The sequence below is a fragment of the Streptomyces sp. NBC_01525 genome (assembly GCF_045040405.1).
GTDB lineage: Bacteria > Actinomycetota > Actinomycetes > Streptomycetales > Streptomycetaceae > Streptomyces > Streptomyces benahoarensis.
In genome coordinates this window covers 2086685-2202027 of the sequence record NZ_CP109397.1, presented here as the reverse complement: position 1 = coordinate 2202027, position 115343 = coordinate 2086685, and the positions used below count along the sequence as shown (strand labels likewise).

Here is a 115343-nt window from a genome sequence, read left to right as displayed (position 1 = left end):
ATCCGAACGCGACGCTGGTCACCGGGTACGACCTGATGTTCTTCTGGGTTGCCCGGATGATGATGTTCGGCCTGTACGCGATGGACGAGGTGCCCTTCCGCACCGTCGCGTTCCACGGCATGGTCCGTGACGAGCACGGCAAGAAGATGTCGAAGTCGTTCGGCAACACCGTCAATCCGCTGGACTGGATGGACAAGTACGGCTCCGACGCCCTGCGGTTCACGCTCGCCCGCGGCGCCAACCCCGGCACCGACGTGCCGATCGGCGAGGACTGGGTCCAGGCGTCGCGGAACTTCGCCAACAAGATCTGGAACGCCGCCCGCTTCGCGATGATGAACGGCGCGACGATCGAGGGCCCGCTACCCGCCGCCGAGCAGCTGTCGGCGACCGACCGCTGGATCCTCTCCCGCCTCAACGCCACCGTCGCCGACGTCAACGCCCTCTACGACGACTACCAGTTCGCGAAGCTCGCCGACGCCCTCTACCACTTCGCGTGGGACGAGGTCTTCGACTGGTACGTCGAGCTGTCGAAGACGACGTTCATGGCCGGTGGCGAGGGGGCGAAGGTCTCGGCGCGGGTCCTGGGCGAGGTCCTGGACGTCACGCTGCGGCTGCTGCACCCGATCGTGCCGTTCGTCACCGAGACGCTGTGGACGACGCTGACCGGCGGCGAGTCGCTGGTCGTCGCCGAGTGGCCGGCCGACTCCGGCTTCCGGGACGCGGCGGCCGAGCAGGAGATCGCGGTGGTCCAGCAGGTCGTCACCGAGGTCCGCCGGTTCCGCTCCGACCAGGGTCTCCAGCCCGGTCAGAAGGTGCCCGCGCGGCTGGAGCTGGCCGGTACGGCGCTGGCGGCGCACGAGGCGGCCATGCGGTCGCTGCTGCGCCTCCAGCCCGCGGGGGAGGAGTTCAGCGCCACCGCGTCGCTGCCCGTCGCCGGTGCCACCGTCGCGCTGGACCTCTCCGGTGCGATCGACGTCGAGGCGGAGCGCAAGCGGCTGACGAAGGACCTGGCCGCCGCCGAGAAGGAGAAGGCGCAGGCCCTGGGCAAGCTCGGCAACGAGGCGTTCCTCGCCAAGGCGCCCGAGAAGGTCGTGGACAAGATCCGCGGCCGGCTGGAGACCGCCGAGGCGGACCTCGTCCGGATCACCGCTCAGCTGGCGGCGCTCCCGCAGGCATGACCGCACCCGGGGACTGCCCCGGGATGTACACCGCAGGCCCCTCGTCCGTACGGGCGGGGGGCCTGCGCCGTCCTCTCCGCTCGCGCACCGGCCACAGCAGGACGTACGCCGTGGACACCGCCACGAAGCCCAGCCGGATCAGACCGCGCGCCGCGTCGTCGGGGACGGCGAAGACGCTGCCGTAGAGGGTCAGCAGCGCCAGCCAGCTCCACCAGGGCACCAGCCGCCGCTGCCCGATGACGTCCCAGAGCAGCGTGCCCAGCAGCACCGACGCCGTGTAGTACGTGTAGACGCTCGGGTCGAGGACGATGCGGGCGTTGGCGCCGAGCAGCACCACGGCGGCCCAGCGGCCCCGCCATACCGCCAGCGAGCCCAGGGTCAGGCCCAGTACGGCCTGTGCGGGGCGGTCCCAGCCGGGCGTCTCGGGGTCGCCGACGCCCAGCCAGCGCAGCGCGGACGCCGGATGGTTGGGGATGGCGAAGCGCGCCGCGGCCACCGTGTCGGGGGAGTCCAGGAAGAACGGCAGCCAGGCGACCGCGACCAGCGCCGCGCACCACAGCCCGGCCCGCAGCCACTGCCGGCGGGGGAGGGCCAGCAGCAGCGGCAGGAAGGCGAGGGCGGTGGGCTTGGCGTCCATCGCCAGTGCCAGGCAGACGCCGGTCGCGGCCGGGTTGCCGCGGGTCAGGAAGCGGACGGCGAGTGCGGTGAAGAAGAGCGCGAGGACGTCGTCGAGGTGGCCGAAGCGGACCGCGACCTCGATCCACATCGGGATGAACGCCAGCCCGGCGATGAGCACGCGCTGCCGCAGCCGCCGGTGGTTGGTGCCGGTGCCCAGGAAGTGCTCGGCGGCGCTGCGCCCGGCCAGCACGGTGATCACCAGGCCCAGCAGCGACATCAGCGCCGCGGCCAGGAACTGCCCGGTGGCCTCGGGGAACGGGTTGAAGACCCCGGCGATCAGGAAGCTGACCGGCCCCATTTGGAGCTCGGGGTGGTGCGCGTAGAGGTTGAGGCCGCCGGTGCCGTCGCCGGCTGACCCCTGGTAGAGGAGTTCACCCCCGGCCCGCAGATAGTGCCAGGAAAAGCCGCCGTGCGGCTCCACCACCGCGAACCACAGCACCGTCCAGCCGGTGAGCAGCACCAAATGCATCCGCTGACGCGTCGGCGGCACGTTCTTCGCTCCCGTATTCCGTCCGCTCGTTCCGGAAAGGGCTCCCGGAGCCCCCTCCGACGAAGAGGGAGTAATCCGTGGAAACGTTCCCTGTCCGGGCCGAAAGGTCATTTTCATCGCCCTCTCATGAAGCCGGGTGACCCTGGGCGGGGCCGCCGGAGTTTCCGGACGAACCGCCCGAACCGTGAGGAGCAGCGCCCGATCATGAACAAACCTCTGCGCCGGGTCTCGGTCTTCTGCCTGACGCTGATCGTCGCGCTGATGGGCTGGGTCACCTGGATCCAGGGCGTCAAGGCCGACGCGTACCGCAGCGATCCGCACAACCCCCGGGTCACCATAGGGAAATACGCCGCCCCGATGGGCAACATCCTCATCGACGGGCAACCCGTCACCGGCTCCGCCAAGACCTCCGGATCGCTGCGGTACAAGCGCACCTACACCGACGGCAGCCTCTACGCGCCGGTCACCGGCTTCTCCTCGCAGGTCTATGGATCCACCCAGCTGGAGGCGCTCTACGGCGACCTCCTGGACGGCACCGACAGCCGTCTGCAGTCCCCGGCGGACGCACTGTCACGCAAGCGCCCCAAGGGTGGCGACGTCGCCACCACCATCGACGCGTCGGTGCAGAAGGCCGGGTACAAGGCGCTCGGCGACAAGAAGGGCGCGGCCGTCGCCCTCGACCCGGCGACCGGCAAGATCCTCGCGATGGTCAGCACGCCCTCGTACGACCCGGGGAAGTTCGCCGGATCGGATGACGCGGACGGCAAGGCGTGGCAGGCGATGAGTGACGATCCGGACAGCCCCGAGGTGAACCGCGCGCTGCGGCAGGCGCTGCCGCCCGGCTCCACCTTCAAGCTGGTCGTCGCGGCCGCCGCGCTGGAGAACGGGCTGTACTCCTCGGTCGACGAGCCGACCCGCAGCCCCGACCCGTACACGCTGCCGCACACCCGCACCCGGCTGACCAACGAGAGCGCCTCGGCGCCGTGCGAGAACGCGGACATCCGCACCGCGCTCCAGTACTCCTGCAACACGGTCTTCGCGAAGATGGCCGCCGACCTGGGCAAGGACAAGGTCCGGGCGCAGGCGGAGAAGTTCGGGTTCAACGACGGGAAGATCGACACCCCGGTTCGGACCGGCAAGAGCGTCTATCCGAAGGACATGGACGAGGCGCAGACCGCGCTCTCCGGCATCGGGCAGTTCGACGACCAGGCGACGCCGATGCAGATGGCGATGGTCGCCGCGGCCATCGCGAACGGCGGCGAGCTGAAGACCCCGCAGCTGGTCGACCGGCTCACCGACGGCTCCGGCAACACCCTGGAGAAGCCGGGCGCGAAGACGTACGGCCGGGCGATGTCGGCGGACACCGCCGCGCAGCTGCGCTCCGCGATGCGCACCGTCGTCGACAAGGGCACCGGCACCAACGCCAAGATCGACGGCCTGACCGTCGGCGGCAAGACCGGCACCGCGCAGCACGGCGTCGACAACAGCGGTACCCCGTACGCGTGGTTCGTGTCGTACGCGCAGGACGACCGGGGGCGGCAGGTGGCGGTCGCGGTGATGGTCGAGGACAGCGGCGCCGCGCGCGATGAGGTCTCCGGCAACGGCCTCGCGGCGCCGGTCGCCCGGGCGATGATGAAGGCGGCGCTGCGGTGAGCCGGACGGGCCGGGCACCGAGGGCGGACCGGTCCGGCGCGACGGGCCGCGGGGGTGTGCCGGGCGGCCGGTCCCGGCAGCGGGCCCGGGACCTGCGGGGCGGCCGCGGGCCGTGGTGCGGGCGAGACCGTTGTCAGGGGTGACTCGTAGACTGGTCGGCGTGAGCGAGAGCCCCCAGAACGACGACCCCGAGCAGACCGACGCCTTCGAGGAGATGGTCGACGCCGAGTCCCGGCGCGACCCCGATCTTGCGGTGATCGAGGCCGGCAGCCGGACCCTGCGCGCACAGGCCGGCCCCCCGCAGGGGGACGGCGTGCCGACCCGTCCCGAGGACCCCGAGACCGACCGTGCGCTGCGCGCGGTCGAGGAGGAGCTGGCGGGCCGCTGGGGGGAGACCAAGCTCGACCCGTCGGTGCAGCGCATCAAGGCGCTGCTGGACATCCTCGGCTCCCCGCACCGCGCCTACCCCGCCATCCACATCACCGGCACCAACGGCAAGACCAGCACCGCCCGGATGATCGAGGCGCTGCTCGGCGCGTTCGATCTGCGTACCGGCCGGTACACCAGCCCGCACGTCCAGTCCGTCACCGAGCGGATCAGCCTGGACGGCGCGCCGATCTCCGCCGAGCGGTTCATCGAGACGTACCGGGACATCGCGCCGTACATCGAGATGGTCGACGCCCAGCAGCAGTACCGGCTCTCGTTCTTCGAGGTGCTGACGGCGATGGCGTACGCCGCGTTCGCCGATGCCCCGGTGGACATCGCCGTCGTCGAGGTCGGCATGGGCGGCACCTGGGATGCGACCAACGTCATCGACGGCGATGTCGCGGTGATCACCCCCATCGCGCTGGACCACACCGACCGGCTGGGGGACACCCCCGAGAAGATCGCCGTCGAGAAGTCCGGGATCATCAAGAAGGACGCGACGGTCGTGCTGGCGCAGCAGCCGGTGGAGGCCGCGTCGGTGATGCTCAAGCGCGCGGTCGAGGTGGACGCCACCGTCGCCCGTGAGGGCATGGAGTTCGGCGTGCTCTCCCGCGAGGTCGCGGTCGGCGGGCAGATGCTGACGCTGCGCGGTCTGGGCGGCGAGTACCCGGACATCTTCCTGCCGCTGCACGGCGCCCATCAGGCGCATAACGCCGCGGTGGCGCTCGCCGCGGTCGAGGCGTTCTTCGGCATCGGCTCGGCGCACGCCCGCAGCCTGGACATCGACACCATCCGCAAGGCGTTCGCCTCCGTCGCGTCGCCGGGCCGGATGGAGGTCGTCCGCCGCAGCCCGACGGTGGTGCTGGACGCCGCGCACAACCCGGCGGGCGCCCGGGCGGCGGCCGAGTCGGTCACCGAGGCGTTCGATTTCAGCCGCCTGGTGGGCGTGGTCGGCGCCAGCGACGACAAGGACGTCCGGGGCTTCCTGGAGGCGTTCGAGCCGGTCTTCGCCGAGGTCGTGATCACGCGTAATTCCAGCCATCGCGCGATGGACCCGGACGCGCTGGCCGCGGTCGCCGTCGAGGTCTTCGGCAGCGAGCGGGTCCAGGTCGAGCCGCGGCTCGACGACGCCCTGGAGGCGGCGATCACCCTCGCCGAGGAAGAGGGCGAGTACTCCGGAGCCGGTGTGCTGGTCACCGGCTCGGTGATCACGGTCGGCGAGGCCCGGCTGCTGCTGGGGAGGCGTTGACGATGCGCACGCTCTGTGCGAGCACCCTGATCGGCGAGTTCTTCGTCATCGGCTTCGCCGGCCTGGTGGCGGTACAGCTCAACGACCTCCCGGCGGCCACGGTCTGGACGGTCAGCGGTATCGCCATGCTGCTGTGCGTCCTGCTGTGCGGCGCGCTGACCCGGCCCGGCGGCGTCCAGCTGGGCTGGGGCCTGCAGATAGCCCTGATCGCCAGCGGCTTCGTCGTCCCGGCGATGTTCTTCCTCGGCGTGGTGTTCGCCGCGCTGTGGTGGGCGTCGGTGCACTACGGCCGGAAGATCGATGAGGCGAAGGCCCGCTGGGCGGCGATGGCGGAGGCGGAGGCGGAGGCGGCGTAGTGCCGCGGGGACGGGCGGCCCGGCCGGTGCGCGCGGGCGGGCGCCCCGGCGTCGCCCCGCCCGCTCCCGCCCGCCGGGCTCAGGCCGCTTCCCTGTAGCCTCGCCTCACCGCATCCCGTTCTTTGCAAGGAGCCTTCTTCATGAGCCAGCGCACTCTCGTCCTTCTCAAGCCTGACGCGGTCCGTCGTGGCCTGGTCGGCGAGATCATCGGCCGGATCGAGCGGAAGGCCGGCTGGACGATCGGTGCCCTGGAGCTGCGCAACCTCGACCGCGCGATCCTGGAGCAGCATTACGCCGAGCATGCCGGCCGGGACTTCTACGAGCCGCTGGTCGCTTTCATGTCGTCCGGTCCGGTGGTTTCTCTCGTCGTCGAGGGTGAGCGGGTCATCGAGGGCGTCCGCGCGCTCGCCGGTCCCACCGACCCGATTACCGCACCGAGTGGGTCCATTCGTGGGGACTTCGGCACGATCACCCGGGAGAATCTGATCCACGCCTCGGATTCCGAAGAGTCCGCCGAACGGGAGATCAAGATCTTCTTTCCCGGCCTTTCCTGATACGTCATCGCGCGTATACCGCTCGTGACCAGGGGCGACCGGTGAAATCACCGGTCGCCTCCTGGCATGTGTGGCACGTTCGGGGGAACGCGACTCGGCGACACGACGTCACCATTCAGGAAGGCGGGTGCGGGTACCGCCGACAATGGCGCAAGTGGCGCCCACCGCCGTGTTCGGGCGGGTGGCGCGACGAACTACGATGAAGCTTCCGCGCCGCGGCGCATCACCTCCTGCCGACCTCCAGTAAGCATTCGCTCCAGTTGGGAAGGCCAGACGTATCCTCATGGGGAACAACATGTCGTTCATCGGCCGTGACATGGCTGTCGACCTCGGCACCGCCAACACGCTGGTGTACGTCAGGGGTCGCGGGATCGTGCTGAACGAGCCCTCGGTCGTGGCCATCAACACCAACACCGGCGGCATCCTCGCGGTGGGCGCCGAGGCGAAGAAGATGATCGGGCGCACGCCCGGCAACATCGTCGCCGTACGGCCCCTCAAGGACGGCGTCATCGCCGACTTCGAGATCACCGAGCGGATGCTCCGCTACTTCATCCTCAAGATCCACAAGCGGCGGTATCTGGCCCGCCCGCGGGTCGTGGTCTGCGTCCCCTCCGGCATCACCGGCGTCGAGCGCCGCGCCGTCATCGAGGCGTCGACGCAGGCGGGTGCGCGGCAGGTGCACATCATCGAGGAGCCGATGGCCGCCGCGATCGGTTCCGGTCTGCCGGTCCATGAGGCCACCGGCAACATGGTCGTCGACATCGGCGGCGGCACCACCGAGGTCGCCGTCATCTCGCTCGGCGGCATCGTCACGGCCCAGTCCATCCGCGTCGCCGGTGACGAGCTGGACAACGCGATCATCCAGCACATCAAGAAGGAGTACAGCCTTCTGCTGGGCGAGCGGACCGCCGAGAGCATCAAGCTCACCATCGGGTCGGCGTACGACCTGGAGCAGGACGAGCACACCGAGATCCGCGGCCGCGACCTGGTCTCCGGCCTGCCGAAGACCGTCGTCATCTCCGCCGCCGAGGTCCGCAAGGCCATCGAGGAGCCCGTCAACTCCATCGTCGACGCGGTCAAGACGACCCTCGACAAGTGCCCGCCGGAGCTGTCCGGCGACGTCATGGACCGCGGCATCGTCCTCACCGGCGGCGGCGCCCTGCTCCGCGGTCTCGACGAGCGGCTGCGCCGCGAGACCGGCATGCCCATCCACATCGCCGAGGACCCGCTCGACTCCGTCGCGCTCGGCTCCGGCAAGTGCGTCGAGGAGTTCGAGGCGCTCCAGCAGGTCCTCGACTCCCAGCCGCGCAGGTAACCCGACCGGACCGTCCGGGCCGCGGACGCCCTGCGGCGTCCGTGCCGGGCGGGCACCATGGCGGAGGGCCGCCTCGTTCGTGCGGCGGTCCGCTGATATACAGGCACCACCCCGGGACGGGCCCCGCCCGGCCCCCGGGCACCGCCCCAACTCCCCGAAAAATCCGGTGGACTGACCCCGCACCACCAGTCACCGCATACACAGGCACCACGCTCAGCACTCCCGAACGAGACCGGCGGGGCCCGCAGCCGGCCGGTCCTACGAGGAAGGACACGGCCGCCGCACGTGAGGGACACACGAGAGAGCCGGCTGCTACTTGTGCTGCTGGTCGCCATCGCGTTCGCGCTGATCACGGTGGACATCCGCGGTGGCGAACAGTCCCCGCTCGACGGTGCCCGCCAGGCCGCCGCCTCCGCCTTCGGCCCCGTCGAGAACGGGGTCGCCGGAGCGGTCAACCCGATCGGCAACGCCATCGGCGCGGTACGCGACTCGGGCGAACGGCACACCAGGATCGCCGCGCTGGAACGCGAGAACGCCACCCTGAAGGCCAAGCTCGGCTCGTCCGACCGCAACCGCAACCGCGCCGCCGAGCTGGACAAGATGCTCAAGACCGCCGGTGCCGGGCAGTACGGCATCAAGGGCGCCCAGGTCATCGCCATCGGCGCGGCCCAGGGCTTCTCCTGGACGGTCACCATCGACGCGGGCAGCCGCGACGGCATCGCCCGCGACATGACGGTGCTCAACGGCGACGGGCTCGTCGGCCGCGTCACCACCGTCGGCACCTCCACCGCCACCATCCTGCTCGCCAACGACCCGGACTTCACCGTCGGCACCCGGATGGAGAAGACCAACGAGATCGGGTTCGCGTCCGGTCAGGGCGGCCGGGCGATGCGGGTGCAGCTCCTCAACGGCAAGGCGGCGGTGAAGAAGGGCGACCGGATGGTCACCTTCGGCTCCAGCAAGGACAAGCCGTTCGTGCCGGGTGTGCCGGTCGGCCGCGTCGTCAAGGTCGAACCGTCCAACGGCGATCTGACCCGTACCGTCCAGGTCCGCACCTACGTCGGCTTCTCCCAGCTCGATGTCGTCGGCGTGGTCGTCCAGCCGCCGCGCCAGGACCCGCGTGACTCCGTGCTCCCGCCCGCGCCGGCGAAGCCCCGGCCGACGCCCACGGTCACCGTCACCGCCACCCCCTCCGACGGCGCATACCCAGGAGCTGACTGATGCGCATCTACCGGATCCTGCTGACCGTCCCGCTCGTGCTCGTCGCCCTGGTCCTCCAGGTCAGTGTCCTGGCCCGGCTCCAACTCCCCGGCGCCGTACCGGACCTGCTGCTGCTCGTCGTCGTCGGTCTCGCGCTGGTCTACGGGCACGTCGGTGGCGCCCTCGTCGGCTTCGCCGCCGGACTCCTCGCCGACCTCGCGCCCCCTTCCGACCATGCCATCGGCCGCTACGCCCTGGTGCTCTGCGTCGTCGGGTACGCCGTGGGCCTGACCCGCCCGGAGAACGGCCGTCACCGCTCGGCGACCGTCCCGCTGCTCGCTGTCCTCGGCGCCGCCGTCGTCTCCACGCTGCTCTACGCGGGCGTCGGGGCGCTGGTCGGCGACACCACCGCCCGGCACGTCGGCGTCGGCGGTCTGGTCCTCAGCGCCACCGTCTACGATCTGCTGCTCGCCCCGTTCATCGTCCCCGGTGTGATGGCGCTCGCCCGACGCCTGGAGGGTGAGCCGCTGACCGGCGACGGCCCCGGCAGCCCGAGCGGCGCGGTCGCCGGGCGGGAGCCCGCGTACGGCTGGATGACCACCGGCACCGGCCTCAAGGCGTCCCGTGGCGGTATGAAGGCCGGGCGGGCGCCGAAGCCGGCCCGGACCTCCCGGGGCGGCCTCCTCGGCCGGTCCGCGCGGAACAAGGCCGCCCGTATCAAGGGGGTCAAGCGGCTGTGACCGACCGACTGCCGCGCGTCCGGGCCGAGCTGCGGAGGGGCCATGAGCAACATTCCTGAGACCGGCCGGACCTCCCGGGTCACGGCCCGGCTCGTCGCGATCCAGATCCTCGTCTTCTCCCTGCTGCTCACCCTCGGCGGCCGCCTCTGGTACCTCCAGATCCGCAACGGCCAGGAGTACGCGAGCAAGGCCCGCAGCAACCACGTCCAGCAGGTCGTCGACCCGGCCACCCGCGGTTCGCTCCTCGACGCCCGCGGGGTGCCGCTCGCCGACAACGAGACCCGGCTGGTGGTCTCCGCCAGCCGCACCGAGCTGCTGAAGATGAAGGACGACGGCAAGGCCGTCCTCGGCCGCCTCTCCGACGTCCTCGGCATCCCCGAGCAGGAGATCCGCAACAAGGTCCGGCTCTGCGACGCGAAGACCCCGCAGCCGTGCTGGAACGGCTCGCCGTACCAGCCCATCCCGATCACCGACAAGGCCACCACCCAGCAGGCCCTCCAGATCCGCGAGCGCTCCGAGGACTTCCCCGGCATCAGCGCCGAGCCGACCGCCGTCCGCCGCTACGCCGCCCCGGCGAAGGCGGAGACCGCGCAGGTCCTCGGCTATCTCTCGCCCGTCACCGACGAGGAGATCAAGAAGGCCGAGCACACCCGCTCGCCGCTGCTGCGGTCGGACCAGATCGGCCGCTCCGGCCTGGAGCGGACGTACGACAGCGCGTTGCGCGGCAAGGCCGGGGTCACCCGCTACGAGGTCGACAACCTCGGCCGGGTCATCGGCAAGGCCCACAGTGATCCGGCCGTCCCCGGCGCCAACGTCATCACCAGCATCGACGCCCGGGTGCAGGCGGTGGCGGAGAAGGAGCTGTACCAGGCGATGAAGGACGCCCGCCTGGAGCACGACAAGAACACCGGCACCAACTACAAGGCGGACGCCGGTGCCGTCGTCGTCATGGAGGCGAAGACCGGCCGCGTCGTCGCGATGGCGTCCAACCCCTCGTACGACCCGAACGCCTGGGTCGGCGGCATCTCCGGCAAGGACTACGCCAAGCTCACCGGCAAGAAGTCCAACTACCCGCTGCTCAACCGCGCCACCCAGGGGCAGGCGGCGCCCGGCTCGATCTTCAAGGTCATCTCGACCACCGCCGCCGTCAACGCGGGCTACCCGTTCAACGGGCACTACCCCTGCACCAGCTCGTTCAACATCGGCAGCCAGGTCTTCAAGAACTTCGAGTCGGAGAACTTCGGCCCGATCAGCCTCGGCCGCGCGCTGGAGGTCTCCTGCGACACGGTCTTCTACAACATCGCCTACGACCAGTGGAAGAAGGACGGCGGCAACAGCCCCAAGAACCCCGCCGACTGGTTCTACAAGACGGCCCATCAGTTCGGCCTCGGCAAGAAGACCGGCATCGACCTGCCGGACGAGGTCAGCGGCCGGGTCCCGGACCGCCGCTGGAAGAAGGACTACTGGGAGGCGAACAAGACCGGCTGGTGCGCCCAGGGCAAGAACGCCGACGACTACGTCTCCAAGATCGCCAAGGAGAACTGCGAGTCCGGCATGAAGATGCGCGCCGGTGACTCCGTCAACTACTCCATCGGCCAGGGCGACACCCTCGTCACCCCGATCCAGATGGCGACGATCTACGCCGCGCTCTCCAACGGCGGCACGCTCCACGACCCGACCCTCGGCAAGGCGATCGTCAGCCCCGACGGCAAGAGCATCGAGAAGATCACGCCCAAGGCGCACGGCAAGCTGCCCGACAGCCCGCAGACGCTCCAGCAGATCGACGCGGCGCTCGCCGGCGTCGCCACCCGCGGCACCGCTGCCTGGCGCTTCCAGGGCTGGCCGCAGGAGAAGATCCCGATGCACGCCAAGACCGGTACCGCCGAGGTCTACGGCAAGCAGACGACTTCGTGGTTCGCGACGTACACCAAGGACTACTCCATCGTCATGACCATCTCCCAGGGTGGTACCGGCTCCGGCGCCTCGGGACCGGCCGTCCGCAAGATCTACAACGCGCTCTACGGCGTCGATGACAGCGGCGGGATCGACAAGAAGTCCGCGCTGCTCCCGGCCCCGGAGGCGTCGCTGCCGGTCATCGAACGCGACGGCACGATCCAGGCGCAGCCCGTCGAACCCATCGAGAACGCTGACGACCCGTCGGCGGACGAGACGGGCCAGGGGGCGGAGGAAGAGTGACGACGAGTCCCACCTCCCGGATGTTCAACGTCCGGCGGTACGCCCCCGAGACCGGCGCCTGGGGCAAGCTGATGGACCGTGATTCGGCGGTCCGCAAGCTCGACTGGCCGCTGTTGCTGTCCTGTCTGGCGCTGTCGCTGCTCGGCTCGCTGCTGATCTTCTCCGCGACCCGCAACCGCATGGAGCTGAACCACGGCGACCCGTACTACTTCTTCCTGCGGCACCTGCTGAACACCGGCATCGGCCTGACGATGGCCGCCGGGACCATCTGGCTCGGCCACCGCACGCTGCGCGGCGCCATCCCGGTGCTCTACGGCGTGTCGGTGGTGCTGGCGCTGCTGGTGCTGACGCCGATCGGCGCCACCATCAACGGCTCGCGGTCCTGGCTGGCGATCCCCGGCGGCTTCTCGTTGCAGCCCGCCGAGTTCGCCAAGATCACCATCACGCTGGGGATGGCGATGATCCTCGCCTCCCGGGTCGACGCGGGGGACACCCCGCACCCCGACCACCGGACCGTCGTCCAGGCGCTCGGCCTCGCTGCCGTGCCCGTTCTGGTCATCCTGCTGATGCCGGACCTCGGATCGATCATGGTGCTGGGCGCCATCATCCTCGGTGTGCTGCTCGCCTCCGGAGCCTCCAACCGCTGGATCCTCGGCCTGCTGGGCACCGGCGTCGTCGGGTGCCTCGCGATCTGGCAGCTCAATCTCCTCGACGAGTACCAGATCGCCCGCTTCGCCGCGTTCGCCAACCCGAGCCTGGACCCGGCGGGCGTCGGCTACAACACCAACCAGGCGCGCATTGCCATCGGCGGCGGCGGGCTCACCGGCTCCGGTCTCTTCCACGGCAGCCAGACCACCGGCCAGTTCGTCCCCGAGCAGCAGACCGACTTCATCTTCACCGTCGCCGGTGAGGAGCTGGGCTTCCTCGGCGCGGGCCTGATCATCGTCCTGCTGGGCATCGTGATGTGGCGCGCCTGCCGCATCGCCCGGGAGACGACGGAGCTGTACGGCACGATCGTCGCTGCCGGGATCATCGCGTGGTTCGCGTTCCAGGCGTTCGAGAACATCGGCATGACGCTCGGCATCATGCCGGTCACCGGTCTGCCGCTGCCGTTCGTCTCCTACGGCGGTACGTCGATGTTCGCCGTCTGGATCGCCATAGGGCTGCTGCAGTCCATCCGGGTGGAGCGGCCGGTGTCGGCCTCCCGCTGACGCCCCACGCGCGGGGCCCGCAGTGCGAACCAGAGCCCGGCGGGGCGGTCCGTCCCGCCGGGCTCCGCCATGCCCCAGGCGTCGGCGAGGGCGCCGAACAGCAGGCCGGAGAGGTCCGCGGCGCCGTCGTGGCCGGTTCGGGGCGCGGGGCCGGTTCGGGGCGCGGGGCCGCCGGGCCCGCCGTGGCCGTGACGCCTGGCACCGCACCTCGCGGCGTTGTCGCCCCACCCACGGACACCCGGTCCGCGGGCGGGACTCCGCCTTGCGAGGCACGGCACCGGACGCCACGGCCTGATCCACGAAGAGCGGAAAGACACCCCTTGGGACCCTCCGCCTCCGGCCCTCGCACACCGTAATTCAGGGTGCGCGGAGCGTTCCCCGTCCCGCGGGCGCGCCGTCGTCAGGTGGGGCGCACGGGGGCGCGGAACGGTGGCGCACGGCGGCAAGCGCGCCGGTGCCCGCCCGCCCCGGCGCGGGGGCGCCGCGCTCTCCGGGGGCGCCGCGCTCTCCGGGGGCGCGGGCCCGGGGGGTGCGGTCCTGGGGCCGGGGGCCGGGCGTCGGCCCGGGCCGTTCGCGCCGCGTCCGCCCGTCGCCGCGCAGGGCACATACCGGACCGAGGTTCTAGATTCGAGATATGGCGCGCACCGTGCGGGAGACCGAGCGGAAGTACGACGCCGCCGACGGCGTCCGGCTCCCGGATCCGGCCGCCGTCGCGGGCGTCGCCGCCGCGCAGCCGGGCGGCGTCACGGCCCTCGACGCGCTCTACTACGACACCGAGGACCGCCGCCTCGCCGCGGACGGCCTCACCCTGCGCCGCCGGACCGGCGGCCCCGACCCCGGATGGCATCTGAAGCTCCCGGTGCGCCCGGACGTCCGCGACGAGATCCGCGCACCGCTCGCCGACGCCGTACCGCCCGAGCTGGCAGCCCTCGTACGGTCACGGGTGCGCGGCGCCGCGCTGGTCCCCGTGATGCGGCTGCGGACCCGGCGCGAGGTGACGCTGCTGACCGACGCCACGGGCACGCCCCTCGCGGAGCTGGCGTACGACGAGGTCCGCGCGGAGCGGCCGGACGGTACGCGCGCGTCCTGGTGCGAGGTGGAGGCCGAACTGTCGCTTGGGGCCGCGCCGGAGCTGCTGGACGCCCTGGACGCCTGGCTGCGGGCCGGAGGGCTGACCCCGGGGGCGTATCCGTCCAAGCTCGCCCGGGCCTTGGCGGTGACCGGGGCGGAGCGCGGGGGCGGGGCGGCGGGAGAGACCGGTCGGGGGGAGGCGCCCGGCAGCGCGCAGGAGCCTGGCCGCGGGAAGGGGCCCGGCCCGGGGGAGGTGTCCGGGAAGGAGTCCGGTCCAGGGGAAGCGCCCGGCAGCGGAAAGGAGACAGGCCGGGGAAAGGAGCCCGGCCGGGGAATGGCGCCCCGTAACGGACAGGAACCCTGCCGGAAAAATCTCTCCGGCCACAAGAAGAAGCCCGCCCGCAAGGGTGAGTCCGCCCGCAAGGGTGCATCCGGGCGGGCCGCGCGGCGGGGGAGCGGCGCCCCCGTGCCCACCGCAGGGGACACCGTCCTCGCGTACCTCCGGGAGCAGATGCGGGCGATCGTCGCGCTCGACCCCGCGGTCCGCCGTGAGCTGCCCGACGCCGTGCACCGGATGCGGGTTGCCACCCGTCGGCTGCGCGGTGCACTGCGCTCCTACCGGCGACTGCTCGACCGGACGGCGACCGACCCGGCCGTCGCCGAACTCGCCTGGCTGGCCGGGGAGTTGGGCATCGACCGGGACCGCGAGGTGCTGACCGCGCGGATCGCCGACGGGCTCGCCGCGCTGCCGCGGGAGCTGTGCGTCGGGCCGGTGCCTACCCGGGTACGCACCTGGTCCCGGCCCCGCCGTGGCGCCGCCCGGCATCTCACCACGGTGCTCGACGGCCACCGCTATCTGACGCTGCTCGACACCCTGGACCGGCTGCTCGCCGACCCGCCGCTGCGCCCCGCCGCCGCCCGCGCGCCCGAGAAGGAGCTGCTCCGGGCGCTGCGCAAGGACTTCCGGCGGCTGTCCGGCCGGATGCGCCGCGCACTGGACGCTTCGCCGGGACCGGAGCGCGACCAGGCGCTGCACGAGGCCCGTAAGGCGGCCAAGCGCCTCCGGTACGGCGCGGAGGCGGCCCGCCCGGCGCTGGGCCGGACCGCCGCCCGGTGCGTCCGCCGCGCCACCGCCCTTCAGGAGGTGCTCGGCGACCACCACGACAGCGTGGTGACCCGCGCCGCACTCCGCGACCTGGCCGACCGGGCGTACGCGGCGGGCGAGAACGCCTTCACCTACGGCCTGCTTCACGGCCGACAGGAGGCGCTGGCGACGGTATGCGAGGAGCGGCTGCCCCGACTGTGGAAAAAGGCCGAGAAGCAGGCGCCGCCGGGCGCGAAGGCGAGCGGCTGACGGCCCCGGGCCCGCCACGGCCTCGGGCCCGCCGCGCGACCCGGCCCCACCCAGGCCCCCGGCCCCGCAGCGCCCCGGACGCACCACCCGGCTCGGTGCAGGGCCCGGCCCACCGCACCGCCCGGCACCGCCCCGTAACCCACCGCATCCCCCACGTCACCCCCGGCGCGCGTCAAGGCCGCCCCTTCGGACACGTTAGCCTTGAGGGTCACCCCTGCCCGCTGACGAAAGATCCCACGATGCCTGTCGAGTCGGTCTTCCCGCGCCTGGAGGCCCTCCTCCCGCACGTCCAGAAGCCGATCCAATACGTCGGCGGCGAGCTGAACTCCACCGTCAAGGAGTGGGACGACTGCGATGTCCGCTGGTCGCTCATGTACCCGGACGCCTACGAGGTCGGCCTGCCCAACCAGGGCGTGATGATCCTCTACGAGGTGCTCAACGAGCGCGAGGGCGTCCTCGCCGAGCGCACCTACAGCGTCTGGCCGGACCTGGAGGCGCTGATGCGGGAGCACGGCGTCCCGCAGTTCACCGTCGACGCGCACCGCCCGGTCAGCGCCTTCGACGTGCTCGGTGTGTCCTTCTCCACCGAGCTGGGCTACACCAACCTCCTCACCGCCCTGGACCTCGCCGGTATCCCGATCGAGGCCAAGGACCGTACCGAGGACCACCCGCTGATCCTCGCGGGCGGCCACGCCGCGTTCAATCCGGAGCCCATCGCGGACTTCCTGGACTGCGCGGTCGTCGGCGACGGCGAGCAGGCCGTCCTGGAGATCACCGACATCATCCGGGCCTGGAAGACGGAGGGCCGCCCCGGTGGCCGCGACGAGCTGCTGTTCCGCCTCGCGAAGACCGGCAACGTCTACGTCCCCAAGTTCTACGACGTCGAGTACCTGGCCGACGGGCGGATTTCCCGCGTCGTGCCCAACCGCTCCGGCGTCCCGTGGCGGGTGTCCAAGCACACCGTCATGGACCTCGACGAGTGGCCCTACCCCAAGCAGCCGCTCGTCCCCCTGGCCGAGACCGTCCACGAGCGGATGTCGGTCGAGATCTTCCGTGGCTGCACCCGCGGCTGCCGTTTCTGCCAGGCCGGCATGATCACGCGTCCCGTCCGGGAGCGAAGCATCACCGGCATCGGCGAGATGGTGGACAAGGGTCTGAAGGCCACGGGATTCGAGGAGGTCGGCCTGTTGTCGCTGTCCTCCGCGGACCACACCGAGATCGGCGACGTCGCCAAGGGCCTCGCCGACCGGTACGAGGAGGACAAGATCGGCTTGTCCCTCCCCTCCACCCGGGTCGACGCGTTCAACATCGACCTGGCCAACGAGCTGACGCGCAACGGCCGTCGCTCGGGACTGACCTTCGCGCCCGAGGGCGGCTCGGAGCGCATCCGCAAGGTCATCAACAAGATGGTCTCGGAAGAGGACCTGATCCGCACCGTCTCCACGGCGTACGGCAACGGCTGGCGCCAGGTGAAGCTGTACTTCATGTGCGGTCTGCCGACCGAGACCGACGAGGACGTCCTCCAGATCGGCGACATGGCGGTCAACGTCATCGCCGAGGGCCGCAAGGCCTCCGGTCAGAACGACATCCGCTGCACGGTCTCCATCGGCGGTTTCGTCCCCAAGCCGCACACGCCGTTCCAGTGGGCCCCGCAGCTCTCCGCCGAGGAGACCGACGCCCGGCTCACCAAGCTCCGCGACAAGATCCGCGGCGACAAGAAGTACGGCCGCTCCATCGGCTTCCGCTACCACGACGGCAAGCCCGGCATCGTCGAGGGCCTGCTCTCCCGCGGTGACCGCCGCGTCGGCGCCGTCATCCGCGCCGTCTACGAGGGCGGCGGCCGCTTCGACGGCTGGCGTGAGTACTTCTCGTACGACCGGTGGATGGCGGCGGCCGAGAAGGCGCTGCCGGACTTCGGCGTCGACGTCGCCTGGTACACGACCCGCGAGCGCACCTACGAGGAGGTCCTGCCCTGGGACCACCTCGACTCCGGTCTCGACAAGGACTGGCTCTGGGAGGACTGGCAGGACGCCCTCGACGAGACCGAGGTCGAGGACTGCCGCTGGTCCCCGTGCTTCGACTGCGGAGTCTGCCCCCAGCTCGACCTCGACATCCAGATCGGCCCGACCGGCAAGAAGCTGCTGCCACTGTCGGTCGTCAACAAGTAGCCGCGCATGGAGGGGAGTTGCCATCGGTAGCTCCCCAAGCGGCCACGTTCATACGGGAGTTGCCATCACCGGAACCCCAAGTGGCCGCGCAGACAAGGTAGTTCGGCCCGGCATCGCGAACCGCGGTGCCGGGCCGTTCCCGTTCCCGCACACGACTTCCTGCTCGCCCACGGCGGCCATATCGGCTACGCCGTCCGGCCCACCGCCCGTCGCCGAGGCCACGCCACCGCGATGCTCCGCGCCGCCCTGCCCCGCGCCCGCGTGCTCGGCCTCGACCGGGTGCTGATCACCTGTGATGCCACCAACACCGCTTCCCGTAAGGTCATCGAGGCGTGCGGCGGACGGTTCGAGGACCGGCGCGGGGTGAAGCTTCGCTTCTGGGTGACGACGGGGGAGGTGTCCCGCGTGCCCTGATGAGGCCGCACAGGAACGACGGCGGTACGGAATGACCGGGGGAACGGCGCATGACGCACGGTGGCGACGCATGGAAAGGGGCGGCGCCCTGTGGAGCCGCTGCCCCGGGCTGCTGCCTCGCCCGGCTCCTCGCAGTGCCCATGCTGATCGTCATGGTGCCGCTGCGGCTGCTGTGGGACGGGCTGTGCTGGACCGGCCGGAACGTCCTCGCGCCCGTGGGGCGGTGGCTGTACGAGTGGCTGCTCGCGCCGGTGGGCCGGGCGGTGGCCTGGCTGTTCCACCACCTGATCGTCGTCCCGGTGGCGTTCCTGGTCCGGTATCTGGTCATGGTCCCTGCCTGTTGGCTGTACCGCTGGGTGCTCGGTCCGCTGGGGTGGGCGACGGTCTGGCTGCTCCACCACGTTCTGGTGGTTCCGGTCCGGTTCCTCACCCGGTATCTGATCGTCGTCCCGGCCTGCTGGATGTACCGCCGGATCCTCACCCCGCTCTTCCGGTGGCTCGTGGTGATCCCCGCCACCGCCGTGTGGCAGTACGTGCTGTGGCCGGTGCTGTGCGTCCTCGGGGCGTTCCTCGCCGCCTGCTGGCGGCTTGCCGGGCGGATCTCCCGGGCCGTCGGCCGGGGCATCGCGTTCCTCTGGCGGTGGCTGGTGGCGCGCCCGTCGCGGTGGCTGTACCGGTGGGTGTTCACCCCGGTGGGCCATGGGCTGCGGGCCGTTCTCGGGCCGCCGCTGCGGCTGGCGCGGGAGGCCGCCCGCGAGGTCCGCCGCTCGCTCTTCGGCGCCTGAGCGCGGCCTCCGGCGGCCGCCGGGGCGCACCGCGGGGAACCACCGGTGCGCGTGGCACGTACTCTTGGTAGCAGTACGACCGCACTCACGAAGGACTGAACGACACTGGGCAAGCGACAGCCCGAAGGCCCGCCGCCCGCACCGGCGGTGCAGCGCATTCGTCTGCGCTACACCAAGCGCGGCCGCCTCCGGTTCACCAGCCACCGCGATTTCCAGCGCGCTTTCGAGCGGGCGCTGCGCCGCGCCGAGGTCCCCATGGCCTACTCGGCGGGCTTCACCCCGCACCCCAAGGTGTCGTACGCCAACGCCGCCCCGACGGGTACGGGCAGCGAGGCCGAGTATCTGGAGATCCAGCTCACCCAGGAGCGCGACCCCGCGAGCCTGCGGGCGCTGCTGGACGCGTCGCTGCCCGCGGGCCTCGACGTGATCGACGCCGTGGAGGCGCGGACCAGCGGACTCGCTGACCGGCTCCAGGCGTCGGTGTGGGAGATCCGGCTCGACGGCGTCGCGCCGGAGGAGGCCGAGCGGGCCTCGGCGGTGTTCCTCGCCGCCGAGGAGGTGCAGGTCGAGCGCCGCACGAAGAACGGCATGCGCGCCTTCGACGCGCGGGCCGCGGTGCGCGCGCTGGAGACCTCCGCCGCCGATGGCGATAGGCCCGACGGCAAAGCCTGTGCGATACTGCGGCTGGTTGTTCGGCATGTGACACCTGCCGTTCGACCCGACGACGTCCTGTCCGGCCTCCGAGCCGCGGCCGACCTGGCGCCGCCGGTCCCCGCAGCGGTGACCAGGCTGGCGCAGGGGCTGCTCGATGAGGAGACCGGCGCGGTGACCGACCCGCTGGCGCCCGACCGCGACGCTGCCACGGCCGCCCCATCCATGGCCGCCGGGCCACGTGCCGCGACGGCGCCGAGCGGGGACAACCCGGCCGGTGCCGGGCACGGCACCGCGTAGAGCGCCGTCGTCGCGTCGCCGACCAACCAGGGAGCCACCCCGGTGCGGCAGACGCACTGACCAGAAGACTTTCGTCGGCCCCGGACCACGGGCCCGGCGAGCGAGACGACAGCTCCCGTGCGGCGCCCGCGCCCCGGACCGCAGAGCCGCGCCCATGACGCGGCGCTGCGGCCGGACCAGGCCCGGCGCCCGGGAGCGTGACGGGAGAACCGCCCGCATGCTCGAACCTATTGAGCCCACCGCACCCGCGCCGTCCACGGACCGTGGCGCGGACGACAACAATTCCCCCAGCGACACGCTGCCGCCGCGCCGCAGGCGCCGCGCGGCGTCCCGACCGGCGGGCCCGCCGCAGGGCGCCGGAGCCGCCGTGGTGAGCGACGCCCCCAAGGCCGCGCCCGCCGCCGAGACGCCCGCTGCGGAAGCACCTGCCGCGGAAGCGCCTGCTGCGGAAGCCGCTCCGGCCCGTCCGCGCCGCCGTGCGACCCGTAAGGCCACCGCCCCGACCGGTGCCCCGCAGCCCGCCGCCGAAGCGGCCGCCGCCGAGTCGCCTGCGCCGCAGGCCCCGGCCGAGGCCGCCGCTGACACCGAGGCCGCGCCGCGTGCCCGTACCCGCCGCCGTGCGACCCGTAAGGCCACCGCGCCCGCCGGGGCCCCGCAGAGCGCGGAGGAGACCCCGGAGGCCGCCGCCGAGGAGACGTCCGAGGCCCCCGCCGCGGAGGAGGCACCTGCTGCGGAAGCCGCTCCGGCTCGTCCGCGCCGCCGTGCCACTCGTAAGGCCACCGCCCCGGCCGGTGCCCCGCGCGCTGCCGAGGAGGCCCCCGCCAAGGAGGCTCCGGCCGCCGCACCCGTCGAGGAGGCGCCGCAGGCCGAAGCCGTCGAGGAGGCACCCGCCCCCCGTACCCGCCGCCGGGCGACCCGTAAGGCCACCGCGCCCGCCGGGGCCCCGCAGGGCGCGGACGAGAGCCCGAAGGCCGTCGAGGAGGCTCCGGTGAAGGAGGCTCCGGTCGAGCCGAAGGGTGAGGTCGCCGAGGCGCCGAAGCGCCGGGCCCGTCGCCGGGGTGAGCGGGTCGCCGAGCCCGTCGCCGAGGCGCCCGCCGCCGAGGAGGCCCCCGCCAAGGAGGCCCCCGCCAAGGAGGCCCCCGCCAAGGAGGCCCCGGCCCGTGGTCGCCGCCGTGCGCAGCGTCCGCCGACGGCCGTCTTCCAGGCACCGGTCTTCGCCGAGCCGATGTTCCAGACCCCGGAGACCGCGGCCGCTGCCGCCGCCGCGGCCCGCCGCGAGGAGGCCGCCGCGGCCGAGATCGAGACCGAGACCGAGATCGAGCAGCCCCGCGAGGAGCAGCCGTCCGGCCGCCGTCGCCGTCGCCGCGCCGAGCGGGCCGCCGAGCCCGCCGTCGTCGCGCCCGTCGAGGAGCCGGAGGAGAGCCCCGAGGAGCCCGAGGAGCCCGAGGAGTCCGAGGAGTCCGAGGAGTCCGAGGAGGCGGCCGCGCAGCGCGAGGCCGCGCACGACGACGAGTCGGGCGATCGCCCCTCCCGCCGTCGCCGCCGCGGTGGCCGCCGCCGTCGTCGCGGTGAGGCCGCCGACGCGGACGAGCAGATCGCCGAGGCGTCCGAGCAGGAGCAGGAGGGCGCCGAGGACGAGGAGTACGCCGAGGAGCAGGCAGCCGAGGAGCAGGCCGAGGCCGACGAGCCGTCCGGCGGCTCCAGCAGCAGCCGTCGCCGTCGCCGCCGTCGCCGCCGCAGCGGGGACGCCGACGGGGGCGACGCCCACCCCGGCGACGACCCGGAGCGCACCGTCGTCAAGGTCCGCGAGCCGCGCGAGCGCAAGGCGAAGGACACCGAGTCCACCAGCGTCGACGAGGTCCAGTCGATCAAGGGCTCGACGCGTCTGGAGGCGAAGAAGCAGCGCCGCCGCGAGGGCCGTGAGCAGGGCCGTCGCCGGGTGCCGATCATCACCGAGGCGGAGTTCCTGGCGCGCCGCGAGGCCGTCGAGCGGGTCATGGTCGTCCGCCAGAGCGGCGAGCGCACCCAGATCGGTGTGCTGGAGGACAACGTCCTCGTCGAGCACTTCGTCAACAAGGAGCAGTCGACCTCGTACGTCGGCAACGTCTACCTCGGCAAGGTGCAGAACGTCCTGCCGTCGATGGAGGCCGCCTTCGTCGACATCGGCAAGGGCCGCAACGCCGTGCTGTACGCCGGTGAGGTCAACTTCGAGGCGCTGGGCATGGCCAACGGGCCGCGCCGCATCGAGACCGCCCTCAAGTCCGGCCAGTCCGTGCTGGTGCAGGTCACCAAGGACCCCATCGGCCACAAGGGCGCCCGCCTGACCAGCCAGGTCTCGCTGCCCGGCCGCTACCTCGTCTACGTGCCCGAGGGCTCGATGACGGGCATCAGCCGCAAGCTGCCCGACACCGAGCGCGCCCGGCTGAAGCAGATCCTCAAGAAGATCGTCCCCGAGGACGCGGGCGTGATCGTCCGTACCGCCGCGGAGGGCGCCAGCGAGGACGAGCTGCGCCGCGACGTGGAGCGCCTCCAGGCGCAGTGGGAGGAGATCCAGAAGAAGGCGAAGACGCCCTCGACGGGCTCGCCGAGCCTGCTCTACGGCGAGCCGGACATGACCGTCCGGGTCGTCCGCGACATCTTCAACGAGGACTTCTCGAAGGTCATCGTCAGCGGTGACGATGCCTGGGAGACCATCCACGGCTACGTCGCGCACGTCGCCCCGGACCTCACCGACCGGCTCCAGAAGTGGACGTCGGACGTGGACGTCTTCGCGACGTACCGGATCGACGAGCAGCTGATGAAGGCGCTGGACCGCAAGGTCTGGCTGCCCAGCGGCGGTTCGCTGGTGATCGACAAGACCGAAGCGATGGTCGTGATCGATGTCAACACCGGCAAGTTCACCGGTCAGGGCGGCAACCTCGAAGAGACCGTGACGAGGAACAACCTCGAAGCGGCCGAGGAGATCGTCCGCCAGCTGCGCCTGCGCGACCTCGGCGGCATCGTCGTCATCGACTTCATCGACATGGTCCTGGAGTCCAACCGCGATCTGGTGCTGCGGCGGATGCTGGAGTGCCTGGGCCGCGACCGTACGAAGCACCAGGTGGCCGAGGTCACCTCGCTGGGCCTGGTCCAGATGACCCGTAAGCGGGTCGGCCAGGGCCTGCTGGAGTCGTTCTCCGAGTCCTGCGTCCACTGCAACGGCCGCGGCGTCATCGTCCACATGGACCAGCCGACGTCGGTCGGCGGTGGCGGCAAGCGCAAGAAGAAGGGCAAGGGTGGCGAGCGCCACGAGCAGGCTGCCGAGCAGCCCGCGGAGCTGGTGGCCGAGCAGCCCGAGGCGCCCGAGCTGGAGCCCGCGCCGGTGACCGAGGCGGAGTTGCAGCCCGCGGTGGCCGACGCCGACGAGTGGTACAGCAGCCCGGCCGAGGCCGAGGCCGCCGCCACCGCGCGGGGTCGTGGCCGTCGCCGGGCGAGCCGGAAGGCGTCCGCCCCGGCGGGTGCCCCGAAGGCCGCCGAGGCCGCCGCGATCGTGGTGCCGGTGGCGGAGACCGCCCCGGAGCCGGAGGTCGCGCCCGAGCCGCAGCCCGAGGCGCCCGCCGCGCCGGAGCCCGCTCCGGCCCGTCCGCGCCGCCGGGCGACCCGTAAGGTGTCCGCCCCGGCGGGCTCCCCGCAGGCCGCCGAGGCGACGGTCGTCGTGGTCGAGGCACCGGAGGCCGCCGAGGCCCCCGCGGAGGCGGTCCAGGCTCCGGCGGAGACCGTCGAGGCGCCCGCCGAGGCCCCGGCCGAGGAGGCGCCCGCCGCCAAGAAGACGGCGAAGAAGGCGGCGGCGAAGAAGGCCACCACCGCCAAGAAGGCCACGGCGAAGAAGACCGCGGCCAAGAAGACGACGGCGAAGAAGGCGGCGGCGAAGAAGACCACCACCGCCAAGAAGACCGTCGCGAAGAAGACGACCGCGAAGAAGACCACGGCGAAGAAGACGACGGCGAAGAAGGCGGCGGCCAAGAAGACCACCGCCGCCGAGCCCGCCTCGTCCGCCGCGGAGGACTGACGGTCCCGGCCGTGCCCCGGGTCGGTGACGACCCGGGGCCGGTTTGACCCCCAGGTCAAGGCCCCGTAACCTTGACCGTCGGTGTCTGTGACGCCAAACCCCTGAGCACACACCTCCCGGCTCTCCGCCGGGGGAGGCCGCTCGTCCACTCGGATTTCACGGGAGTCTCCCAAGCCCGTGTGAGCGGCTGGCATCAGAGGATCCGTTTCCAGCGAAGGAGAGTTCCGCGTGTACGCGATCGTGCGCACCGGCGGACGCCAGCAGAAGGTTTCTGTCGGCGACGTCATCGAGATTGACCGCATTTCCACCAGCAAGGTCGGCGACACCGTCGAGCTCTCGACGCTGCTGGTCGTCGACGGTGAAGCGGTCACCAGCGACCCGTGGGTCCTGGCCGGCGTGAAGGTCCAGGGCGAGGTCGTGGACCACCACAAGGGCGACAAGATCCGGATCCAGAAGTACAAGAACAAGACCGGTTACAAGAAGCGGATCGGCCACCGCCAGCTCCACACGGCGCTGAAGATCACCGGCATCGACGCTCCGGCGAAGTAAGGGACTGAGGAGACATGGCACATAAGAAGGGCGCATCGTCCACTCGGAACGGTCGCGATTCCAATGCTCAGCGGCTCGGCGTGAAGCGCTTCGGCGGTCAGGCCGTCAACGCCGGTGAGATCCTGGTCCGCCAGCGTGGCACCCACTTCCACCCGGGCACGGGCGTCGGCCGCGGCGGCGACGACACCCTGTTCGCCCTGGCTGCGGGCGCGGTGCAGTTCGGCACCCACCGTGGTCGCAAGGTCGTGAACATCGTTCCGGTCGCTGAGTAATCAGCCGCCGGGCGACAGCTCAGCAGCAGCACCACTCCGAGGGCGGACCGCCTTTCTCGCGCGAGCGGGAAGGCCGGTCCGCCCTTGGCGTGTTAGTACAGAGACATTCCCGTAGTTATCTGGAGGCACCTCACCATGACCACCTTCGTGGACCGCGTCGAACTGCACGTCGCCGCGGGTAACGGAGGCCACGGCGTGGCCTCCGTGATGCGGGAGAAGTTCAAGCCGCTCGGCGGGCCGGACGGCGGCAACGGCGGACGCGGCGGCGATGTGACCCTCGTCGTGGACCAGGACGTCACGACGCTTCTTGAGTACCACCACCACCCGCACCGCAAGGCCACCAACGGCCAGCCGGGCGCCGGTGACCACCGCGCCGGGAAGAACGGCCAGGACCTCGTCTTGCCCGTCCCGGACGGCACGGTCGTCATGGACCGCGAGGGCAACGTCCTCGCCGACCTCGTCGGGCAGGGCACCACCTTCGTCGCGGGGCAGGGCGGCCGCGGCGGTCTCGGCAACGCCGCGCTGGCGTCGGCCCGCCGCAAGGCGCCCGGTTTCGCGCTGCTCGGCGAGCCCGGTGAGGCCCGCGACATCGTGCTGGAGCTGAAGACCGTCGCGGATGTCGCGCTGGTCGGGTTCCCGAGCGCCGGTAAGTCCTCGCTGATCTCGGTGCTGTCGGCGGCCAAGCCGAAGATCGCGGACTACCCGTTCACGACGCTGGTCCCCAACCTCGGCGTGGTGACGGCCGGCTCGACGGTCTACACCATCGCGGACGTGCCCGGTCTGATCCCGGGCGCCAGCCAGGGCAAGGGCCTGGGCCTGGAGTTCCTGCGCCATGTGGAGCGGTGCGAGGTGCTGGTCCACGTTCTGGACACCGCCACGCTGGAGTCGGACCGCGATCCGCTCTCCGACCTCGACATGATCGAGGCGGAGCTGGCGCAGTACGGCGGGCTGGAGGACCGGCCGCGGCTCGTCGTCCTCAACAAGGTCGACATCCCGGACGGCCAGGACCTCGCCGACATGATCCGCGGCGATCTGGAGGAGCGCGGTTTCCGCGTCTTCGAGGTGTCGGCCGTCGCCCGGCAGGGCCTGAAGGAGCTGTCGTACGCGCTGGCCGAGATCGTGGCGCAGGCGCGTGCGGCCAAGCCCGTGCAGGAGGCGACCCGTATCGTCATCCGGCCCAAGGCGGTGGACGACTCCGGCTTCACCGTCACCGAGGAGGCCGACCGCTTCTACCGGGTGCGCGGCGAGAAGCCGGAGCGCTGGGTGCAGCAGACGGACTTCAACAACGACGAGGCGGTCGGCTACCTCGCGGACCGGCTCAGCCGCCTCGGCGTCGAGGACGCCCTGCTCAAGGCCGGTGCGCACACCGGCGACGGCGTGGCGATCGGCCCCGAGGACAACGCCGTGGTCTTCGATTGGGAGCCGACGATGGCGGCCGGTGCGGAGATGCTCGGCCGACGCGGTGAGGACCACCGGCTGGAGGCACCGCGGCCCGCGGCCCAGCGCCGCCGGGACCGCGACGCGGCGCGGGACGATGCGGAGCAGGAGTACGACGGCTTCCGCCCGTTCTGACGCGAGTTCTGGCAGTGAGTTCTGGCAGTGACGGCGAAGGCCCCGGAGGACGCTCGACGCTCCTCCGGGGCCTTCGCCGTGCCGGTCCGGTCAGACGTCCGGTCAGGCGTCGGTACGGATGATCACGTCCAGGGTGCGGGGGCCATGGACGCCCTCGACGCGTTCCAGCTCGATGTCGGAGGTGGCGGACGGGCCGCTGATCAGCGTCGTCGGGCGGTCGGGGACGAGCCGGGCGACGGCCTCGGGGACGCCGACCTCCACGCTCGACAGGTCGACGACGCAGACGTGCAGGTCGGGGACGAGCGTCAGGGCACGGCGGCCCTGGTCCGGGGAGCCGTCGAGGAAGATCGTGCCGGTCTCGGCGCAGCTGACGGCGGAGGCGGTGACCACGCCGTCGAGGGCGTCCAGCGCGGGCGGTGCCACCGTCGCGTCGTCCTCGCGCACCTCGCCGTCGTATCCGGCCAGCCAGGCGCGGTCGAGTCCGGCGGGGATGCCGACGAGGCGGGCGCCGCGGGCGGCGAGGACGGCGGCGACGGTGGCCGCGGTCGCCTCGGCGGTGCAGGGGTGGACCTCGGCGCGGTAGTCGACGAGCCGGTCGGTGAAGAGAGCGAGGCGGTCGGCGTCGGGGAGGGTGCGGCCGGTGCGGTAGGCGCGGGGGACGGTCACCTCCGGGGCGGGGGCGAGCGCCAGGGCGTCGCGGACCCGGCCGAGCACCGTCTCACGTGCGGTCGTGGGGGCGGTCACCGTTCCTCCTCAGGGGTGTCGGGGTTCTCGGGGGAGGCGGCCCGTTGCCGGGCGCCCTCGGCGGCCGCGTCGCGCAGGGCGGCGGTGCCGTCGGCCGACGCCAGCCAGGAGCGGAAGGTGCGGCGGGGCGGGACGGGTGTGTCGCGGCTCTCGCTCCAGCCGCTGAACGGCGGCGGCAGGTGGGAGATCGTGCCGCTGCGGCCACCGGCGATCCGGCCGAGGCGCGCGGCGTTCTGCGCGGCGGTGTAGACCGCGGGCCGCTTCATCACCCCGGCGGCCGCCTTCATGGCGAGCTTCTCCGCCGTCGTACCGGACTGTTCGGTCTTCTGGTGGCGCAGTTCGACCAGGAGCGACGGGATGTCGATCTTGACGGGGCAGGCGTCGAAGCAGGCGCCGCAGAGGCTGGAGGCGTACGGCAGCGAGCTGTTGGGGTCGTCCTTGGCGGCGTGCATCCCGGCGAGCTGCGGGGTGAGGACGGCGCCGATCGGGCCCGGGTACGTCGAGCCGTACGCATGGCCGCCGGCGCGTTCGTAGACCGGGCAGACGTTGAGACAGGCCGAACAGCGGATGCAGTTGAGCGCCTCGCGGCCGACGGAGTCGGCGAGGGCGGCGGTGCGGCCGTTGTCGAGCAGCACGAGGTGGAAGTCCTGCGGCCCGTCGCCCGGCGTGGTGCCGGTCCACATCGAGGTGTACGGGTTCATCCGCTCGCCGGTGGAGGAGCGCGGCAGCAGCTGGAGGAAGACCTCCAGGTCCTGGTAGCGGGGGATGACCTTCTCGATGCCCATGACGGTGATCAGCGTCTCGGGCAGGGTCAGGCACATCCGGCCGTTGCCCTCGGACTCGACGACGGCGAGGGTGCCGGTCTCGGCGACGCCGAAGTTGGCGCCGGAGACGGCGACCTTCGTCGTCATGAACTTCTCCCGCAGATAGGCGCGGGCGGCGGCCGCCAGATGCGCGGGCACGGAGTCCAGTTCCGGGTCGACGCCGGGGATCTCCTTGAGGAAGATCTCCCGGATCTCATCGCGGTTGCGGTGGATCGCCGGGACGAGGATGTGCGACGGCTTGTCGTGCGCCAGCTGCACGATCAGCTCGGCGAGATCGGTCTCGTACGGGGTGATGCCGCGGCTTTCGAGGTGTTCGTTGAGGCCGATCTCCTGGGTGGCCATCGACTTGACCTTGATGACCTCGCGGCTGCCGGTCGCCTCGATCAGCTCGGTGACGATTGCGTTGGCCTCGACGGCGTCGCGCGCCCAGTGGACGGTGCCGCCGCGCTCGGTGACCTTGCGCTCCAGCTCCTCCAGGAGGTCGGGGAGGCGGCTCATGGTGGCGGTCTTCAGCGCCGAACCGGCGTCGCGTAGCCGCTCCCAGTCGGGGAGTTCGCCGGTGACCGCGAGCCGCTTGGCGCGGATGGTGTGGGTGGCCTTGCCGAGGTTGCGGCGCAGCTGGTCGTTGCGCAGTTCATCGTGGGCGGCCTTGGGGAAGCTGCGGTCGCCGCGGAGGTTTCCGGCGCCGTACGGGGCGCGGGGCGGGGCGGCGGGCATGCCCAGGAAGGTGCGGCTCATCGGACGGCCTCCGTCGGGACGTACGGCGCGGTGCGGGTGGCGGCGAGGATCTGTGCGAGGTGCAGGGTGCGGGTGCCGGATTTGATGCGGGAGAGTCCGCCGCCGATGTGCATCAGGCAGGAGGAGTCGCCCGCGGTGCAGACGGCGGCGCCGGTCGAGGTGATGTGGCCGACCTTGTCGTGCAGCATCGCCGTGGAGGTGTCGGCGTTCTTGACGGCGAACGTGCCGCCGAAGCCGCAGCAGACGTCCGCCTCGGGCAGTTCGACGAGGTCGATGTCCTCGACGGCGCGCAGCAGCCGCACCGGCTTCTCGCCGACCCGCAGCATCCGCAGAGAGTGGCAGGTGGGGTGGTAGGTGACGCGGTGCGGGAAGTGCGCGCCGACGTCGGTGGTGCCGAGCACGTCGACGAGGAACTCCGACAGCTCGTAGGTCTTCTCCTTGACGGTGGCGACCCCGGCGCGGAGCGCGGCGTCGCCGTAGCGCGCGGCGACGATCTCGTGCTGATGGCGTACCGAACCGGCACAGGAACCGGACGGCATCACCACCGCCTCGATCGACGCGTCCCCGAACTGCTCGGCGAAGCCGCGGACGAGGGGGACCGGCTCGCGCTGGTAGCCGGTGTTGACGTGCATCTGGCCGCAGCAGGTCTGCTCCGGCGGGAACACCACCTCGTGCCCGAGGCGGGCGAGCAGCAGGGCGGTGGCCTTCACCGCGTCCGGGAAGAGCGTGTCCCCCAGGCAGGTGGCGAAGAGTCCGATACGCATGGAGCGCCTCCCACAGAGTTTTACGGTCTGACCATTCTAGCGTCGGTCCGGAAGCGGGAGTGGGGGGTGGCGCGGACCGGGCGGGTCGGGCATGTCTGCGGAGGGGGCGGGGGCGCTGTGCGCGGCGTCGTACGGACGTGGCCGTGGGGCCGTACGGGAGGAAGGGGGCGGGCAGGTCAGGTCAGGGCCGGGCTACGGGCAAGCCAAGGCGGGCCGGGCCAGGGCCGGGGCTACGGGCAAGCCAAAGGCAGGCCGGGCCAGGGTCGGGCTACGGGCAGGCCAAGGGCGGGGCCGAGCCACGATCCGGCCCGGCGTCCGCCCCGGCTACGCGTCCGTGTCCTCCACGTCGCCGGAGCTGCCCGCCTCGCCGGAACCGTCCGCCCCCTCCACCAGCCCCCCGTGGAACCCACGGATGTGCCGTTCGGCGAGGTCGGCGGCGGCCGTGCCGTCGCCCGCGCGGACCAGGCGGAGCAGTGCGGTGTGGTCGTCGTTGAGGGCGGCGGCGGTGGCCGGCCAGTCCTCGGCGGCCTCCAGGGCCCGGAGAATCAGCGGGCGGACCGATTCGCGGACCGCGGAGGTGAGCGTCGAGGTGAGATCGTTGCCGGAGCTGCGGGCGATCGCGACGTGGAAACGGGTGTCCAGATCGTTGAAGTCCGCGGCGGACAAGCCCTCCGCGCGCAGCCGCACCAGCAGCTCCTCGGCCTCGTCCAGCGCGTCCGGCGCACCGTGCCGCGCCGCCGCCTCGAAGCTGGAGCGCTCCAGGGTGACCCGGGCCTCCAGCACGTCGTGGAGGCTGTAGCTGCCGAGCGCGAAGTGCAGCCGCAGCAGCCGGCCGAGTGCGTCGTCGGGATGGCGGACGATCCGCGCCCCGGCGTCCGCGCCCCGGCCCGCCTGCGCGACCAGCACTCCGACGGTCTCCAGCACCCGCAGCGCCTCGCGCAGCGCCGAGCGGCTGACCCCGAGCACCGGCGCCAGCTCCCGCTCCGGCGGCAGCCGGTCCCCGGCCTTCAGCTCCCCGGCGAGCACCTGCGCCTCGATGCTCTCCAGCACCAGCTCATGCGTGCGGGCCTGCCGCACGGGGCGCCACTCGGCCATCGGAATTCCCTCGGCTCGCTCTCGTACCGGACCGGCGACTGTCGCCTGCGGATATCTCTCACAGTCTATGGTCCGACCGGGTACGGAAGGCCGCCGGGAGCGTGCGTCCCGGAACGCCGACGGGGCCCGCCGCTGACCGGCGGGCCCCGTCGGGCCGGTGTGCTGCGTCCCGTGGCTCAGACCGCCGCGGGCGCCTCCGGGGTGGTCGGGCCGGGCTCCGCCGCGGCCTCCTCGTCCTGGGCGCGCTGCCCGGGGATACCGGCCAGGCGGCGCTCCATCCGGACGCGGCGGGCGTCGGCCTTCGCGCAGAGGCCCAGCGCGGCCTGGTTGAAGCGGACCGACGAGGGCGGGTCCGACGGGCCGAGCAGATGCTCCTTGAGGGCGGCGCGCTCGGCCGCGAGGGTGTCCAGCTCCGGGTTGCGGACGCTCTCCAGCAGCCCGGTGACGCCGTCCGCCTCGGGCGTGAGGATCGCCGAGGCGCGCACCGTCGGGAAGTGGGTGCGGAACTCCTCCTCCGTCATACCGGAGGTGTTGGCGACCGCGTACGGCTTCTCGCTGGTGAGGTAGTCCGAGACGACGCTGGAGACGTCGCTGATCAGCACGTCCGCCTCGTTGAAGCAGCCGAAGATGCCGGGGCGGGCGGTGGTGATGACGAGGTGTTCCCACGTCGGGAAGGACGCGAAGTAGGCGCGCTCCCAGGCGTCGGCGGCGGCCGCGACGGCGGCCGCGCGGCCCTCGGGCGGCGTGCCTTGGAGCCGCATCCGCTCCAGCTCGTCCGCGCTCTTGCGGAACTCCGAGGTGGTCAGCGCGGCCAGCTCCGCCTCACGGCGGTCCAGCTCGGCCGCCGCCTCCGCGCCCGGCCGCTCGCCGCCGCGCCGGGTGTTGGCCTCCGTGATCATCGCCTGGATACGGGCGTTGGCGGCGCCCGCCCGCGGGTCCACCGAACCGGTCATCGGGTGCGGCTTGTACAGCAGCCGCACCTTGGGGTCGGCCAGCAGTGCCCGGACGATGTTCTCCCCGGCCAGGATCACCGAGGTGTTGCCCGGATTGCCGTCCCAGCCCTCCCAGGTCGGGGCGTACAGCACCGTCGTCATCCGGTCCGCGGCGGGCGGACCCGCGTACGGCCGGATCGGCGCCAGCTGCGGGCGGCCGACCTCGACGACGTCCTTGTCCTCCACGCCGATGTCGGCGAGCTGGTAGCGGTCCCGGGCCGCCGGGCCCGCGACCCACACCTCGTCGTACGCCTTCGCGTACGGGTTGCAGGACGACAGCTTGTCGCTCTCGCCGTGGTTGATGAAGGCGTGCTTGATGGAGGGGATGCGCAGGACCTGCGAGGTCTTGCCGGAGTTCGCCGGGTGCAGCAGCAGCCTGAGCGCGGAGTGCTCCAGGCGCATCAGGTTGGCGACCTTCGGGATGCAGACGATCGGGATGTCCGTCGCCTCGATCTTCTGCACCATGAAGCGCTCACGGAGCACGATGATCGGCTTGCCGTCGAGACCGTCGAGGGTCGACAGCCACATGTTGGCCTGGTACGCGGAGGACGCGCCGCCGGAGAAGTACATGCCGACCGTGGGCTCGTACGCGGCCAGCCACCGGTCCAGCCACTCCAGCGCCCGCGCCTCGCCGAGCACCCGCTTCTTCGGCGTCAGCCAGGTGCCCAGGTACACCGAGCCGCCGATCGAGAGGACCAGCGAGACGGCCAGTCCGACGCCGCCCCAGAACGCGTCCGTGGTGAGCGCGGTGACCATCATGCCGACCGTGGTGGGCACCGAGAAGCGCAGCAGCCGGCGGCCGGTCTGCCGGGACAGCAGCCGCGGCGGCGCGTCGGACAGCCCCAGCGCGCTCGCGTCGACGTTCCGCGTCACGAACGGCAGCGCACGGCTGCGCCGCACCAGCACCGCGAGGGCCTGGCACACGAAGTGGGTGCCGTAGAAGGCCAGCAGCGCGATGGTGAGCGGCGCCTGCTCGACGAGCGGGTTGATGCCGTCGATGTGCAGCAGGCCGACCAATATCAGCATGTCGCGCAGCAGCTGACGGACCGTGACATCGAAGCGGACCCGGCCCAGCACCGCCAGCAGCGCGGGCTGCTTGTGCTGGAGGAACAGGTCGAGACCGAGGTTGACCACGGATGCGACGATGAACAGCGGTATGACGGGCAACAGCGCACCGAGAAGCTGGGCGATGAAGGCGACCATCATCGCGAGCAGCGCCGCGAGCTGTACGGCTCGGCGGGGGGCGATTCCGGCGGAAGGCACGGGGAAGGGCTCCTGGCAGCAAAAAGAAGGTCAGGGGAAGGCCGAGGGGGCGGCCGGGCCCCGCGCTGCGACGCCGCTGGGGCGGGGAAACGGGACCGGTGGACACCCGACCGTATGACCTTGTTGGCTCCGGTGACAATCTGCTGTGGTTCTCATCACCGCGAATGCGGACCAAACGAACGCAACCTCCAAGGCGCCATCGCCGTCTTATCCGTCTTGTCCTCGCCGCCCGGGTGCCAATGCCCTTACCGCGCCCCGCCGTCACGCCCCGCGGCGCCCGGCGTGAGCAGAAGTGCACCGCGCCCGCCGCCCGCGCGCACCGTCCACCACGCCGTCCGCCAGGCGATATCGCCACGCGTCCGCCCCGCCCGCTGCCGTAGATTGCCTGGACGGGACGGCCCGTGGGCCGTCCCGCACGGCGGTACCGGACGCGAGCACAGGGGTAGCAGTGGCAGGGGCGAATCAGGGGGCGGCGGCCGACGGGATCTCCGGGGGCGGGCGCGAGGGTGTCGCCGAGGCCCGCCGGGTCGTGGTGAAGGTCGGCTCGTCCTCGCTGACCACCGCCGCCGGGGGACTGGACGCCGACCGGGTCGACGCGCTGGTGGACACGCTGGCGAAGTACCGCGACAAGGAGATCGTCCTGGTCTCCTCCGGCGCCATCGCCGCGGGCCTCTCCCCCCTCGGCCTCGACCGGCGCCCCCGCGACCTCGCCCGGCAGCAGGCCGCCGCCAGCGTCGGCCAGGGCCTCCTCGTCGCCCGGTACACCGCCTCCTTCGCGCGCTACGGCCGCCGCGTCGGCCAGGTCCTGCTGACCAGCGACGACACCAGCCGCCGCGCCCACTACCGCAACGCCTGCCGCACCCTGGACCAGCTCCTGGCCATGGGTGCCGTGCCGATCGTCAACGAGAACGACACGGTCGCCACCGACGAGATCCGCTTCGGCGACAACGACCGCCTCGCCGCCCTCGTCGCCCACCTCGTCCGCGCCGACCTGCTGGTCCTCCTCTCCGACGTCGACGGTCTCTACGACGGCGACCCGTCCACCCCCGGCACCACGCGGATAGCGCAGGTCAGCGGCCCCAAGGACCTGGAGGGCATCGAGATCGGCAGCGCCGGGCGGGCCGGGGTCGGCACCGGCGGCATGGTCACCAAGGTCGAGGCCGCCCGGATCGCCGCCGCGGCCGGGATCCCGGTCGTGCTGACCTCCGCGGTGCACGCCGCCGAGGCGCTGGCCGGCGGCCCCACCGGCACCCACTTCCTGCGCACCGGCCGCCGCTCCGCCGACCGTCTGCTGTGGCTGGCGCACGCCTCCACCCCGCGCGGCGCACTGGTCCTCGACGACGGCGCGGTGCGCGCGGTCGTCGAGCGGAACTCCTCGCTGCTGCCCGCCGGGATCGCCGCGGTGGAGGGCGAGTTCACCGCGGGCGACCCGGTCGAGCTGCGGGACGCGTCCGGCGCCGCCGTCGCCCGCGGGCTGGTCAATTTCGACGCCCGGGAGATCCCTCGTCTGATCGGCCGTTCGACCCGTGACCTCGCGCGCGAGCTGGGCCCCGCCTACGAGCGCGAGGTCGTGCACCGCGACGACCTCGTCCTCCTCGGCCACTGACGCCTCAACTGCGCCGACGGCCCCGCCCGCCCCGCCGGTGACGCCGCGTCCGGCGCCCGCGGCCACCCGGCGCCGCGGCGCGCGTACCGGAGCGGCGTGCCCCCTTTCCGCGGGGACCTTCGCCAAAACGCCCCCGCGACGGTCCGTGGACTGTTCCACTTTGTTGCGGGGCACCGCAGGTGAGCGGTGCCCGCAGCACGCCGAGGAAGACCGCGCCGATCGGCTCCGCGCCCGCGCGGGGCGGTTCGCATCATTCGCAGCACAGGAGGCCGCCGTGGTACGAGGGCGCCCAGGGGCACCGCTCCGAGGGACGGCGGAGCGCACACTGACCAGCGTCGGGACCGGCCCCCCGCCGGACGCCCCGGCCCGGCCGGACGACGACGCCGCCCGCAACCGACCGCACGCCGCACCGCAACAGGCGCCGCACCCCGGGAGCCAGGAGGTCTCCCGGCTGTGGCACGTCACACTCAGCGTCTCCGGGGCCGACGCCCCGCCGGCGGACGTCCGGCGGGCCCTCGAACGGCTCGCCCACGACCACCCGTTCCTGCTGACCGGCCGCTACGCCAACGACCACGCCGAGATCCGGTACTGGGAAGAGGCCCGCGATCTGCACGACGCCGCCGCCGTCGCCCTCCGCCTCTGGGGCGAGCACCGCTCCACGGCGGGCCTCCCGCCCTGGGAGATCGTCGGCCTGGAGGTCATCGACCGCGACACCTACCACCAGCGCATCGCCGAGGGCTACGGCCCGCCCCCGGCGGCGCCGGTGGGGGTGCATCCGTACTGAGGGCGGCGGGCGGCGGGGGTCGGGCCCGGTCCGGCGGGGCCGCCCTGCCCCGTCCGCTCCGTGAACCACCCCGCGGCCCCCCGCCGCCGCTCGTCTAGTCTTCCGCCCATGACCAGCAGCAGCGCCTCGCACTCCTCACCCGTCCTCGCGACCGCGGCCCGCGCCCGGGAGGCCGCCGCCCTTCTCGCGCCGCTGCCGCGGACCGACCGCGACGGCGCCCTGCTCGCCATCGCCGACGCCCTCGTCGCCCGCACCGATGAGATCGTCGCGGCCAACGCCGAGGACACCGCCAAGGCCCGCGCGGCCGGTACCTCCGAGTCGCTGGTCGACCGGCTGACCCTCACCCCGGAGCGGATCGCCGCCATCGCCGACGACGTCCGGCACGTCGTCACCCTGCCCGACCCGGTCGGCGAGGTCGTCCGCGGCTCGACCCTCCCCAACGGCCTCGACCTGCGGCAGATCCGCGTCCCCCTCGGCGTCGTCGGCATCATCTACGAGGCCCGGCCCAACGTCACCGTCGACGCCGCCGCCCTGTGCCTGAAGTCCGGCAACGCCGTCCTGCTGCGCGGCTCCTCCTCCGCGTACGCCTCCAACACCGCCCTCGTCACGGTCCTCCGCGACGCCGTGGCGGGCGCCGGGCTCCCCGCCGACGTCGTCCAGCTGGTTCCCGGCGAGAGCCGCGACGCGGTCCGCGAGCTGATGCGCGCCCGTGGCCTGGTCGACGTGCTGATCCCGCGTGGCGGCGCCTCGCTCATCCGCACCGTCGTCGAGGAGTCCACCGTCCCGGTCATCGAGACCGGCACCGGCAACTGCCACGTCTACGTCGACGAGGCCGCAGACATCGACATGGCGCTGTCCATCCTCGTCAACTCCAAGGCCCAGCGCCCCAGCGTCTGCAACGCCGCCGAGACCGTCCTCGTGCACGCCGGTATCGCCGACGCGTTCCTGCCCCGCGCCCTGGAAGCCCTCACCCAGGCCGGTGTGATCGTGCACGGCGACGCCGCCTGGCAGCAGGCCGGTCCCGGTCTGGTCGCGCCCGCCACCGACGAGGACTGGGCCACCGAGTACCTCTCGTACGACATCGCCGCCGCCGTCGTCCCCGACCTCGACGCGGCCGTCGCCCACATCCGCCGCTGGACCTCCGGCCACACCGAGGCCATCGTCACCGGCTCGCAGGCCGCCGCCCGCCGCTTCACCCAGTTGGTCGACTCGACCACGGTCGCCGTGAACGCCTCCACCCGCTTCACCGACGGCGGCCAGTTCGGCTTCGGCGCCGAGATCGGCATCTCCACCCAGAAACTGCACGCCCGCGGCCCCATGGGACTGCCCGAACTCACCTCCACCAAGTACATCGTCACCGGCGACGGGCACACCCGCTGATCCCCAGCAGGGTGACGACCTTGCCCGTGGGTCAGTGGGAGAAGGAGCGGTGTCCCGGGCCTTCGTATCCAAGGCGGAGGAGGGAGTGATGGCGGAGCCATCGCGACCGACGACAACGCGGGAGGCGGAGGTCCCGGACACCGCGACGCTGCTGACCATCGCGGGCGAGGTCGTTGGCCCCGCTCCCTGCCCAAGCTGCCTGAGCGGGGCTAATCTGGGCGCGTGCCGGACGACGCGGGGGGCACGCCGTTCCCGGACGGCGAACAGCCCGACGAGCACGACCACGGGAGCCACGGAGCGGCGGATGAGGACTTCGCCTCCGTGGTCTTCGACGAGGCGTTCGTCCGCGGCGCGCAGATCCACGAACCCTCCGCCGTCGAACGCCTCGTCGCCGCCGCCGAGGCCCGCGCCGGTCTCGCCGTCGGCCCCGAGCACGAGAGCGGCGACCCCTTCGACGGGCCCCGCGGCCCGGCCCCGTACGACGACTTCGCGCCCTACGGACCGTACGGGCCCCACGGCGGCGCGCTCCGCCCGTACCGCGGCACCGCCCACTGGCACCGCCCGGTGGCCTGGGTGCTCGCCGTCGTCATGGGCGTCGGCCTCGTCGCCCTCGCCTTCACCGCCGTCCACCGCACCGCCGGTGCCGGGACTCCTGGGCGGCCCCCCGCCTCCAGCGGCCCGGACACCCCGTCCGGCGGGCCCGCGCCCGGCCACGGACCGGCCCGCCCCGGTCTGCCGCCGCCCGCGTCCGCCGGAGCCGTCCCGCCGTCCGCGTCGGCCGGGCCCCGGACGCACTGATGGCCCGGGAGCGTCTTGGGCCGTCGCGCCGCCGGGCGCACGGCGTCGGCTCCTCGACGTTTACGCGCCGCCCCGCCGACCTACCCTGGTGGTATGAGCGGACGAGGTGACCCTCCGGAGGGGACGCCGGACAGCGCTCCGGGAGGCGGCGAGGACGAGTACCGGTCGATGGTCTTCGACGAGTCGTTCATCCGCGCTGCCCGGCTCCAGGAGAACTCCGCAGACGAACGCCTCGGTGAGCACCACGCCCCCGCCGTCCGCCGCCGCCGCCCGTGGGCGCGGCTTCCCGGCTCACGCCAGGCGCTGCTGCTGGTCCTGCTGATCGTCATCGCCTTCGGCACCGCCATCTACATGGGCATCCGCCACCCGTACAAGGCCGCCGAACCGGGGCTCGGCGCGCAGCCGCTGCGGTCGTCGGTGGTGCCGCTCACCCCGCCCGGCGCGGTACCGGGCGGCGCCCCCGGTGATCTCTTCGCCCACAGCCCGGCCGCCCACTTCCGGGTCGGCGCCGCCGGGGTCAACCTCCCGAACGTCTCCCGCACCCCGCACTTCTCCGGCGGGCAGCTCACCGAGGCGCTGCGGCTGGCGAAGGAGTACCTCGTCCGCTCCTCGATCGACCCGGCCACCCTCACCGGCGGCTCCGTGCGCTCCGTCCGCCTGCTGCTGGACACCGGGCAGCTCGATCAGTTCGACCGGAGCATGGCGCGCCCCGTCGACGACGGGCGGCATGCGGCGACCGGCTGGCTGATCCGCTTCGACCACGGCACGACGGCCCTCGCCGACAAGAACGTCCGGGTCAACGGCGTTCTCGCCACGTCCGAGAGCGGCCCCGACTCCCTGGAGGTCACCGCCGACTACACCTTCGTCTACGCGGTACGGGCCACCGGCGGCGCCGCCCAGCAGGCGGCCCACGGCACCGGCAAGCCCGTGCCCGGCGCCTCCTCGCTCTTCACCGTGCGCCGCGAGATCCGCTTCCGGCTGGACCGCGAGGACCTCGCCGACCACCGGCTCGCGATCGCGCAGAGCAGTCTCCAGGCCGGGCCGATGGCCTGCGCCCCGCAGGCGGACGTGCTGCGTCCGCTGCTCGCCGGGCAGCACGCGGGGGACGCCCGTCCGGCGGGCACCGATCCCTACTCCCGCCAGGGGGCGAACCCCTCGCTCTGCGGCCGTCTCGCCGCTACTTCCCAGCCGACTCCGAACCACCCGGCCCGCTAGCGCCGTCGCCACCGGAGTCACCGGGGCGCTGGGTGCCGCGGAAGACCGTGTCGCGCAGTTTGCCGCCGAGGTCGCCCGCGCCGCCCGCGATGTCCCGCACCAGGCCCATCAGCGGGTCCTTGCTGTTGCGCACCGAGTCGGCGTAGTGGGACGCGGAGTCGCGGAAGGAGTCGGAGACCGAGGTGTCCTTGTCCTCGTCGCGCCGCGGGTAGTGGCCGTCCATGATCCGCTGGTAATCGCGGCTGGCCGCCCACTTCTTCAGCTCGGCGGCGCGCACCGTGGTGAAGGGGTGGCTGCGCGGCAGGACGTTGAGGATCTTCAGCACGGAGTCGCGCAGATCGCCGCCCGTCTCGTACTCCTCCGCCTGCTCCAGGAACGCATCGACGTTCATCTCGTGCAGGTGGTTGCCGCCCGCCAGCTTCATCAGGCCGCGCATCGACGCCTGGACGTCCTGCCCGACCAGCAGCCCGGCGCGGTCCGCCGACAGCTCCGACTTGCGGAACCACTCGCGCAGCGCCGTCACGATCGCCATCACCGCGACATTGCCGAGCGGGATCCACGCCACCCGCAGCGCCATCTTCGTCAGGAAGAGCAGCAGGGTGCGGTAGACCGCGTGCCCGGACAGGGCGTGACCGACCTCGTGGCCGATGACCGCCCGCATCTCCTCCTCGTCCAGCAGCTCGACCAGGCCGGTGGAGACCACGATGATCGGCTCGTCGAGACCGATGCACATGGCGTTGGGCTGCGGGTCCTGATTGACGTACATCGGCGGGACCTTCTCCAGGTCCAGGATGTAGCAGGCGTCGCGCAGCATGTCGTTGAGATGGGCGAACTGCCGGTCGCCGACGCGCACCGAGTCCGACAGGAAGAGCAGCCGCAGGCTGCGCTCCGGCAACAAGCCGCTGAGCGTCTTGAAGACGGTGTCGAACCCGCTGAGCTTCCGCAGCGCCACCAGCGCCGACCGGTCCGCCGGGTGTTCGTACGCACGGGACGAGATACCGGGGAACCGCCTGCGGTCCCTGCTCGGTACGCGCTCGCTGTCTGGGCTCTCCGTCATTGGGGCCTCCCCCTGTTCGACTGCGTGTGATTCAGACTAGAGGACGCCACTGACACCCGATTGGATGCTCGGGCGTACGCTGGCGCTCGCACCACATGACCGCACAGTCCCGTACAAACGGAGCGCCCCGCCATGACGATTCCGAGCGTGCTGCTCGCCGCTTCCGACGCCGCCACGACGGCCGGTGCCACCGGCGGCGTCTCCCACGCCGACGACGGCCCCGGGTGGCTGCTGCGCGGTGTGATCATCGTCGGTGTCCTCGGTGCGATCCTCCTCGCCTGGATCCTGCTGCGCGGCTACGGCGACTCGGACGACAACTGACCGCGCAACCCGGGGAGTGAGGCCGCCGGGCGGCGTGCCGGGCCCCGGCGCCTTGCGATCGACCGCACCGGACACCGCTCCTCCCCCCGAGGACCATTGCCCCCCAGGTCGTTACGATGTGGCGGAAGTCTCTGCCCGCCCCCAGCCCGGATTGGTCCCCCGACGATGAGTCTGCACACCCCCGCACAGTCCCTGGTCGCCCTCGCCGAGGGGGGCCAGCACAACAGCCTCAACCCGCTCGTCACCGGCGGCGGGGCGTTTGTCGTCCTGCTTCTCCTGCTGTTGATCACCACCCGCTTCAACCGGGACCGCTGAGCCCGGTACCCGGCCTCCGGCACTGCGCGGCGCCCAGTAGGGTCTGCACGCATGGGAGAGCACACAGAGCCCGTGAAGCGGCGACTCGGAGTGATGGGCGGGACGTTCGACCCGATCCATCACGGACACCTTGTCGCCGCCAGCGAGGTGGCCAGTCAGTTCCACCTCGACGAGGTCATCTTCGTCCCGACCGGGCAACCGTGGCAGAAGAGCCATAAAACGGTGTCCCCGGCCGAGGACCGGTACCTGATGACGGTCATCGCGACCGCGTCGAACCCGCAGTTCTCCGTCAGCCGCATCGACATCGACCGCGGCGGCAAGACGTACACCATCGACACGCTGCGTGACCTACGGGTGCTGCACGGTGACGCCGATCTGTTCTTCATCACCGGCGCCGACGCGCTGGGACAGATCCTCACCTGGCACGACGCCGAGGAACTGGTCTCCCTCGCGCATTTCATCGGCGTCACCCGGCCCGGCCATGTGCTGGCCGACCCCGGGCTGCCCGACGGCGCGGTCTCCCTCGTCGAGGTGCCCGCGCTCGCCATATCCTCCACCGACTGCCGGGCGCGTGTAGCCCAGGGCGACCCGGTCTGGTACCTCGTGCCCGACGGTGTGGTGCGCTACATCGACAAGAAGCAGCTCTACCGCGACAACGGCTGACGGGGCGGATCGAAAGGGGCACCGGTGACCGACCGACAGGACCCGTACGGGCCGCAGGACCCGTACACCCCCGACCCGTACGCCCATGAGCGGCGGCAGGGTCGGCAGGAGTACACCTACGACGCGTACGGCCAGCCGGTGCACCAGGACACCGCGCCCGGCCAGGAACCGCACTACGACCCGTACGGGCGGCCCGCCGCGCCGTACGGCGACCCGTCGTCCTACGGTGGCCACGACCCCTACGGGGGCCAGGGGAACGGCTACGACGGCCACGCCCAGGGCTACGCCCCCTACGGGAACCCGGCCCCCGGTGCACCGCCGCAGAACTGGGTCCCTCAGCAGGCCCCCCGCCCCCCGTACGAGCAGACGTCCTACGCGCCGCCCGCCTACGAGCCGTCGTACGAGCAGTCCGCCTACGGGCAGGACGCGTACGGCGGGGCCCCCTACGGGGAGCAGACCTACGCGGGGCAGCAGTACGGCGCGCAGGGCTACGCGCAGCCCGGTTACGGCGACCCGTCCCAGGGCGGGCACCGCCCCGCGGACCAGGAGGCGCCGCGGGCCTACTCCGAGGAGCCGCAGCGCCACCGCGAGCAGCCGCCGCGGCCACCGGAGCAGCGGCGCCCGTCCGAGGACGCGGGCCCGGCGGACGCCCCCGGCGAGCCGTCCGCGCCCGGCGGCGACCGGGGCCCGGAGTACCAGACGGAGCAGTTCGCGTTCATCGAGGAGCCGGACGAGGACTCCGAGGACGTCATCGACTGGCTGAAGTTCACCGAGAGCCGCACCGAGCGCCGCGAGGAGGCCAAGCGCCGGGGCCGCAGCCGCCGCGTGGCCCTCGTGGTGCTGCTCGTGCTGCTGGTGGCCGGCGGGGTCGGCTACCTCTGGTGGGCCGGGAAGCTGCCGGGGCTGAGCGGCCCGGGCGGCACCGCGGCCGAGGCGGGCGCCGGGCAGAAGCGCGACGTCCTCGTCGTGCACCTCCGCGACACCCGCACCGGCGACAGCTCCACCGCCCTGCTGGTCGACAACGAGACCACCGGCAAGGGCACCACCGTCCTGCTGCCGAACAACCTCGTCGTCACCAAGGACGACGGCACCGCCACCACGCTCGGCAAGTCCGTCAAGGACGACGGCACCGAGCCCACCCGGGACGCCCTGGGCACCCTCCTGGGCGCCGACCTCAAGGCGTCCTGGCGGCTCGACACCCCGTATCTGGAGAACCTCGTCGAGACCGTCGGCGGCATCTCCGTCGACACCGACACCACCGTCCCAGGGGCGAAGAAGGGCGACTCGCCCCTGGTCAAGCCGGGCAGTGACCGCCTCCTCAACGGCCAGTCGGCGGTCGCCTACGCCACCTACCGCGGCCCCGGCGAGACCCAGGACAAGCAGCTCACGCGGTTCGGCCAGGTCATGCAGGCCACGCTGAAGAAGGTCTCCAGCGACGCCGACGGCGCCACCGCCACCGTGAAGTCGCTGCTCCAGGTGCTCGACCCGCCGCTCACCGAGGCGCAGCTGGGCAGCTCGCTGGCGGTACGCGCCGATCTGGCGAAGACCGGCGCGTACGGCACGCTGCTGCTGCCGGTGCGGGCGAACGGCACCCTGGGCCCCGACGCGGCCGGCTCCGTCGTCAAGAACGTCCTCGGCGGCACGGTCAAGAAGACCGACCCGAACGGCACCCCGCGGGTCTCCGTACGCAACGCCACAGGTGACGCCAAGGCCGCCCCCAAGGCGCAGGCGGCGCTGGTCAACGGCGGGTACACCGTCGTCAGCGGCGGCACCGCGGACGCCGCCGCGGCCGCCTCGCAGGTCACCTACGCGGACGCCGCCGACCAGGGCAAGGCGGCGGAGGTCGCCAAGACGCTGGGGCTGCCGGACACCGCGGTCCGCAAGGCGAACGGCGCCGCCAACGCGGACATCACGGTCGTTCTGGGCCAGGACTACCGGGGCTGACCGCCGCGGAGCGGGCCGGGCATCTCCTGCTTGAGCAGGCGCTCGGCCCGCTTTCGTACGGGGCCGGACCTGCGGCGACGGGCCACCGGAAAATCCCCGGCCGGGGTGTCGGTGGTCCGTGAGACCCTTGAGAAGAATCCGAAGCCGCTTGGACCGCCCGCCCGGGCGGTGGTGCCGTGGGCCGTGTGCCCGGGGCAGGGCGGCCCGTCCCCGACCGAAAGCCGCTTGTGACCGCCACGGACCGTTCCATCGAGCTCATCACCGCCGCCGCCCAGGCGGCCGCCGACAAGCTCGCGCACGACATCATCGCGTACGACGTCAGCGACGTCCTCTCGATCACCGACGCCTTCCTGCTGGCGTCGGCACCCAACGACCGCCAGGTCAAGTCGATCGTCGACGAGATCGAGGAGCGCCTCACCAAGGAGCTCGGCGCCAAGCCGGTCCGCCGCGAGGGCGACCGCGAGGCCCGCTGGGTCCTCCTCGACTACGTCGACATCGTCGTCCACGTCCAGCACAGCGAGGAGCGCGTCTTCTACGCGCTGGAGCGCCTGTGGAAGGACTGCCCCGAGATCGAGCTCCCCGAGGACGCCAAGGCGACCCGTGGCAAGGCCGCCGAGCACGCCGAGGCCACGGCGGGCGAGGCAGAGGGAGCGAGCAACTGAAGGGCACCTCCGCGGGCCGCGGCCGCCGCATCGTCCTGTGGCGCCACGGCCAGACCGCCTGGAATCTGGAGCGCCGCTTCCAGGGCTCCACGGACATCGAGCTGACCGCGACGGGCCAGGAGCAGGCCCGGCGCGCCGCGCGGCTCCTCGCGGCCCTGGGCCCGGACACCATCGTCGCCTCCGACCTGCGCCGGGCCGCGGCGACCGCCGGTGAGCTGGCCGCCCTGACCGGGCTCGACGTGGCGCACGACGCCGCGCTGCGGGAGACGTACGCCGGTGCCTGGCAGGGGCTGACGCACGAGGAGATCATCGAGCGGTACGGCGAGCAGTACGCCGCGTGGAAGCGCGGCGAGCCGGTGCGGCGCGGCGGTGGTGAGCTGGAGACCGAGGTCGCCGACCGGGCCGCCCCGGTGGTCCTGGACCACGCCGCGAAGCTGCCCGACGACGGCACCCTCGTCATCGTCAGCCACGGCGGCACCATCCGCACCACCATCGGGCGGCTGCTCGGCCTGGAGGCGCACCACTGGGAGGGGCTCGGCGGTCTGTCGAACTGCTGCTGGTCGGTGCTGGGCGAGGGTGCGCGCGGCTGGCGGCTGCTGGAGCACAACGCCGGGACCCTCCCGGAGCCGGTGCTCGGCGACGACGCCTGAGCCGCCTGCGGAGCGTCCCGCGGGCCTGGATTTCACATCCGGGCAGGTCGCAGGCTAAAGTTCTTCTTGTTCGCGGCGCCGCCGGGGGAAACCCGGAGGGGCGGAACAAGACCCGGGGCTATAGCTCAGTTGGTAGAGCGCCTGCATGGCATGCAGGAGGTCAGGAGTTCAATTCTCCTTAGCTCCACAACCCGGATGATCCCGTCTCATGGATTCCAGTCCCGTACTGGATCGCGCGAGGCGGGATCATTGCTGTGTCCGGAACGCCGTCGGGCCGAGCGGATGCCGGACGGTTCGGCGTCGATGGCGCGGGCAGATTCGGTGCGCGGGCCGTCGCGTCCGGGCCCGCGCCGTGGCCAGGCCGTCCCGCCCGGCGGTCCGTGGCAGAATCGGACGGCCGGCAGGGGAGGAGGACGCGATGCCCAGGAGCATCCTCGGGAAGGTCGTCGACCTGCCCGACGCCGCCGGGCCGTCGCGCCCGCACCGGCTGCCGGACACCGCCTCCCCGCACGGCGCGGTCCCGTCGTTGCAGTGCCCCGCCTGCGGCTCCCCCCGGGTGGCGCAGATGCTCGGCGACAACGGCGGCGTCTCTTTCGTCTGTACGTCCTGCGGCCACAGTTGGAGCTGACCGATGGGAGCCCACAGCAGGAAATGCGACTGGTGCGGCAGCGGTACGCCGATCGTCCGTGACATGGAACCGCTCAACTCCGCGTTCCAGTACTGGTGCGAGGAGTGCGCCCGCGCGCTGGTCATCAAGGGCGACCCGATCGAGACCTACCGCGAACTGGACGGCGAGCCGATCTACGGACGACTCCTCGACGAACACTGCGCGCTGAAGCGTTTCTACTCCTTCGCCACGGCCTGAGTGCGACCGCGGCACGCGCCCGATCGCCGTACGCGCGGCCCCGCCTGACGCCGTGTGAGCCGATGCCCGGCCCGTCCTGACGTCACGTCATGCGAGGCTCGTCGCCGGGGTCGGGGCCGGGGACGTACGGGCCCGCGTCGCGTCCCGTCCGTCGCAGTCGCAGTCGCAGTCGCAGCCGCAGCGCGCACAGCACCAGCAGTCCGATCCCGGCGAGCGGATAGACATCGGAGAGCAGCAGCTGGAGCGGGCTCTGGTGCAGTTCCTCGTGGCGGTGCCAGGCGTGCGGCACCCACCACAGCGCGAAGCTGACGAACAGGGCGGCCAGCACGCCCGTCGCCGCCCACCACCGGCGCGCCGCGCCGCCGGTGCGTGCCAGGGCCTCGGAGCCGACGAGGATCAGCGCCGGTACGCACCACACCCAGTGGTGCGACCAGGAGATCGGGCTGACCAGCAGGGCCGTCACCGCGCAGCTGATGGCCGCCCAGGCACGGTCCCCGCGCAGCAGTGCACCGGCCGCGAGGGCCACTCCCGCCGCGACCGTCACGGCGGCGGCCACCACCCAGGCGCCGCCCGGGTCGTGGGTGTGCAGCAGCCGCGCGAGGGCGCCGCGCAGCGACTGGTTCGCGGTGATCTCGACCTCACCGACGCGGTCCGCGGCGAAGACGATCTCCGTCCAGAAGCGGTGCGCATCGCGCGGCAGGACGAGCGCGGACAGACCGGCGGTGGCGAGGAACGTCACGGTGGCCACCGCGGCCTGCCGCAGCCAGGGCACCCGCAGTGCGGTACGCAGCGGGGCGCCGCCGCGCAGCAGCTGGACGGCCCGTACGGCCCCGGCGAGCGCGAGGAAGACGGCGAACAGCGCGGGTGTGAGCTTGATCCCCGCCGCGACGCCGATCCCGATCCCGGCCCAGCGGTTGCTGTCCCTGCGGGTCAGATCCCACAGCACGAGTACCGCGAGCAGCAGGTTGATCTGCCCGTAGCGCAGCGTCGTCCACACCGGCTCGCACCACACCAGCAGCGCGGACAGCGCGAGCGTTGCGGCCGGGCGCGGCAGCCGGTGCGGCCGTCCCACCAGCCGCAGCGAGAGATGGACGACGGCCACCAGCAGAAGCAGGTTCCCGGCCGTCGCCAGGGTGCGCATGGCGCCCACGCCGACCAGCGTCAGCGGGGTGAACAGCAGCGCGGCGAACGGCGGATAGGTGTTGGGCAGGTGCGCGGAGGTGGCGACCATGTCGTAAAGGTCCGCGCCGGTGCGCGCGGTCCAGCCCTCCGCGCGGTAGACCATGAGGTCGATCATGGTCACGTGCACCAGCCGCTGGGCGGTCCAGAACGCCGCGAACGAGACGAGGCAGCCGAGAGCGGCCCACCGGACCGCACGGCGTCCCGGCGCCCCCGTCAGCGGGGCGCGGCCGCCGGACTCGGTGGAATGTTCCAGCTCCGGCGCGGTCACGGCGTACGGCTCCCCAGGACGAATCGGGCACGGTCCGCCGACAGTACCCCGGGCGGTTCCGGGGGCCGGAGCAGGAGCGATTTGGCAGAAGCCCGGGAGGGCCGTGTAATGTAGTCGATGTCGCCGCGGGAGACCGCAGCGGAGAAGACCTGGGGCTATAGCTCAGTTGGTAGAGCGCCTGCATGGCATGCAGGAGGTCAGGAGTTCAATTCTCCTTAGCTCCACAGGAATCAGAGCGGGCCGTCCGAAGAGGGCGGCCCGTTCTTGTTGTGCGCCCTTTCTCTGTGCGCCCTTTCTCTGTGCGGCCGTCGCGTGTGGTGTGTGCCATGGGGCGGGCGCCCCGTGGTGGGTGTGACGTACGGCATGACGGTGGGCGGTCCCGGGGGAGCGGGGCGCCGGTGGGGCGGTGTTCCGCGCCGCGCGAGGTGGCCTCCCCGGCGCCCGCTTCACCCCGCCGTACCCTGACATCTGCTCACATTCCGTCCCCTGTCCCCCCGTTGGGGCCGTTCTTGGCGTGCGCGCGGCCCCCTTCGCTCCCTTCCGTCCCCCGCTCATTCCTTGCCTGTCCCTGTCGTTCCTTGGGGTCTTCTTGGCGTGCTCATGCCCCTGACGTGAACATTTCACCGAAAGAGTGACGCATCGCGTGCATGTCACCTCCCTCGTCTCACGCCGCACGCGAGGCACCGGACGCCGGTGTACGGCGGCGCGTACGGCGAGCCGTCGCGGAGCCGGTCGCGGTGCCACCGTCAGCACTTACCGCATCGTCACCACAGGGGGTTCCATGAGATCGAGCCGCAGCAGAGCCGGGCGGGCGCGTACCGCGACGGCGTGGGCGGCGGCCCTGCCGCTGATCGCCGGGGCGCTCGCGCTCGGCGCGCCCGCCGCCGACGCCGCGGGTCACGACGGTGGACGGCGCGCGCTCCGCGGCACCAAACCGGCCTGGGCGACCCAGCAGTCCGACCGCGGCGCCACCGCCGAGAACACCGGCATCACCGCCCGCGTCTACCTCGCGGGCCGGGACGCCGACGGACTCGCCGCGTATGCCAAGGCGGTCTCCGACCCGCACTCCGCCCACTACGGGAAGTACCTGACCCCCGGCCAGGTGAAGGCGCGCTACGGCGCCACCCGGCAGCAGGTGAACGCCGTGACCGACTGGCTCCGCGGCGCCGGGCTCAAGGTCACCGAGGCGGGCAGTCGCTACCTCACCGTCCATGGTCCGGCCTCGGCCGCGGAGCGCGCCTTCGCCACCGACCTGCACAACTACCGCAAGGGCAGCCACACTTACCACGCCCCCTCGGCCACCGCCTCCGCCCCCGCCTCGCTGGGTGGCGCCGTGCTGACCGTCACCGGCCTGGACAACGCGCCCCGGATGGCCCGGCACCACTCCACCGAGCTGCCGCCGCCGCCCGACGTCTTCCGCAACGCCGGGCCGTTCTCCACGTACCACGGCTCCCGGACCGCCAAGGGCCTGCCGAGCGCGTACGGGGGCAAGGCGCCGTACGCGGTCAAGGGGTACACCGGCAAGCAGCTGCGCGCCGCCTACGGGGCGGGGAAGTGGACCGGCAAGGGCGTCACCGTCGCGATCACCGACGCCTACGCCTCGCCGACCATCGCCGCCGACGCCCGCCACTACGCCGCCCGCAACGGCGACGCCGGGTACCGCCCGGGCCAGCTCTCACAGGTGCTGCCCGAGGACTACACGCACATCGAGGAGTGCGGTGCCTCCGGGTGGTACGGCGAGGAGACACTCGACGTCGAGGCGGTGCACGCCGTCGCACCCGCCGCCGACATCGTCTACGCCGGAGCCGCCTCCTGCATGGACGACGACCTCCTCGACACCCTCGGCCGGGTCGTCGACGGCCGTCTCGCCGACATCGTCTCCAACTCCTGGGGCGACATCGAGGCCAACGAGACCCCGGACGTGGCCGCCGCCTACGACCAGGTCTTCCAGCAGGGCGCCGTCGAGGGCATCGGCTTCTACTTCTCGTCCGGTGACAACGGCGACGAGGTCGACAACACCGGCACCAAGCAGGTCGACACCCCGGCGAACTCCGCGTGGGTCACCGCCGTCGGCGGCACCGCGCTCGCCGTCGGCAAGCACGACACGTACCAGTGGGAGACCGGCTGGGGCACCCGTAAGGCGTTGCTGTCCAAGGACGGCGCGGGCTGGGACGGCTTCCCCGGCGCGTTCAGCGGTGGCGCCGGCGGCGGCACCAGCAAGACCGTCGCGCAGCCCTTCTACCAGCGCGGCGTCGTCCCCGACGGGCTCGCGAAGGCGGGCGGCGGCGGAGCGATGCGCACCGTCCCCGACATCGCCGCTGTCGCCGACCCCAACACCGGCTTCCTGGTGGGCCAGACCCAGACCCTGCCCGGTGGCAAGCAGGGCTACGACGAGTACCGCATCGGCGGCACCTCGCTCGCCGCGCCCGTGATCGCCGGTATCCAGGCGCTCGCCCAGCAGGCCCGCCACGGCATCCCCATCGGCTTCGCCAACCCCGGCATCTACCAGCGGTACGGCACCCCGGCGTACCACGATGTCACCGACCACCCGCTCGGCGTGGGCCGTGGCCTGGCCGTCGTCCGGACCGACTACGTCAACGGCGTCGACGCCTCCAAGGGCACCACGACCTCGTTGCGCAGCCTGGGCCAGGACAGCTCCCTGAGCGCCCGCCCCGGCTACGACGACGTCACCGGCGTCGGCTCCCCGGCGGACGGCTACATCGCGTCGTACCGCCACTGATCCCGGGACCGGCGCGCCCCTGAATCCGGGGGGCGCGCGGGCCGGGGCCCGCGCCGGGTGGGAATCCTCGACGCGGGCCCCGAGCCCCCTGCGGTACCCTGGCGCCATGCGTGCCGTACGCCTTCTGCTTAGCGGGCCGCGCTGATCAGTACCGACCGGGCCACCCGCGGTGGCCGTCCGGGTCGGCATCGGCGCGGCGTCCCCTCCTGTGCGAGGGGCCTTTTTGTTTCCGCAGCAACCGTGTCCGCGGCAGCCGCAGGCAGAGACGATCGATGGAGCTTGAAGAGATGAGCGAGACGACCACCTCCCCCGCCGGTGAGGGCGCGGGCGCCGCACCCGAGGCGGCCCCGCACCGTTACACCGCCGCGCTGGCCGCGGACATCGAGGCACGCTGGCAGGACTTCTGGGAGGCGGCGGGCACCTACGAGGCGCCCAACCCGAGCGGTGACCTGGCCGGGGACGCCGCCGTGGCCGCCCGCCCCAAGAAGTTCATCATGGACATGTTCCCGTACCCCTCGGGCGCGGGCCTGCACGTCGGCCACCCGCTGGGCTTCATCGCCACCGACGTCTACGCCCGCCACCAGCGCATGACGGGCCACAACGTCCTGCACACCCTGGGCTTCGACGCCTTCGGCCTGCCCGCGGAGCAGTACGCCGTGCAGACCGGCACCCACCCGCGGGTCTCCACCGAGGCCAACATCGTCAACATGCGGCGCCAGCTGCGCCGCCTGGGCCTGGGCCACGACCAGCGCCGTTCGATCGAGACGATCGACCCGGCGTACTACAAGTGGACCCAGTGGATCTTCCTGCAGATCTTCCACTCCTGGTACGACCCGGAGGCCGACAAGGCGCGCCCCATCGACACCCTGGTCGCGCAGTTCGAGGCCGGTACCCGGTCCACCCCCGACGGCCGCCCCTGGGGCGAGCTGTCCGCCGCCGAGCGCGCCGGTGTCCTGGGCGAGTACCGCCTGGCGTACGCCTCGGACGCGCCGGTCAACTGGTGCCCCGGCCTGGGCACCGTCCTGGCCAACGAGGAGGTCACCGCCGAGGGCCGCTCCGAGCGCGGCAACTACCCGGTCTTCAAGTCCAAGCTGCGCCAGTGGAACATGCGCATCACCGCCTACGCGGACCGCCTGCTGAACGACCTGGACGGCCTGGACTGGCCCGAGGCGATCAAGCTGCAGCAGCGCAACTGGATCGGCCGCTCCGAGGGCGCCCGGGTCGACTTCCCCGCCGGGGAGCGCACGATCACGGTCTTCACCACCCGCCAGGACACCCTTTTCGGCGCGACGTACATGGTGCTGGCCCCGGAGCACGAGCTGATCGCCGACGGCTCCCTGGTGCCGGATGCCTGGCCCGAGGGCACCCACGAGGTCTGGACCGGTGGCCACGCCACCCCGGCCGAGGCCGTCGCGGCGTACCGCAAGCAGGCCGCCGCCAAGTCGGACGTCGAGCGGCAGGCCGAGGCCAAGGACAAGACCGGCGTCTTCACCGGCATCTATGCCACCAACCCGGTCAGCGGCGAGCAGGTCCCGGTCTTCATCGCCGACTACGTGCTGATGGGCTACGGCACCGGCGCGATCATGGCGGTCCCGGCGCACGACAGCCGCGACTTCGCCTTCGCGCGCGCCTTCGAGCTGCCGATGCGCTGCGTCGTCCAGCCCTCCGACGACCGCGGTACCGACACGTCCACCTGGGACGACGCGTTCTCCTCGTACGAGGCGAAGCTGGTCAACTCCTCGGACGACACGATCAGCCTGGACGGCCTGGGCGTCACCGAGGCCAAGGCGAAGATCACCGAGTGGCTGGCCGCCGAGGGTATCGGCGAGGGCACCGTCAACTTCCGGCTGCGCGACTGGCTGTTCAGCCGCCAGCGCTACTGGGGCGAGCCGTTCCCGATCGTCTACGACGAGGACGGCGTCGCGCACGCGCTGCCCACCTCGATGCTGCCCCTGGAGCTGCCGGAGGTCGAGGACTACTCTCCGCGCACCTTCGACCCGGACGACGCGGACACCTCCCCGGAGACCCCGCTCTCCCGCAACGAGGACTGGGTCGACGTCGAGCTGGACCTGGGCGACGGCCGCGGCGTGCGGCGCTACCGCCGCGAGACCAACACCATGCCCAACTGGGCCGGTTCGTGCTGGTACGAGATGCGCTACCTGGACCCGCACAACGACAGCGCGATGGTCGACCCGGGCATCGAGCAGTACTGGATGGGCCCGCGCGAGGCGCAGCCCCATGGGGGCGTCGACCTGTACGTGGGCGGCGCCGAGCACGCCGTCCTGCACCTGCTGTACGCCCGTTTCTGGTCGAAGGTCCTGCACGACCTGGGACACGTCTCGTCCTCCGAGCCGTTCCACAAGCTGTACAACCAGGGCATGATCCAGGCGTTCGTCTACCGGGACCGCCGCGGCATCGCCGTCCCGGCGGCGGAGGTCGAGGAGCGCGACGGCGGATACTTCTACCAGGGCGAGAAGGCCAGCCGCGTCCTGGGCAAGATGGGCAAGTCCCTGAAGAACGCCGTCACGCCGGACGAGATCTGCGCGGAGTACGGCGCCGACACGCTGCGCCTGTACGAGATGGCGATGGGCCCGCTGGACGTGTCCCGCCCCTGGGACACCCGGGCCGTCGTCGGCCAGTACCGCCTGCTGCAGCGCCTGTGGCGCAATGTCGTCGACGAGTCGACCGGTGAGGTCACCGTCGTCGACGCGGAGCCGGACGAGGCGACGCTGCGGGCCCTGCACAAGGCGATCGACGGCGTCACCCAGGACATGGCGAACCTGCGGTTCAACACCGCCATCGCCAAGGTCACGGAGCTGAACAACCACCTGACCAAGCATTATGGGGGCGGGTCCGCACCCTCGACCGAGGGCGGCGCTGGGCGACGGGCGGGCGGTCCTGTGCCGCGCACCGTCGCGGAGCACCTGGTGCTGCTGATCGCGCCGCTGGCGCCGCACATCGCCGAGGAGCTGTGGCGCAAGCTGGGCCGCACGGACTCGGTGGTGCACGCCGACTTCCCGGTGGCCGACCCGGCGTATGTCGTCGATGAGACGGTGACCTGCGTCGTTCAGCTCAAGGGCAAGGTCAAGGCCCGTCTGGAGGTCGCCCCGACGATCTCCGACGCGGACCTGGAGGCGGCGGCGCTGGCCGAGCCCGCGGTGGTGGCGGCGCTGGGTGGCGCCGGTATCCGCAAGGTGATCGTCCGCGCGCCGAAGCTGGTCAACATCGTCCCGGCATGATGCGGCGCGGCCGGTTCCGGCCGCGGTTGTAGGGGGTTTCCCCTACGGGCAGGTTGGGGGTTCCGTCGGGGCCCGCAACCTGCCCGAGCCGTTTACGGTGGAGAGACGGGCGCGGGTGACCGGCCGGCGCCGTGACCTTTCCGGGAGAGCCCATGGAAGCCGCCATCGCCGTCCTGGGGCTGCTCTTCCTGCTGTTCGTCGTCGCCGGGGTCTTCGTCACCGTCAAGGCGGTCCAGCTGACCAAGCGCGGCGTGGACCGCACCGTCGCCCAGGCCCGGCGGACGGTCGAGGACACCGGCCTGCGGGCGCGGCAGCTGGCCAAGCCGGGCGTCCCGGGCGAGCTGGCCCAGCTGCGGTTGTCCCTGCGTACGTCGATGCGGGCGACCCAGGAGGCGCTGCGCAGCGGCGCGGCCGACGACGCGTCCCTGGGCGAGGCGCTCGGCCTGTTCGACCGCCTCAGCGCCCACGGCCACGCACTCGACGACGAACTCAGGCGCCTGGAGCGCGAGCCCGACCGCGCCACCACGGCCGCCCGGCTGCCGGAGATGCGCGAACGCCTGGAGCGCATCACCCGCTCCGCGGAGTCGCTGCGCTGGGCCGCGCGCGACCGGCAGCGGAAGTTCGCCGACGACGATCTGGCGGCGCTGAGCGACCAGATCGACGTCGAGTCGGGCGCGCTGCGGCACTGGACCCGCGCCTCGGACGATGCGGAAGGCGTGACGGAGAGTGGTTCCGCCGAGGGCGCGGACCGGTCGGCCGGTGCCGGGCCGGGCGCCCGGCCGTCCGCCGCCTCGGGGCCGGGGGCGGAGCAGCCGCAGGCGATATCGGCCCCGGATCCGCGCGGCCGCTCCTCCTGGGAGAGGTCGCCTTCCTGGCAGAAGGCGCCGGGGGCCGGGCGGGCCAACTGAGAACGGGGGCTGACGGGGCGGGGGCGCTGCCCGGGGCCGGTCCGGGGGGCGGAGCGGGAGGGTGCGTGGGCCGCGTGCGGGGAGGCCCCACAGTGTCGGCCGCCGGTCTTCCCCCGATAACCTCCCCTTCATGTCCCGCCATGTCGCCATCGTCACCGATTCCACGGCCTACCTGCCGCCGGTGGCACTGCAGCGCCACCGCATCACGGCCGTCCCGCTGACCGTCGTCCTGGGGGACCAGGCCCTGGAGGAGGGCACCGAGATCTCTGCGAGATCCGTCGCCCAGGCACTGCAGAAGCGGCGGCCGGTGACCACCTCGCGCCCCGCCCCGACGACCTTCGCCGACACCTACCGCAAGGTCGCTGCCTCCGGTGCCACCGACATCGTCTCGCTGCACCTCTCCTCCGAGTTCTCCGGCACCTACGACGCCGCGGTACTGGCCGCGAGGCACTCGCCGGTCCCCGTAAGGGTCGTGGACACCGGCATGGTCGCGATGGCCCTCGGCTTCTGCGCCCTGGCGGCGGCCGAGACCGCCGAGGCGGGCGGCGACGCCGACGCCGCGGTGGCCGCGGCCGTGCGCCGCGCCGCCGCGACCTCCGCCTACTTCTACGTCGACACCCTCGACTACCTGCGCCGCGGCGGCCGGATCGGCGCCGCTCAGGCACTGCTCGGCTCCGCACTCGCCGTCAAGCCCCTCCTGCAACTGGCCGACGGCCGCATCGAACTCCTCGAAAAGGTCCGTACGGCGTCCAAGGCCATCGCACGGCTGGAGGAGATCGCCGCGGAGCGGGCGGGGGAGGCGGAGGTCGACATCGCCGTGCACCACCTCGCCGCCGCGGAGCGCGCCGAGGCCCTCGCCGCCCGCCTGCGCGCACGCGTGCCGGGTCTGCGGGAGCTCCATGTCAGCGAGGTCGGTGCGGTGATCGGTGCGCATACCGGTCCCGGGTTGCTGGGGGCCGTGGTCGCGCCGCGGTAGCGCTGTCGTCCTGCGGTAGTGCTGGGGGCGGGGCTCTCGGGCACACCGGGTAGGCGGGCCGGGAGGTCGTCACCCCTGCGGGTGGCGTGGTTATCCACAAGTGGCTGGTTATCCACCGGATGTGAGGCTGCTCAGCGCGGCTGACGGGGGCGACCTACCGTCGGTCGGCATGAGCAGAGAGTCACGTTCGGTTGGTGGGGTGTCGCGTCTCGGTGAGGAGGTCGGCCCCCGGGCGGCCTCGGCCGTCGGCCTCGTCCCGCACCCGGTGCGGAGCGGCGGTCGCGCGGGGCGGCGGGCCGCGCGCCGCGCCACGGCGTCGGCGGCGGTGCGGGCGCGGGCAGCCGCCCTCTTCGATGCGGCGGGGGCGGCGCCGGGGGAGCGGGGGCACGGTGTCGGGGGTGGCGTACGTGAGGGGGTGCGGGACGGGACCGGGGCCGGGCCTGGTGGTGGCTCCGAATACGGGGCAAGGCTCGGGTCCGCCGCCGGCCGCGAGGTGGGCCCGTCCGGCGAGGCGCCGCTCGCCTCCACTCCTGTCCCGGGCACGGGACACAGGGCGAGCCCCGGCTCCGGCCACCGGTCGAGCTCCGGGCCTGCTCCTGCCCCTGGCCATGAGGCGGACCGGTCCCGTAAGGCGTCCTCCGCCTCCAGCCCTGCCCCCGGCCCGAGCCGGAAGACGAACCCCAGCCCTCACCACAGGGCGAGCCTCGGCCCCGATGACAGGGCGACCCCCAACCCCGGCGGCAAACCCGGCGCCGGCGCCGCCCCCGCCCCATACAACAGCCCCCGTCCCCCCGTCCTCACCCGTCGGACGCGCATGCGGCTTGCCGTGGGGGAGCGGTTGCCCGTGTGGGTGCAGGTGCGGTGCGGGGTGGAGCCGAAAACGTTGGCCGCGGTGGGGGTGGTGCTGGTGGTGGCGCTCGTGCTCGCGGCGCTGCACTTCTGGTCCGGTGGGCCGGAGGCGGTGCGGGCTCCGGTGGCGGAGCGGGCGGTGCCGGTGCCCGGTGCCTCGCAGCGGCAGGGGCCGTCGGGTGCCGCTCCCGTGCCCGGTGCGGCGGCGAGCGGTGGCGTGGGCCGTCGGATGGTGGTCGACGTGGTGGGCAAGGTCGAGCACCCCGGGGTGCGCCGGTTACCGGTGGGGGCGCGGGTGATGGACGCGCTCGCCGCGGCCGGTGGGGTGCTGCGCGGGGCGAACACCCAGGGGCTGAACCGCGCCCGGTTGCTGGTCGACGGTGAACAGATCGTCGTCGGCAGGGCCGGGAGCGCGCCGGACCCGGGCGGTGGTGCGAACGGGCCGCCCGGCGTGGACTCGTCCGGCGCCTCGGGAGGGCCCGGCGGGCCGGGCGCCGCCGGGCCAGGGCAGCCGGTCAGCCTCAACTCGGCGACCGTGCAGCAGCTCGACACCCTGCCCGGCGTCGGGCCCGTACTGGCGCAGCACATCGTCGAATTCCGCACCCGGCACGGCGGGTTCACCTCGGTGAACCAGTTGCGGGAGGTGACCGGCATCGGCGACCGCAAGTTCGCCGACCTGCGGCCCCTGGTGCAGCCGTGAGCACCGGACGCACGGCCGTGCACACCGCGGCGGCCTCCCCGTACGGAACCGCGGACCCGCGCCAGGAGGGCCCGGCCGACCTGCGCCTGGTGGCCCCGGCGATGGCGGCGTGGGGCGCGGCCGCGGTCGCCCTGGGTGCCCCGGCGGGCGTGGTGGCGACGGGCTGCGCCCTCGCGGTCGCCCTCGCCGTACCGGCTTTGTGGGCGGCGGTGAGGCGACGCCGGACGGAGGGCCCGGAAACGGCGGACGGCTCGCGCACCGGTGGAGCGTACGTGCGGTCCGCCGGGGCGCTGGTGGCCCTGGCGGCGGTGCTGCTCTGCGGGGCGGCGGGCGCGGCCGGCGCGGCGCTGCACGCGGCGGACGCCCGGCGCGGGCCGCTGCCCTCCTGGGCCGCGCGCCATGCCCACCTCACCGCCGAGGTGGAGGTGACCGGCGACCCCCGGACGGTCCGCCCGAAGGTCCGCGGATCGCACCGGTTGCCGCCGTCCCTGGTGTTCACCGCCGATGTGGTGCGCCTCACCGCTCCGGACGGTGCGGTGACCGCGCTCCGGACGCCCGCCCTCGTCGTCGTGGCGAGCCGTGGCGGCGATACGGATCACCCGAAGGCCGACGCGAACCCCCAGGCCACGGCCCCGGGGCCCGGAGCCGCGAGCCCCCGGGACGTGCACCCGGACTCCCCGGAGCAAGCCGGGGCGAAGGGCGGTGCGGTCCTCGAACGGTGGCGGGCGCTGTTGCCGACCACCCGCGTCCGGATGCCGGTCCGCGCCGCCCCGCCGATGCCGCCCGACGACCGGATCGCCGCGGTCCTCCGGGTCTCCGCCGACGGCCCGCCGCAGGTCACCGGCGCACCGTCCGGGCTCCAGCGCCTGGCCGGCGGCCTGCGGGCCGGGCTCCGCGACGTCTCCGGCGGACTGTCGCCCGACGCCCGCGCGCTGCTGCCCGGACTGGTGGTCGGGGACACGTCACGGGTGCCGCCCGACCTCGACGACGCGTTCCGGGCCACCGACCTCACGCATCTGCTCGCCGTCTCCGGAAGCAACCTCACCATCGTGCTGGCACTGCTGATCGGCCCGCCGCACCTCGCCTCCCGCGCCGAACGCCGCGGCCTCGCCCCGCGCCTGGGCCTCTCGCTGCGGACCACCGCCCTCACCGGGGGCGGACTCGCGCTCGCCTTCGTCGTCGTGTGCCGACCGGACCCCAGCGTGCTGCGGGCCGCGGCCTGCGGCCTGATCACCCTGGTGGCGATCGGTACGGGGCGCCGCCGTTCCCTGCTGCCCGCCCTGGGCGCGGCGGTTTTGCTGCTGGTGCTCTACGACCCGTGGCTGGCCCGTAGCTACGGGTTCCTGCTGTCGGTCCTGGCCACCGGCGCGCTCCTGCTGCTCGCACCCCGCTGGAGCGCGGCCCTCCGCAGGCGCCGGGTGCCGCCGCGCCTCGCCGAGGTGGTCGCCGCCGCTGCCGCCGCCCAAGCAGTCTGTGCCCCGGTCGTCGCGGTCCTCGCCGCACGGGTCGGCCTGCTGGCGGTGCCCTGCAACCTCCTGGCGGAGCTGGCCGTCGCCCCGGCGACCGTCCTCGGGTACGCGGCGCTCGCCGTGGCACCCGTACTGCCGCCCGTCGCCCGGGCGTTGGCGTGGTGCGCGGGATGGCCCGTCAGCTGGATCGCCGGGGTGGCGCGTACCGGGTCGACGCTGCCGGGGGCGGAGTTCGGCTGGCCGGGCGGCTGGGCGGGCGGGCTCGCGCTCGCCGCCGTCACGGTCGTCCTGGTGCCGCTCGGGCGGCGGATGCTGCGCCGCCGGTGGCTGTGCGCCCTGTGTGCGCTGGCGCTGGTCCTGGTGGTGTGGCGACCGGTGCCGCTGACCCGGGTGCTGACGGGCTGGCCGCCGCCGGGGTGGCGGGTGGTGGCCTGCGATGTCGGGCAGGGCGACGGTCTGGTCCTGGCGGCCGGTGACGGCACGGCGCTGGTGGTGGACGCGGGCCCCGAGCCGCGCGCGGTGGACCGCTGCCTGACGGCTCTGGGGGTGCGGAGCGTGCCCGTGGTGCTGCTGAGCCATTTTCACGCCGATCACGTCGACGGACTGCCCGGAGTGCTGCGCGGCCGATCGGTCGGTCTGATCGAGACGACCACGCTCCGGGAGCCGCCCGGACAGGCGGAGTTCGTACGGCGCACGGCGACGGAGGCGGGCGTTCCGGTGGTCCCGGCGGTGCCGGGGGAACGGCGTCGCCTGGGGCAGCTGAGCTGGGAGGTCCTGTGGCCGCCCGCGGACGGCACGGGCGACGTGACGGGACCGAACGACGCCAGCGTGACCCTGCTCGTCCGCAGCGGCGATGTGACCCTGATGCTCCTCGGCGACCTCGAACCACCTGCCCAACAGGCCCTGTTGGCGTCACACCCGGAGCTGACCACCGTGGACGTCCTCAAGGTCGCCCACCACGGCTCCGCCCACCAGGACCCGACGCTGCTCCAACGCCTGGCACCCCGGCTCGCCCTCATCTCGGTGGGCGCGGACAACCCGTACGGCCATCCGGCGCCGCGGACGGTCGATGCGTTGCGGCGTGGGGGAGCCGTGGTTCTGCGTACCGATACCGGGGGTGCGTTGGCTGTGCTGGGTACCCACAACCGCCTGTCGGTGACCACGAGGGGCCGTCGCGCACGGGAGTCCCGTGGCCTCCGCGTGGCCCGTCGCCGTCGTACGACCCGCTGCCTCCGCACGGATCGTGGCTTCCGTCGGCCTCGCGCTGCCCGCCCGTTCCGTAACCGCCCGGCGCGCCTCGGGCGTTCCCCGCCCGCTACTCCCCTTCGCGCCACCCCTCATATTCGGCGGCGAGGGCGTCCAGCTGTGGTGCGTCGTAGCGGCCGTCCGGGTCCTCGACGACCACCAGCCACTGTGCGTCCTCGGCGTCGTCCTCCCCGGCCAGGGCGTCCCGTACGAGCTGGGGTTCCTCGGGGACGCCGAAGCGTTCGGCCAGGGCCTCGGCCACTTCCTCGGCGGCGTCGCGGTCGGGCAGTACCAGTACGTGTCGTGCATCGCTCACCCGGCCATTGTCGGTCAGCGGGCGGGTGCGCCGGCTGCGCGGGGCGGCGTTGTCAGTGGGGCGTGGGATGCTGGAACGCGATGGCCAGGAAGAGTGCAAACGACGATCCGCTCGCCCCCGTGACGCTCGCGGTGGGCCAGGAGGACCTGCTGCTGGACCGCGCGGTGCAGCAGGTGGTGGCGGCCGCCCGCGCCGCCGACGCGGACACCGATGTGCGGGACCTCACCTCCGATCAGCTCCAGCCCGGCACGCTCGCCGAGCTGACCAGTCCGTCGCTCTTCGCGGAGCGCAAGGTCGTGGTGGTGCGCAACTCCCAGGATCTGTCGGCGGATTCGGTCAAGGACGTGAAGGGGTATCTCGCGTCGCCCGCCGAGGAGATCACGCTCGTGCTGCTGCACGCGGGCGGGGCCAAGGGCAAGGGCCTGCTGGACGCCGCCCGGAAGGCGGGCGCGCGCGAGGTGGCGTGCCCGAAGATGACGAAGCCTGCCGACCGGCTGTCGTTCGTGCGGGGCGAGTTCCGGGCGGTGGGGCGCTCCGCGACGCCCGAAGCTTGCCAGGCGCTGGTCGACGCGATCGGCAGTGACCTGCGGGAGCTGGCGTCGGCCTGTTCGCAGCTGGCCGCCGATATCGAGGGCACGATCGACGAGGCGGTCGTCGCGCGGTACTACACCGGGCGCGCCGAGGCGTCGAGCTTCACCGTCGCCGACCGCGCCGTCGAGGGCCGGGCGGCCGAGGCGCTGGAGGCGCTGCGCTGGTCGATCGCGACCGGCGTCGCCCCCGTCATGATCACCAGCGCGCTGGCCCAGGGCGTCCGTGCCATCGGCAAGCTGGCCTCAGCCCCGCGCGGCGCCCGTCCCGGAGATCTCGCCCGCGAGCTGGGCATGCCGCCGTGGAAGATCGACCGCGTACGGCAGCAGATGCGCGGCTGGTCGGCGGACGGTGTGGCGACAGCGCTGCGCGCGGTGGCCGCCGCCGACGCGGGTGTCAAGGGCGGCGGCGACGATCCCGAATACGCCCTGGAGAAGGCCGTGGTGGCCGTCGCCCGCGCGGCCCGCTCCCGCTGAACCGACACGCTCGGGGCCGGTGGGCCCGCCTCCCGGTGATCCATCGGTCCGGCCTCTGAGCCCCGGGCTCCAGGTCCACGCACCAGCCCCCAACGCCCCCGGATGACCGCGCCCCACACCCCAGGCCCGCACACCGCCCCGAGCACGCCCCCCGTACGGCCCGCGCCCCGGACCCCCGCACGACAGAAAGCCCCGCCAGCCCTGGGGAAGGGCGAAACGGGGCTTTCCGTATGTGTCATATGTCGGCCTGCCCGGCGAATGGCAGGGTGGGCCGGGATGCGCCGCACCCGCGTGGCGAACGCAGGCCGTGTGCGGCGCGGTGGTGCACCGTGCGAGGAGCGGAGAGAGGGGCCGCTGGGTCCCCGACGGCGGGGTGGTGCGGGTGCCGGACGGCGGACCGTCCGACGGAGGTCGTTCAGCCCTTGAGGCCGGCAACCTTCTTCGCCAGCGCCGACTTCTTGTTGGCGGCGGCGTTCTTGTGGATGACACCCTTGCTGACGGCCTTGTCGAGCTTCTTGGCCGCCTCGGCCTGGGCGGTGGTGGCCTTCTGCAGGTCACCGGCCTCCACGGCCTCGCGGGTGCGACGGATCGCGGTCTTCAGAGTGGACTTGGCAGCCTTGTTGCGCTGACGAGCCTTCTCGTTGGTCTTGATCCGCTTCATCTGGGACTTGATGTTCGCCACGAAAGAGCCTTTTCAGGTTCGTTGGAGTTTCGAGTTGCGCCGCGCACCGAGAGGGCACGAAGCGCAGTGGACCAGGTTACCAGCCACCTCCTCGGCCACCCAATCCGGGCCGTTTCCGTCCGTACGCACCGCCGTCGGGAGGTACCGGAACGGGCCGGGGGAGCGCCCGGAACGGGCCGGGGGTGCCGCTCATGGGACCATGGGGAGGACGTCACACCCGAGGGTGGTCTTGCGGATCATGGCGGGTCCGCCGGACGCACCCTGTTCCGCCTACCCGCCTGAATGGACCCTGCGTGCCCGCGACCTCTACGAACGTGCCGGAGCCGAGCCGTACCGATCCGGACCTCCTCCGTAACTTCTGCATCATCGCGCACATCGACCACGGCAAGTCGACGCTCGCCGACCGGATGCTCCAGATCACCGGTGTTGTCGACCAGCGGCAGATGCGCGCGCAGTACCTCGACCGCATGGACATCGAGCGCGAGCGCGGCATCACGATCAAGTCCCAGGCGGTGCGGCTGCCCTGGTCGCCCTCCGAGGGTGAGGAGCGGAGCGGCACGCCCCACATCCTCAACATGATCGACACCCCCGGTCACGTCGACTTCACCTACGAGGTCTCCCGCTCGCTCGCCGCGTGCGAGGGCTGCGTCCTCCTCGTCGACGCCGCCCAGGGGATCGAGGCACAGACCCTCGCCAACCTCTACCTGGCGATGGAGAACGACCTCACGATCATCCCCGTCCTCAACAAGATCGACCTGCCCGCCGCGCAGCCCGAGAAGTTCGCCGCGGAGCTGGCGAACCTCGTCGGCTGCGAGCCGGAGGACGTGCTGCGGGTCTCCGCCAAGACCGGCGTCGGCGTGCCCGAGCTGCTGAACAAGGTGGTCCGTGAGGTCCCGGCGCCGGTCGGCGTCAAGGACGCCCCCGCCCGCGCGATGATCTTCGACTCGGTCTACGACGCCTACCGCGGCGTCGTGACGTACGTGAAGGTCGTCGACGGCACCCTCCGCAAGCGCGAGCGGATCCGGATGATGTCCACCGGCGCCGCCCACGAGCTGCTGGAGATCGGCACCAATTCGCCCGAGATGACGGCCGCCGACGGTCTGTCCGTGGGCGAGGTGGGCTATCTGATCACCGGTGTGAAGGACGTCCGCCAGTCCAAGGTCGGTGACACGATCACCCAGCTCAACAACGGCGCGACCGAGGCGCTGGGCGGCTACAAGGACCCGAAGCCGATGGTGTTCTCCGGGCTGTACCCGCTGGACGGCTCGGACTACCCGGAGCTGCGGGAGGCGCTGGACAAGCTCCAGCTCAACGACGCGGCGCTGGTCTACGAGCCGGAGACCTCCGCGGCGCTCGGCTTCGGCTTCCGCGTCGGCTTCCTGGGCCTGCTGCACCTGGAGGTCGTCCGCGAGCGCCTGGAGCGCGAGTTCGGCCTGGAGCTGATCGCCACCGCCCCCAACGTCGTCTACCAGGTGGACATGGAGGACGGCGCCCAGCACGAGGTGACCAACCCCAGCGAGTTCCCCACGGGCAAGATCGACAAGGTGCACGAGCCGGTCGTGCGGGCCACCGTCCTCGCGCCGAGCGAGTTCATCGGCGCGATCATGGAGCTGTGCCAGACCCGGCGCGGCACCCTGCTCGGCATGGACTACCTCTCCGAGGACCGCGTCGAGATCCGCTACACCCTCCCGCTCGCCGAGGTCGTCTTCGACTTCTTCGACCAGCTCAAGTCCAAGACCCGCGGCTACGCCTCGCTGGACTACGAGCCCACCGGCGAGCAGATCGCCGACCTCGTCAAGGTCGACATCCTGCTGCACGGCGACAAGGTCGACGCGTTCTCCGCGATCTGCCACAAGGACAAGGCGTACGCATACGGCGTCCGGCTCGTCGGCAAGCTGCGCGAGCTGATCCCGCGGCAGGGCTTCGAGGTGCCGATCCAGGCGGCCATCGGCAGCCGCGTCATCGCCCGTGAGACGGTCCGCGCCATCCGCAAGGACGTCCTCGCCAAGTGCTACGGCGGTGACATCTCCCGTAAGCGGAAGCTGCTGGAGAAGCAGAAGGAAGGCAAGAAGCGGATGAAGATGGTCGGCAGTGTGGAGGTGCCGCAGGAGGCATTCATCGCGGTGCTCTCCTCGGACTCCGACGGCGACAAGAAGAAGTAGCGGTCGCGGCCCGCCCTCCCGGCACGGAGGAGCGGGCACGTACCGGACAGGGCGCCGACCCGCGCGAGGGTCGGCGCCCTTCGGCGTACGGGGGCCCGCGGGCGGTGAGACATCCCGGACGGTGGACTTCCGGGGGATATGCCGGGGATGCGGTGCGGGCGCATCTGCGCGTACAGCGTACGGATCACTTCGTGAACCAGTCGGCCGTAGACCCTTACATGGCGGCGGAACGCGGCCTACTCTGATCTCTGCTCAAAGGTTACTCGCGAGTCACCAGCAACGTAGCGGGCCCCGGAGGATGCCGTGACGGACACCCATACGCTGATCGACAACCGGCCGCCTTCGGTGGCGAGCCTCTTTCTGGAGCGGGTCGCCGCGACGCCCGACGCGGAGGCGTTCCGTCACCCCGTGCCGCCCGCCTCGGGCTCGGGCCCCGACGACTGGAAGTCGCTGACCTGGAACGACGCCGCGCAGCGGGTGTACGCCACGGCGGCGGGTCTGATGGCGCTCGGGGTACGCCCCGAGGAGCGGGTGGCGCTGGCCGCGGCGACCCGCGTCGAGTGGATCCTCGCCGACCTGGGCGTGCTCTGTTCCGGCGCGGCCACCACCACCGTCTACCCCAGCACCAACGCTGAGGAGACGGCGTTCATCCTGTCCGACTCCGGCAGCCGGGTGCTGATCGCGGAGGACGCCGCCCAGCTCGACAAGGTCCGCGAGCGCCGCGCCGACCTGCCCGGCCTGGCTCATGTCGTCGTCATCGAGGAGGCCGACGCGCGCCCGGCCGAGGACGACCCGGAGGGCTGGGTGCTCTCCCTCGCCGATCTGGAGAAGCGCGGCGCGGCCTACCTGGAGGCGCACCCGGACTGCGTCACCGAACGCGTCGCCGCGCTCCGCGCCGACCAGCTCGCCACGCTCATCTACACCTCCGGCACCACCGGCCGCCCCAAGGGCGTACGGCTGGCGCACGACTGCTGGTCGTACATGGCGCGCGCCATCCAGGCCACCGGCATGGTCACCGCGGAGGACGTGCAGTACCTGTGGCTGCCGCTCGCCCATGTCTTCGGCAAGGTGCTGACCGCCGGGCAGATCTCGGTCGGCCATGTCATCGCCGTCGACGGCCGGGTCGACAAGATCATCGAGAATCTGCCGGTGGTCCGGCCGACCTACATGGCGGCCGTCCCGCGCATCTTCGAGAAGGTCTACAACGGCGTCGCCGCCAAGGCACGCGAGGGCGGCGCCGCCAAGTACAAGATCTTCCACTGGGCGGCGGGCGTGGCCCGGGAGTACGCCAAGGTCTCCCAGGACACCTTCCGCCGCACCGGCAACGCCTCTGTGCCCTTCGCGCTCGCCGCCAAGCACAAGGTCGCCGACACGCTCGTCTTCGCCAAGCTGCGCGCGGCGTTCGGCGGTCGGCTGCGCGCCGCGGTCTCCGGCTCCGCCGCCCTCGCCCCGGAGATCGGCTACTTCTTCGCCGGTGCCGGGATCCACGTCCTGGAGGGCTACGGCCTGACGGAGTCCAGCGCCGCCAGCTTCGTCAACCCGGGCGAGGCGTACCGCACCGGCACGGTCGGCAAGCCGCTGCCGGGCACCGAGGTGCGGATCGCCGAGGACGGCGAGATCCTGCTGCGCGGCCCCGGCATCATGCAGGGCTACCACGGGCTGGAGGCCCAGACCGCCGAGGTCCTCGAATCCGACGGCTGGTTCCACACCGGCGACATCGGGGAGCTGTCGGCCGACGGCTATCTGCGGCTCACCGACCGCAAGAAGGACCTGATCAAGACGTCGGGCGGCAAGTACATCGCCCCGGCGGAGGTCGAGGGCCGCTTCAAGGCGGTCTGCCCGTTCATCTCCCACATCCTGGTGCACGGCGCCAACCGGAACTTCTGCACCGCGCTCATCGCGCTCGACGAGCCGACGCTGCTGACCTGGGCCGCCGAGCACGGCATGGGCGGCCGCCCGTACGCCGAGGTCGTCGCGGACAAGCGGACCCGCGAGCTGATCGACGGCTATGTCGAGCAGGTCAACGAGGGCCTTCAGCGCTGGCAGCAGGTCCGCAAGTTCCGGCTGCTCCCGCGCGACCTGGACATCGAGCACGGCGAGGTCACCCCCAGCCTCAAGGTCAAGCGGCCGGTCGTGGAGCGGGCCTTCAAGGACCTCCTCGACGAGATGTACGCGGGCGCGCGGGAGGCGTGAGGGCGCCCGCCCGGGCGGGCGCCGGGGCGCCGCGCGCCCCCTCGCCCGTCCGGTGACGGACCCGTCCACAGGCCCGCTGCCTGCGCTTCCCGGCCGCTCGCCCGCCGTCCGCGCGCCGTTCCGCGATGACGCGGTGTCGTGGCACGCGCCCGGTCTGTCACCCTGTCCGTGCGGCACGCGGCGGACGGCCGTGCCGCGCGGGAGGTGCGGGGATGACGACGACTGCGTTAGCGGCGGAGACCGGAGCCGCGGGCCCGGCGGGCGCGGCCGGGACGGCCCGCTCCCTCGCGCTGCCGGGCACGGCCCGGGCGGCGGCCGACGCCCGCCGCTTCATCCGCGCCACGCTCGCCGACTGGGCGGCCCGGCGGTCACCGGGTGCGGAGGGGCTGGACGGCCGGGTGACGGACGAAGCGGTGCTGCTGGTCAGCGAGTTGGTGACCAACGCCGTGGTGCACGCCGGTACCGACGTCGACGTCCACTGCCGCCTCGACGCCGACGGGCCCGGCGGCCTGGTCGTCGAGGTGGCCGACCGGCATCCCACCCGGCCGGTGTGCGGGCCGCACCACGGCGAGCTGCCCGGCGGTGGGGGCCACGGCCTGCAGCTGGTCGGCGCGGTCGCCGCCTCCTGGGGCATCACCTACGACCGCGCCGCCAAGGCCGTCTGGTTCCGCCTCGCGACCGCCGCGCCGGACCCCGGCCCGGACCGGGCACCCGGCCATGTCCCGGCCGCCCGCACCGCCCCGGACGACGCCCCCGCGGCGTACCGCGGCGCGGACGGCCCTGACGGCCCTCCCGATGGCCCTCCCGAGGGCGCGTACCGCCCGGCGCCCGGCCGTGACCCCGCGGACACCGGTGGCGCGTACCCGGACACCGAGGCCCCGGCGGCCGGCCGGCCCGCCGCCGGATACGCCGACGCCGCCTACGGAGCGGGCAGCTACAGCGACACCTCCTACGAGTACGCCGCACCCGACGGTGGCCCCTCGGGCGCGGCCGCCGAGTGGATCACGCATGGCGCGCCGACCTTCCTCGCCGAGGCGTCCGACCTGCTCTCCGGCCCGCTCGACGCCGACCGCATCGCCTCCCTCGCCGCCCAGCTCGCGGTGCCCCGGCTCGCCGACTGGTGCGCGGTGTGGCTCTACGACGGCGAGGCGGGCGGCCCGGTGCCGGGCACCGCGGGCGGCGACGAACCGCCGCGCCTCGCCCACGTCTGGCACTCCCGCGAGAGCCGTATCGACCCACTGCGGCTGGCCCTGGAGAAGGCCCCGCCCCCGGCCACCGCCCGCGCCACCGGCGGCTCGGCGATCCCCTGGGCGTGGCCGGAGGGCGCGGACGGGGCGGATCCCGGCGCCCCGGCCCTACCGGAGGGGGCGGGGGAGCCGGACGGCCCCGGGGAGTCCATCGCACCGGATGCCGAGGCGGTACCGGACGCCCGTCCCGCCATCGGTGGCGCCGCCCTCGCCTGCCCCCTGATCAGCGGCGGCCTCCGGCTGGGCACGGTGCTGCTCGGGCGGGCCGGGCTGCCGCGCTTCCCCGATGCGGCGGTCGGCCTCTCCGAGGACCTGTGCCGCCGGGTCGCCCGGGCCGTCGCCACCGCACGCGCGTACAGCAGGCAGGAGCGGATCAGCCGGGTGCTCCAGCGGCGGCTGCTGCCGCACGGCCGGGCGCGGGTCCCGGGCGTCGCCTCCGCGGTGGTCTACGAACCGCGCGCGGGCGCCTGGGCGGGCGGCGACTTCTGGGACCTCTTCGACGCGGGCGACGGCCGCTGGTGCTTCGCCCTCGGCGACGTCTGCGGCAGCGGCCCGGAGGCGGCGGCGGTCACCGGGCTCGCCCGGCCGGTGCTGCGGCTGCTGGCCCGCGACGGCTTCGGCGTCGGCGCGGTGCTGGACCGGCTCAACGAGACCATGGCCCGTGAGGCGGCGGACTCCGTCGCCGCGGTGGCCGCCGCCGTCGCCGCCGAGGCCGGGGTGCAGTCCTCCGTCGGCCTGCGCGACGAGGGCGAACAGGCCCGCTTCCTGTCGCTGCTCTACGGCGAGATCGTCCCGCACCCCGAGGGCTCCGGCGGCGTCCGCTGCACCCTGGCCAGCGCCGGTCACCCGCTGCCGCTGGTCCTGGGCACCGACGGCATGGTCCGGGTGGTCGCCGCGCCGCAGATGCTGCTGGGCGTGGTCGGCGACGCCACGTACGAGAGCGAGGCGTTCGACCTCGCCCCGGGCGAGACGCTGCTCTGCGTCACCGACGGGGTCACCGAACGCCGCTCCGGCCGCAACCAGTTCGATGACGACGACGGCCTGGCCCGCACCCTCGCCGCCTGCGCGGGCCTGCCCGCGACCGACATCGCCGAACACATCCGCCGCGCCGTCCACGGCTTCTCCCCGACCCCACCCGACGACGACCTGGCCCTCCTCGTCCTCCAGGCCCTCCCGGAGGGACGGACGGAGGGGGAGGCGGAGTAGGGCGAGCCGCGGACCCGGGGCGTCGGCTGCGGGGTGTGGGCCCGTGCCCGGCGCCTGCCCACGGCCTGCTCAGCCGCCCGCCGCACCGGCCGCGGCGCCCCGGGCCACCGCCCCGCCCGGGGCGCCCAGGGGCCCGCCCCCGATGCCCGCCGCCCCGCCCGCGCCCGCCCTGTGGGAGCCGGGACGAGCCACGGCCCCGGCTCGCTCCCGTATGACGGACAATGGACCCCATGCCTTCCGCACTGCCCGATGGGGAGCCGATGCCCGGGGACGGGGCGCTGCCCGCCGCCGCACTGACCGGCGCCGCCGGCCGCCCGCTCGGTTTCTACCTGCACGTTCCGTACTGCGCGACCCGCTGCGGCTACTGCGACTTCAACACCTACACCGCGAGCGAACTGCGCGGCCCCGGTGGCGCCCTCGCCTCCCGGGAGACCTACGCCGATCACCTCGTCGAGGAGATCCGGCTGGCCCGCAAGGTGCTCGGCGACGACCCGCGCCAGGTCGAGACGGTCTTCGTCGGCGGCGGCACCCCGACCCTGCTGCCCGCCGCCGACCTCGGCCGGATGCTGGCCGCGATCCGCGACGAGTTCGGGCTCGCCCAGGGCGCTGAGATCACCACCGAGGCCAACCCGGAGACCGTCGGCCCGCGCTACCTCGCCGAGCTGCGCGAGGGCGGCTTCAACCGCATGTCCTTCGGCATGCAGAGCGCCCGCCCGCACGTCCTGAAGATCCTCGACCGCACCCACACCCCCGGCCGCCCCGAAGCCTGCGTGGCCGAGGCGCGCGCCGCCGGGTTCGACCACGTCAACCTCGACCTGATCTACGGCACCCCGGGCGAGAGCGACGACGACTGGCGCGCCAGCCTGGACGCCGCCCTCGGCGCCGGACCCGACCACGTCTCCGCGTACGCCCTGATCGTCGAGGAGGGCACCCAGCTGGCCCGCCGCATCCGCCGCGGCGAGGTCCCGATGACCGACGACGATGTGCACGCCGACCGCTACCTCATCGCCGACGAACGCCTCGCCGCCGCCGGTTTCCGCTGGTACGAGGTCTCCAACTGGGCCACCACCGACGCCGCCCGCTGCCGCCACAACGAGCTGTACTGGACCGGCGCCGACTGGTGGGGCGCGGGCCCCGGCGCCCACAGTCACGTCGGCGGCGTCCGCTGGTGGAACGTCAAGCACCCCGGCGCCTACGCCCAGGCCCTGACCGAGGGCCGCTCCCCGGGCGCCGGCCGCGAACTCCTCGCCGACGAGGACCGCCGCGTCGAACGCATCCTCCTGGAACTGCGCCTCGCCGACGGCTGTCCCCTGGACCTCCTCGCCCCCGCGGGGGCGCGCGCCGCCGCCCGTGCGCTGTCCGACGGCCTCCTGGAGACGGTTCCGTACGACGCGGGCCGCGCCGTTCTGACACTCCGGGGCCGGCTTCTGGCTGACGCGGTGGTGCGGGATCTGGTGGACTGATTACCGAAAGAGTGAACCGATGCGGTAGGCCCACGCGCCTGCCTACGCTCCTCCTAACCTGTGCCGAAAGACACGGCGACGGGAAACGGAGGCCATGGAGATGACCGCTGTGGATGAACGCCGGATGACGGAGCTCTTCGAGAACATCGATGTTCCCGAGGGCGTCAAGATTGAGCTCCTCCGGGGGGAAATCGTGATGATGGCGGGACCGGACCTGGTCCACAACAGGATCGTCCAGGAGGTCATGGACCAGATCCCGCGGAAGCGGTGGGAGCGGTTGCAGACCCAGGACATCGACATCCTGAGCGAGCAGAGCGAGCCGGTGCCCGATCTCGTGGTGCTGGAGAGCGGCGCGGGGCCGGAGTCCGGCCGCCTGCTGCCGTCCGCGGTGGTCACGATGGTGGTCGAGGTGGTTTCCAAGACGAGTGTGGACCGCGACTACGGCGTCAAGCGTTCGCTCTACGCCGCGGGCAAGATCCCCGCCTACCTGATCGTCGATCCCATCGTGGCCCACTGTGTCCTGCTCACCGAGCCGTTCGGCAGCGGCGACGAAGCCGACTACGCGGTCCAGCGGATCAGCAAGTTCGGCGAATCGGTGCCGGTGGACGTGCTGGACGTCGAGCTGGAGACCGGCGACTTCGGCATCCTCCCCGGCGTCAGGCGGCACCGCCGACCGTAACGAAGTCGATCAGCTCCTCCACCCGCCCCAGCAGCGCCGGTTCCACGTCCTTGTAGCTGCGTACGCCCGACAGGATGCGCTGCCAGGCGGCGCCGGTGTTCTGCGGCCAGCCCAGCGCCCGGCACACCCCCGTCTTCCAGTCCTGGCCCCGCGGCACGACCGGCCACGCCGCGATCCCCACCGACGACGGCTTCACCGCCTCCCATACGTCGATGTACGGATGGCCCACCACGCACACATGCGGATCGGTCACCCCCGCCGCGATCCGCGACTCCTTCGAGCCGGGCACCAGATGGTCGACGAGGACGCCCAGTCGCGCGTCGGGCCCGGGGGAGAAGGTGCGGACGATCTCCGGCAGATCGTCGATGCCCTCCAGATACTCCACGACGACGCCCTCGATGCGCAGGTCATCGCCCCACACCCGCTCGACCAGCTCCGCGTCGTGCCGTCCCTCCACGTAGATCCGGCCCGCCCGGGCGACCCGGGCGCGCGCACCGGGCACCGCCAGCGAACCGGACGCCGTCCGCGCCGGACCGCTCCCCGCCGCCCGCTCCGGGGGCCGTACGAGCGTGACGACCTTGCCCTCCATCAGGAAGCCGCGCGGCTCCATCGGGAAGACGCGGTGCTTGCCGAACCGGTCCTCCAGGGTGACCGTCGGCCCCTGCGCCGACTTCTCGCAGCGGATCACCGCCCCGCAGAACCCCGTGGTCACCTCCTCGACCACCAGATCCGTCTCCGCCGCCACCTCGGGCGCGGGCCGCTGCTTCTTCCACGGCGGGGTGAGATCGGGGCTGTAGCGCTTGCTCTGCATGGTGTCGGGGTGCCTGTTCTGTGACGGTCGGGTGACGGATACGGGCGCCGGTCAGGCCGGAGGGGCGCCGAAGCGGGCGGCGAGCGCGTCGCGCTGGGCGCGGACGAAGGCGGCGTCCACCACGGCGCCGTGCCCGGGGACGTACCGCGCGTCCTCGCCGCCCAGGGCCAGCAGCCGGTCCAGGGCGGCGGGCCACTGCCGTCCGAGGGCGTCGGGCCCGGCGGACGGTTCGCCGGACTCCTCGACGAGGTCGCCGCAGAAGACCACCTCGGGCGCGCCGCCCCGGCCCGGGACGAGGACCGTGAGGTCGTGCGCGGTGTGCCCGGGGCCGAGGTTGGCGAGCAGCACCGTCCGGTCGCCGAGGCCGACGGTCAGCTCGCCGTGCACCCCGTGGTGCGGGAGCACCAGGATGTCGGTGGCTTCGGTGGCGGTGTCCGGGTCGACGCCGTGGCGTACTGCGTCCTCCCGCAGCGCGTCCCGCCCGCGGGCCATCAGCTCGGCCGCCCCGGTGGCGGCGAAGACCTGCACCCCGGCGAAGGCGGCGGTGCCCAGGACGTGGTCGAAGTGCGGATGGGTCAGCGCGATGTGCGTCACGTCGCGGCCCAGCACCCGGCGGACGGCGAGCCGCAGTTCGGCGCCGTCGCGCAGGGTGGCGCCGGTGTCGACGAGCAGCACGCCCTCCGTCCCCGCGACGACGCCCACCGTCTCGTCCCAGCCCGGCATCCGGCGGCGGGCGATGCCGTCACCGAGCCGTTCCCATCCCGCCTCTTCCCAAGTCGTGCGCATGCCGAGACGCTATCGGTAGCGCGGTGGCGTTGCCCGGTGGTTCACGGGGCGTGGTCGGTGTCGCACGCGGGACCCTTGCCCCGCCGGTGCGACCCGGCCGTACACTGGAGCGGTACTGGCACTCGGACCGGTGGAGTGCCAGGGGAGGAAGCCGCAGGACGGCGGGACTGGAGGTGTGCGCGGTGCTCAGTGAACGCAGGCTGGAGGTGCTGCGTGCCATCGTCCAGGACTACGTCGGCACGGAGGAGCCGGTCGGCTCGAAGGCGCTGACCGAGCGCCATCGGCTCGGTGTCTCCCCGGCCACGGTCCGTAACGACATGGCGGTCCTGGAGGAAGAGGGATTCATCGCCCAGCCGCACACCAGCGCGGGCCGGATCCCCACCGACAAGGGGTACCGCCTCTTCGTCGACAAGCTCGCCGGCGTCAAGCCGCTCTCCAGCCCCGAGCGCCGGGCGATCCAGAATTTCCTGGACGGCGCGGTCGACCTCGACGACGTCGTGGGCCGCACGGTCCGGCTGCTGGCGCAGCTGACCCGGCAGGTCGCGGTCGTGCAGTACCCGTCGCTGACGCGGTCCACCGTCCGCCATGTCGAGCTGCTGGCGCTGGCACCGGCGCGGGTGATGCTCGTTCTGATCACCGACACCGGGCGCGTCGAACAGCGGCTGATCGACTGTCAGGGGCCGTTCGGCGAGGCGTCGTTGGCGGATCTGCGGGCCCGGCTCAACAGCCGGGTCGTGGGCCGCCGGTTCGCGGATGTGCCGCAATTGGTGCAGGATCTTCCGGACTCCTTCGAGCAGGAGGACCGCGGCACGGTCTCGACGGTGCTGTCGGTGCTGCTGGAGACGTTGGTGGAGGAGACCGAGGAGCGGTTGGTGATCGGCGGTACTGCCAATCTCACCCGCTTCGGGCACGACTTCCCGCTGACGATCCGGCCGGTGCTGGAGGCCCTTGAGGAGCATGTGGTGCTGCTCAAACTGCTCGGGGAGGCCAAGGACTCGGGCATGACCGTACGTATCGGGCATGAGAATGCCCACGAAGGACTTGCGTCCACGTCGGTGGTCGCGGTCGGCTACGGTTCGGGCGACGAGGCAGTCGCCAAACTCGGCGTGGTCGGACCGACCCGCATGGACTACCCCGGAACGATGGGAGCGGTACGCGCAGTGGCACGTTACGTCGGACAGATCCTGGCGGAGTCGTAAGTGGCCACGGACTATTACACGGTCCTCGGTGTCGGCCGCGATGCCTCGCAGGACCAGATCAAGAAGGCTTTCCGGCGGCTGGCGCGCGAGCTGCACCCGGATGTGAACCCGGATCCGAAGACCCAGGAGCGGTTCAAGGAGATCAACGCCGCTTACGAGGTGCTGTCGGACCCGCAGAAGAAGCAGGTCTACGACCTCGGTGGCGACCCGCTCTCGCAGGCCGGCGGCGCTGGCGGGGCCGGTGGCTTCGGCGCGGGCTTCGGCAACTTCTCCGACATCATGGACGCGTTCTTCGGCGCCTCCTCGCAGCGCGGTCCGCGCTCGCGGACGCGGCGCGGCCAGGACGCGATGATCCGTCTCGATGTCGAGCTGGAGGAGGCGGCGTTCGGGACGACCAAGGAGATCCAGGTCGACACCGCCATCGTGTGCACCACGTGCACCGGTGAGGGCGCAGCCCCCGGCACCTCGGCGCAGACCTGTGACATGTGCCGCGGCCGCGGTGAGGTCTCGCAGGTCACGCGGTCCTTCCTCGGTCAGGTCATGACGTCGCGGCCGTGTCCGCAGTGTCAGGGCTTCGGTACGGTCGTGCCGACGCCGTGCCCGGAGTGCGCCGGTGACGGCCGTATCCGGTCGCGCCGCACGCTGACCGTCAAGATCCCGGCGGGCGTCGACAACGGCACCCGCATCCAGCTCGCGGGCGAGGGCGAGGTGGGTCCCGGCGGCGGTCCCGCCGGTGACCTCTACGTCGAGATCCACGAGCTGCCGCACTCGGTCTTCCAGCGGCGCGGCGACGATCTGCACTGCACGGTCACCATCCCGATGACGGCGGCGTCGCTGGGCACGAAGTGTCCGCTGGAGACGCTGGACGGCCTGGAGGAGATCGACATCCGGCCCGGTACGCAGTCCGGCCAGTCGATCCCGCTGCACCAGCGCGGTGTGACCCATCTGCGGGGCGGCGGCCGCGGCGATCTGATCGTCCACGTCGAGGTGCTGACCCCCTCCAAGCTCGACCCCGAGCAGGAGGAGCTGCTGCGCCGCATCGCCAAGCTCCGCGGCGAGGAACGCCCGACGGGCCAGTTTCAGCCGGGGCAGCAGGGGTTGTTCTCGCGGTTGAAGGATGCGTTCAACGGGCGGTAGGCGACCGTAGGTCCACGCGTGTGGGGCCCGGGGTTTTCCCCGGGCCCCACGTGCGTTCGGCGGCCGTTGGCCGATCCCGGTCGGCCGTGGTGCCGGGCGGGTCTGCCCGTTTCGGTGCGGTGCGCGGGGCATGACACGATGTGGCCATGTCCACCGCGCTGACCGCTCTTTGCCGTCATCCGATCGTGCAGGCGCCGATGGCCGGCGGCGGTTCCGGTCCGGAGCTGGTCGCCGCCGTCGGTGAGGCCGGCGGGCTCGGCTTCCTCGCCGCCGGGTACAAGACTGCCGACGGCATGTACCAGGAGATCAAGCGGCTGCGCGGGCTGACCGGCCGCCCCTTCGGCGTCAATCTCTTCCTCCCGCAGCCCGAACTCGCGAACACCGCCGCCGTCGAGGTCTACCGCGATCAGCTCGCCGGTGAGGCCGCGTGGTACGAGACCGGGCTCGGCGAGGTCGATCCGTACGGCGGCTCGGACGACGGCTACGAGGCGAAGCTGGCGGTGCTGCGCGAGGACCCGGTGCCGGTGGTGTCGTTCGTCTTCGGCTGCCCCTCCCGCGCGGTGCTCGCCTCGCTGGCCGCGGTCGGGACGTACACCGTCGTCACCGTCACCACGCCGGACGAGGCGCGGGCGGCGGAGGCGGCGGGCGCCGACGCGGTGTGTGCGCAGGGCGTCGAGGCGGGCGGCCATCAGGGCACCCACCGGGACGATCCGCACGCCGACGGCACCGGCGCCCCGCTCGGCCTGCTGTCACTGATCACGCAGGTCCGCGAGACGGTGCGGGTACCGGTCATCGCCGCCGGAGGGCTGATGCGCGGCGCGCAGATCGCCGCGGTGCTCGTCGCCGGTGCCGAGGCGGCACAGCTGGGCACCGCCTTCCTCGCGACCCCCGAGTCCGGCGCGCATCCGCTGCACAAGCGGGCGCTGACCGACCCGCTGTTCACCCGCACCGAGCTGACCCGCGCCTTCACCGGGCGCCCGGCCCGGGGCCTGGTCAACCGCTTCCTGCGGGAGCACGGCCCGTATGCCCCGGCCGCGTATCCGGCGGTGCACCATCTGACCGCCGGGCTGCGGAAGGCGGCCGCGCGGACGGGTGACGCACAGGGCATGGCGCTGTGGGCCGGGCAGGGGCACCGGCTGGCGCGGGAGCTGCCCGCCGGTGCGCTGGTGGCGCTGCTGGCGTCCGAACTGGGCGCGGCACGCGAGGAGTGGAACGGTCACAGGGTGAGGGGCGAGGCATGACGGCGCCGGTTTTCGTGGTGGATTCGCTGGCGGGCGCGCGGCCCGGCGGCACGCTGGTGCTGGATGGTCCCGAGGGCCGTCACGCGGTGTCGGTGCGGCGGCTGCGGGCCGGTGAGGACGTGGTGCTGACGGACGGCGCCGGGACCGGCGCGTACGGCACGGTCGCGGCGGCCGAGGGCAAGGACCGGCTGACGGTCGCGGTGGCGGAGGTGCGGACGGAGCCCGCGCCGCCGGTGCGGATCACCGTCGTCCAGGCGCTGCCCAAGGGCGACCGCGGCGAGCTGGCGGTGGAGACGATGACGGAGACCGGGGTGGACGCCGTCGTCCCCTGGGCGGCGTCGCGGTGTGTCACGCAGTGGCGGGGCGAGCGGGCCGCGAAGTCGCTGGCGAAGTGGCGGGCGACGGCCCGGGAGGCCGGGAAGCAGTCGCGGCGGCTGACGTTCCCCGAGGTGGGCGAGGCGCGGACCACCAAGCAGGTGGCCGAGCTGCTGGCGGAGGCCGATTTCGCGGCGGTGCTGCACGAGGAGGGCGCCGCCCCGCTGGCCACCGCGGAGCTGCCCGCATCCGGTTCGGTGGTGCTGGTCGTCGGCCCCGAGGGCGGGGTCGCGCCGGACGAGCTGGCCGCGTTCGAGGCGGCGGGCGCCGCGCCGTACCGGCTGGGCCCGACGGTGCTGCGTACCTCGACGGCGGGTACGGCCGCGACGGCGCTGCTGCTGGGGCGCACCGGCCGCTGGAGCTGACGGGCGGACGGGCCGGGCGGCGCGGCGGTGCCCGGTGCCGCGCGCCCGGCCCGTCCGTGAGCGTCAGATCAGTTCGGCGGTGAGGGTGATGTTCTTGACGCCCGTCAGCGCCTGGCTGACCGGGCAGTTGGCCTTGGCGTCCAGCGCCGCCGCCTGGAAGTCCGCCTCCGACAGGCCCGGCACGCGTGCCTTGACGGTCAGGGCGATGGCGGTGATGCCCTCGCCCAGCTGGAGGGTGACGTCGGCCTCGGTGTCGATGTCCTCGATGTTGTGGCCCTGCTCGGCGAGGCCGTGGGAGAGGGCCATGGAGTAGCAGGCGGAGTGCGCGGCGGCGATCAGCTCTTCCGGGCTGGTGACGCCGTTGGGCTTGTCGATGCGGGCCGGCCAGCTCACGTCGAAGGTCCCGGCTTTGGAGGAGTCCAGGGCGACGGTGCCCTTGCCCTGGAGGAGGTTGCCCTCCCAGTGGGTGGTGGCGGTGCGCGTGGTTGCCATGGTGCATTAACTCCCGGTTTGTGGGGGAAAGCCTGGTACGCGGGGTCAGCTTAGGCGCCGCCTCGCGGTGCGGGCGGCACCTCGTGCCGCGCCCCGGTGCACTCCGCCCACCCGGCCGGACGGCGGGCCGGGCCGGTAGCATCCGAGGGCGTACGCACGGTGCGTACGGCGTCCGCCGCGTACGCCGGGACGTGACGAGGGCGGCACACGGCGCGGCCCTCGCGCTCCGGCGGGCGAGGCGGCCGATGACCCGGGAGGAGCCCACCGGTGGCGGGAGAACCGCAGGCCGACTGCCTGTTCTGCAAGATCGTGGCGGGGGAGGTGCCGGCGACCATCGTCCGCGAGTCCGAGACCACCGTCTCCTTCCGCGACATCAACCCCCAGGCGCCGACCCACGTCCTGGTGATCCCCAAGGTCCACTACGCCAACGCGCGCGAGCTGGCCGCCGCCGCACCGGCCATCGCCGCTGACGTGGTGCGCGAGGCGGGCGAGGTGGCCGCCGACGAGAAGGTCGACGCGACGGGCTACCGCATCGTCTTCAACACCGGCCCCGGCGCCGGGCAGACGGTCTTCCACGCCCACGCCCATGTGCTCGGCGGCCGCGACCTGCAGCGCCTGGTCTGACGGGACGAAGGCCGAAAGTTGTCCGTACGCGAACTGGTCGTCCTCGGCACCGCCAGCCAGGTGCCGACCCGGCACCGCAACCACAACGGCTATCTGCTGCGTTGGGACGGTGAGGGCCTGCTGTTCGACCCCGGTGAGGGCACCCAGCGGCAGATGCTGCGTGCCGGGGTCGCCGCCCACGACCTCAACCGGCTCTGTGTCACCCACTTCCACGGTGACCACTCGCTGGGGCTTGCCGGGGTGATCCAGCGGATCAACCTCGACCGGGTGCCGCACCCCGTCACCGCCCACTACCCGGCGAGCGGGCAGCGCTTCTTCGACCGGCTGCGTTACTCCACCGCGTACCGCGAGACCGTACGCCTGACGGAGCAGCCGGTCGCGGCGGACGGGGTGCTGGCCACGACCCCGGCGTACACGCTGGAGGCGCGGCTGCTGTCGCATCCGGTCGAGTCGTTCGGCTACCGGCTGGTCGAGCCGGACGCCCGGCGGATGCTGCCGGACCGGCTCGCGGCGCACGGCATCGCCGGGCCCGACGTCGGCCGCCTCCAGCGCGCCGGGGAACTGCGCGGGGTGCGCCTCGACGAGGTGAGCGAGGTGCGGCGCGGGCAGCGGTTCGCGTTCGTCATGGACACCCGGTTGTGCGACGGGGTGGACGCGCTGGCCGAAGGGGCGGACCTGCTGGTCATCGAGTCGACCTTCCTCGACGCGGACGTTCAACTGGCCACCGAACACGGCCATCTGACGGCCGGGCAGGCGGCGAAGGTGGCGGCCGGTGCCGAGGTGCGGCACCTCGTCCTGACGCACTTCTCGCAGCGCTACTCCGACCCGGCCGTCTTCGAACGGCAGGCGCGGGAGGCCGGGTTCACCGGCGAGTTGACGGTCGCCCGCGATCTGATGCGGGTGGCGGTGCCGAAGCGGCGCTGAGTGCACGGTGGTTGGGGGCCCGGGGCGGCTGGGATCTTCCCGTTCGATGTGCTGAGATGGACGGCGGACGAGTGGAGTGACAGCCGCCGCGGCGACGCCGTACGCCTCCCGGTGATGCGGCGCGGGGTGCCGGTCTGTGAACTGCACCGCACCCCGCTCGCCGACGACGGGCCGCGCACCGGCGTCGCCCAGCTGAAGGTGATGGCCGACGACGCGTGTGTGCACCGGGTGACCCTCGACGTCGGCACCACCGCGGCACTGGGCCGGGCGCCCGGCGCGGCGGGCATCGCCCTCCACGACGTGCTGCCGCGGCGGCTGCTGGACAGCGTCAGCCGCCGCCATGTCGAGGTCACCGTCGACGCGGAGGGCGCCCTGTGGCTGCGCGACCTCAGCGGCCGCGGCAGCCTGCTGCTCCCGTACGGCGCCCGGGAATGGACGGCGCTGAGCGGGGAGACCCCGGCGCTGCTGCGGGTCAACGACGTCGTCGAGCTGATCCCCGGCGTCCGGCTCGCCCGCAGCGCCCGGCGCTATCCGGCGGAGATCGCCGCGGCGTGGCAGCGGGCGGCCCGGAGGGTTCCGGAGGCGTCCGCCCGTGCCGAGACGCGGTGGGAGTGACCGGCGCCGGTCACTCCCGCGCCCTCAAGGCAGGTGGTACATCGGGTTCGGCAGCTTGAACGTCCGGTCACCGGCGCCGCCGCGCAGATCGCTGTACTGGTCGCCGAAGTTGGCGACGATGTCGTAGCCCAGCGACTCGATGTGCTTGCGGGTGCCGGACTTGTACTCGACGGTGGTGCAGTCCGCGCCGCACGGCAGGTAGGCCGGGGGGTGCTCCTTGTCCTTCAGGTAGACGTGGCCGCGGTCGAGCGGGACGCCGTAGCCGACGTTCTTGAGGTTGCGCACGCTCCACTCCCGCTGGGCCTCCTTGCGGCCGGTGAGGAAGAAGACCTCGGCGCCCTTGGAGTGGGCCCAGTTGACCAGGCGGTCCATGCCGAAGACCGGGTCCATGTCGGTCGAGGCGAGGTACGCGTCCTGGCTCTTCTCGGTGAAGTGGAAGCCGACGCGCAGCTCGTAGTTGTACGTCAGCAGCGTGGTGTCGTCCATGTCGAGGACGATGGCGGGCTTGGCGTGGCCCTTGTCCGCGCGGGCGTCCTGCCGGGCGAGCGCGCGGGTGAGGTGGGCCCGCGCCTTCGCCTCGATGCCGTGGACCTGGCGGGCGTAGTTGCTCTTCGGGGACGCGTAGTGCTCGCCGTCGGCGGTGACGGTGTCGCCGTAGTACGCCTTGATCTTGTCCTGGACGAGGGTGAGGTTGGGGATCTCCTTGTCGGTGCGGGGCACCGAGTGCTCCGCGGTGGCCTGGCCGACGCCGAACACCGCGGTACCGGCGACGAGCGCGGCGACCGTCGCGGCGCCGGCCCGGGCCCGGCGGGAGCGGAGGGCGGCCGGAAGGCGGCGGGACAGGGAAGAGCGGGGCATGCGCGGCTCCTTCGGGAAGCGGTGGGGGTCCGCGCGGGGCCGCGCGGGTCCGGGTCTGACCTGCCCGGACCAGGTAGATGTAACAGAGGCGCGGCGTGGGATCTACGCGCGGAGATTCAACGATTGGTAAAGAGGGGGGAGTTGGGTGGGGTGGGTGGCGGCGTTGCGGCGGAGGCGGAGGGGGTGCCGGGCGGGCGTGGGGGCGGACGCCGGGCGGGCGCGGGGGCGCGCGCCGCTCGACTCCGCGCCCCGGACGCCCCGTTGACGCTCCCGCGCCGTCCTCCTAACCTCCCTTCCCGTCCGTGGACACCGTCCACATACGCGGACATGCAGACGCGGAGATGCCTCCGCGGACATGCAGGTACGGATCTGCGTGGCGCCGTCGCCCGGCGGCGTCCCTCTGGAGACAGGAGTGCGTCCCTTGGCCGCCACCCGTGCTCACGACCTCACCGTCACCGAGGTCCGGCTCACCCCGATCCTGGTCGCCGACCCGCCGCTGCTGAACACCCAGGGAGTCCACCAGCCGTACACGCCGCGCCTGATCGTCGAGGTGGTCACCGCAGGCGGCGTCACCGGCGTCGGCGAGACGTACGGCGACACCGCCTACCTCGATCTGGCCCGGCCGCTGGCCGACGCCCTGCCCGGCCACCGGGTCACCGATCTGAACGCCCTGCCCGCGCTCGCCGCCCGCGTCTGCGGCGACTCCCCGGACGCCACCGGGGTCGGCGCCGTCGACGCCGCCGGGCTGCGCGGCGTGCGCACCGCCGACAAGCTCCGCCGCTCCGTCGTCTCCGCCGTCGAGGTGGCCTGCCTGGACGCCTGGGGGAAGACGGCGGGGCTGCCCGTCCATGCGCTGCTCGGCGGCAAGGTCCGCGACCGCGTCGACTACAGCGCCTACCTCTTCTACCGCTGGGCCGCGCACTCGGGGGGCCGCGGCGAGACCGACGACTGGGGCGCGGCCCTCGACCCGGCGGGCATCGTCGCCCAGGCCCGCCGCCTCGCCGACGCGCACGGCTTCGGCTCGTTCAAGCTCAAGGGCGGCGTCTTCCCGCCCGACGAGGAGATCGCCGCCGTCCGCGCCCTCGCCGCCGCCTTCCCCGGCAAGCCGCTGCGGCTCGACCCCAACGGCGCCTGGTCCGTCGCCACCTCGCTGCGCGTCGCCGCCGCACTCGGCGACACCCTGGAGTACCTGGAGGACCCGGCGGCCGGGACCGGCCCGATGGCCGAGATCGCCGCCGCGCTGCGGGCCGGAAGCGCCGCGCCGCTGCCGCTCGCCACCAACATGTGTGTGACGACGTTCGAGGAGATCCCCGAGGCGTTCACCCGGGGTGCCGTGCAGGTCGTCCTCTCCGACCACCACTACTGGGGCGGACTGCGCGCCACCTGCGAACTCGCGGCGCTCTGCGCCACGTTCGGCGTCGGCCTGTCCATGCACTCCAACACCCATCTGGGCGTCAGCCTCGCCGCGATGACGCACGCCGCCGCGGTCGTCCCCCGCCTCGACCACGCCTGCGACACCCACTACCCCTGGCAGACCGAGGACATCCTCACCGAACGGCTCGCCTTCCACGACGGCGCCCTGGCGGTGAGTGACGCGCCGGGCCTCGGCGTCACCCTCGACCGGGACCGGCTCGCCGCCCTGCACCGCCGCTGGCTCGACGACGACGGCGCGCTCCGCTCCCGCGACGACGCCGCCGCCATGCGTCGTGCCGACCCGGACTGGCGCGTCCCGGCCGTGCCCCGCTGGTGACGGGGGTCGGGCGCACCGGCCCGCCCGTTCGCGTACGCCGGATCATGGAATCTCTCCCGGGGCCTGCGGACGGCCGCCCGCCCCGCGTACGGTGTGGCACGGCTCGGTGGCGGTACGCCACAGTGGTCCCGTACGTGATCTTTGAGAGGGGCTGTCCCATGGCACAGGAAGTGCGCGGCGTCATCGCGCCGGGGAAGAACGAACCGGTCCGGCTGGAGACCATCGTGGTGCCGGATCCCGGACCCGGCGAGGCCGTGGTGCAGATCCAGGCGTGCGGGGTGTGCCACACCGACCTGCACTACAAGCAGGGCGGCATCAACGACGACTTCCCGTTCCTGCTCGGCCACGAGGCCGCCGGGATCGTGGAGTCCGTCGGCGACGGCGTCACCGATGTCGCGCCCGGCGACTTCGTCATCCTCAACTGGCGTGCGGTGTGCGGCCAGTGCCGGGCCTGTCTGCGCGGTCGCCCGCAGTACTGCTTCGACACGCACAACGCGAAGCAGAAGATGACCCTGACGGACGGTACGGAGCTGACGCCCGCGCTGGGCATCGGGGCCTTCGCCGACAAGACGCTGGTCGCCTCCGGGCAGTGCACCAAGGTCGACCCGTCCGTCTCGCCCGCCGTCGCCGGGCTGCTGGGCTGCGGGGTGATGGCCGGTATCGGTGCGGCCATCAACACCGGCAACGTCGGGCGCGGTGACACCGTCGCGGTCATCGGCTGCGGCGGTGTGGGCGACGCGGCGGTGGTCGGCGCCCGGCTGGCCGGCGCCGCGAAGATCATCGCGGTGGATGTCGACGACCGGAAGCTGGAGACCGCCCGCATCATGGGCGCCACCCACACCGTCAACTCCCGCACCATCGACCCGGTCGAGGCGATCCGCGAGCTGACCGGCGGCTTCGGCGCGGATGTCGTCATCGAGGCGGTCGGCCGCCCCGAGACGTACCAGCAGGCGTTCTACGCCCGCGATCTGGCCGGAACGGTCGTCCTCGTCGGCGTCCCCACCCCCGAGATGACGCTGGAACTCCCGCTGCTGGACGTCTTCGGCCGCGGCGGCTCCCTCAAGTCCTCCTGGTACGGCGACTGCCTGCCGTCCCGCGACTTCCCGATGCTCATCGACCTGCACCAGCAGGGCCGGATCGACCTGAGCGGCTTCGTCACCGAGACCATCGGCATCGATGGCGTCGAGCGGGCCTTCGAGCGGATGCACGAGGGCGATGTGCTGCGTTCGGTGGTGACGCTCTGATGGCCGCGCGCATCGACCACCTCGTCACCTCCGGCACCTTCTCCCTCGACGGCGGCACCTGGGACGTCGACAACAACGTCTGGATCGTCGGGGACGACGACGAGGCGCTGGTCATCGACGCCGCCCACGACGCCGACGCCATCCTCGAAGCGCTCGGCGGCCGCACCCTGCGCGCCATCATCTGCACCCACGCGCACAACGACCACATCGACGCGGCCCCCGCCCTCGCGGCCCGTACGGGTGCCCTGATCCATCTGCACCCCGACGACCTGCCGCTGTGGCGGCAGACCCACCCGGGCACCCCGCCCGACCGGGAGCTGGCCGACGGCCAGGTCCTGACCATCGCGGGGGAGGATCTGACGGTGCTGCACACCCCGGGCCACGCACCGGGCGCCGTCAGCCTGTACGCACCGGGGCTCGGCGCCGTCTTCACCGGCGACACCCTCTTCCAGGGCGGCCCGGGCGCCACCGGCCGGTCGTTCTCCCACTTCCCGACGATCATCGACTCGATCCGCGACCGGCTGCTGACCCTCCCGGCGACGACCGTCGTCCGCACCGGTCACGGCGACACCACCACGATCGGGGACGAGGCACCGCATCTGGAGGAGTGGATCAAGAGGGGGCACTGAGGGGCACGTGGGGGCGCGCGGGCCCCGGCCTCGCGCCGGGCCGGGGGCACGGGGCGCCGGGCCCCGCGCCGTCCGGGCCCGCGCCTGGCCTCCGGGCCTCGCGCCGGGCCCCGCGCCCGCCCCGCAGGCGGTCCCGTACCGCCGGGACCGCCCCTCACCCCTCCGTGGCCGCCCGCTCCAGAATGCGGGCGGCCACCGCCGGGGAGTCCACCAGTGGGTGGAGCGCCATCGCCCGCAGCGCCGCCTGCCGGTCCTTGCGCACGGCCGCCTCGACCGTCGCCCGCTCCACTGCCTTGAGCTGGAGCGTCAGCCCCAACTGATCGGCCCGCAGCGGCGCGCACGGCAGCGGCACCGGCCCGTCCGCGCCCACCTCGCACACCGTCTCCACGATCGCGTCCGGCGCCAGCTCCGGCACCGTCGTACCGTTGCGCACATTGAGGATCAGGCGGCTGCCCGCACCGTCTGCATTGTTTGCGCTGTGGGAGAGCGCCCGCATCAGCGCCAGCGCGACCCGGTCGTACCCGCCGCCCTCCAGATCGCAGGCGTCGCGCTGCCAACCGCCGCTGGCCTCCCGGCTCTCCGCCATGTACGTCTGCTCGCGCTCGCGCCGGGTGGACTCCCACAGCGCGTACGCCTTCTCCGGGCCGCTCGCCTCCGCCGCCCGCGCGAAGAACCCGCCCTGCTGCCCGTCGAGGAACTCCCCGCGCGTCTCGTCCGCGGCCCGCACCGACGCCAGCGTCTCCCGGCGGAAGTAGTAGTAGTGCAGGTACTCGTTGGGCAGCGCGCCCAGCGCCGCCAGCCACTCGGCGCCGAACAGCCGCCCCTCCTCGAACGAGCCCAGCGCCGCCGGATCGGCCAGCAGCCCCGGCAGCAGCTCCCGCCCGTCCAGCGCCAACGACCGCAGCCAGCCGAGGTGATTGAGCCCCACGTAGTCGTACGTCACCCGGCCCGCCGCGAACGCCCCGCCGTGCGCGCCGGCCGCGCGCGCCGCCCGCCGCACCAGACCCACCGGCGAATCGCAGATCCCGATGACCCGCTCGCCCAGCACCTCCGCCATCGCCTCCGTCACCATCCCCGCCGGATTGGTGAAGTTGATGACCCACGCGCGCGGCGCCAGCTCCGCCACCCGCTCCGCGATCCGCAGCGCCACCGGGATCGTCCGCAGCCCGTAGAGCACCCCGCCGGCGCCCACCGTCTCCTGGCCCAGCACGCCCTCGGCCAGCGGGATCCGCTCGTCGCGCACCCGGCCCGCGGTGCCGCCCACCCGGATCGCGGAGAAGACGAAGTCGGCGCCGGTCAGCGCCTCGTCCAGGCTCGCCGCCCGCCGTACCCGCACCGGCGCCGGATGCCCCTGCGCCTGCCGTGCCAGCACGTCCCCGATCACCGCGAGCCGCCGCGGATCGGTGTCGTACAGGGTCAGTTCGTCGACTGCGCGCGCCGGATCGTCCAGGAGCGCGCGGTACACCAGCGGCACCCGGAATCCGCCGCCACCGAGAATCGTGAGCCTCATGGGCCGGAACGTACACCGGCATCAGGCACACTGTCGGCACCGCCGGGACGGGGACGCACGCGACGGAACCACCGCGACCGGACCTGCGGGAGAGAGGCGAGCACGGTGAGCGCTGGACCCCGACCACAGCAACACCCCGTACGGCCGGGCGTCACGACGCCGGTACTCGACCCGCTCGCCCCCCTCCGCGCCGACGGCGACCCGGCCACCGACGTCTACCTCACCGGCACCGTCTTCCTCGACATCATCCTCACCGGCCTCGACTCCGCGCCGGTCCGCGGCACCGAGTCCTGGGCCCGCGGCATGGGCTCCAGCCCCGGCGGCGTCGCCAACATGGCCACCGCCCTCGCCCGCCTCGGCCTGCGCACCTCCCTCGCCGCCGCGTTCGGCGACGACATGTACGGCGAGTACTGCTGGGACGCCCTCAGCCACGGCGAGGGCATCGACCTCACCTACTCCCGCACCATCCCCGGCTGGCATTCCCCCGTCACCGTCTCCATGGCGTACGAGGGCGAACGCACGATGGTCTCGCACGGCCACGAGGCACCGCCGCCGGAGACCGCCTTCGACGGCGGCCACGCCCCCGGCTGCCCGCCGCCGTCCCGCGCCTGCGTCGCCTCGCTGGTGCCCGGCCGCCACGAGGGCTGGCTGGGCTGCGCCGCCGCCCGCGGCAGCCGGATCTTCGCCGACGTCGGCTGGGACGACACCGGCCGCTGGGACCCGGCCGACCTCGACGGGCTCCAACACTGCGAGGCGTTCCTGCCCAACGCCGAGGAGGCGATGCGCTACACCCGCACCTCCGACCCGCGCGCCGCGGCCCGCAAGCTCGCCGAGCGGGTGCCGCTCGCCGTCGTCACCATGGGCTCCGAGGGCGCCTGCGCCGTCGACGGCCGGACCGGCGAGAGCGCCGAGGTGCCCGCCATCGCCGTGGAGGCGCTGGATCCGACCGGCGCCGGTGACATCTTCGTCGCGGGCTTCGTCACCGGCACCCTCGCCGCCTGGCCGCTCGCCGACCGGCTCGCCTTCGCCGGGCTGACCGCCGCCCTCTCCGTCCAGGAGTTCGGCGGCTCCCTCGCGGCGCCCGGCTGGGCCGAGATCGTCACCTGGTGGCAGCGGGTCCGCGCCGACCGCGCCCCGGCCACCGACGCGCTCCGCGACCGCTACGCCTTCCTCGACGCCGTCCTGCCCGCGCCGGGCCGCTGCACCCCACCGGCCCGCGCCGTCCCCACGATCGGCTTCCGGCGCCCGGCGTAGGCCCGCGGCGGCGGACGGCGGCGGGCGGGACCGTTCCCGTCCGCCCCTTCGATCTTCGTAAAGTCTTTCGGTGATGTCGGTGCCCCGTCGTACTCTGGAGACCGTAGGAGCTGAGCCATACGCACCGCTCATCAGCTATCGGCAAAGGACAGGGGTTGAGCAGGCCACAGCGCCGAACCATGACGCAGACACCCAGGCACCAGCAGGCGAGCGCCCAGTTCACCGTCCCGGCCAAGCACCCCATGGTGACGGTCCTGGGATCCGGAGACGCGCTCCTCCGTGTGATCGAGAAGGCATTCCCCGACACCGACATCCACGTCCGCGGAAACGACGTCACCGCCGTCGGCGACGCCGAGGAAGTCGCCCTCGTCCAGCGCCTCTTCGACGAGATGATGCTGGTGCTCCGCACCGGCCAGCCGATGACCGAGGACGCGGTGGAACGCTCCATCGCGATGCTGCGCGCGGACGGCGACGGCAGCGGCGAGACCCCGGCCGAGGTCCTCACCCAGAACATCCTCTCCAACCGCGGCCGCACCATCCGCCCCAAGACGCTCAACCAGAAGCGCTACGTCGACGCCATCGACAAGCACACCGTCGTCTTCGGCATCGGCCCCGCGGGCACCGGCAAGACCTACCTCGCCATGGCGAAGGCGGTCCAGGCGCTCCAGGCCAAGCAGGTCAACCGCATCATCCTGACCCGCCCCGCCGTCGAGGCCGGCGAACGCCTCGGCTTCCTGCCCGGCACCCTCTACGAGAAGATCGACCCGTATCTGAGGCCGCTCCACGACGCGCTCCACGACATGCTCGACCCCGACTCCATCCCGCGCCTGATGGCCGCCGGGACAATCGAGGTCGCGCCGCTCGCCTACATGCGGGGCCGCACCTTGAACGACGCGTTCATCATTCTCGACGAGGCGCAGAACACCAGCCCCGAGCAGATGAAGATGTTCCTCACCCGTCTCGGCTTCGACTCGAAGATCGTCATCACGGGTGACGTCACCCAGGTCGACCTGCCGGGCAGCACCAAGAGCGGGCTGCGTCAGGTCCGGGAGATCCTGGAGGGCGTCGACGACGTCCATTTCTCTCTCCTCACCAGCCAGGACGTCGTCCGCCACAAGCTCGTGGGCCGTATCGTCGACGCCTACGAGAAGTACGACAGCCGCAACGGCGGCTAGGTCCGTTCCGCCGGCCGGCCGCCCACCCGCGGCCGGCCGGCACCCACCAGAAGCGAGAAGTCACACCCCCCATGTCGATCGACGTCAACAACGAGTCCGGCACGGACATCGACGAGCAGGCGATCCTCGACGTCGCCCGCTACGCCGTCGCCCGGATGCGCATCCACCCGCTCTCCGAGCTGTCCGTGATCGTCGTGGACGCCGAGGCGATGGAGCAGCTGCACCTCCAGTGGATGGACCTCCCCGGCCCGACCGACGTGATGTCCTTCCCGATGGACGAGCTGCGCCCCCCGGCCAAGGACGAGGACGAGCCCCCGCAGGGCCTCCTCGGCGACATCGTGCTCTGCCCCGAGGTCGCCAAGAAGCAGGGCGAGGACGCCCCGACCGGCCACTCCATGGACGAGGAGCTCCAGCTCCTGACCGTCCACGGCGTGCTGCACCTCCTCGGCTACGACCACGAGGAGCCCGACGAGAAGGCCGAGATGTTCGGCCTCCAAGCGGCCATCATCGACGGCTGGCGCGCCGAGCGGGGGCTGACGGGCCCCTCCCCGGCCCCCACCGTGACCTGACCGGGCGCCGCAATGACCATCCAACTCATCGCGGTCGCGGTGCTGCTCGTCGTGATCGCCTGGCTCGCCGCCTGCGCAGAGGCGGGCCTCGCCCGGACGACCAGCTTCCGCGCCGAGGAGGCGGTCCGCTCGGGCCGCCGCGGCAGCGACCGGCTCGCCGCCGTCGCCGCCGACCCGACCCGCTATCTCAACGTCGCGCTGCTGGTCCGCGTCGGCTGCGAGATGGCCGCCGGTGTCCTCGTCACCTACGCCTGCCTGCGCTCCTTCGAGGAGACCTGGCAGGCGCTGACCGTCGCCATCGCCGTGATGGTCCTCGTCTCGTACGTCGCGGTCGGCGTCTCGCCGCGCACCATCGGCCGTCAGCACCCGCTCAACACCGCGACCGCCGCCGCCTACGTCCTGCTGCCGCTGGCCCGGATCATGGGCCCCGTCCCGCAGCTGCTGATCCTGCTGGGCAACGCCCTCACACCGGGCAAGGGCTTCCGTAAGGGCCCGTTCGCCTCCGAGGCGGAGCTGCGGGCGCTGGTGGACCTCGCGGAGAAGGAATCGCTGATCGAGGACGAGGAGCGCCGCATGGTGCACTCCGTCTTCCAGCTCGGCGACACCCTGGTGCGGGAGGTGATGGTGCCGCGCACGGACCTGGTCTCCGTCGAGCGGTACAAGACCATCCGCCAGGCGCTGACCCTCGCGCTCCGCTCCGGTTTCTCCCGCATCCCGGTGACCGGCGAGAACGAGGACGACATCGTCGGCATCGTCTACCTCAAGGACCTGTCCCGCAAGGTCCATGTCAGCCGCGACGCCGAGACCGAGCTGGTCTCCTCCGCGATGCGCCCCGCCGTCTTCGTGCCCGATACGAAGAACGCCGGTGACCTGCTGCGGGAGATGCAGCGCGACCGCAACCACGTCGCGGTGGTCATCGACGAGTACGGCGGCACGGCCGGGATCGTCACCATCGAGGACATCCTGGAGGAGATCGTCGGCGAGATCACCGACGAGTACGACCGGGAGCTGCCGCCCGTCGAGGAGCTGGGCGACGGCCGCTACCGCGTCACCGCCCGCCTCGACATCGGCGACCTCGGCGAGCTGTACGGCCTGGCCGAGCTGGACGACGAGGACGTCGAAACGGTCGGCGGCCTGCTGGCCAAGCTGCTGGGCCGGGTCCCGATCGCCGGTGCCACGGCCGTCGTCGACCTCTCCACCGACGCCGCCGACCCGGACCTCACGGGCCTCCGGCTCACCGCCGAGTCCCCGGCGGGACGGCGGAACAAGATCATCACGGTGCTGTGCGAGCCGGTACGGGGAGCGGCGGAGGCCGTTCGGAGCGCGGACCGGAGCAGCGCGGAGGGCTGACCTGGGGCCTCCCGCCCCTTCCGCCGCCCATGCGAAGCTTGCCCGGAAGCGGAGCACGGCGAGGGGGATCCGACATCACCAGCGGGACGGGCGAGCAGCGGACGGACGGGGGACCGGCCCGCCCGGTGCCCGCCGTACGGACACCATCGGACGGCCGCGACGCGGCGGCCCCGGGGGAGCCGATGGGGGACGCACCCGGGGACGCGGACGCACCGGGGGAGACGCCCCGGGGAGCGGCCTCGGCCGGGTCCGGGAGCGCACCAGGGGAGGCGAGCCCCGACGGGCTGCTGGACCTCCGGGCGACGGGCGCCGTGCCCGGGGCGCTCCGCTATCCGCCCGATGCCGTCGTCGTGGTCGCCGGGCTGCCGGGCAGCGGCAAGAGCACCCTGCTACACCGCTGGTCAGGCCGGGTGGGCGAGCCCGGCGGGGCGTCGCACGGAGCAGCCGGGGCACCGGCGGTGCGGTTGATCGATCCGCGCGCCGTGCACCTCGCCTGCGAGGCGGCGATGCCGCACTGGCTGCCGTACCCGGTCTACCGGCCGTGGGCGCGCTGGCGGCTGCTGCGCGAGGTGTGCGCGGCGCTGCGCGGGGACGGCCCGGTGCTGGTCCACGACTGCGGAAGCAGGGCCTGGCTGCGTCGGTTGCTGGCGCGCGCCACCGCCCGCCACGGCCGGACCCTGCACCTGGTCCTGCTGGACGTCGGCGCCGCCACCGCGCTCTCCGGGCAGCGGGCCCGTGCCCGCTGGGTGCGCCGCCGCGTCTTCGCCCGCCACCGCCGTGGCCTGGACCGGCTGCTGCGCACCCTGGACCGTCCCGCCGCCGGTCCTTCGACGGCGCTGCCCGATGCGCTCGCCGACGTGACCTCGCTGGTGGCGCTGGACGCCCGTACCCGGGAGCGGGTGGCGGCCGTACGCTTCGACACCGCGCCGGAGCGGCGGGGCGCGGGCGGCCCGGAATCCCTGCCGCCCCGTGGGGCCGCCGGGCCCGGCCCCCGCATATGCTCGCCCGTATGAGCGAAGCCGCAGCGCTGGATCCCGAAGACCGCAAGATCATCACGCTCGCGCGTTCGGCGCGGGCCCGGAACGGCGTGCCCGAGGGCGCCGCCGTCCGCGACGAGACCGGCCGCACCTACGTCGCCGGGACCGTGGTCCTGGACTCGCTGAAGCTCAGCGCGCTGCAGACCGCCGTGGCGATGGCCGTCGCCAGCGGCGCGCGGTCCCTGGAGGCCGCCGCCGTGGTCACCGACGCGGAGCACGCCGCCGTCGCGGACCGTGCGGCCGTCGCGGACCTGGGCGGCCCGGCCACCCCCGTTCTCGTGGCGGGCCCCGACGGCACCCTGCGGGTCTCCGCCCCGGCGGGCGACGCGAGCGCCTGAGCCTGACGGGCGGCGTCCGGGCGGGGGTGCGGCGCCCCCGTTCGCCGTCCCTCGGACCCCGTCCGGCGCGGCCGGGCCACGGCGCCTCGTCCGGGGCGCCCGGCCCGTGGCCCGCCCGGCCGGTGCCGCCCCGGACCGTCGCCGCCCGGGGCGCCCGCCTCCCGGTGGGGTGGCCGGTGGTCGGTGGTGCCGCGGGGATCGGGGACAATAGGCGCCATGAGCGCTCGTACAGACTCCTCCGCCCCGCACCGCGCTGGCTTCGCCTGCTTCGTCGGCCGCCCCAACGCGGGCAAGTCCACCCTGACGAACGCTCTGGTCGGCACGAAGGTGGCCATCACCTCCAACCGTCCGCAGACCACCCGCCACACCGTCCGCGGCATCGTGCACCGCCCCGAGGCGCAGCTCGTGCTCGTCGACACCCCGGGGCTGCACAAGCCGCGCACCCTGCTCGGTGAGCGGCTCAACGACGTGGTCCGCACCACCTGGGCCGAGGTCGACGTGATCGGCTTCTGTATCCCGGCCGACCAGAAGCTCGGCCCCGGCGACCGCTACATCGCCTCTGAGCTGGCCGGCATCAAGAAGACCCCGAAGATCGCCGTCGTCACCAAGACGGACCTGGTGGACTCCAAGACGCTGGCCGCGCAGCTGCTCGCCGTCGACCGCCTCGGTCAGGAGCTGGGCATCGAGTGGGCCGAGATCGTGCCGGTCTCGGCCGTCGGTGACGCGCAGGTGGGCCTGCTCGCCGATCTCCTGGTGCCGCTGCTGCCGGAGAGCCCGCCGCTCTACCCCGAGGGCGACCTCACCGACGAGCCCGAGCAGGTCATGGTCGCCGAGCTGATCCGCGAGGCGGCGCTGGAGGGCGTACGGGACGAGCTGCCGCACTCCATCGCCGTGGTCGTCGAGGAGATGCTGCCGCGCGAGGACCGCCCCGCGGACAAGCCGCTGCTGGACGTGCACGCCAACGTCTACATCGAGCGCCCCAGCCAGAAGGGCATCATCATCGGCCCCAAGGGCAAGCGGCTGAAGGAGGTCGGCACCAAGTCGCGCAAGCACATCGAGGCGCTGCTCGGCACGCCCGTCTTCCTCGATCTGCACGTCAAGGTCGCCAAGGACTGGCAGCGCGACCCCAAGCAGCTGCGCAAGCTGGGCTTCTAGCGCCCGTACGCCACGGCCCGTGCGGCCCGTCGGCCTGTGCGGCCCGTCGGCCTGTGCGGGCCGTCGGCCTGTGCGGGCCGGACCGCCCCCCGACCCGCCGCCGGAGCCCATCCGTTCACGCCACCCCTCGAATCCGCCGTACCAGCACCGCCCCCAACAGCCCCGTCGCCGCCGCGGTGAGGTACAGCGTGCGGTAGCCGCCGAGGTGGGCGACGAGGGGGGCGGCCAGGACCGGGGCGATGACCTGGGGGAGCGCGTTGGCGACGTTGAGGACGCCGAGGTCCTTGCCGCGGTGGGCGGCGTCCGGCAGGACATCCGTCAGCAGCGCGAAGTCGACGGCGGTGAACACCCCGAAGCCGACGCCGAGCAGCGCCGCCGAGGCCAGCGCCACCGGCCAGGTCGGCCACAGGGCCAGGCCCACCGTCGCCACCGCCATCACCACCCCCGACCCCAGCACGAACGGCTGCCGCCGCCCCACCCGGTCCGACCACCGCCCCGCGACCACCACCGTGGCCAGCAGCGTCGCGCCGTTGACCGCCGTCAGGGCCAGCACCCCGCCCGCCGGATCGGGCCGGTGCAGCGCATCGCGCAGGAAGTACAGCAGGTAGAGCAGGGCCAGCGCGTTGCCCAGATTGATCAGGAAGCGGGTCAGCCAGGCCCAGCCGAGATCGGGGTGGCGCCGCGGCGAGAAGACGAACCCGGCAAGGAACGCCCGCGCGCTCAGCGGTGGCCGCGCCGCCGCGGGCAGCACCGGGTCCCGGTGACACAGCACGTACGGCAGCGCCGCCAGCACCGTGCAGACCGCGCACGCCGCATAGCCCGTGGCGAGCGACGGCGCCGAGGTCGCCAGGCCCGTCCCGGCCAGCACCCCCAGGATCTGCGCGGCGCCCAGCCACCCGCCGACCGTGCCCCGCTGCGCCCGCGGCACCTGGTCCGGCACCGCCGCCGTCACCGCGGCGAACGCGGCGTTCAACGTCAGCTGCACCAGGCACCACCCGGCCGCCATCGACCAGACGGTCCGCGCCCCGGACAGCCACACCAGTGCCGCGCCGCCGCTCACCACCCCGGCGACGATCCACGGCGTACGCCGCCCGAACCGCGACACCGTACGGTCCGACACCGCGCCGAACAGCGGATTGGCGAGCAGCGAGACCACCGCCCCGGCGCCCGTCACCCACGCCAGCACCGACTCCTTGGCCACCCCGGGCGGCGCCACCGCGGCCGCCTGGACGGCGAGGAGGATCTGCAACGGCCCGTACCAGCCCACCCAGATCGCGCCGTTGGCCAGCGACAGCGCCGCCGTCCACCCGTGCCCGACCGGCGCGACCGGCTCCGCGAGCGCCCCGCCGCCCGCCGGGACGGTCATCCCCGCTGCGCCCGCCAGGCGTCGCGCAGCCAGCGGAAGGACGCCTTCGGGGTACGGACCTGCGTCGGGTAGTCGATGTGCACCAGACCGAACCGCTGCGTGTACCCCTCGGCCCACTCGAAGTTGTCGGTCAGCGACCACACGAAGTAGCCGCGGACGTCGACGCCCGCCGCCATCGCCGTGTGCAGCGCCCGCAGATGCCCGTCGAGGAACGCGATCCGCTCCCGGTCGTCGATGCCGTCGTACGCGCAGCCGTTCTCGGTGATGATCACCGGGGGCAGCCGGTCGCCGTAGCGGTCGCGGAAGGACAGCAGCAGCTCGGTGAGGGCCGCGGGCACCACCGGCCAGCCGAAGCCGGTCCGCGGATACCCGCCGATCTCCCGGGGCGCGAAGGGGAGTTCGGGCGGCAGGGCGATACCGCCGAAGTCGGTCGGGGCGCCGCCCGGCAGCGGGGCGCCCACCCGCGTCGGCTGGTAGTAGTTCAGGCCGTACCAGTCCAGCGGCTGCGCGATGACCGCCAGATCCTCGGCGACCGGGCCCGGCAGCAGCGCCGCCAGGTCGTCGTCCGGGTAGCGGCCCAGCAGCAGCGGGTCCGCGAACAGCCGGTTGAGCAGCAGGTCGTAGAGGTCGGCGGCGCCGGTGTCCGCCGCCGAGCCAGAGGCGGGCCAGGTCGGGCCGTGGGAGTTGGCGATGCCGATGTTCCGGGCGCCGCGGGCGCGCAGCGCCTGTACGGCAAGACCGTGGCCCAGGAGTTGGTGGTGGGCGGCGGGCAGCGCGTCGAAGAGCAGCTGACGGCCGGGCGCGTGCTGGCCGATGCCGTAGCCGAGGAGGGTCAGTTCGGCCGGTTCGTTGAGGGTGATCCAGCGGTCGACGCGGTCGCCGAGCCGGGCGGCGACGGCGTCCGCGTATGCGGCGAAGTGTCCGGCGGTCTCCCGGCGCAGCCAGCCGCCGCGCTCCTCCAGCGCCAGCGGGGTGTCCCAGTGGAAGAGTGTCGGTACCGGCGTGACGCCCGCTGCCAGCAGCGCGTCGACGAGCCGGTCGTAGAAGTCCAGGCCCCGGGCGTTGACGGCGCCGTCGCCGTCGGGCACCACGCGCGGCCAGGCCACCGAGAAGCGGAACGCCCCGGCGCCCAGCTCCCGCAGCAGCGCGACGTCCTCGCGGTAGCGGTGGTAGTGGTCGGTCGCCACCCGGGAGTCGGAGCCGTCCTTGATCCGGCCGGGCCGCTCGCTGAACGCGTCCCAGGACGACCGGCCGCGCCCGCCCTCGTCGACGGCGCCCTCGGTCTGCTGGGCCGAGGCGGAGACGCCCCAGAGGAAGTCGGCGGGGAAACGGGGGAGCGGGGTGGAGGCGTCCGGCACCGTTGTCATGGCCGGAGCATGGATACCGCCGGTAACGGTGTCAAGGGCCGCGCCTCCGGCTGTCCGAAACGGCCCGGGAACGCGGACGGAGAGCGGCGCGGCCCACCGGCCGCCATCGCCCTCCGTCCGCCACCTCCCGGGCGTCGTACGTCAGGCACCCTCCTTCAGCACCCGGGTGATCAGCGTGCGCTGCTCATCGGTCAGGCGCGGGTCGGAGCAGTAGACGGTCGTGCCGTCCACGGTGATCCGGTAGCAGAAGCCGTCCGGGACCCCGACCGAGGGCTCGGTGTGCCCGTGGGCGAGGGACCGTTCGGCGAGGGTGTGCCAGGCGTCGGCGTCGGACCGCGCCGAGGTGTCCACCTCGGCGCGGCGCTCGATGCCCGCGAAGCCACCGGTGCGTCGGATGTGAATGTGCATGGGTGGCTCCTACCCGCCCGGGGCGCCGCAGACGTCCCGGGGCTGCGCTATTCGGCGGTGACGACGCCGACCGTCGACCACGCCTTGACGACGGCCTCGTGCTCGGCGCCCGAGCCCCCGAAGCGGGTCTTCGCCGCCTCGATGGTCAGCTTGGCGAAGTCGGCGAACTTCGCGTTCTTGGCGAGCTTGCCGCCGGTCAGCACGTCGTACCAGATCTGCCCGGCCTTCTCCCAGGCGTTGCCGCCCACCGCCGTGGCGAAGAGGTAGAAGGCGTGGTTGGGGATGCCGGAGTTGAGGTGCACCCCGCCGTTGTCGTCCTGGGTGTCGACGTAGCCCGCCATCGTCGCCGGCTGCGGGTCCTTGCCGAGGGTGGGGTCGTCGTACGCGGTGCCCGGCGCCTTCATGGAGCGCAGCGCGGCGCCCTTGACGCCGGGGGCGAGGAGGTCGGCGCCGATCAGCCAGTCGGCCTGGTCGGCGCTCTGGTGGAGGGCGTACTGCTTGATCAGCGAGCCGAAGACGTCCGAGACGGACTCGTTGAGCGCGCCGGACTGGCCGGAGTAGTCGAGGCCCGCGGTGTACTGCGTGACGCCGTGGGTGAGTTCGTGGCCGATGACGTCGACCGGGATGGTGAAGTCGCGGAAGAGCTTGCCGTCGCCGTCGCCGAAGACCATCCGCTCGCCGTCCCAGAAGGCGTTGTCGTACTTCTCGCCGTAGTGGACGGTCGCGTTGAGTGGGAGACCGGCGTTGTCGATGGAGTGGCGGCCGTAGACCTTGAGGTACAGCTCGAAGGTGGCGCCGAGCCCGGCGTGCGCGCGGTTGACCGAGGCGTCCTTGGAAGCGCCGTCGGTCTCGGAGTGCACCTTGGTGCCGGGCAGGTCCTGGCTGTGCCCGGCGTCGTAGATGGTGCGGTGGGGCTTGTCGGAGCCGGCTGCGCGGGCCGCGGCGGTGCGCAGGGTGCACTCGTGGCGCCGGGTGCGGAGGAGCGCGTCGTGTGCGAGGGTGCGGCGGGCCGGCTCGTGGTGTTCAGGAGCGTCGGATTGTGCCAGCTTGTCGAGGAGGTGGGGCGGCACGATCGTGCAGAAAACGGGAGTTGCCGGGGAGTCCGGCTTCGAGGTGACGTCCATCCCGCAAATGTCGCATTGCGTGACGCCCGTGTCACTGCCCGCTCCTGAATTTCCCGAAAACGTGTGGTGCGAAAACGTGTGCCTGATCGCATTCCGGCCATGCTGTCGAGGCGGTCCCGCATACTGATACGGGGCCGCAGGACTCGATCGGCTCGGTTAAGGTGCGAGGCATCATGCGTTTCGGGCTGCTTCTCCTTAGCTGCCGCGGCGAGGGCCTGTAGTCGTAGGCCGACCCCCTCCCCGCGGAGTTCGGTGCTGCGAGCGATCGCCCCGTCGGCCTTTCCCCGGCTCCCGGACACGTCCCGGACCGGGGACTTCCGCGGACTGCACGAGGAGCCCCACGCACCATGTCGAACCCGTCGACCCCCGCCGAGAACGCCGTCGGCCGTCCCACCCCGGTCACCAACGCCACGCAATCGCAGCGGCCTTCCGGTATGCCGGTCCACAAGTACGGCCGGTACGAAGCGGTGGCCATTCCCGACCGCACCTGGCCGGAAAAGCGCCTCACCAAGGCCCCGCGCTGGCTCTCGACCGACCTGCGCGACGGCAACCAGGCGCTGATCGACCCGATGTCCCCGGCCCGTAAGCGGGAGATGTTCGATCTGCTGGTGCGGATGGGCTACAAGGAGATCGAGGTCGGCTTCCCGTCGTCCGGCGGGACCGACTTCCAGTTCGTCCGCTCCATCATCGAAGAGGGCGCGATCCCCGAGGACGTGACGATCTCCGTCCTGACGCAGGCGCGCGAGGACCTGATCGAGCGGACCGTCGAGTCGCTGCGCGGCGCCCACCGCGCCACCGTGCACCTCTACAACGCCACCGCCCCCACCTTCCGCCGGGTCGTCTTCCGCGGCTCCAAGGAGGACATCAAGCAGATCGCGGTGGACGGCACCCGGCTGGTCATGGAGTACGCCGAGAAGATCCTGGGCGACGAGACGATCTTCGGCTACCAGTACAGCCCGGAGATCTTCACCGACACCGAGCTGGACTTCGCGCTGGAGGTCTGCGAGGCGGTCTGTGACGTCTGGCAGCCCGAGGAGGGCCGCGAGATCATCCTGAACCTGCCCGCCACGGTCGAGCGCTCCACTCCCTCGACCCACGCGGACCGCTTCGAGTGGATGTCGCGGAATCTGACCCGCCGTGAGTTCGTCTGCCTGTCGACCCACCCGCACAACGATCGCGGCACCGCCGTCGCCGCCGCCGAGCTGGCCGTGATGGCCGGCGCCGACCGCGTCGAGGGCTGCCTGTTCGGCCAGGGCGAGCGGACCGGCAACGTCGACCTGGTCACCCTGGGTATGAACCTCTTCTCGCAGGGCATCGACCCGCAGATCGACTTCTCGCAGATCGATGAGATCCGCCGCACCAGCGAGTACTGCAACCAGATGGAGGTCCACCCGCGCCACCCCTACGCGGGCGACCTGGTCTACACCGCCTTCTCCGGCTCCCACCAGGACGCCATCAAGAAGGGCTTCGACGCCATGGAGGCCGACGCGGCCGCCCAGGGCACGACCGTGGACGACATCGAGTGGGCGGTGCCGTATCTGCCCATCGACCCGAAGGACGTCGGCCGCTCCTACGAGGCGGTCATCCGCGTCAACTCGCAGTCCGGCAAGGGCGGAATCGCGTACGTCCTGAAGAACGACCACAAGCTGGACCTGCCGCGCCGGATGCAGATCGAGTTCTCCCGCACCATCCAGGAGAAGACCGACGCCGAGGGCGGCGAGGTGACCCCGGCGGCGATCTGGTCCGTCTTCCAGGACGAGTACCTGCCCACGCCCGAGAACGCCTGGGGCCGGATCGCGCTGCGTTCCGCGCAGACCTCGACGACCAGCGAGGGCACCGACGCGCTGACCGTCGAGGCGGTCGTCGACGGCGCCGACACCGTCCTGACCGGCACCGGAAACGGCCCGCTGGCCGCGTTCATCGACTCGCTGCACGCGATCGACGCGGACGTACGGGTCCTGGACTACGTCGAGCACACCATGAGCGAGGGCGCCGCGGCCCAGGCCGCCGCGTACGTCGAGTGCGCCATCGGCGACAAGGTCCTGTGGGGCGTCGGTATCGACGCGAACATCGTCCGCGCCTCCATCAAGGCCGTCGCCTCGGCGGTCAACCGCGCGGCCCGCTGACCGCGCGGGGCACCGCCCCGCGCCTTTCCGGTGCCCCGTCCGCCCGTACCCCGTGTACGCGGCGGGCGGGGCACCGTGCGTCAACCCGCCGCCCGCCGCCTCCCCCGATGGGCCGCACCCTTCGTCATTCAGCCGTTGTCCGTCCGGGGTGCTGACGCCGGATCACGGATGTGGCTAACATCACGTCGGTGCGGCGAAGGGGCCGAGAAGCAGACGTTCGGTGCCCTCATGGCTACGGGGGAGATACGGAGGTCTGGCGCGATGGTCAAGCTGGGTGTGGTGGGCGTGCGCACGTCCTGGCGGACCGTCGCCGACGGCGAGTTCTTCTGCCCCGACTGCGGCGGCGACCGCAACTACCGCCGCCGCACCGGCCACCGACGCCTCACCGTCCTCGGCCTCCCGCTGCTCTCCCGCGGCCAGGCCGGACCGGTCGTCGAATGTTCCGCCTGCCGGGGCCGCTTCGCCCCGGACGCCCTGGACCACCCGACCACCGTGCGGCTCTCCGCGATGCTGCGGGACGCGGTGCACACCATCACCCTGGCGCTGCTGGCGGCCGGCGGCACCGCCTCGCGCGCGGTGCGGGAGACCGCCGTCGCCACCGTCCGCGACGCCGGGTTCCCCGACTGCTGCGAGGACCAGCTGCTCACCCTCCTCGCCGCGCTCGCCGCCGACACCGGCGCGCTGGCCCCCGCCTTCGAGACGCTGACCGGCGACTCCGGCGCGGCCCGCGGCCTCGACCCGTGCGGGACGGCCCTTGCCATCGAGCTGCACGCCTCCCTCGGGCCGCTCGCCCCGCACCTCGCCCCCGCCGGGCGCGAGGCGCTGCTGCTCCAGGCGGCCCGGATCGCCCTCGCCGACGGCGCGTACACCCCCGCCGAACGGGAGGTCCTGGCCACCGTCGGCACCGCGCTGACGCTGGCGAGCGCCGACACCGAACGCCTGCTGACGGCGGCCCGTACCCCGTCCTGACCGGCCCGGACGCCGGAACGGCCGTCGGCCCCGCGGCCCTTCGAGGGGCGGCGGGGCCGACGGCCGTCACGTACGGCTCAGCCGTGGGTCAGGCGCACCGGCAGCGTACGGAAGCCGTCGACGATGAAGCCGCCCGAAGGCTCCAGCTTCTCGGTGGGGACGGCGAACTCCAGGTCCGGGAAGCGGGCGAAGAGCGCCGGGAGGGCGATCCGGGCCTCCATACGGGCCAGCGGGGAGCCGAGGCAACGGTGGACGCCGTGGCCGAAAGTGAGGTGCTCCGGGTCGGCCCGCCGGATGTCGAAGGACTCCGCGGTGGGGCCGTGGCGCTCCGGGTCCCGGCCGGTGGCGGCGATCGACGTCAGGATCGTGTCGCCCTTGCGGATGACCGGGCCGCCCGGGATCTCGATGTCCTCGACGGCGAAGCGGAGCGGCAGGTTGGCGACGCTCGGCGACCGGCGCAGGGTCTCCTCGATGACGTCGTTCCAGCTCGCCTTCCCGTCGCGGACCAGCTGGAGCTGGTCGGGGTGGGTGAGCAGGCTGTGCACCGCGTTGCCGATGAGGTTGGCGGTGGTCTCATGGCCGGCGACGAGGACGAGCAGGAGGGTGTCGACCAGCTCCTCCTCGCTCATCTTGTGGCCCTCGTCGTCGCGGGCGGAGACCAGCACACTGGTGAGGTCCTCCGCGGGCTCCTTCCGCTTCAACGCGACCAGCCCGCCGAGCAGTTCATGGATCGCCACCAGCGTGGCCCCGGCCTCCTCCGGGTCGACGGTGGTCATGATGATCTCGGAGAGCTGGCCCAGCTCCGCGCGGATGTCGCCGTCCGGAATGCCGAACAGCTCGCAGATGACCTGCATCGGCAGCGGGTGCGCGAACCCTTCGCGCAGATCGGTCGTGACGCCGGGCGGCATCGCCGCGAGGTCGTCGAGCAGCGCCGTGGTGATGCGCTGCACGGACGGCAGCATCGCCTCGGTGCGGCGGGCGGTGAAGGCGGGCGCGATGAGCTTCCGCAGCCGCCGGTGGTCGGCGCCGTACGCGGTGAACATGTTGCTCACGCCGACCCAGGTCTGCAGCCAGGTCTCGTGGTACTCGCCCCGCTGCCACGCGGGCCAGTGCTCGCGGGCGTTCTTGGAGACGCGGGGGTCGGTCAGCAGCTCCTTGAGCAGGGCGTGGCTGGTGATCGACCAGGCGAGCGGGCCGTCGGGCAGCTGGACCAGGGTGGCGCGGCCTAGTGCGCGGAGGCGTGCCGCCTCGGCGTGGACGTCGGCTCCGGTCGGGTCGATGGTGACGGGCTGCTGTCCCATGGTGTGGCTCCTACCTGGTTGGGAGTGATCGGGGTGAAGCGGGCTGGGAGGGCCGCGAGGGCCCTTTGGAACCCGCCGGGCCGCCACGTCAACGCCCCCGCCGGAACGGCGAGTTCGATGTCGGAGAGCCAGGCGGTGAGGCGTTCGATCGCGGTGGTGGCGATCACCAGGGCGTGCCGCTGGACGGGGCAGACGTGTGGCCCCGCCGCCCACGCCAGATGGGCGCCGCTGCCCGAACGGTCGTCGAACGCTACCGTGCCGAACTGCGTGTTGGCCGCCGCGTACGAGACCAGTACCAGCTGTCCCGCGCGCACCCAGGTGCCGTGGAAGAACACGTCGCGGCGCGGGAAGTGGGCGGAGTAGTTGGCCATCGGCGGGTCGTTCCAGAGCACCTCGTTGATGGCGTCCTGTGCGGTGAGCGCGCCGCCGGACAGCGTGCTGTAGTAGCGGTCGTCGGAGAGCATCCGCGACAGTGCGTTGCCGATGAGGTTGGCCAGCGGTTCGTTGCCGGCGGCCATCGTCACGACGATCTGCGCGATGACCTCGTCGTCGCTCAGACCGTTGAGGTGGTCGAGGAACCACGAGGTGAGGTCGGCGCCCCGCTCGGCCTTCTTCCGGCCGACCAGCTCCATGATGTACGCCGAGAACGCCGCGTTGGCGGTGGCCGCCTCCTCGGGTGTCGCCCCGTCCATCAGCCCGCCCATGGCGGCGATCAGCTGGTCGCCGTACTCCTCGGGCATCCCGAAGAGGTTGTTGAACATCAGCAGCGGCAGCTGCTGGGCGTACTCCGGCATGAGGTCCACGTCGCCGCGGGCGCCGAAGTTCCGGATGAGGCTGTCGGCGGCGTGCCGGACCCGGGCCCGCAGCTCGTGCGGTTCGACGAGCCGGAAGCTGTCGGTGATCACCTGGCGGAGGCGCCGGTGCGTGTCGCCGTCGGCGAACACCGTGTTGGGCCGCCAGCCCAGCATCGGCAGCACCGCGGAGTCGGGCGGCACGGTCTGCTGCCAGCTGCGGGAGTCCTTCGACCAGGTGGTGTCGTCGTTGAGGAGGTCGAGGGCGGCGCGGTAGTCGGTGACCAGCATCGCGGTCACGCCGGCGCCGATCTCGACGGGCGCCAGGGCGCCGTACTGCCGCAGCTGGGCGTAGTAGCGGTGCGGGTCGGCCGCGAACTCCGGGGCGTACAGCCGGACCGGCCCGTTCTGCTCACCGGCGGGGTCCGGCCCGGGGACGCCGTGCGCGGGGCCCGGCGCGTAGCCGTCCGGTCCGGCGGGGGCCGCGCCGCCGTGCGCGTGCGCGGGGCAGCCGGGCGGCGGGGCGGCGCCCGGCTCGTACGGGGAAGTCACGGGTTCCGGTTCTCCTGGGGCGTATGGGCCAGCACGTGTCCGACGAGGGCGATCAGCGCGTCGACGGACTGGTCGCGGTCGCGGGCGTCGCAGAGCACCAGCGGCGTCTCGGGGTGCAGGTCGAGCGCGTCGCGGAGCTTGTCGGTGTCGTAATGCGGCGCGTCCGGGAAGGTGTTGACCGCGACGGCGTACCGCAGCCCGGCCTCCTCGATGATGTCCATCACCTCGAAGGAGTCCGCCAGGCGGCGGGTGTCGGCGAGGACGAGGGCGCCCAGCGCGCCGCGGGCGATGTCCTGCCACAGCGGACGGAACCGCTTCTGGCCGGGCGTGCCGAAGAGGTACAGCACGAGGTCGCCGGGGAGCGTGAGCCGCCCGAAGTCGATGGCGACGGTGGTGGTGGTCTTCTCCCGCACCCCGGCGAGGTCGTCGACGAACGCGCCGGACTGTGTCATCACCTCCTCGGTGTGCAGCGGCTGCGTCTCCGACAGTGCGCGGATCAGCGTCGTCTTGCCCACGCCGAACGGCCCGGCGACCAGCAGTTTGACGAGTGTCTGGTCGGTGCCGGGCAGGTACATGGTGTCGTCGCCGTGGGTGGCGGGCCCGCCGCTAGGACTTGAGAGAGCGGAGTCCATCGAGAACCCTCTCCAGGATCTGCCGGTCGAATTGCTCGGCTTCGGGGATGGGGACACGGGCGTGCAGCCGCCCGGCGTCGACGAGGTCGGCCACCAGGACCTTCACCACGCTGACGGGCAGCCGCAGATGGGCGGCGACCTCGGCCAGCGACAGCGCGCCGGGCCGCAGCAGCTCCAGGATCCGGCGCTCCTCCGGCCGCAGTTCGCTGGTGGGCGGCATGTCCACGCCGTGCAGCAGGGTCAGCCGGTCCAGTGTGTTGCGGCTGGGCCGGGCCCGCCCTGCGGTGGCCAGATAGGCCGGCACCAGGCGCCTGCCGTTCTGCCGCGGGGTCATGCGGGGCTGCCGAGGTCCCGGGCCGGGCTGTTCATGACCTTGGTGCCCAGCGTCGACACCTGCACCTGCATGTGGTGGGCGACGATGCCCATGTTGACCTCCGGCCTGGCGAAGACCGCGAGGCAGGTGTTCTCCCCGGCGGGGATGGCGAACACCCAGCCCTGCTCGGACTCGACGACGGTCTGCCGGAGGGTGGCGTCCCGCTCGGCGAAGGCGGCGGTCACCGCCCGGCCGGCGCCCTGCAGCGCGGACATCATCGCGGCGACGCCCTCGCCCGCCTCGCGGGTCAGGCCCGGCGACGAGCCCTCGATGAATCCGTCACCCGAGATGACGGCGGCGTGGATAACATGCGGCAGCTCCAGGAGAGGCTCCAGCACCCAGGACTTGTCCTCGGTGACACGGCGGCGGGCGGGGGTGTTCATGCGGGGGAATTCCCTTCGGGGGAGCGAGGGTTCTCCGGACGGGCGACGGCTGCCCGGCCGGATTCGGTGCCTTGCTGGAGCGCGGCCCAGCGGGATGCGGTTTCTTCCGGCGTACGGTCGGCGACCGGTTCGCTGCGCGGCAGGTTCTGCTCGGGTTCGGCGACCGCTCTGCGGCGGCGCCGGCGCGGCAGCTCACCCTCGGTGTCAGGGTGGCCGGTCGGTGCGTACGACTCGGTGGCCGCTGCGGGGGCGTGCTGGGCGGGTGGCTGCGGGGCGGCCACCGGCGCGGGGCTGGCGCCGCTGCCCGTCGCGGGGACGGCGCCGTCCGCCGGGGCGGCCGGGCGGTGCGGCATCGGGGCCATGACGGACATCGGCTGCCGGTTCTCGTCGAGGACGGTCAGAAGGGGGTCGCCCGGGATGTAGATCACGGCGCGCACACCGCCGTACGGCGACGACTCGACGTGCACCCCGAAGCCGTACTGGCGCACCAGCTGCCCGGCGGCGGCGAAACCGGCCCGCGGCGGGTCGCCGAGCTTGGTGAGCAGCACCTCCCGGTCGCCGGACATCAGCGCCGTGGCGTGCTCGATCTCGTCGGCGTGCATGCCGACGCCGTAGTCGTCGATGATCACCGAAGCGCCGCGGTTGCCCTGCTGGAGCGTGACGGTGACCGGCAGTTCACGGTGCGAGTGGTGCAGCGCGTTGGCGAGCAGTTCGGTGACGGTGATCGCCACCGGCTCGACGGCGCGGGCGACGACCGCCACCGGGTCCCGCAGCTGGTTGCTGACCTGCACCCGCTCGTAGCCGCGCAGCCGCGAGGTGGCGCCGACGACCAGTTCGGCGAGGTAGGAGTCCTCCCGGGTCAGGCCCGGCCAGGCGCCGCAGACGACGCCGGTGGCCTGAATGCGCCGCAGCGCCTGCTCGTTGAGGAAGTCCGCATGGAGCAGGTCCTGGGCGACCGACGGGTCGTCGTAGCGGTGCTGCATCTCCTGCAGCGCGGTCTGGAGGCGGTAGAGCAGCGCCTGGATGGTGGTGGTCGCGCCGCGCAGCGTGGCCTGGGCGGCGGCGTCGACCCGCAGCCGCTCCTTGGTGACCGTCTCGGAGATCTGGTCCAGTACGGCGGTGAGCGCGTGGTCGGTCTCGGAGTCCGCGAAGCGTCCGTCGAGGAGACCACGGACGGGTACGTGCGGATGGGCCAGCGCCGCCGTCAGGTCCGGGATGCGCGCACCGGCCAGATGCCGGATCTCCGCCTCGGTGGCCCGCAGCCGGGCGGTCAGTTCGGTGTTGCTGCCCACCGTCGCCGCGTTCTGTTCCTCGGCGGCGGCCAGGCGGCCGGCGAGGACCTTGCGTTGCCGCTGGGCGCGGAACAGGCACGCGGCCAGCACCACAGCGGCGGCCGTTCCTGCACTGAGGCACCACAACAGCGCCTCCGGTATGGATGTCATCGAGATCCTCGTGGGGGGAACGGGGCCGGTCATCACGGTGCCGGTCGCACGGCGTCAACAGCGCAAGGGAGCCACGAACAGCCATACGGGGGACCGGCGCTGACGGTATGTTACCGGCGCGTCGGGCCCGGTAACGGGCCGTTCCCGGGGTGGTCGGAGAGGTGCGGAAGGTGTGCATCCGTCCCGTTGGCCGAGGGGGGAGCGGGCGGGGGTGCTCCCGGGCGACGGTGGCACGCGGAGGGTCGCCGCGCCGCCTCCGGTGGTTGCCGCAGGTGCCGCCGCCGCGGGTACGGGTGCGCCGCGGCGGGGTGTTCGAGCGGGCGGCGGTGCATTGCTTGCCTTCCTCCGACGCCGATGCGGCCAGGTCAGGGACGCCCGCGGCGAGCGCCGCGGCGACGAGAAAAGCGTAGGGGGCCGCCGCGCCCTTCACCAGGGATGGACGGACGTCGTTCGCCTCACAACGCCGGGCCCGGAGAGGGCGGTTGACGAGGCGGCCCCCGGTGATCTAAACGGGTGGGCGGCGCGTTCTCCGGGGCCTTCTGCCGTCGGTGTCCGGCCCCGGCGCGCAAGGCATTTCCGCGCGCCGGTCCGCACCCTCGCGCGCCCTCGGGCCTCTTGCGCCGGATCACCTGGATGGCGTCACACCGGCGGGATCCCGGCCCGGTGTCTGTCGTGAAATCCCCGAAGGCTGACGGATTTTCGCTCACCCTCTGAGTTTTTCTCGAAAGAACGGCCGGATGGCCGGGGTTTACGGAATAAGGGGCGCCGTACCGAAAGGGGTCTTACGGGCCCATGTGTGGCCTCCGTCCATGCCGTCCGGCAAGGTGCCGGAAAAGGAATGCATGCACGAACGGGCCGCCTTGTGGAGGCGCGCACTCTTTCATCGGACCGGTGGCCCGGCGCCCTCCGAATGGGGCCCGGACCGCCCGATGTTCACCGCCATGTGAAGCATTGGCCATAACCCTGGTCCGGTTACCCGATCAGGGCTTTGCGGTGCGCCCCTCGTTGCGCAGTCCGGGCCGAGGGGTCACTCTTTACCCCCCAACGGCGAAAGCCCCGACAGAAGGTGTGGGTCTCCGATGGACCGGATCGAAGAAGTTGAATCCGTCACCAAAGAATTGCGAAATACCCTCGCACGCGCGGGGATCGTCCTGCCGTCCCTTGGTCCCGACCCCGTTTCCTGTGCCAATTACGCGATGCTCCCGCTGGTGGAATTGGGCCGCTGCACGATGGATGTCGCCCGGCGGCTGACGGACGCGCTGGGGGAACGATGAACACCGGGGTCCGGCCACCGGTCGGCGCCTTCGCCCTCGATATCCGTACGGCGCGGGTCGGCAAGGTCGTGGCGGTCGACGGTGAAATCCTCCGGCTGCGGCCGGTCGGCGGCGGCCGGGACTGGGAATGTGCCCGTACGACGGTGCGGCCGGCCACCGTCACCGAACGTCTCCGGGCGACGACCGCGTACGTGAACGCCCGCAGCAGAGGCGAATTGGCCTGACGCCCTTCCCGGCGGGGTCCGGGCCGAAAAGGCTCCACCCCGCCGCCCGGCGGCCCCCTTTGTCCGCCGATGTGCAATTCCCCGGCCGTTGTGCCTTCCGCGATTCCCCGGTTTTCCGCGATTCCCGAGCTTTCCGTGATTCCCGCCGTTATCGGCATTTCCGCCGCCCCGTCCGCACGCACGCGTCCGCACCGCCCGCGCCGACGGTGCGGACATTCCCCGCCCCCGACCGCCCGCCCGTCGCCCCCGGCGGATGCGGGACAATGGCGCCATGAGTCTGTTCCGCGACGACGGCATCGTGCTGCGCACCCAGAAGCTCGGGGAGGCGGACCGGATCATCACGCTGCTCACCCGCGGCCACGGCCGGGTGCGGGCCGTGGCGCGCGGAGTGCGGCGGACGAAGTCGAAATTCGGTGCCCGGCTGGAGCCGTTCTCCCACGTCGACGTACAGTTCTTCGCCCGCGGCAGCGAGCTGGTCGGGCGCGGGCTGCCCTTGTGCACCCAGAGCGAATCGCTCGCCGCGTACGGCGGTGGCATCGTCACCGACTACGCCCGCTACACCGCGGGCACCGCGATGCTGGAGACGGCGGAGCGCTTCACCGACCACGAGGGCGAACCGGCGGTCCAGCAGTACCTGCTCCTCGTCGGCGGCCTGCGGACGCTGGCCCGCGGTGAGCACGCGCCGCATCTGGTGCTCGACGCCTTCCTGCTGCGCTCGCTGGCGGTGAACGGCTACGCCCCCAGCTTCGGCGACTGTGCGAAATGCGGGCTGCCCGGCCCGAACCGGTTCTTCTCGGTCGCTTCGGGTGGCGTGGTGTGCGGCGACTGCCGGGTGCCGGGAAGCGTCGTACCCTCCTCGGAGGCCATCGGGCTCCTCAGCGCGCTGTTGACCGGCGACTGGGCGACCGCGGACGCGAGCGAACCCCGGCATGCCCGGGAGGGCAGCGGGCTCGTCGCGGCGTATCTGCACTGGCATCTGGAGCGCGGGCTGCGTTCGCTCCGGTACGTGGAGAAATAGCCCGACGGTATGGTCCGGGCGGCGGCGCGAAGCCGCCCGGCGAACTCAATCGACCTCGGTATTCAAGACAATGGGAGACGTGGGCCGCATGGCACGACGCGGAATTCTGGGCCGTAATCGACGCGCATACGAGACGCCCGAGCCGCACCCCTCCGGTGCGCGTCCCCCGCAGATCCCCCGGGATCTCGTTCCCGAGCATGTGGCCATCGTCATGGACGGAAACGGCCGATGGGCCAAGGATCGCGGACTGCCGCGCACCGAAGGGCACAAGGTCGGCGAGGGTGTCGTCCTGGACGTCCTCAAGGGATGCATCGAAATGGGCGTGAAGAACCTCTCGCTCTACGCATTCTCCACCGAGAACTGGAAGCGTTCGCCGGACGAGGTCCGCTTCCTGATGAACTTCAACCGCGATGTCATCCGGCGGCGGCGTGACGAAATGGACGCGCTGGGTATTCGTATCCGCTGGGTCGGGCGCATGCCGAAGCTGTGGAAGTCCGTTGTCCAGGAGCTCCAGGTCGCGCAGGAGCAGACCAAGGACAATGACGCGATGACGCTTTATTTCTGCGTGAATTACGGCGGTCGGGCGGAGATCGCGGATGCCGCCGCGGCCATCGCTGCGGATGTGAAGGCGGGCAAACTCGACCCGTCCAAGGTCAGCGAGAAGACCGTCGCCAAATACATGTATTACCCGGACATGCCGGACGTTGATCTCTTCGTTCGCCCGTCGGGCGAACAGCGCACCTCGAACTACCTGATCTGGCAGAGCGCCTACGCCGAGATGGTGTTTCAGGACATTCTCTGGCCTGATTTCGACCGCCGGAACCTCTGGGATGCCTGCCTGGAGTACGCCCGGCGCGACCGCCGGTTCGGCGCGGCGCCGGTCGCGGAGGGCGAGTCGGCGACCTGACGGCCACCGGGCATGCGAAAGGGCCGCCTCCCGCTCGGGGAGGCGGCCCTTTCGCCGTGTCCGGGCGCTGCTACTTCTGCTCGGTCTCCGCGCAGTCGCCGCAGGTGCCGAAGATCTCGATGGTGTGGGCGACATCGCGGAAGCCGTGCTCGGCGGCGATCTGGTCGGCCCACTTCTCCACCGCCGGGCCCTCCACCTCGACGGCCTTGCCGCAGGAGCGGCAGACCAGGTGATGGTGGTGGTCGCCGGTGCTGCACCGGCGGTAGACGGCCTCGCCGTCGCTGGTCCGCAGGACGTCGACCTCACCGGCGTCCGCGAGCGACTGGAGCGTGCGGTAGACGGTGGTCAGGCCCACCGAGTCGCCCCGGTGCTTGAGCATGTCGTGCAGTTCCTGGGCGCTGCGGAACTCGTCGACCTCGTCGAGAGCGGCCGACACCGCGGTCCGCTGTCGCGTCGACCGGCCGCGTACCGGAGATCCCGCGCTCGTCGCCACCGTTGCCTCCTAGGTCCTGGTCGTCCCCCTGGACGGGCGTGTGGCCATTGTGCCAGGTGATGACCGGATCGCCGGGGGAACACCGACGACCCGCGGCGCCGCCCGGCGCGGGCCGCCCGCCGCGCCCGCCGGTCAGACCCGTACGTCGTCCGCCGGAGCGCGGCCCCTGGGTACTTCCAGGGTGCACCCGTCGGTGCCCCCCGTGGCGGCCCGCGCCCGCTTCCTGGCGAGTGGCGCGGCGAGCAGCGTGAAGAGGACGAAGACGGCGATGGCGAAGAGCACGATCGTGGCGCCGGACGGGACGTCGACGTAGTACGAGGTCGCGGTGCCGGTCACGGTGACGCCGACGCCGATCGCCACGGCCAGCGCGAAGGTGACCGCGAAGCTGCGGCTGATCTGCTGGGCGGCGGCGACCGGGATCACCATCAGTGCGGAGACCAGCAGCAGGCCGACGACGCGCATCGCGACGGTGACGGTGACCGCGGCGGTGACCGCGATCAGCAGGTTCAGCAGCCGTACCGGCAGGCCGGTGACGCGGGCGAACTCCTCGTCCTGGCAGACCGCGAAGAGCTGGCGGCGCAGCCCCACGGTGATCGCCAGGACCAGCGCGGCCAGCACCCAGATCGCCGTCATGTCCTGCGCGGAGACGGTGGTGATCGAGCCGAAGAGGTAGGTGCTGAGGTTGGCGTTGGAACCGGCGTCCGAGAGGTTCATCAGCATCACGCCGCCCGCCATGCCGCCGTAGAACAGCATGGCCAGCGCCAGATCGCCGCGGGTCTTCCCGTACCAGCGGATCAGCTCCATGGCGACGGAACCGGCGATGGCGACGAAGGTGGCGATCCACACCGGACCGGCCCAGGCCGAGCCGCTGTTGATCAGGAAACCGAGGCCGACGCCGGTGAGGGCGACATGGCCGATGCCGTCGCCCATCAGGGACTGGCGGCGCTGGACGAGGTAGATGCCGATGGCGGGTGCGGTGATGCCGACGATCAGGGCGGCGATCAGGGCCCGCTGCATGAAGGCGTAGGTCAGGATTTCCATCTCAGCTCAGCAGTCCCGTCCCCAGCATCGCGGGGGCCGTGTCGTCGGCGTGCGGGTGGACGTGGTCGTGGCCGGGCAGGGCGTGCTGGCCCACGGCCTCGGGCGGCGGGCCGTCGTGCACGACGCAGCCGTCGCGGAGCACCACCGCCCGGTCGATCAGCGGCTCCAGCGGGCCCAGCTCGTGCAGGACGAGCAGGACGGTGGTGCCGCGGGCGACCTGTTCCCGCAGCGCGCTCGCCAGCACCTCCTGGCTGGCGAGGTCCACCCCGGCCATCGGCTCGTCCATGATCAGCAGTTCCGGTTCGACGGCCAGCGCGCGGGCGATCAGCACCCGCTGGTGCTGGCCGCCGGAGAGCGCGGCGGCGGAGTCCTTGGCGCGGTCGGCCATCCCGACCAGCTCCAGCGCGTGGTGGACCGCCTCGCGGTCGGCGCGGCGCGGCAGCCCGAAGCGGCTGCGGGCCAGGCGCCCCGAGGCGACGATCTCCCGGACCGTGGCGGGCACCCCGCCCGCCGCCGTGGTGCGCTGCGGTACGTAGCCGACGCGGTGCCACTCCTTGAAGCGGCGCAGCGGGGTGCCGAAGAGGGTGAGGTCGCCGCCGGTCAGCGGCACCTGGCCGATGACGGAGCGGACGGCGGTGGACTTGCCGGAGCCGTTGGCGCCGAGCAGGGCGACGACCTCTCCGGTGCGGACGGTCAGGTCGACGCCGCGCAGGACGGGCCGGGCTCCGAGCGACGCGGTGGCGCCGCGCAGCGCGATGACCGGGCCGTCGGGCTGCGGGGGTGACGTTTCTTCCATGCTGACCTCCGTCGTGGGCCCGGGGTGAGTGGTCACTTGGTGCCGAGCGCCTTCTGGAGGGCGGCGAGGTTGGCGTGCATCACGCCGAAGTAGTCCTTGCCGCGGGAGGCGTCGGTGATCCCCTCCAGGGGGTCGAGGACGTCGGTCTTCAGGTGCAGGTCACCGGCGAGGGCCTTGGCGGTGGCCGGGTTGGCGAGCGTTTCGAAGAAGACCGTCGAGACATGGTGCTTCTCGGCCACGGTGTGGAGGTTCTTGATGCGGTTCGCGCTGGGCTCGGACTCGGGGTCGAGGCCGTTGATGGCCTCCTCGGTCAGGCCGTAGCGCTCGGCGAGGTAGCCGAAGGCCGCGTGGGTGGTGAGGAAGGTGTCCGACGCGCGGTTCTTCAGGCCGTCCCTGAAGTCGGCGTTCAGCCCGTCCAGCTTCTTGACCAAGGCGTCGGTGTTCTTCTGGAAGTCGGCCTTGTGGGCGGGGTCGGCCTTGGCCAGCGTCGCGCTCACGCCCTTGGCGACCTCGGCGTACTTCACGGGGTCGAGCCAGATGTGCGGGTCGGCATCGGCCCCGGAAGCGGAGTGGCCGTGGTGGTGGCCGTCGACCTCGGCGCCGTGCTCCTCCAGGGAGGTCATGGTGGCGGCGTCGGCGACGTTCTTGACGCCGGACTGGGCGACCGCCTCGTCGACGGCGGGCTGCAGCCCCTTGAGGTAGACGATCGCGTCGGACTCGCCGAGCCGGCCGGTCTGCTGGGGGGTCAGCTCCAGGTCGTGCGGTTCGACGCCGGGCTTGGTGAGGTTGGACACCTCGACGTGGTCGCCGCCGATCTGCCGGGCGAGGAACTCCATCGGATAGAAGGACGCCGTCACCCTCACCTTCCCGCCACTGCCGCCCGTGGTGACGGCGGAGCAGGCGGAGAGGGCCAGAAGGCCGAGGCCGCAGGCTCCGGCGAGGACGGCGGTGGGTATGCGACGGCGTACGTTCATGACTGTCATTTTCAACAAAAGTGGAAACGATTGTCAACAACATGTTCGAACGGAACCCTGGGACGGGTGGTACCGGGAGGAAGCGGAGAGGTGCCCCAGGCGATTTGGCCCGGGGGGCACGCCCGCCGGTAACCTGAATCATTCACCCGCACCGGCGCGCAGCGCCGCCGCCCATCCACCGTTCGCCGTCGTAATGAAGAGAGCACCGTGGCCGCCGACAAGATCGACAGCATCGTCAGCCTGAGCAAGCGCCGTGGCTTCGTCTACCCCTGCAGTGAGATCTACGGCGGTTCGCGCGCCGCCTGGGACTACGGTCCGCTGGGCGTCGAGCTGAAGGAGAACCTCAAGCGCCAGTGGTGGCGCGCCATGGTCACCTCGCGCGAGGACGTCGTCGGTATCGACTCGTCGGTGATCCTGGCCCCCGAGGTCTGGGTGGCCTCCGGTCACGTCGCCACCTTCACCGACCCGCTCACCGAGTGCACCTCCTGCCACAAGCGCTTCCGCGCCGACCACCTGGAGGAGGCGTACGAGGCGAAGCACGGCCGCCTCCCCGCCAACGGTCTGGCCGACCTGAACTGCCCGCACTGCGGCAACAAGGGTGGCTTCACCGAGCCCAAGCAGTTCTCCGGTCTGCTCTCCACCCACCTCGGCCCCTCGCAGGACACCGCCTCGGTGGCCTACCTGCGCCCCGAGACCGCGCAGGGCATCTTCACCAACTTCGCGCAGGTCCAGCAGACCTCCCGGAAGAAGCCTCCCTTCGGCATCGCGCAGATGGGCAAGTCCTTCCGGAACGAGATCACTCCGGGCAACTTCATCTTCCGCACCCGCGAGTTCGAGCAGATGGAGATGGAGTTCTTCGTCAAGCCGGGCGAGGACGAGCAGTGGCACGAGTACTGGATGGCCGAGCGCTGGAACTGGTACCGCGACCTCGGTATCCGCGAGGAGAACATCCGGTGGTACGACCACCCCAAGGAGAAGCTCTCCCACTACGCCAAGCGCACCGCTGACATCGAGTACCGCTTCAACTTCGGCGGCACCGAGTTCTCGGAGCTGGAGGGCGTCGCCAACCGCACCGACTACGACCTGTCGTCGCACGCCAAGGCGTCCGGCCAGGACCTCTCCTACTTCGACCAGGAGGCCGGCGAGCGCTGGACCCCCTACGTCATCGAGCCGGCGGCGGGCGTGAACCGCGCGATGCTCGCCTTCATGCTCGACGCGTACATCGAGGACGAGGCGCCGAACGCCAAGGGCAAGATGGAGAAGCGCACGGTCATGCGCCTCGACCCGCGCCTGGCGCCGGTCAAGGTCGCGGTCCTGCCGCTCTCCCGCAACCCGCAGCTGTCGCCGAAGGCGAAGGGCCTCGCCACCGACCTGCGCAAGAACTGGAACATCGAGTTCGACGACGCGGGCGCCATCGGCCGCCGCTACCGCCGTCAGGACGAGATCGGCACCCCGTTCTGCGTCACCGTCGACTTCGACACCCTCGACGACAACGCGGTGACCGTCCGCGAGCGCGACACCATGAAGCAGGAGCGCGTCTCCCTGGACCAGATCCAGGCGTACCTGGGCGCGCGCCTCCTCGGCTGCTGACCCCGGCCGGGCACGCGCCCGTCACCTCTGAGCGTGGCCGCCGGCCCCGCCCGCGAACGCTGCGGGCGGGGCCGATGTGCTGTGCGCGGCGGATCAGCGCGCCGCCGGGCGGTCCGGGCGCAGCGCGAGCGCGCCGCACACCGCCGCCAGCGGGAGCTCGGCGGCCAGGGCCATGGCGACGGCGGTGGCCAGTTCGGCACCGGGCGCGGCGGTGGCGAGGTCCAGGGCGGCGTCGGCGAGCAGCAGCAGCGCGGCGCCCGCCGCGGGACGGCGGTGCCCCGGGGCGCCGCGCAGCAGGCGGCGGCCCGCGTTCAGCAGGGCGGCGGCCTCCAGGAGGTCCAGGGTCACCCACGCCGCGGCCTGCCCGGGCGGCAGCGTCGCGGCGAGGCAGACGGTCCACGGCAGCAGGGCGAGCCCGGCGCCGGTCAGCACCCGGCCCGGCCACCGGCGCCCTTCCGCGGCGAGCGGGCGCCAACCGGCCTTCACCGAGGGCGGGTTGAGGAGGAGCGTCATGATCCGGGTCCTTTGCGGCGACGGTGAACCCGGACGTCGGGCCCGCACTCCACCCTTGTCATCCGGGCTGCCGGTGTCGGTAGCCCACAGGCCCGGACCGGGGTGGTGCCAGGTGCACCCCCGATCCGGTCCCCACCTCCATGGCGGCCCCGCGCGGGCGCCCCGTACGGTTCCGGCATGACCCTCCCGCCCCGGTCGCGCCGGGCCCTGCTGCGGCTCCGGCGCGATCTCCTCTTCCTCGCGGCCGGGGTGCTGCCGCATCTGCTCGTGGTCCCGCTGTACCTGTGGGCGGCCGTACTCTTCGGCGCGACGGTGGCCGGCAGCGACTCGGACGCGCCGGTGATCCTCGCCGCCCCGCTCGCCCTGCTCTGCGCCGCCGGTCCGGGCCTGACGGAGGTCCAGCGGTGGCGGTTCCGGGCGCTGTGCGGGGTGGAGCTGCCGCGTCTCGGACTCCGGCGGCTGCGGCGGCAGTTCGGCTACAACGGGCTGATCGGCCCGCTCCTCGGCGCCCTCGAACTCCTGCTGCTGACGCTCCTGGTGGCGGGGCTGGCCGCGGCGACGGTGCTGCTGTGGATCTGGGCGGTGCCCTGGCAGTGGCGCATCGGCCACCCCGGCTACACCACCCAGGCCGCCTACCTCACCGGGCTCGGCCTGCTCGCGCTGGCCGCCGTCGTCCCGCTCGCCGCCGGGCTGGTACGGCTGGAGAACCTGGTGGGGCGGGCGGTGCTGGGCGTCAGCCGCTCCGACGAGTTGGAGCGGCGGGTCGAGGACCTGACCGCGAGCCGGGCGGGGGCGGTGGACGCGGCGGACGCCGAACGCCGCCGTATCGAACGCGACCTCCACGACGGGGCCCAGCAGCGCCTGGTGTCCCTCGCGCTCAACCTCGGGCTGGCGAAGGCGACCCTCACCGACCTGCCGCCGGAGGCCAGGGAGGTCATCGAGGCGGCCCACCGCGAGGCGAAGGACGCGATCGAGGAGCTGAACCACCTCGTCCGCGGGCTGCACCCCGCCGTCCTCGACGAACTCGGCCTGGACGCCGCCCTGTCGGGGCTCGCGGCCCGCGCGCCGCTGCCCGTACGGCTGCGGGTCGATCCCCTGGAGCGGACGGCCGCCGCCGTCGAGGGCGTCGCGTACTTCGTCGTCTCCGAGGCGCTCACCAATGTCGCCAAGCACGCGCGCGAGGCGACCCGGGCCGAGGTGACGGTCACCAGGGTCGGCGGAATACTGCGGGTGGTGATCGCCGACGACGGGATGGGCGGGGCCGATCCCGCCCGGGGCAGCGGTCTGAAGGGGCTGGCGCAGCGGGTGCGTTCCGTGGACGGGACGTTCCGGATGAGCAGCCCCGTGGGCGGCCCGACGATGATGAGTGTGGAGCTGCCGTGCCCGGGGTGAACGCGCCGACGGCGCTTGCCACCGGGCCCGGCGCGAGCGAGGGGGCGAGCGGTGTGCGTCGTGCGGTGATCGCGGAGGACTCCGTCCTGCTGCGGATCGGGCTGGTCAAGGTGGTGGAGATGGCCGGTTTCACGGTCGCCGCCGAGGCGGGGGACGCGGCCGGGCTGCTGGCCGCCGTCGCCGAACACCGGCCGGAGCTGGCCGTCGTGGACGTCCGGATGCCGCCCGGCTTCACGGACGAGGGCGTCCGGGCCGCGTTGTCGATCCGGCGGGAGTGGCCGGACACGGCGGTGCTGCTGCTCTCCCAGTACGTCGAGGAGCGGTACGCGGCCGATCTCCTCGCGGCCCACACCGGCGGGGTGGGGTACCTCCTCAAGCAACGCGTCGCGGACGTCGAGGAGTTCGTCGAGGCGCTGCGCCGGGTCGCCGGCGGCGGCACCGCCCTCGACCCGCAGGTCGTCTCCCAGCTGCTGGTGCGCCGGGCGAGCGACCCCCTGGAGCGGCTGACCGCACGGGAGCGGGAGGTCCTGGCGCTGATGGCGGAGGGCCGCTCCAACGCCGCCGTCGCGGCGCAGCTGGTGGTGGGCGAGAGCGCGGTCGCCAAGCACATCAACAGCATCTTCACCAAGCTCGACCTGCCGAAGGCGGACGCCGACCACCGCCGGGTGCTGGCGGTGCTGCGGTTCCTCGGCGTGGCGGCACCGGGCCGCTGATCCGGCGGGGCCGGGCGAGAGCCGCGTCAGCGGGCGCCCGGCCGCCCGGCGGCCGACGGTGCCCCGGGCCTCACCGTCCGGGCGCGGGGCCCGGTGCCCCGGGCCTCAGCGTCCCGCCCCCGACCGCGCCACCCCCGGTACCGTCTCGCCGTCGAAGAGCGCGGCGGTGCGGCGGGCCGTCGTACGGGCCCGGACGCCGGTGGTCAGGGCGCCGAGCAGCAGGACGGCGGCGCCGCAGCCGGCGATGATCCACCAGGCGGGGCGGGCGGCCGCGACGAAGTCGGCCGCGGCCGCCGCGCCACCCGGGCCCGCGGTCCGTACGCCACCGGCCAGTACCGCGCCGATCACCGCGACGCCCAGCGACGAGCCGACCTGGCGGCTGGTGGACGCCACGGCCGCCGCGACGCCCGCCTGGGCCCGCGGCATCCCGGAGACCGC

The 115343-nt window shown here is 72.8% G+C and carries 99 protein-coding genes, 2 tRNA genes and 2 pseudogenes (2 of these 103 running past the window's edge); 72 read left to right on the top strand and 31 right to left on the bottom strand.

All coding sequences use genetic code 11. The features are described 5' to 3' along the window. Positions 1 to 1178, top strand: the final stretch of a protein-coding gene (locus OG422_RS09790; protein ID WP_405742016.1) for a valine--tRNA ligase. 1441 nt of this gene lie to the left of the window's left edge; the window shows 1178 of its 2619 coding nt (coding positions 1442–2619); its start codon lies off the left edge, out of view; its stop codon occupies positions 1176 to 1178. On the opposite strand, the gene OG422_RS09785 is transcribed toward OG422_RS09790, so the two are convergent. Beyond that, positions 1144 to 2325: a hypothetical protein gene (locus OG422_RS09785; RefSeq protein ID WP_405747714.1), complete on the bottom strand. Its 1182-nt coding sequence runs from the start codon at positions 2323 to 2325 to the stop codon at positions 1144 to 1146. The genes OG422_RS09790 and OG422_RS09785 overlap by 35 nt on opposite strands. A gap of 225 nt (positions 2326 to 2550) precedes the next feature. Here OG422_RS09785 and OG422_RS09780 point away from each other — a divergent pair, with 225 nt between their 5' ends. The 18 genes and pseudogenes from OG422_RS09780 (at position 2551) to obgE (ending at position 26430) form a co-directional block, all read left to right on the top strand. Beyond that, a complete protein-coding gene (locus tag OG422_RS09780) occupies positions 2551 to 3999 on the top strand; it encodes a peptidoglycan D,D-transpeptidase FtsI family protein (RefSeq protein WP_405742014.1) in 1449 nt (482 codons plus the stop codon). A 160-nt stretch (positions 4000 to 4159) separates the two neighbouring features. Continuing rightward, entirely contained in the window at positions 4160 to 5674 is a 1515-nt protein-coding gene (locus OG422_RS09775) for a bifunctional folylpolyglutamate synthase/dihydrofolate synthase (RefSeq protein ID WP_405742012.1), read from the top strand. 2 nt (positions 5675 to 5676) lie between these two features. Continuing rightward, positions 5677 to 6030: a DUF4233 domain-containing protein gene (locus tag OG422_RS09770; protein ID WP_405742010.1), complete on the top strand. Its 354-nt coding sequence runs from the start codon at positions 5677 to 5679 to the stop codon at positions 6028 to 6030. A 140-nt stretch (positions 6031 to 6170) separates the two neighbouring features. Then, entirely contained in the window at positions 6171 to 6584 is a 414-nt protein-coding gene (ndk, locus tag OG422_RS09765; protein ID WP_143940907.1) for a nucleoside-diphosphate kinase, read from the top strand. A 295-nt stretch (positions 6585 to 6879) separates the two neighbouring features. Then, positions 6880 to 7899, top strand: coding sequence for a rod shape-determining protein (locus OG422_RS09760; protein ID WP_143940914.1), 1020 nt, complete (start codon positions 6880 to 6882; stop codon positions 7897 to 7899). A gap of 285 nt (positions 7900 to 8184) precedes the next feature. Continuing rightward, entirely contained in the window at positions 8185 to 9120 is a 936-nt protein-coding gene (gene mreC / locus OG422_RS09755) for a rod shape-determining protein MreC (RefSeq protein ID WP_143940908.1), read from the top strand. Further along, positions 9120 to 9839, top strand: coding sequence for a rod shape-determining protein MreD (gene mreD / locus OG422_RS09750; RefSeq protein WP_143940909.1), 720 nt, complete (start codon positions 9120 to 9122; stop codon positions 9837 to 9839). The genes mreC and mreD overlap by 1 nt, the downstream gene beginning before the upstream one ends. Positions 9840 to 9881: 42 nt before the next feature. Beyond that, positions 9882 to 12035, top strand: coding sequence for a penicillin-binding protein 2 (gene mrdA, locus OG422_RS09745; RefSeq protein WP_143940910.1), 2154 nt, complete (start codon positions 9882 to 9884; stop codon positions 12033 to 12035). Between the two features lie 20 nt (positions 12036 to 12055). Further along, positions 12056 to 13246: a rod shape-determining protein RodA gene (rodA, locus tag OG422_RS09740; RefSeq protein WP_143940915.1), complete on the top strand. Its 1191-nt coding sequence runs from the start codon at positions 12056 to 12058 to the stop codon at positions 13244 to 13246. 634 nt (positions 13247 to 13880) lie between these two features. Next, positions 13881 to 15671 carry a CHAD domain-containing protein gene (locus tag OG422_RS09735; protein WP_405742007.1) on the top strand — a complete coding sequence of 597 codons (1791 nt, stop codon included), beginning with the start codon at positions 13881 to 13883 and terminating at the stop codon, positions 15669 to 15671. Positions 15672 to 15910: 239 nt separating this feature from the next. Then, positions 15911 to 17839 carry a TIGR03960 family B12-binding radical SAM protein gene (locus tag OG422_RS09730; protein WP_143942684.1) on the top strand — a complete coding sequence of 643 codons (1929 nt, stop codon included), beginning with the start codon at positions 15911 to 15913 and terminating at the stop codon, positions 17837 to 17839. 159 nt (positions 17840 to 17998) lie between these two features. After that, a pseudogene (locus tag OG422_RS09725) lies at positions 17999 to 18253 on the top strand (GNAT family N-acetyltransferase); the annotation flags it as partial. A gap of 140 nt (positions 18254 to 18393) precedes the next feature. Then, positions 18394 to 19038 carry a hypothetical protein gene (locus OG422_RS09720; protein WP_405742005.1) on the top strand — a complete coding sequence of 215 codons (645 nt, stop codon included), beginning with the start codon at positions 18394 to 18396 and terminating at the stop codon, positions 19036 to 19038. Between the two features lie 147 nt (positions 19039 to 19185). Beyond that, positions 19186 to 19989, top strand: a complete 804-nt coding sequence (locus OG422_RS09715) for a TIGR03936 family radical SAM-associated protein (RefSeq protein WP_405742003.1) — start codon at positions 19186 to 19188, stop codon at positions 19987 to 19989. Positions 19990 to 20206: 217 nt separating this feature from the next. Continuing rightward, positions 20207 to 24037 (top strand): ribonuclease E/G, encoded by a 3831-nt coding sequence (locus tag OG422_RS09710; RefSeq protein ID WP_405742001.1) that lies wholly within the window; start codon positions 20207 to 20209, stop codon positions 24035 to 24037. A 228-nt stretch (positions 24038 to 24265) separates the two neighbouring features. After that, the gene (rplU, locus tag OG422_RS09705; protein WP_143942689.1) at positions 24266 to 24586 is read left to right on the top strand and encodes a 50S ribosomal protein L21; all 321 of its coding nucleotides are present in this window, start codon (positions 24266 to 24268) and stop codon (positions 24584 to 24586) included. Between the two features lie 14 nt (positions 24587 to 24600). After that, the gene (gene rpmA, locus OG422_RS09700; protein ID WP_009717948.1) at positions 24601 to 24858 is read left to right on the top strand and encodes a 50S ribosomal protein L27; all 258 of its coding nucleotides are present in this window, start codon (positions 24601 to 24603) and stop codon (positions 24856 to 24858) included. Positions 24859 to 24993: 135 nt separating this feature from the next. Further along, positions 24994 to 26430 (top strand): GTPase ObgE, encoded by a 1437-nt coding sequence (gene obgE / locus OG422_RS09695; protein WP_143942691.1) that lies wholly within the window; start codon positions 24994 to 24996, stop codon positions 26428 to 26430. 102 nt (positions 26431 to 26532) lie between these two features. On the opposite strand, the gene OG422_RS09690 is transcribed toward obgE, so the two are convergent. The 5 genes from OG422_RS09690 to OG422_RS09670 form a co-directional block, all read right to left on the bottom strand. Beyond that, positions 26533 to 27174: an LUD domain-containing protein gene (locus OG422_RS09690; protein ID WP_143942692.1), complete on the bottom strand. Its 642-nt coding sequence runs from the start codon at positions 27172 to 27174 to the stop codon at positions 26533 to 26535. After that, complete coding sequence (locus OG422_RS09685; protein WP_143942693.1) at positions 27171 to 28736, bottom strand: lactate utilization protein B; 1566 nt, start codon at positions 28734 to 28736, stop codon at positions 27171 to 27173. Before OG422_RS09685 ends, OG422_RS09690 begins: the two co-directional genes overlap by 4 nt. Next, positions 28733 to 29500: a (Fe-S)-binding protein gene (locus tag OG422_RS09680; protein WP_405741997.1), complete on the bottom strand. Its 768-nt coding sequence runs from the start codon at positions 29498 to 29500 to the stop codon at positions 28733 to 28735. The genes OG422_RS09685 and OG422_RS09680 overlap by 4 nt, the downstream gene beginning before the upstream one ends. A gap of 324 nt (positions 29501 to 29824) precedes the next feature. Further along, the gene (locus tag OG422_RS09675) at positions 29825 to 30595 is read right to left on the bottom strand and encodes a FadR/GntR family transcriptional regulator (RefSeq protein ID WP_405741995.1); all 771 of its coding nucleotides are present in this window, start codon (positions 30593 to 30595) and stop codon (positions 29825 to 29827) included. A 176-nt stretch (positions 30596 to 30771) separates the two neighbouring features. Then, the gene (locus OG422_RS09670) at positions 30772 to 32850 is read right to left on the bottom strand and encodes a hypothetical protein (RefSeq protein ID WP_143944230.1); all 2079 of its coding nucleotides are present in this window, start codon (positions 32848 to 32850) and stop codon (positions 30772 to 30774) included. 484 nt (positions 32851 to 33334) lie between these two features. On the opposite strand from OG422_RS09670, the gene proB reads away from it, so the two are divergent. The 5 genes from proB to OG422_RS09645 all read left to right on the top strand — a co-directional run bounded on the left by proB (position 33335) and on the right by OG422_RS09645 (position 38633). Next, the gene (proB, locus tag OG422_RS09665; RefSeq protein ID WP_405747711.1) at positions 33335 to 34456 is read left to right on the top strand and encodes a glutamate 5-kinase; all 1122 of its coding nucleotides are present in this window, start codon (positions 33335 to 33337) and stop codon (positions 34454 to 34456) included. 274 nt (positions 34457 to 34730) lie between these two features. Further along, on the top strand, positions 34731 to 35240 hold the full coding sequence (locus tag OG422_RS09660) for a hypothetical protein (RefSeq protein ID WP_143945319.1): 510 nt from the start codon (positions 34731 to 34733) through the stop codon (positions 35238 to 35240). 108 nt (positions 35241 to 35348) lie between these two features. Then, on the top strand, positions 35349 to 36620 hold the full coding sequence (locus OG422_RS09655) for a glutamate-5-semialdehyde dehydrogenase (RefSeq protein WP_405741992.1): 1272 nt from the start codon (positions 35349 to 35351) through the stop codon (positions 36618 to 36620). 222 nt (positions 36621 to 36842) lie between these two features. Further along, on the top strand, positions 36843 to 37418 hold the full coding sequence (locus OG422_RS09650; RefSeq protein ID WP_143941980.1) for a hypothetical protein: 576 nt from the start codon (positions 36843 to 36845) through the stop codon (positions 37416 to 37418). Between the two features lie 93 nt (positions 37419 to 37511). Beyond that, positions 37512 to 38633: a hypothetical protein gene (locus tag OG422_RS09645; protein WP_405741990.1), complete on the top strand. Its 1122-nt coding sequence runs from the start codon at positions 37512 to 37514 to the stop codon at positions 38631 to 38633. On the opposite strand, the gene OG422_RS09640 is transcribed toward OG422_RS09645, so the two are convergent. Then, the gene (locus OG422_RS09640) at positions 38596 to 39690 is read right to left on the bottom strand and encodes a M48 family metallopeptidase (RefSeq protein ID WP_143941978.1); all 1095 of its coding nucleotides are present in this window, start codon (positions 39688 to 39690) and stop codon (positions 38596 to 38598) included. The genes OG422_RS09645 and OG422_RS09640 overlap by 38 nt on opposite strands. Before the next feature lie 132 nt (positions 39691 to 39822). Between OG422_RS09640 and OG422_RS09635 the strand changes: the two genes are divergently transcribed. The 9 genes from OG422_RS09635 (at position 39823) to OG422_RS09595 (ending at position 45110) form a co-directional block, all read left to right on the top strand. Further along, positions 39823 to 40011 (top strand): hypothetical protein, encoded by a 189-nt coding sequence (locus tag OG422_RS09635; RefSeq protein WP_405741988.1) that lies wholly within the window; start codon positions 39823 to 39825, stop codon positions 40009 to 40011. A gap of 165 nt (positions 40012 to 40176) precedes the next feature. After that, positions 40177 to 40326 carry a hypothetical protein gene (locus OG422_RS09630; protein WP_185993899.1) on the top strand — a complete coding sequence of 50 codons (150 nt, stop codon included), beginning with the start codon at positions 40177 to 40179 and terminating at the stop codon, positions 40324 to 40326. A gap of 51 nt (positions 40327 to 40377) precedes the next feature. Beyond that, the gene (gene nadD, locus OG422_RS09625) at positions 40378 to 40989 is read left to right on the top strand and encodes a nicotinate-nucleotide adenylyltransferase (protein ID WP_405741986.1); all 612 of its coding nucleotides are present in this window, start codon (positions 40378 to 40380) and stop codon (positions 40987 to 40989) included. A 24-nt stretch (positions 40990 to 41013) separates the two neighbouring features. Next, on the top strand, positions 41014 to 42933 hold the full coding sequence (locus OG422_RS09620) for a LytR C-terminal domain-containing protein (protein ID WP_405741984.1): 1920 nt from the start codon (positions 41014 to 41016) through the stop codon (positions 42931 to 42933). 227 nt (positions 42934 to 43160) lie between these two features. After that, positions 43161 to 43595, top strand: coding sequence for a ribosome silencing factor (gene rsfS / locus OG422_RS09615; protein WP_143941974.1), 435 nt, complete (start codon positions 43161 to 43163; stop codon positions 43593 to 43595). After that, complete coding sequence (locus tag OG422_RS09610) at positions 43592 to 44245, top strand: histidine phosphatase family protein (protein WP_405747709.1); 654 nt, start codon at positions 43592 to 43594, stop codon at positions 44243 to 44245. Before rsfS ends, OG422_RS09610 begins: the two co-directional genes overlap by 4 nt. A 114-nt stretch (positions 44246 to 44359) precedes the next feature. After that, positions 44360 to 44432 (top strand) — tRNA-Ala (locus OG422_RS09605). Positions 44433 to 44663: 231 nt separating this feature from the next. Beyond that, on the top strand, positions 44664 to 44873 hold the full coding sequence (locus OG422_RS09600) for a hypothetical protein (RefSeq protein ID WP_143941973.1): 210 nt from the start codon (positions 44664 to 44666) through the stop codon (positions 44871 to 44873). Between the two features lie 3 nt (positions 44874 to 44876). After that, positions 44877 to 45110, top strand: coding sequence for a hypothetical protein (locus tag OG422_RS09595; RefSeq protein ID WP_143941972.1), 234 nt, complete (start codon positions 44877 to 44879; stop codon positions 45108 to 45110). A gap of 82 nt (positions 45111 to 45192) precedes the next feature. Here the strand turns inward: OG422_RS09595 and OG422_RS09590 are convergent, their stop codons facing one another. Continuing rightward, positions 45193 to 46560 (bottom strand): glycosyltransferase 87 family protein, encoded by a 1368-nt coding sequence (locus OG422_RS09590; protein WP_405741981.1) that lies wholly within the window; start codon positions 46558 to 46560, stop codon positions 45193 to 45195. Positions 46561 to 46711: 151 nt separating this feature from the next. Between OG422_RS09590 and OG422_RS09585 the strand changes: the two genes are divergently transcribed. From OG422_RS09585 to OG422_RS09555, 7 genes and pseudogenes are all read left to right on the top strand, one after another. Continuing rightward, a tRNA-Ala gene (locus OG422_RS09585) sits at positions 46712 to 46784 on the top strand. A 557-nt stretch (positions 46785 to 47341) separates the two neighbouring features. Further along, entirely contained in the window at positions 47342 to 49300 is a 1959-nt protein-coding gene (locus tag OG422_RS09580) for a protease pro-enzyme activation domain-containing protein (protein WP_405741979.1), read from the top strand. 287 nt (positions 49301 to 49587) lie between these two features. After that, positions 49588 to 52539: a leucine--tRNA ligase gene (leuS, locus tag OG422_RS09575; protein WP_405741977.1), complete on the top strand. Its 2952-nt coding sequence runs from the start codon at positions 49588 to 49590 to the stop codon at positions 52537 to 52539. Between the two features lie 152 nt (positions 52540 to 52691). Beyond that, a complete protein-coding gene (locus tag OG422_RS09570; protein ID WP_405741975.1) occupies positions 52692 to 53447 on the top strand; it encodes a hypothetical protein in 756 nt (251 codons plus the stop codon). Between the two features lie 130 nt (positions 53448 to 53577). Continuing rightward, a complete protein-coding gene (locus OG422_RS09565) occupies positions 53578 to 54423 on the top strand; it encodes a DegV family protein (protein ID WP_405741973.1) in 846 nt (281 codons plus the stop codon). A gap of 868 nt (positions 54424 to 55291) precedes the next feature. Then, complete coding sequence (locus tag OG422_RS09560; RefSeq protein ID WP_405741971.1) at positions 55292 to 55972, top strand: helix-hairpin-helix domain-containing protein; 681 nt, start codon at positions 55292 to 55294, stop codon at positions 55970 to 55972. Positions 55973 to 55989: 17 nt separating this feature from the next. After that, positions 55990 to 58608, top strand: a pseudogene (locus OG422_RS09555) (ComEC/Rec2 family competence protein); the annotation flags it as partial. A gap of 148 nt (positions 58609 to 58756) precedes the next feature. On the opposite strand, the gene OG422_RS09550 reads toward OG422_RS09555, so the two are convergent. Next, complete coding sequence (locus OG422_RS09550) at positions 58757 to 59002, bottom strand: hypothetical protein (protein WP_143944779.1); 246 nt, start codon at positions 59000 to 59002, stop codon at positions 58757 to 58759. An 80-nt stretch (positions 59003 to 59082) separates the two neighbouring features. Here OG422_RS09550 and holA point away from each other — a divergent pair, with 80 nt between their 5' ends. Next, the gene (gene holA / locus OG422_RS09545; RefSeq protein ID WP_143944778.1) at positions 59083 to 60066 is read left to right on the top strand and encodes a DNA polymerase III subunit delta; all 984 of its coding nucleotides are present in this window, start codon (positions 59083 to 59085) and stop codon (positions 60064 to 60066) included. A 415-nt stretch (positions 60067 to 60481) separates the two neighbouring features. On the opposite strand, the gene rpsT is transcribed toward holA, so the two are convergent. Continuing rightward, complete coding sequence (gene rpsT / locus OG422_RS09540; protein ID WP_143943706.1) at positions 60482 to 60748, bottom strand: 30S ribosomal protein S20; 267 nt, start codon at positions 60746 to 60748, stop codon at positions 60482 to 60484. Between the two features lie 293 nt (positions 60749 to 61041). Here rpsT and lepA point away from each other — a divergent pair, with 293 nt between their 5' ends. The 5 genes from lepA (at position 61042) to OG422_RS09515 (ending at position 69698) form a co-directional block, all read left to right on the top strand. Then, positions 61042 to 62910, top strand: coding sequence for a translation elongation factor 4 (gene lepA, locus OG422_RS09535; RefSeq protein WP_143943705.1), 1869 nt, complete (start codon positions 61042 to 61044; stop codon positions 62908 to 62910). 303 nt (positions 62911 to 63213) lie between these two features. Then, positions 63214 to 65103, top strand: coding sequence for an AMP-dependent synthetase/ligase (locus tag OG422_RS09530; RefSeq protein ID WP_405741968.1), 1890 nt, complete (start codon positions 63214 to 63216; stop codon positions 65101 to 65103). 212 nt (positions 65104 to 65315) lie between these two features. Then, the gene (locus OG422_RS09525) at positions 65316 to 67556 is read left to right on the top strand and encodes a SpoIIE family protein phosphatase (RefSeq protein ID WP_405741966.1); all 2241 of its coding nucleotides are present in this window, start codon (positions 65316 to 65318) and stop codon (positions 67554 to 67556) included. 230 nt (positions 67557 to 67786) lie between these two features. Further along, positions 67787 to 69019 carry a radical SAM family heme chaperone HemW gene (gene hemW, locus OG422_RS09520; RefSeq protein ID WP_405741964.1) on the top strand — a complete coding sequence of 411 codons (1233 nt, stop codon included), beginning with the start codon at positions 67787 to 67789 and terminating at the stop codon, positions 69017 to 69019. A gap of 100 nt (positions 69020 to 69119) precedes the next feature. Beyond that, on the top strand, positions 69120 to 69698 hold the full coding sequence (locus OG422_RS09515) for a Uma2 family endonuclease (RefSeq protein WP_405741962.1): 579 nt from the start codon (positions 69120 to 69122) through the stop codon (positions 69696 to 69698). Here the strand turns inward: OG422_RS09515 and OG422_RS09510 are convergent. Together OG422_RS09510 and OG422_RS09505 are read right to left on the bottom strand one after the other, a co-directional pair. After that, positions 69676 to 70509, bottom strand: coding sequence for a DUF3097 domain-containing protein (locus OG422_RS09510; protein ID WP_405741960.1), 834 nt, complete (start codon positions 70507 to 70509; stop codon positions 69676 to 69678). The two genes, OG422_RS09515 and OG422_RS09510, sit on opposite strands and share 23 nt — an antisense overlap. A 51-nt stretch (positions 70510 to 70560) precedes the next feature. Further along, on the bottom strand, positions 70561 to 71295 hold the full coding sequence (locus tag OG422_RS09505; protein ID WP_405741958.1) for an MBL fold metallo-hydrolase: 735 nt from the start codon (positions 71293 to 71295) through the stop codon (positions 70561 to 70563). A gap of 182 nt (positions 71296 to 71477) precedes the next feature. On the opposite strand from OG422_RS09505, the gene hrcA reads away from it, so the two are divergent. From hrcA to OG422_RS09485, 4 genes are all read left to right on the top strand, one after another. After that, complete coding sequence (gene hrcA, locus OG422_RS09500) at positions 71478 to 72494, top strand: heat-inducible transcriptional repressor HrcA (RefSeq protein WP_143942699.1); 1017 nt, start codon at positions 71478 to 71480, stop codon at positions 72492 to 72494. After that, entirely contained in the window at positions 72495 to 73631 is a 1137-nt protein-coding gene (gene dnaJ, locus OG422_RS09495; protein WP_143942700.1) for a molecular chaperone DnaJ, read from the top strand. 146 nt (positions 73632 to 73777) lie between these two features. Then, complete coding sequence (locus OG422_RS09490) at positions 73778 to 74872, top strand: nitronate monooxygenase (RefSeq protein ID WP_405741955.1); 1095 nt, start codon at positions 73778 to 73780, stop codon at positions 74870 to 74872. Next, positions 74869 to 75612, top strand: a complete 744-nt coding sequence (locus OG422_RS09485; protein WP_405741953.1) for a 16S rRNA (uracil(1498)-N(3))-methyltransferase — start codon at positions 74869 to 74871, stop codon at positions 75610 to 75612. Before OG422_RS09490 ends, OG422_RS09485 begins: the two co-directional genes overlap by 4 nt. A gap of 63 nt (positions 75613 to 75675) precedes the next feature. On the opposite strand, the gene OG422_RS09480 is transcribed toward OG422_RS09485, so the two are convergent. After that, positions 75676 to 76104 carry an OsmC family peroxiredoxin gene (locus tag OG422_RS09480; RefSeq protein WP_405741951.1) on the bottom strand — a complete coding sequence of 143 codons (429 nt, stop codon included), beginning with the start codon at positions 76102 to 76104 and terminating at the stop codon, positions 75676 to 75678. Positions 76105 to 76371: 267 nt separating this feature from the next. Between OG422_RS09480 and OG422_RS09475 the strand changes: the two genes are divergently transcribed. Genes OG422_RS09475 through OG422_RS09465 form a run of 3 tightly spaced genes read left to right on the top strand, consistent with a single transcriptional unit; the run spans position 76372 to position 78267 of the window. Continuing rightward, the gene (locus OG422_RS09475; RefSeq protein ID WP_405741949.1) at positions 76372 to 76728 is read left to right on the top strand and encodes a histidine triad nucleotide-binding protein; all 357 of its coding nucleotides are present in this window, start codon (positions 76372 to 76374) and stop codon (positions 76726 to 76728) included. 18 nt (positions 76729 to 76746) lie between these two features. Beyond that, complete coding sequence (locus OG422_RS09470; protein ID WP_405741947.1) at positions 76747 to 77652, top strand: ribonuclease Z; 906 nt, start codon at positions 76747 to 76749, stop codon at positions 77650 to 77652. 48 nt (positions 77653 to 77700) lie between these two features. Next, on the top strand, positions 77701 to 78267 hold the full coding sequence (locus OG422_RS09465; RefSeq protein ID WP_405741946.1) for a hypothetical protein: 567 nt from the start codon (positions 77701 to 77703) through the stop codon (positions 78265 to 78267). Positions 78268 to 78291: 24 nt separating this feature from the next. On the opposite strand, the gene OG422_RS09460 is transcribed toward OG422_RS09465, so the two are convergent. Continuing rightward, positions 78292 to 79125 (bottom strand): HAD family acid phosphatase, encoded by an 834-nt coding sequence (locus OG422_RS09460; protein ID WP_143942707.1) that lies wholly within the window; start codon positions 79123 to 79125, stop codon positions 78292 to 78294. Positions 79126 to 79546: 421 nt separating this feature from the next. On the opposite strand from OG422_RS09460, the gene OG422_RS09455 reads away from it, so the two are divergent. The 3 genes from OG422_RS09455 (at position 79547) to OG422_RS09445 (ending at position 82748) form a co-directional block, all read left to right on the top strand. Then, positions 79547 to 80875, top strand: a complete 1329-nt coding sequence (locus OG422_RS09455) for an enolase C-terminal domain-like protein (protein ID WP_405741943.1) — start codon at positions 79547 to 79549, stop codon at positions 80873 to 80875. A gap of 158 nt (positions 80876 to 81033) precedes the next feature. Continuing rightward, complete coding sequence (locus OG422_RS09450; protein WP_405741941.1) at positions 81034 to 82119, top strand: S-(hydroxymethyl)mycothiol dehydrogenase; 1086 nt, start codon at positions 81034 to 81036, stop codon at positions 82117 to 82119. Then, positions 82119 to 82748, top strand: coding sequence for an MBL fold metallo-hydrolase (locus OG422_RS09445; RefSeq protein WP_143943355.1), 630 nt, complete (start codon positions 82119 to 82121; stop codon positions 82746 to 82748). Before OG422_RS09450 ends, OG422_RS09445 begins: the two co-directional genes overlap by 1 nt. Positions 82749 to 82902: 154 nt before the next feature. On the opposite strand, the gene OG422_RS09440 is transcribed toward OG422_RS09445, so the two are convergent. Further along, a complete protein-coding gene (locus tag OG422_RS09440; protein ID WP_405741939.1) occupies positions 82903 to 84258 on the bottom strand; it encodes a 6-phospho-beta-glucosidase in 1356 nt (451 codons plus the stop codon). Between the two features lie 105 nt (positions 84259 to 84363). Between OG422_RS09440 and OG422_RS09435 the strand changes: the two genes are divergently transcribed. From OG422_RS09435 to era, 7 genes are all read left to right on the top strand, one after another. Continuing rightward, complete coding sequence (locus tag OG422_RS09435) at positions 84364 to 85512, top strand: carbohydrate kinase family protein (protein WP_143943357.1); 1149 nt, start codon at positions 84364 to 84366, stop codon at positions 85510 to 85512. A 179-nt stretch (positions 85513 to 85691) separates the two neighbouring features. After that, positions 85692 to 86687 (top strand): PhoH family protein, encoded by a 996-nt coding sequence (locus tag OG422_RS09430; RefSeq protein WP_143943358.1) that lies wholly within the window; start codon positions 85692 to 85694, stop codon positions 86685 to 86687. Positions 86688 to 86758: 71 nt separating this feature from the next. Further along, on the top strand, positions 86759 to 87256 hold the full coding sequence (gene ybeY, locus OG422_RS09425) for an rRNA maturation RNase YbeY (protein ID WP_143943359.1): 498 nt from the start codon (positions 86759 to 86761) through the stop codon (positions 87254 to 87256). Between the two features lie 12 nt (positions 87257 to 87268). Further along, positions 87269 to 88606 (top strand): hemolysin family protein, encoded by a 1338-nt coding sequence (locus tag OG422_RS09420; RefSeq protein WP_405741936.1) that lies wholly within the window; start codon positions 87269 to 87271, stop codon positions 88604 to 88606. Between the two features lie 182 nt (positions 88607 to 88788). Further along, positions 88789 to 89619 carry an AAA family ATPase gene (locus OG422_RS09415; protein WP_405741934.1) on the top strand — a complete coding sequence of 277 codons (831 nt, stop codon included), beginning with the start codon at positions 88789 to 88791 and terminating at the stop codon, positions 89617 to 89619. Next, positions 89616 to 89981, top strand: a complete 366-nt coding sequence (locus tag OG422_RS09410; protein ID WP_405741932.1) for a cytidine deaminase — start codon at positions 89616 to 89618, stop codon at positions 89979 to 89981. Before OG422_RS09415 ends, OG422_RS09410 begins: the two co-directional genes overlap by 4 nt. Before the next feature lie 216 nt (positions 89982 to 90197). Beyond that, positions 90198 to 91136 carry a GTPase Era gene (gene era, locus OG422_RS09405; RefSeq protein WP_143944704.1) on the top strand — a complete coding sequence of 313 codons (939 nt, stop codon included), beginning with the start codon at positions 90198 to 90200 and terminating at the stop codon, positions 91134 to 91136. A gap of 115 nt (positions 91137 to 91251) precedes the next feature. Here era and OG422_RS09400 read toward each other — a convergent pair whose 3' ends face one another. From OG422_RS09400 to OG422_RS09385, 4 genes are all read right to left on the bottom strand, one after another. Further along, a complete protein-coding gene (locus tag OG422_RS09400; protein ID WP_405741929.1) occupies positions 91252 to 92502 on the bottom strand; it encodes an MFS transporter in 1251 nt (416 codons plus the stop codon). Further along, positions 92499 to 93869: a GH1 family beta-glucosidase gene (locus OG422_RS09395; protein WP_405741927.1), complete on the bottom strand. Its 1371-nt coding sequence runs from the start codon at positions 93867 to 93869 to the stop codon at positions 92499 to 92501. Before OG422_RS09395 ends, OG422_RS09400 begins: the two co-directional genes overlap by 4 nt. Positions 93870 to 94010: 141 nt before the next feature. After that, the gene (locus OG422_RS09390) at positions 94011 to 94277 is read right to left on the bottom strand and encodes a protealysin inhibitor emfourin (RefSeq protein WP_405741925.1); all 267 of its coding nucleotides are present in this window, start codon (positions 94275 to 94277) and stop codon (positions 94011 to 94013) included. Between the two features lie 47 nt (positions 94278 to 94324). Further along, the gene (locus OG422_RS09385; protein WP_405741923.1) at positions 94325 to 95401 is read right to left on the bottom strand and encodes a M4 family metallopeptidase; all 1077 of its coding nucleotides are present in this window, start codon (positions 95399 to 95401) and stop codon (positions 94325 to 94327) included. 347 nt (positions 95402 to 95748) lie between these two features. On the opposite strand from OG422_RS09385, the gene leuA reads away from it, so the two are divergent. Beyond that, a complete protein-coding gene (leuA, locus tag OG422_RS09380) occupies positions 95749 to 97527 on the top strand; it encodes a 2-isopropylmalate synthase (protein ID WP_405741921.1) in 1779 nt (592 codons plus the stop codon). Between the two features lie 261 nt (positions 97528 to 97788). Next, positions 97789 to 98496 carry a TerB family tellurite resistance protein gene (locus OG422_RS09375; RefSeq protein ID WP_143940336.1) on the top strand — a complete coding sequence of 236 codons (708 nt, stop codon included), beginning with the start codon at positions 97789 to 97791 and terminating at the stop codon, positions 98494 to 98496. Between the two features lie 77 nt (positions 98497 to 98573). On the opposite strand, the gene OG422_RS09370 is transcribed toward OG422_RS09375, so the two are convergent. The 6 genes from OG422_RS09370 to OG422_RS09345 are packed head-to-tail and all read right to left on the bottom strand — an operon-like array spanning position 98574 to position 103970. Continuing rightward, positions 98574 to 99797: a cytochrome P450 gene (locus OG422_RS09370; RefSeq protein WP_405741918.1), complete on the bottom strand. Its 1224-nt coding sequence runs from the start codon at positions 99795 to 99797 to the stop codon at positions 98574 to 98576. Continuing rightward, positions 99722 to 101140, bottom strand: coding sequence for a cytochrome P450 (locus tag OG422_RS09365; protein ID WP_405741916.1), 1419 nt, complete (start codon positions 101138 to 101140; stop codon positions 99722 to 99724). Before OG422_RS09365 ends, OG422_RS09370 begins: the two co-directional genes overlap by 76 nt. Continuing rightward, a complete protein-coding gene (locus OG422_RS09360) occupies positions 101137 to 101772 on the bottom strand; it encodes a GTP-binding protein (protein ID WP_405741914.1) in 636 nt (211 codons plus the stop codon). The genes OG422_RS09365 and OG422_RS09360 overlap by 4 nt, the downstream gene beginning before the upstream one ends. Then, positions 101747 to 102106, bottom strand: coding sequence for a DUF742 domain-containing protein (locus OG422_RS09355; RefSeq protein ID WP_143940333.1), 360 nt, complete (start codon positions 102104 to 102106; stop codon positions 101747 to 101749). The genes OG422_RS09360 and OG422_RS09355 overlap by 26 nt, the downstream gene beginning before the upstream one ends. Further along, a complete protein-coding gene (locus OG422_RS09350) occupies positions 102103 to 102528 on the bottom strand; it encodes a roadblock/LC7 domain-containing protein (RefSeq protein ID WP_405741912.1) in 426 nt (141 codons plus the stop codon). Before OG422_RS09350 ends, OG422_RS09355 begins: the two co-directional genes overlap by 4 nt. Then, complete coding sequence (locus OG422_RS09345; RefSeq protein ID WP_405741910.1) at positions 102525 to 103970, bottom strand: ATP-binding protein; 1446 nt, start codon at positions 103968 to 103970, stop codon at positions 102525 to 102527. Before OG422_RS09345 ends, OG422_RS09350 begins: the two co-directional genes overlap by 4 nt. Before the next feature lie 1079 nt (positions 103971 to 105049). Here OG422_RS09345 and OG422_RS09340 point away from each other — a divergent pair. The 4 genes from OG422_RS09340 (at position 105050) to OG422_RS09325 (ending at position 107393) form a co-directional block, all read left to right on the top strand. Continuing rightward, positions 105050 to 105244, top strand: a complete 195-nt coding sequence (locus OG422_RS09340; RefSeq protein WP_078654204.1) for a hypothetical protein — start codon at positions 105050 to 105052, stop codon at positions 105242 to 105244. Continuing rightward, positions 105241 to 105468 carry a hypothetical protein gene (locus tag OG422_RS09335; protein WP_405741908.1) on the top strand — a complete coding sequence of 76 codons (228 nt, stop codon included), beginning with the start codon at positions 105241 to 105243 and terminating at the stop codon, positions 105466 to 105468. Before OG422_RS09340 ends, OG422_RS09335 begins: the two co-directional genes overlap by 4 nt. A gap of 271 nt (positions 105469 to 105739) precedes the next feature. After that, positions 105740 to 106486 carry a DNA repair protein RecO gene (recO, locus tag OG422_RS09330; RefSeq protein WP_405741906.1) on the top strand — a complete coding sequence of 249 codons (747 nt, stop codon included), beginning with the start codon at positions 105740 to 105742 and terminating at the stop codon, positions 106484 to 106486. An 88-nt stretch (positions 106487 to 106574) separates the two neighbouring features. Then, a complete protein-coding gene (locus tag OG422_RS09325) occupies positions 106575 to 107393 on the top strand; it encodes an isoprenyl transferase (RefSeq protein ID WP_405747706.1) in 819 nt (272 codons plus the stop codon). A gap of 70 nt (positions 107394 to 107463) precedes the next feature. On the opposite strand, the gene OG422_RS09320 is transcribed toward OG422_RS09325, so the two are convergent. From OG422_RS09320 to OG422_RS09305, 4 genes are all read right to left on the bottom strand, one after another. Further along, a complete protein-coding gene (locus OG422_RS09320) occupies positions 107464 to 107886 on the bottom strand; it encodes a Fur family transcriptional regulator (protein WP_405741904.1) in 423 nt (140 codons plus the stop codon). Between the two features lie 132 nt (positions 107887 to 108018). Beyond that, the gene (locus OG422_RS09315; protein ID WP_405741902.1) at positions 108019 to 108927 is read right to left on the bottom strand and encodes a metal ABC transporter permease; all 909 of its coding nucleotides are present in this window, start codon (positions 108925 to 108927) and stop codon (positions 108019 to 108021) included. A 1-nt stretch (position 108928) separates the two neighbouring features. Then, on the bottom strand, positions 108929 to 109723 hold the full coding sequence (locus tag OG422_RS09310; protein WP_405741900.1) for a metal ABC transporter ATP-binding protein: 795 nt from the start codon (positions 109721 to 109723) through the stop codon (positions 108929 to 108931). A gap of 32 nt (positions 109724 to 109755) precedes the next feature. Next, complete coding sequence (locus OG422_RS09305; protein ID WP_405741898.1) at positions 109756 to 110697, bottom strand: metal ABC transporter substrate-binding protein; 942 nt, start codon at positions 110695 to 110697, stop codon at positions 109756 to 109758. A gap of 207 nt (positions 110698 to 110904) precedes the next feature. Here OG422_RS09305 and OG422_RS09300 point away from each other — a divergent pair, with 207 nt between their 5' ends. Next, a complete protein-coding gene (locus tag OG422_RS09300; protein ID WP_143940324.1) occupies positions 110905 to 112287 on the top strand; it encodes a glycine--tRNA ligase in 1383 nt (460 codons plus the stop codon). A 93-nt stretch (positions 112288 to 112380) separates the two neighbouring features. On the opposite strand, the gene OG422_RS09295 is transcribed toward OG422_RS09300, so the two are convergent. Next, complete coding sequence (locus OG422_RS09295; RefSeq protein ID WP_405741895.1) at positions 112381 to 112800, bottom strand: hypothetical protein; 420 nt, start codon at positions 112798 to 112800, stop codon at positions 112381 to 112383. A 177-nt stretch (positions 112801 to 112977) separates the two neighbouring features. On the opposite strand from OG422_RS09295, the gene OG422_RS09290 reads away from it, so the two are divergent. Continuing rightward, positions 112978 to 114192 (top strand): sensor histidine kinase, encoded by a 1215-nt coding sequence (locus OG422_RS09290; protein ID WP_405741893.1) that lies wholly within the window; start codon positions 112978 to 112980, stop codon positions 114190 to 114192. A gap of 65 nt (positions 114193 to 114257) precedes the next feature. Further along, positions 114258 to 114905: a response regulator gene (locus OG422_RS09285; protein ID WP_405747704.1), complete on the top strand. Its 648-nt coding sequence runs from the start codon at positions 114258 to 114260 to the stop codon at positions 114903 to 114905. Between the two features lie 105 nt (positions 114906 to 115010). Here OG422_RS09285 and OG422_RS09280 read toward each other — a convergent pair whose 3' ends face one another. Then, on the bottom strand, positions 115011 to 115343 hold the final stretch of the coding sequence (locus OG422_RS09280; protein WP_405741891.1) for an MFS transporter. 1140 nt of this gene lie beyond the right edge of the window; 333 of the gene's 1473 nt are visible here — the last part of the coding sequence; the start codon falls outside the window, past its right edge; it ends in the stop codon at positions 115011 to 115013.

Coding starts and splice junctions, on each gene's coding strand:
- OG422_RS09525 (WP_405741966.1), top strand. CDS start 65,316: ATGACGACGACTGCGTTAGCGGCGGAGACCGGAGCCGCGGGCCCGGCG.
- OG422_RS09345 (WP_405741910.1), bottom strand. CDS start 103,970: ATGACATCCATACCGGAGGCGCTGTTGTGGTGCCTCAGTGCAGGAACG.
- ndk (WP_143940907.1), top strand. CDS start 6,171: ATGAGCCAGCGCACTCTCGTCCTTCTCAAGCCTGACGCGGTCCGTCGT.
- OG422_RS09315 (WP_405741902.1), bottom strand. CDS start 108,927: ATGGAAATCCTGACCTACGCCTTCATGCAGCGGGCCCTGATCGCCGCC.
- OG422_RS09685 (WP_143942693.1), bottom strand. CDS start 28,736: ATGAGCCGCACCTTCCTGGGCATGCCCGCCGCCCCGCCCCGCGCCCCG.
- OG422_RS09655 (WP_405741992.1), top strand. CDS start 35,349: ATGACCAGCAGCAGCGCCTCGCACTCCTCACCCGTCCTCGCGACCGCG.
- mrdA (WP_143940910.1), top strand. CDS start 9,882: ATGAGCAACATTCCTGAGACCGGCCGGACCTCCCGGGTCACGGCCCGG.
- holA (WP_143944778.1), top strand. CDS start 59,083: ATGGCCAGGAAGAGTGCAAACGACGATCCGCTCGCCCCCGTGACGCTC.
- OG422_RS09450 (WP_405741941.1), top strand. CDS start 81,034: ATGGCACAGGAAGTGCGCGGCGTCATCGCGCCGGGGAAGAACGAACCG.
- OG422_RS09370 (WP_405741918.1), bottom strand. CDS start 99,797: ATGGGACAGCAGCCCGTCACCATCGACCCGACCGGAGCCGACGTCCAC.
- OG422_RS09480 (WP_405741951.1), bottom strand. CDS start 76,104: ATGGCAACCACGCGCACCGCCACCACCCACTGGGAGGGCAACCTCCTC.
- OG422_RS09350 (WP_405741912.1), bottom strand. CDS start 102,528: ATGAACACCCCCGCCCGCCGCCGTGTCACCGAGGACAAGTCCTGGGTG.
- hemW (WP_405741964.1), top strand. CDS start 67,787: ATGCCTTCCGCACTGCCCGATGGGGAGCCGATGCCCGGGGACGGGGCG.
- OG422_RS09680 (WP_405741997.1), bottom strand. CDS start 29,500: ATGCGTATCGGACTCTTCGCCACCTGCCTGGGGGACACGCTCTTCCCG.
- OG422_RS09410 (WP_405741932.1), top strand. CDS start 89,616: ATGAGCGAAGCCGCAGCGCTGGATCCCGAAGACCGCAAGATCATCACG.
- OG422_RS09395 (WP_405741927.1), bottom strand. CDS start 93,869: ATGACAACGGTGCCGGACGCCTCCACCCCGCTCCCCCGTTTCCCCGCC.
- OG422_RS09595 (WP_143941972.1), top strand. CDS start 44,877: ATGGGAGCCCACAGCAGGAAATGCGACTGGTGCGGCAGCGGTACGCCG.
- OG422_RS09485 (WP_405741953.1), top strand. CDS start 74,869: ATGACGGCGCCGGTTTTCGTGGTGGATTCGCTGGCGGGCGCGCGGCCC.
- OG422_RS09440 (WP_405741939.1), bottom strand. CDS start 84,258: ATGAGGCTCACGATTCTCGGTGGCGGCGGATTCCGGGTGCCGCTGGTG.
- OG422_RS09675 (WP_405741995.1), bottom strand. CDS start 30,595: ATGGCCGAGTGGCGCCCCGTGCGGCAGGCCCGCACGCATGAGCTGGTG.
- OG422_RS09630 (WP_185993899.1), top strand. CDS start 40,177: ATGAGTCTGCACACCCCCGCACAGTCCCTGGTCGCCCTCGCCGAGGGG.
- OG422_RS09515 (WP_405741962.1), top strand. CDS start 69,120: ATGACCGCTGTGGATGAACGCCGGATGACGGAGCTCTTCGAGAACATC.
- OG422_RS09295 (WP_405741895.1), bottom strand. CDS start 112,800: ATGACGCTCCTCCTCAACCCGCCCTCGGTGAAGGCCGGTTGGCGCCCG.
- OG422_RS09490 (WP_405741955.1), top strand. CDS start 73,778: ATGTCCACCGCGCTGACCGCTCTTTGCCGTCATCCGATCGTGCAGGCG.
- OG422_RS09785 (WP_405747714.1), bottom strand. CDS start 2,325: ATGCATTTGGTGCTGCTCACCGGCTGGACGGTGCTGTGGTTCGCGGTG.
- OG422_RS09290 (WP_405741893.1), top strand. CDS start 112,978: ATGACCCTCCCGCCCCGGTCGCGCCGGGCCCTGCTGCGGCTCCGGCGC.
- OG422_RS09445 (WP_143943355.1), top strand. CDS start 82,119: ATGGCCGCGCGCATCGACCACCTCGTCACCTCCGGCACCTTCTCCCTC.
- OG422_RS09565 (WP_405741973.1), top strand. CDS start 53,578: ATGTCCCGCCATGTCGCCATCGTCACCGATTCCACGGCCTACCTGCCG.
- OG422_RS09640 (WP_143941978.1), bottom strand. CDS start 39,690: ATGACGGAGAGCCCAGACAGCGAGCGCGTACCGAGCAGGGACCGCAGG.
- OG422_RS09325 (WP_405747706.1), top strand. CDS start 106,575: ATGGCACGACGCGGAATTCTGGGCCGTAATCGACGCGCATACGAGACG.
- OG422_RS09420 (WP_405741936.1), top strand. CDS start 87,269: ATGACCATCCAACTCATCGCGGTCGCGGTGCTGCTCGTCGTGATCGCC.
- OG422_RS09770 (WP_405742010.1), top strand. CDS start 5,677: ATGCGCACGCTCTGTGCGAGCACCCTGATCGGCGAGTTCTTCGTCATC.
- OG422_RS09730 (WP_143942684.1), top strand. CDS start 15,911: ATGCCTGTCGAGTCGGTCTTCCCGCGCCTGGAGGCCCTCCTCCCGCAC.
- OG422_RS09360 (WP_405741914.1), bottom strand. CDS start 101,772: ATGGACTCCGCTCTCTCAAGTCCTAGCGGCGGGCCCGCCACCCACGGC.
- leuA (WP_405741921.1), top strand. CDS start 95,749: ATGTCGAACCCGTCGACCCCCGCCGAGAACGCCGTCGGCCGTCCCACC.
- OG422_RS09460 (WP_143942707.1), bottom strand. CDS start 79,125: ATGCCCCGCTCTTCCCTGTCCCGCCGCCTTCCGGCCGCCCTCCGCTCC.
- OG422_RS09310 (WP_405741900.1), bottom strand. CDS start 109,723: ATGGAAGAAACGTCACCCCCGCAGCCCGACGGCCCGGTCATCGCGCTG.
- OG422_RS09400 (WP_405741929.1), bottom strand. CDS start 92,502: ATGACCGTCCCGGCGGGCGGCGGGGCGCTCGCGGAGCCGGTCGCGCCG.
- OG422_RS09570 (WP_405741975.1), top strand. CDS start 52,692: ATGGAAGCCGCCATCGCCGTCCTGGGGCTGCTCTTCCTGCTGTTCGTC.
- OG422_RS09335 (WP_405741908.1), top strand. CDS start 105,241: ATGAACACCGGGGTCCGGCCACCGGTCGGCGCCTTCGCCCTCGATATC.
- OG422_RS09600 (WP_143941973.1), top strand. CDS start 44,664: ATGCCCAGGAGCATCCTCGGGAAGGTCGTCGACCTGCCCGACGCCGCC.
- OG422_RS09645 (WP_405741990.1), top strand. CDS start 37,512: ATGAGCGGACGAGGTGACCCTCCGGAGGGGACGCCGGACAGCGCTCCG.
- rodA (WP_143940915.1), top strand. CDS start 12,056: ATGTTCAACGTCCGGCGGTACGCCCCCGAGACCGGCGCCTGGGGCAAG.
- OG422_RS09305 (WP_405741898.1), bottom strand. CDS start 110,697: ATGAACGTACGCCGTCGCATACCCACCGCCGTCCTCGCCGGAGCCTGC.
- OG422_RS09385 (WP_405741923.1), bottom strand. CDS start 95,401: ATGGACGTCACCTCGAAGCCGGACTCCCCGGCAACTCCCGTTTTCTGC.
- ybeY (WP_143943359.1), top strand. CDS start 86,759: ATGTCGATCGACGTCAACAACGAGTCCGGCACGGACATCGACGAGCAG.
- OG422_RS09635 (WP_405741988.1), top strand. CDS start 39,823: ATGACGATTCCGAGCGTGCTGCTCGCCGCTTCCGACGCCGCCACGACG.
- OG422_RS09735 (WP_405742007.1), top strand. CDS start 13,881: ATGGCGCGCACCGTGCGGGAGACCGAGCGGAAGTACGACGCCGCCGAC.
- OG422_RS09760 (WP_143940914.1), top strand. CDS start 6,880: ATGTCGTTCATCGGCCGTGACATGGCTGTCGACCTCGGCACCGCCAAC.
- OG422_RS09580 (WP_405741979.1), top strand. CDS start 47,342: ATGAGATCGAGCCGCAGCAGAGCCGGGCGGGCGCGTACCGCGACGGCG.
- OG422_RS09355 (WP_143940333.1), bottom strand. CDS start 102,106: ATGACCCCGCGGCAGAACGGCAGGCGCCTGGTGCCGGCCTATCTGGCC.
- OG422_RS09340 (WP_078654204.1), top strand. CDS start 105,050: ATGGACCGGATCGAAGAAGTTGAATCCGTCACCAAAGAATTGCGAAAT.
- OG422_RS09505 (WP_405741958.1), bottom strand. CDS start 71,295: ATGCGCACGACTTGGGAAGAGGCGGGATGGGAACGGCTCGGTGACGGC.
- OG422_RS09415 (WP_405741934.1), top strand. CDS start 88,789: ATGGGGGACGCACCCGGGGACGCGGACGCACCGGGGGAGACGCCCCGG.
- recO (WP_405741906.1), top strand. CDS start 105,740: ATGAGTCTGTTCCGCGACGACGGCATCGTGCTGCGCACCCAGAAGCTC.
- rpmA (WP_009717948.1), top strand. CDS start 24,601: ATGGCACATAAGAAGGGCGCATCGTCCACTCGGAACGGTCGCGATTCC.
- OG422_RS09375 (WP_143940336.1), top strand. CDS start 97,789: ATGGTCAAGCTGGGTGTGGTGGGCGTGCGCACGTCCTGGCGGACCGTC.
- era (WP_143944704.1), top strand. CDS start 90,198: ATGAGCGCTCGTACAGACTCCTCCGCCCCGCACCGCGCTGGCTTCGCC.
- OG422_RS09390 (WP_405741925.1), bottom strand. CDS start 94,277: ATGCACATTCACATCCGACGCACCGGTGGCTTCGCGGGCATCGAGCGC.
- OG422_RS09510 (WP_405741960.1), bottom strand. CDS start 70,509: ATGCAGAGCAAGCGCTACAGCCCCGATCTCACCCCGCCGTGGAAGAAG.
- leuS (WP_405741977.1), top strand. CDS start 49,588: ATGAGCGAGACGACCACCTCCCCCGCCGGTGAGGGCGCGGGCGCCGCA.
- obgE (WP_143942691.1), top strand. CDS start 24,994: ATGACCACCTTCGTGGACCGCGTCGAACTGCACGTCGCCGCGGGTAAC.
- nadD (WP_405741986.1), top strand. CDS start 40,378: ATGGGAGAGCACACAGAGCCCGTGAAGCGGCGACTCGGAGTGATGGGC.
- mreD (WP_143940909.1), top strand. CDS start 9,120: ATGCGCATCTACCGGATCCTGCTGACCGTCCCGCTCGTGCTCGTCGCC.
- OG422_RS09780 (WP_405742014.1), top strand. CDS start 2,551: ATGAACAAACCTCTGCGCCGGGTCTCGGTCTTCTGCCTGACGCTGATC.
- OG422_RS09430 (WP_143943358.1), top strand. CDS start 85,692: ATGACGCAGACACCCAGGCACCAGCAGGCGAGCGCCCAGTTCACCGTC.
- OG422_RS09710 (WP_405742001.1), top strand. CDS start 20,207: ATGCTCGAACCTATTGAGCCCACCGCACCCGCGCCGTCCACGGACCGT.
- OG422_RS09720 (WP_405742005.1), top strand. CDS start 18,394: ATGCTGATCGTCATGGTGCCGCTGCGGCTGCTGTGGGACGGGCTGTGC.